The organism is Sorangium sp. So ce448, from assembly GCF_051520915.1.
Taxonomy (GTDB): domain Bacteria; phylum Myxococcota_A; class Polyangia; order Polyangiales; family Polyangiaceae; genus Sorangium; species Sorangium cellulosum_B.
The window spans coordinates 2532388-2647730 of the sequence record NZ_CP150343.1; the positions used below are offsets into that span (position 1 = coordinate 2532388).

The window sequence follows — 115343 nt, forward strand, 5'->3', positions numbered from 1 at the left end:
GCTCCCGCGCCGCCGCTTCCGACAGCGGACCGCCAGCGCCCGCGGCCGGCCGCGCCTCGTCGAGCACGAGGGCGTCGTAGGACAGCCGGCGCACGACCTCGACGCGCTCCGCGGCGGCGTTCCACGTCGCCTCCGTCGTGTCCCGGATCGCGTCCGTGAAGAGATCGAGCAGCCAGTCGGCCTCGATCGCGCTCGCCGCCCGGACGACCGTGCGCGCCGAGCGCCCCTCGCTGCGCTCCTCGATGTCGACCGCGACCACGAGATCGACCTCGTCGATGACGCTCGCCTCGGAGAGCGCGGCCGTCCCGCCGGCGGCGAGCACGACCTCCCGTCCGGTCCGACCCGTCGCGCTGGTCGGCCGGCGGAGGCGCCCGACCCGGTCGGGGTATCCGGAGAGGATCGCGATGCGCTGGGCGATCTCGCGCGCCTCGACGGTCCCCGGCGGCGCGGCGCTCCGGTGATCGGCGAGCCGCGAGAGCTGCTTGCGCGTCCGCTCCACGGTGAGCGCGCGCGCCGGGTCCACGCCCAGCCACCGCAGGCGGTCCGCCGCGAACCGCGCGCGATCCGCCTCCTCGAAGGCCTGGAGCGCGGCGAGCAGGTCGGAGCTGTGCCGCGCGTCGCTCCTCCGACCATGGGGCTCCCGCGCCCCCGACGGCGCGCCGAGGTCGCGCTCCGCGACGAGCGCCGCGAGCGTGCACCCGTCGCCGGCGACGCCGCGCCGCTCGGCCTCGACGATCATCCGCGCCTGGCGCGGGTGCGCCGGGAAGCGCAGCATCCGCCGTCCGGTCGGCGTCACGCGCCGCCCCTCGTCGAGCGCGCCGAGCCGCACGAGCAGCGCCTCGGCCGCGGCGAGCCCGGTGGAGGGCGGCGCCTCCAGCCACCCGAACCCCTCGAGATCCGTGACCCCCGCGGCGCAGAGCTCGAGCACCGTCTCCGCGAGGTCGAGCCGGCGGATCTCGGGCGCCTCGTGCTCCGGCCGCGAGGCGAGATCCCCGCGCGTGTAGAGCCGGAGGCAGCGGCCGGGCCGCGTCCGCCCGGCGCGCCCCGCGCGCTGCGCCGCGGAGGCGCGGGCGATGGGCGCGACGCGGAGCGTCGGCAACCCCGACCACGGCGCGTGCGCGGCCACGCGCGCGAGGCCGCTGTCGACGACCGCGACGACGCCGTCGATGGTCACGGAGGTCTCGGCCACGTTGGTCGAGAGGATGATCTTTCGCCGATCCGCGGGGCGCACCGCGCGATCCTGCTCCGCCGCGGACAGCGAGCCGTGGAGCGGCAGGAGCAGCAGGTCCTCGCTCTTCGCGATGGGTGCGCACGCTTCCATCGCCCGCCTGATCTCCGCGGAGCCGGGCAGGAACACCAGCACGTCACCGTCGAGCCCCTCCTCGATGAGCTGCCGCACCGACGACGCGACAAGGCTCTCGAGCGTCCTGTCGCCCCAGTGCGCCGGGGCGCGGCGGTCGCCCGCGGCGTGGGTCGCCGCGCTCACCCGGGCGCTCGGCAGGTACTCGATCGCGACGTCGAACATCCGCCCCTCGGCGCGCAGGGTCGGCGCCACGGAGGCTCCCGCCGCTGCGGTGTCGTGGCCGCGCTCGGCCTCGGCCGCCGGGGCGGGCTGCGCCTCCGGCTCGCCGAGGAACGCCGCGATCGGCCCGGCGTCGAGCGTCGCGGACATCACCACGAGGCGGAGATCGGGCCGCGCGCCGCGCTGCAGGCGCCGGAGCAGCGCGAGCGCGACGTCGCCGGCGAGGTGCCGCTCGTGGAACTCGTCGAGCACCACGGCGCTCACGCCCCGGAGCTCGCGATCGACGAGGAGCCGCCGCGTCAGCACGCCCTCGGTCACGAAGCGGACGCGCGTGGCCGGGCTGGACGCCTCCTCGAAGCGCATCGTGTAGCCCACGGTCTCGCCCACGCGCTCGCCGAGCTCTTCGGCCACGCGCCGCGCGGAGAGGCGCGCCGCGAGCCGCCGCGGCTCGAGCACCAGGATCTCGCCGCGCTCCGCGAAGCCCGCGTCGAGCAGCGCGCGTGGTACGCGCGTCGTCTTGCCCGCCCCGGGCGGGGCCTCGAGCACCGCGCTCGGGCGCGCGCCCAGGGTGGCGCAGAGATCGGGGAGGATCGGATCGATCGGCAGCGGCTGCATGGCTTCGGCGCTCTCCGCGCGATGGGCGCGCGGCAGCGGAGCCTAGCAATCCTTGGCGCGCGCGGACCTGTGATACTCGTCGAATTGCCGTGAGCGCATCGACCGATCCGACCCATCTTTCAGCGACCGCGCTCGCCGCGCTCCTGGCCGCGCGCGAGATCAGCTCCGAGGAGCTCACGCGGGCGCACCTGGCGCGCATCGAGGCGCTCGAGCCGCGGCTCCGCGCCTTCACCCAGGTGCTCCGCGACGAGGCGCTCGCGGCCGCCCGCGGCCTCGACGAGGAGCGCCGTCGCGGGGACGTCCGCGGCCCGCTCCACGGGCTCCCGATCACCGTGAAGGAGTCGCTCGACATGGCCGGCATGGCCTCCACGCTCGGCGTCGCTTCCCGCAGGGGGCATCGGGCGACCAGCGACGCGACGGTGACCGCGCTGCTCCGACGCGCGGGGGCCGTGATCCTCGGGCGCACGAACGTGTCGCAGCTGCTCCTGTACAACGAGGCGCGCAACCCGCTCTTCGGGCAAACGGCGAACCCGTGGAGCCTCGATCACAGCCCGGGCGGCTCGTCCGGCGGCGAGGCGGCCGCCATCGCGGCGGGGATGTCGCCGCTCGGGATCGGCACGGACATCGGCGGCAGCATCCGCGTCCCCGCGCACTGCTGCGGCATCGTCGGCCTCAAGCCCACGCTCGATCGCTGGACCAACAAGGGGAGCAACACGGCGCTCCTCGGGCAGGAGGCGATCCGCGCGCAGATCGGGCCGATGGCCAGGAGCGCCCGCGACGTCGCGCTCGTCATGTCCGAGCTCGATCCCACGTCGATGGCGGAGCTCGACGTGCGCGTGCCGCCGCTCCCGATGGTCGAGCCGGCGAGCGTCGAGGTGGCGCGCCTGCGCGTCGGGTTCTACTGCGACGACGGGCTGGTGCCTCCCTCGACCTCCGTCGCCCGCGCCGTCGCGAAGGCGGCGTCGGCCCTGCGCGCGCGGGGCGCGACGGTCGTGCCGTTCACGCCGCCCGGGATCCCCGACGCGGTCTACGCGTATTTCGCGGCGCTCTCGGCGGACGGCGGCGCGACGGCGCTTTCGCTCCTCGACGCCGGCGAGGACGGCAGCGAGGGGACGGACATCGACGTCTCGCTCCGCTCGCTCCGCACGATGGCCTCGCTCCCGCCGCTCGCGCGCCGCGCCGCCGCGCGCGTCGCTGGTCTCGCGGGCGAGCGGCGGCTCCAGCGTCTCCTCGAGGTCACCGGGCCGAAGTCGGTCTCGGAGTTCTGGCGCACCACGCACGCCCTGCGCGAGGCGCGCGCCGCGATCGCGTCGGCGATGCGCGCCGAAGCGCTCGACCTGCTGCTCTGCCCGCCGTACGCCACGCCGGCCCTGCCGCACGCCGCGTCGCGCGACTTCGTCCTCGCGGGCAGCGCCGCGATGCTGTGGAACCTCACGCAGTTCCCGGCCGGCGTCGTCCCCGTGACCCGCGTGCGGCCCGAGGAGGCGCGCCGCGAGCGGCCGCGCGACCGGCTGGAGAAGCGGGCCGCCGAGGTCGATGCGAAGAGCGTAGGGCTGCCCGTCGGGGTGCAGGTGGTCGGCTTCCCCTTCACCGAACACGTGGTGATGGCCGCCATGATCGCCATCGAGGACGAGCTCGCCGGCGAGGCCGATCGGCCGGTCACGCCTGTCTCACCGCCCTCGCTCGCCGGATGACGCGGCGGACGCCGGGAGCCGGCTGACCAGGACGACACCGAAACTCGATGACACCGCCGCGCGGTCGCTGTCCGGCGCGTCCACAGTCGACAAAAGCTGAAGCCCTACAAAGCCGAAAGGTCCGCCGGAGAACCTCTCCGCCGGACCAGTCGGGGCGAGTGGATTCGAACCACCGACCCCTTGACCCCCAGTCAAGTGCGCTAACCAGGCTGCGCTACGCCCCGAGCCACTCCGCCGCCACGTTTCGGTGCGGAGCGAGGGCGCACCGTAGTCGAAGCCTTGGGAATTGCAAGGACATCGCATCGAGGATCGCAGACTCGCTCCAGACGGGGCGTTTGGCGCTGGATGCAGCCGGGCGCGGGGCGCGGATCCTCCGACGAAAACGCCGGGGCGCTCGGCGCGACGTCGCCGCGACGTCGCGGGCGCGCGATCCGAGCGGCGCAATCAGATGCCGCGGAGCGCGGCAGCGAGGCCCTGCGCCGTGCTGTCCGCGACGAGGATCCCGTCGTCGCGCCTGGCCCATGCGACCACGTCGCCCGCGTCGCAGGCGATGACCGGCACGCCGAGCGCGCGCGCCTCGCGGATCACCGTGGGGGCGGCCTCGTGCGATGAAGGGTGCAGCAGCACGTCTGCTGCGCCGATCCATGCGAGCGCTTCCCTCCGCGGGAGCGTGCCCGTGAAGCGCACCGCCGCGCTGCCCTCGCTCGTCGCCGTGATGCCTGCGCCGCGCGAGCTCCCTGCATCGAGGTCGCCGCGGCTCGCGAGGCGCTCGAGCGCGCCGCGCTCTGGACCGTCTCCGACGACGACGAGGCGCAACCCGGGTCCCGCGGCGCGCACCGCCTCGATCGCGAGCTCGACCCGCTTCGTCGGGATCAGCCGGCACGCGACGACGGCGAGGCGCTCGCCGGGGCCTTTCACGATCTCGCGACGGAGCGCGGCAGCGCGCCCGGCCACCGGGGGCAGATCGAACACGGGGGGCTCGACGCGCGAGGCGAGGTCCAGCGCGCGAGCCTGCTCCGGAGCGAGCGAGCCTGCGAGCGCGTCGCGCAGCGCGCGCGCCGCGAAGACGATGCGCGCGTCGCGCCGGAGGAGCGCGCTCACCACCGCGGCGCGAGCCGCGCGCGGCGCGCGGAGCAGGAGCCGGACGTCGGCGCCGTGCGCGTGCACCTCGAGCGGCGTGCGCGGAAGCGCGAGCAGGAGCGGCCACGCGCACGGGATGATCCAGTGCGCCACCGCGCGATCGACCGGCCCGATCTCACGGAGCCGCTCGAGCACGCCGGCCGCGAACGGGGCCACGGAGAGCAGCCGGAGCGGCGACTCGCGCGCGCGCGCCACGGCGCCGGGCCACGCGAACAGCGCGCCCCCGCCTGCCCGATGGACGACGAGCCGGCCGTCCTGCGAAGGTGGATCGAGGATCGAGCCCCCGGCGGCGATCACGTGGACCTCGGCGCCGCTGCGCGCGAGCGCCTCCGCCGACGACCGCACGAAATGGCCGGAGGGATCCTCGTCGCTGACCGGATAGGACGTCGTGACCACCACGGCGCGCATCGGGACCTCCCCAAGCTGGACGCGGCGCGGGCACCGCCTCCGCGTCGCTCACGCGCGCAGCCGCGGTTGCATCACGCTGCCGGGGTAACTGCTGGACGAACAAAATGACAAGACGCAGAGCACGCCGCGGACGCTCGAATCAAGCGTCCGTGTGCGTCTTCTGCGTCTTGGCCGGCTGCTCTTGCGCGAGGGGTGGTCGCTCTAGGCGACCATGTCCATCTTCGACCGCTTCCGGCGACGACGAGCGGCCTCCGAGGCCTTCTTCCGTCGCTTCACGGACGGCTTCATGTAGTGCCGACGGCGCTTCAGCTCGCGGAGGATCCCCTCGGCGGCCATCTTCCTCTTGAGATGTTTGATGGCGCGCTCGATACCCTTGTCGCCCACGGCGACCTCGAGCGGTTTGCACTGAATGGCGTCTGTCGGCATGTCTCGAAGCGTCCTCTGCTGGGAAAAAACTGGCCCACTCGGCGGGCGAAATGCAAGCCGGCGGGGGCCGGCAGCGCGGGGCGCGCACTATGGCAGAGGCCTTCTAGCCTCGCAAGACCTCCCGGTCGTCGCGCAGCACGACGTCACGGCGCGCCGTCCGGGCTGTTTCGGCTGTTCCGTCTGTTCCGCCTGTTCCGCCTGACTCGTCTTGCTCGTCAGGTTTCGCCGGAATTTGCAATTTGCCCCGGATTTCTCTGGCTGTCCGTCGATAATTATTAGGTCTTGCACCTGAGAAACGTTCTAAGTACACATCTCGCTGTGGCCACCTCGCGGACAGGTGCTGCAAAGGGGGCCGCGTCCCGCGATGTCCGGGGGCGCGCGGTCGGCTTCGAGCGCGGCGTGGTCGAGGGGGATACCCGGATCGCCTCCATGCTGGCGTGCGTGCGAGCGTCGGGGCTCAAGCTGACGCCGCAGCGCCTGGCGATCGTGCGCGAGCTCGCGGCGGATCCGACACATCCGACGGCGCAGGAGCTGTTCGAGCGGCTCCGGCCGGCGCTGCCGACGATGAGCTTCGCCACCGTCTACAACACGCTCGACGCGCTGGCGTCCGCGAGGCTGTGCGTCGCGCTGTCGCTGTCGCCGGGCGCATCGCGCTTCGACCCGAACATGGCGGCGCATCATCACGCGGTCTGCGATCGCTGCGGGCTCGTCCGCGATGTGCCGTCCGAGCCGGTAGGCCCATCCGCCGAGCGCTCGGGCGAGATCGCCCCCGCGCCTCTCACTGCCGCGCCCGGCTTCGAGGTCCGCGCCGTCGAGCGGATCTACCGAGGGCTCTGCGCTGCCTGCGCGAAGGGCACCCGGGGTGGCGAAGGCGCGCGCGGCAAGGCGCGAGACGCCGGGCGAAGCGCGGCGAACAGTCGACTCCGCCCTGCAGGGGCTCGAGGGGCGCGGCGCCCTGGACGTGTCTAGCGGATCCACCGCGCCGCCGAGCCGACCTGCGCGGGCACCAGGGACTCATCAGCCCAGCCGTTCAACCGAAGGAAGGAGAGCGAACCCATGACAACCAAGCAGCTTACGGGCACGAAGACGCACCAGAACCTGAAGGACGCGTTCGCCGGGGAGTCGCAGGCCAACCGCCGCTACCTGTACTTCGCAAAGGTCGCCGACGTCGAAGGTCGCCCCGATGTCGCCGGTCTCTTCAAGGACACGGCGGACGGCGAGACCGGCCACGCGCACGGCCACCTCGATTACCTCAAGCAGGCGGGCGACCCGGCGACCGGCTTGCCGATCGGCAGCACGGAGAAGAACCTGAAGGCCGCCGTCGCAGGCGAGACCCACGAGTACGAGACGATGTACCCGGGCTTCGCGAAGGAGGCCCGCGACGAGGGCTTCGAGGACATCGCGGAGTGGTTCGAGACGCTCGCGAAGGCCGAGAAGTCTCACGCCGGGCGCTTCACGAAGGCGCTGCAGTCGCTCGACTTCTGAGATCGACCGACGCGAGAGCGCGAGCGCTCCGGGGCGCGCCGAACCGAAGGCGACTCGACCCGGGGCGCGCGCGCCATCGCGGCACCGAGGGCCGTCCGGCGCCGGGCCGCGCGGCGAGCCGTCCTTTCGCGCCGTACCCCACGTTGACGATGTTGAGAGGAGCCGACCAGTGAGCGTCATCCGGCGTGCACCAGACCGTCCACCCGCGACATCGCCGAACGACGAGCGATATCTCGAGCCCCGCGATCTCGAGGCCGAGCTGCGGCGGACGTTCCAGATCTGTCACGAGTGCCGCATGTGCGTCGGGTATTGCGGCTCGTTCCCCGAGCTCTTCGCGCGCGTCGACAGGGACATCGAGGCCGGCGTCGCCGAAGGCGCCGAGGCCCTCACCTACGATGACTTCAAGGCCGTCGGCGACGAGTGCTGGCAGTGCAAGCTCTGCTACATCAAGTGCCCGTACACGGCCGACGAGCACGCCTACGAGCTCCTCGATTTCCCGCGCGTGCTCGCGCGAGAGCGCGCGGTGCGCGCCCAGCGGGAGGGCATCCCGCTGGTGGACAGGATCCTCGGCGAGCCGCAGCTGATCGGCGAGCTGGGCTCCGGCGCCGTCGCGCCGCTCGCCAACCTCGTGCAGGCCAGCCGCCTGCTGCGCAAGGTGCAGGAGAAGGTGACCGGGATCTCGTCGGAGTTCCCGCTCCCGGAGATGGCGCGCAGGCCGTTCTCGTCCTGGTTCGCGGAGCACGGCGCCGCGGCCGGCGCCGGCAAGCAAGGCGACGTGGTGCTCTTCGCGACCTGCTACGGCGAGTACAACACGCCCGCGGTCCCCGAGGCGGCGGTCCGCGTCCTCGAGCACAACGGTTACGCGGTGCACGTCCCGGGCTGCTCCTCGGGGGTGGATCTGCGAGACATTCCGGGGGGAGCGCTGACGTGCTGCGGGATGCCGAACCTCGACGGCGGCGATCTCGCGGCCTTCACCGCGAAGGTGAAGCACAACGTCGCGCTCCTGCTGCCGCACGTTCGCCGTGGGAGGAAGATCGTCGTGATCGGCCCGACGTGCGGCTACACGATGAAGAAGGAGTGGCCGGAGTACCTGCAGACGGCGGAGGCGCGCGAGGTCGCGGCCGCGACGGTCGACATGATGGAGTTCCTCGTCCAGCTCGGCCGCGAGAAGAAGCTCAACCGCGAGTTCAAGAAGGGGCTCGGAACGATCGCGTACCACGCCGCGTGCCACCTGCGCGCGCAGAAGATCGGCTTCCCGGGCGCCAGGGTGCTCGGCGTCGTCCCCGACACGGACGTGCGCGTCATCGAGCAGTGCTCGGCGGTCGACGGCACCTGGGGGATGAAGGCGGCCCACTACGAGACCGGGCGCAAGTACGCGTCGAAGCTCGTGCGCGGCGTCGCCGGCGCGGACGTCATCGTCAGCGACTGCACCCTCGCGGGGCTCAGGATGGTCAAGGAGAACGGCGCGAAGGTGCTGCACCCGGTCGAGGCGCTCGCCCACGCCTACGGGCTCGGCCCGACGCCCTGAATCTCGGTCCGACGTCGTCAAGAGAGGAGCGTCATGCGTCCCATCGATCGCAACGAGGTGCTCGGGATCGGCGAATACGAGGCGATCCGCGAGCGATTCCGCGGCCGCATCATCGAGGAGAAGCGGCCCCGCCGCGTGCGGATCGGAGACCACCTGACCGCGGTGTTCGAGAACCGCGACTCGGTGCTCTTCCAGATCCAGGAGATGCTCCGCACCGAGCGCATCACGAGCGAGAGCGGCATCCTCCACGAGATCGAGACGTACAACGATCTCATCCCGGGCGCGGGGCAGCTCAGCCTGACGCTCTTCGTCGAGATCCCCGATCGAGCGCTGCGCGATCGGATGCTCATCGATCTGGTGGGCCTCGAGGACACCGTGTCGATCGAGGTCGACGGCGTCGCCGCGCGGGCGCTCGGCAAGCGCGAAGGATCGATGGAAGACCGCACGACGGCCGTGCATTACCTCAAGGCGGATCTCCCGGCCGAGGCGCAGGCCGCGATCAAGGCGAAGAAGGCGACGGTATCGCTCGTCGTCGGGCACCCGCGCTACGCGGTGAGGGCGCCGCTCGGGAGAGCGACCCTCGAGAAGCTCGCCGAGGACCTGTCCTAGCCGCGATGGTCTCCCTCGATCGCCCGATCAAGTTCGAAGACGTCGACGCCGCGAACATCGTCTTCTTCGCGCGCTTCCTCAACTACGCGCACGAGGCGATGGAGCGGTTCTTCGCGCCGCTCGACGGAGGCTACGCCGGGCTCATCCTCGAGCGGCGGATCGGGCTGCCGGCGGTACGGGTCGAGGCCGACTACGCGGCGCCGGTGCGTTACGGCCAGGCGCTCCGGATCGAGACGTTGGTCGTCCGTATCGGCCGGCGGAGCGCCACGCTCCGGTACCGCATGCACCGCGCGCACGACGGCGTGCTGTCGGCGGAGCTACGGCACACGGTGGTGACCACCGACCTCGTGCAGCTGGTGTCGGTCCCGATGCCGGACGACGTCCGGGCCCTGCTCAGCGCTCACCTCGAGCCCGAGCAGGCGCCCTCCAGCGCCGGTCAACCGGCGTGAGCGCTCGGCCGGCGCGCCCGCGGGCGGGGGCACGCGCCAAGACCGAGCCCGAGGCGAAGGCGCGATCGCTGCTGAAGCGGCGCGTCGAGCTGACGCTCCTCCGCGACAGGGCGCATTACGACACGCTGTTGATGGGCGCCGTGGCGAACGCGCGCGTCTCCGTGTGGATCGCGACGGCGAACGTGAAGGAGCTGCGCGTGGAGGCGCCCATCGGTTCGAGGGCGCGGGCGCGCGGCCGGTACATGTCGTTCCTCGACCTGCTCGACGCGCTCGCCGCCCGGGGGGTCGAGCTGCGCCTGCTGCACGCCGGCGTCCCGTCGCGCGCCTTCCGCGCCGAGCTGCGCCGGCGGCCCCGGCCGCCGATCGAGATGCGGCGCTGCCCGCGGGTCCACCTGAAGATGATCGCCGTCGACGGCGCGCTCCTCTACCTCGGGTCCGCGAACCTCACCGGCGCCGGGCTCGGGGCGAAGGGCGAGGGGCGGCGGAACTTCGAGGCGGGTGTGCTCACCGACGACGACCTCCTGCTCGACGAGATGCAGGCGACGTTCGAGGCGATCTGGACCGGCGCCGAGTGCAAGGGCTGCAGGCTCCGGCCGCTCTGCCCGGGGCCGCTCGACCAGCTCGACAAAATCCCGTTGCGCTGACGGTCCCGATGGCCGATGAGCAGCGCATGAGCACCGCGGGACCGGACCCCTCCGACCTCGATCGAATCGCCAACGCCGCGCTCGCGCGCGTGGACAGCGGGATGCTGCTCGGGCTCGGCACCGGGCGGGCGTCCGAGGCCTTCATCCGCCGCCTCGGGGAGCGCGTCCGCCGAGGGCTCCAGATCAAGGGCGTCGCCACGTCGGAGCGGTCGGAGGCGCTTGCTCGCCGCGAGAACATCCCGATGGTGTCGCTCGAGGAGGTCGAGCGCCTCGACGTCGCCGTCGACGGCGCGGACGAGGTGGCGCCCGACCTTGGCCTCATCAAGGGCCTCGGCGGCGCGCTCCTCCGCGAGCGCGTGGTCGCCTACGAGGCCGCGCAGTTCATCATCCTCGTCACGCCAGAGAAGCTCGTCGAGAAGCTCGGCTCGCGCGTGCCCATCCCCATCGAGGTGGTGCCCTTCGCGATCACGACGGCCACGCGGCACCTGACCGCGCTCGGGGGCAAGCCGGCGATCCGCAAGAACGCGGACGGTTACCCCTTCCAGACCGACAACCACAACTGGATCCTCGACACCGCGTTCGGCCCGATGGACGCGCCCGCGGCGGTCGACGCGCGCATCCGCAAGATCCCCGGCGTCGTCGACACGGGGCTGTTCCTCGACATAGCGACCCTCGTGCTGGTGGCGGACCCGGGCGCCGTCCGCGAGCTGACGCGGCAGCGTTAGCTCCGCGTGTCACGGATCCCGTCGGGGATCGCTGACACGCGAGGCCAGGGAACACGGCCTTCGGGCGGGCGGCGCCAGCGCGCGCCCGCTCATGGCTGGACCTATGACGGGCGGAGCTAGCGCGCGTGGCGATCGAGCCTGCGGGCCAGGTCGTCCAGCGCGAGGTTGCCCGGAGCCCCGAGCGACACGCGCGCGCGGAGGCTCGCCGCCGCGTCGCCGGCCGGCAGCGCCGCGATCTCGGCCGCGACCTTGCGGTAAGCCTCGCGGAAGGGGACGCCCTCCACGGCGAGCTCGACGGCGCGATCCGTGGCGAAGCACTCGGGCGTGATCGCGCGGGCCATGCGCTCCCGGTCGAACGCGAGCCCCTCGACGAGCCGCGGCAAGAGGCGCGACGTCGCGAGCGCCTCGTCGAGCCCGCGCATCGTGGGGCCCTTCGTGAGCTGGAGATCGCGGTGGTAGCCCGACGGGAGCGCCACGATGGACTGCACCTCGGCGAGCGCCCCCTGGACGACGGAGCACGCCGCGCGCATGAGCTCGACGACGTCGGGGTTGCGCTTCTGGGGCATGATCGACGAGCCGGTCGTGAACGCCTCCGGGAGTCGGATGAACGCGAGCTCGCTCATCGCGAACAGGCTGAGATCCCACGCGAGCCGGCGGCTCACGGCCATCACTTGCCACGCGGCGGCGAGGATCTGCGCCTCGATGATGCCGCGCGACGTCTGGGACGCGAGCGGGTTCAGCGCCACGCCGGCGAACCCGAGCTCGCGCGCGACGCCGACGCGATCGAGCGGGAGGTTCACGCCGAAGCCCGCGGCGCCCCCGAGCGGGCAGCGATCGACGAGCGCCCGCGTCGCGCGCACCACGTCGAGCGCGTCGGTGAGCCCCTCGACGAACGAGGCGGCCCAGTAGCCGACGGACGACGGCACCGCCCGCTGCAGGTGCGTGTAGCCGGGCATCGGCGTGTCCGCCTCGCGCCTTGCGAGATCGAGCAGCGCGCGGGCGCCGGCCGTCGCGTTCTCGGCGAGCTCGTCCAGCGCGTCGCGCTCGTACAGGCGCGTGGCGACGAGCACCTGATCGTTGCGGCTCCGGCCGGTGTGCACCTTCTTGCCCGCATCGCCGATGCGGGCGACCAGCGCGGCCTCGATCGCGCTGTGGCCGTCCTCGTCGTCCTCGGTGAGCCGCAGCTCGCCGGCCTCGTTCTGCGCCGAGAGCACCTCGAGCTCGCGGACGAGCGCGTCCCGCTCCGCCTCGCTGAGCACGCCGATCCGCGCGAGCCCGCGGACGTGCGCGATCGTGGCCCGCAGGTCGTACGCGAGCAGACGCTGATCGAGCTGCCAGTCGTCGCGCGAGGTGTAACGCAGCATCTGGGCGTCGGTCGCGCCCCCTTTGTCCCACAGTCGTACGCTCATTCAGCTCCCCAGGCTCTCGTCCACGAGAGCACGGATCTCGGCAAGCTTCTTGGCCTTGCCCTCGTCCAGCGGTCGCGGCTTCGCCGCGCCGGCCACGGGCGCGAGCTCTCGCTCGAGCTCGCGCAGCTCGTCGTCCGCCGTCCGCGCCGGCCGGCGCTTGCCGAGGCCGAGCGCGCGGGCCAGCCAGCTCCTCGACTCGCCGATCGCGTAGTCGTCCGCGGCGATCCGGTCCGGCGCGGCGCGCAGCATGCGGACGAGCGCGGCGTTGGAGCTCGCCCAGACGGCGGACTCATCGAAGTGGGCGCGCGGCGTCACGTCGAGGTGCCGCGCGGCGGTCCGCTCGGGCACGTCGTGCAGCCGGCAGTAGACGGCGAGCGCGAGCGCGAGCTCGTCGACCGGCATCTTGGTCGCCGAGTGCACCTGCACGCCGCCGCAGCCCTTCGCGTACAGGTAGGAGCCGTTCGTCGCGAGGACGCCGAAGCCGAGCAGCACGGCGGCGAGATCCACCGCGGGCTCGCGGTCCGACGGCGCGAGCGCGTCGAAGGCGCCCGCCTCGCTCAGGAACATGTACGCCACGGCGCGCACGAACGCCGTCGTGAGCACCGTGGGGTTGCGGAGCTCGCCCGCGGAGAGCGCGACCCGGTACCCGCCGTCGCCGCGCGGGGCGACGCGCTCCAGCTTCGACTCCAGCGCCATCCCGCCGCATGCGCCGCTCGAGCAGCTCACCGTGCTGGCCTGCCCCTCGGGGGTGACCACAGCGAGCTCCACCGGGACATCCTGGAGCCCGGCGTGCTCCTGGACCCGCAGCATCAGGGCGGCCACCGTCTTCGGCGAGCCGTCGAACGCGTCCGGGAAGAACTCGGCCGTCGGCTGCACCAGCCCGCGCACCGGCTCCGCGCCGTGCTGGAGGAGCGTCGCGGTCGTACGAAGGATCCAGCGGATCTGCGGTTCGTCCGGGAGGTCCATACAGCTACTGTATGCCACCGCTGCGCGGCGGTCGCGCGGTAGTTCCCAGGTAGCGGCAGCGGAAGGCGGGCCGGGCGGCAGCGCCTGGCTCGGGGACGTGAATTTTGGCGATTTTTTGTCCATGCCACTTCCTTTTCGACGGCGGTCGGCGACCGCGTAAAGTTGTGCCCCCATGACGGAAGAGGCGAAGGGCATCTCCGAGAGGAAAGCGGATCACATCGAGCTCTGCGCGACCGGCGATGTCGGGTTCCGCGCCAAGACCACGCTGCTGGAGCAGGTCGAGCTGATCCACGACGCGTTGCCGGAGCTCTCCCTCGACGCGATCGACACCTCGGTGCTGCTGCTCGGGAAGCGGCTCCGCGTCCCGCTCCTGATCGCGGCGATGACCGGCGGGACGGAGCGCGCGCGTGCGATCAACCGGGAGCTCTCGCAGATCGCCGAGGAGCGCGGGTACGGCTTCGGGCTCGGGAGCCAGCGGGCGATGCTGAACGGCGACGCCTCCGCCTCCTACGAGGTCCGCGCGCACGCTCCGACCACCCTCCTCCTCGGGAACATCGGCGTTGTGCAGGCGCGATCGCTGTCGACGGAGGCGGTCGCCGAGCTCGTGGCCCAGGTCGGCGCCGACGCGCTCTGCGTCCACATGAACCCCGCGATGGAGCTGGTCCAGCCGGGCGGCGACCGGGACTTCGCCGGCGCGCTGGATGCGATGGGCCGGCTCGCGAGCGGCCTCAGCGTGCCGGTCGTCGCGAAGGAGACCGGCTGCGGGATCGGCCCGGGGACCGCGTACCGCCTGGTCCGGGCGGGCGTCCGCGACCTGGACGTCTCCGGCGCTGGAGGCACCTCCTGGGTCGCCGTCGAAGCGGCCCGCGCCGAGGGGGCCGCCCGCTCCCTCGGTGAGGCGCTGCGGGAGTGGGGCGTGCCCACGGCCGCCTCGGTGCTCATCGCCCGCGCTATCCGTCCTCGCTTCAAGACGATCATCGCGACCGGAGGCATCACGAGCGGCCTTGACGTCGCTCGAGCGCTCGCGCTCGGCGCGCATGCGGCCGGGATCGCGCGCCCGGTCCTCCAGGCGTTCGTGTCGGGGGGACGGGACGCAGCGGTGCGGTACCTCGAGAGCGTCGAGGCCGAGCTCCGGGCGGTCATGCTGCTCGTCGGCGCGCGCGACGTCGCGTCGCTCCAGAAGGCACCCGTGCTGCTCGGACGGGAGCTGCGCAGGTGGACCCGGTTGCTGAAGCAGATGAAGCAGATGGAGAGGGCGTAGTCGTGGCGGTCGGGACAACGGGGGTAGGGGGGCAGAGACGGCGGGGTCCGGTCCCCGGGGTAGGGCCGGCGGGGCCGAACCGACGTTGTCGGCGGGGACGGCAAGGCGCCCAGCGGTCGCTGTCCTTGGCGGGGGCGCCGGGCACGCCTCTGGCCCGCGCTCGACGCTTCCGTCCGGTCAGCCCCGCATGATACGGTCCGAAGCTCTGGAGAACCCCGGGATAAAATGACGGAGAAAAAAGGGCGTCCGAGCGATCGTCCCCCCGAGGACCTGAAGAAGGAGCGCGATGCCTTCATTCAGCAGTTCTTCCGCAAGGGGGCGCAGCTGACCGAGGAGCTCCTCCGCGAGAACGAGCGCCTTCGTGACAAGATCTCCGAGCTCGAGTCGGAGAACGGCAAGCTCCGCGCGCACCTCGCGAGCGACTCGGCCATCCGCGATCTGCTCCGCAAGATCGAGGAGCTCGAGCAGGAGAAACGCGACCTGGTGACGCAGTCGGTGCGGATGGTGGCGGCCTCGGACCGCTTCAACAGCCGCTACTCGGAGGCGGAGGGAGAGCTCGCGAACCTCGCGAACCTGTACGTCGCGCTGTCGCAGCTGCACGCGGCGCGCAACGTGCGCCATGTCCTCCGCAACCTGAAGGAGCTCCTGGCGCAGTTCCTCGGGGCGGGCGCCTTCTCCGTGTACCTGGCGTCCCCCGATGGTAAAGAGCTCGTCTCGATCGCGAGCGAAGGCGTCGCGGTCGAGGAGATTGCGCGCATGCCGGTGACCGAAGGCGTCGTCGGCCAGGCATTCTCGAAGGGGGAAATCTTCTTCGACGAGACCAAGGACGTCTCCAAGGGGAGCATCGAGGATCCCGCTGCAGTGATCCCGCTCGATTTCAACGGGCGCACCGTGGGTGTCATCGCGATCTTCAGCACGCTCCCGCAGAAGACGGAGTTCGTGAACGTGGACACCGAGCTCTTCAAGCTCCTCGGGGCCCAGGCCGCCCCCGCCCTCATCAACGCGCGGCTCTTCACCGACGCCGGCCGGAAGGTGCCTGGCGTCCAGGCATTCCTGGACCTGGAGGACTGATCATGGCCGAGTACTCGTGTCTGATCGTTGAAGACTCGCCCATGATGCGGCAGCTCTTGGTCTTCGCGCTGGCGCGCGTGAAGAACCTCCGCGTCACCGAGGCAGACGATGGCGTCGACGGTCTCCGCAAGCTCGCCTCGACCAAGTACGACGTGATCATCACCGACATCAACATGCCGATCATGGACGGGCTCAAGCTCGTCAAGCGCGTGCGCACGGATCCGGTCCACAAGGACACCCCGATCATCATCATCACCACCGAGGGGTCTCAGGAGGATCGTCAGCGCGCGTTGCAACTCGGCGCGAACGCGTACATCACGAAGCCGATCCAGGCTCCGCAGGTCATCGCCAAGGTCAAGGAACTCCTCAAGATCGACTGAGGCGCGGCGACTGCCAGCGGCCGCGCCCCACCGCCCGCGTTCTGCGGGCGCACGGTTCCATGCGCCGGTCGCTTGGGCGGCGCGGAGCGGCGGCCTGCGGTGGCTGCGGCCGTGCGGGTCGGCGCTCCGATGAACCTGCGCCCTGCTCTACGGCTTCTGGCCGAACTTCAGGAGCACGCGGTTGCGGCCGGTGCGCTTGGCCTCGTAGAGCGCCTCATCGGCCGCCGCGATGAGCTCCATGCCGGTCTGCACCGCGAGCTCGGGGTGCGCCGCGACACCGACGCTGATCGTCGTCGGCATGCGAACGCCCTCGTGCTCGAAGACCGACCCCTCGATGAGGAGGCGCAGCCGCTCGCCGAGGATGCCCGCGTTCTCGAGCCCCACGCCGCGGCACAGGATGCCGAACTCTTCACCGCCGTAGCGCGCGAACACGTCCTCGGTCCGCACCGTGTGGCTCGCGATCTTGGCGATCCTCGCAAGCACGTAGTCGCCGGCGAGGTGCCCGAAGGTGTCGTTGATCCTCTTGAAATGATCGACGTCGAACATGAGCAGCGACAGCTGCGCGCCGTGCCGCCGCGCATAGGAGACCTCGGTCTCGAGCCGATCCAGAAAATACTTCTTGTTGAAGGCCTTCGTGAGGGCGTCGCGCAGCGCGGCGTCGTACATCTGCTGCTGAAACGACTCATCCAGGTGGTCGTGGTAGGTGAACTTGAGGATGGTCGTCGAGCCCAGGCGGATCTTGTCGCCGTCGTGCAGGGCGACGCGCGTGATGTGCTCGCCGTTCACCATCGTCCCGTTCGAGCTGTTGAGATCCTCGATCAGCACCTGGCTGTCCATCTGGAGGAGGCGCGCGTGGCGCCGCGAGATGCCGTCGTCGTTCAGCCGGATGGTCGCCCCGGATGCCCGGCCGATCACGATCTCGGCGCCCTCGACCCGGTACATCTCGCCGACGTTCGAGCCAGCGAGCACGATGAGGTAGGCGCGGTCCTTCGGCGAGCGCGCCGGGAGCTCCTTGTGGAGTTCCCCAACGTTGGCCACCCGCGTGGCCTCGAAGTCATCGTCGGGGAGGTAGCTGCCCATGCTCCCTGAGGATGATCCTAAATCCTTGAAATAGGTTCAAGCGGGAGGACATGGCACAGGCGATGTTCCCTGTCGGGTAGGGTGCGTGACGGAGCGTCGCGCGTTTCGCGCGGCTCGAGCGTCTCCCACCCCTCGCGCGCGCTCCCGACGGAGCGCTCCCGCGCACCTGCGCGCTCACGCAGCCCTGCCGAGCGGCACCACGAGCTGCTCGACCCAGAGCTCGCCCGCCCGGAGCTCGACGAACGTCGCGTCGGCGTGCCCCGCGCCATACCCGGAGACGGCACCGCTCCGCACAAGCTCGCCAAGCTCGCCAAGCTCGCCAGGAGCGCGCGCACCGACGCGCACGTGATCGACGGTGCCCCGCATCGAGCACGGGGCTTCGCCCACCGAGCCGACGTTGATGATGCGCACGCCGCCCACCATCCGATCGAACGGGACGTGGGAGCCACCACAGATCACGACGTCCGCCGGATCGTCGCCGAGCAGGGAGAGCACCTCCTCATCCGTCATATCGTGAGAGATCGGCTCGAGCGGATCCGCCGGGGAGCCGTGGACCAGGACGAGCTCGCCGCCGTCCTCGAGCGGCAGGCGGTACGTGGGGGCGAGCCGCGCCAGCCGCGCAAGGATCAGCTCGCCGAGCTCGGTGCGCGTCTGGGACAGGCGATCGAGCCGCGCTCGCTCGTGCTCGCTCCGCGCCCTGACCTTGTCGAGGTCCAGCGTCGCCAGGGCGCGATCCGATACGCCCTGTACGCAAACCGCCTTGGCCTGGGTGAGCCGGCGCCACGTCTCGAGCGGCTTTGGTCCGGGAAAGCAGAGATCTCCGGCGACCAGGAGCTGGGTATACCCTCGGCGCTCGGCCGTGGCCAGGACCGCCGCGAGCGCGTCGGCGTGGCCGTGAATATCCGAGACGCAGAGCAATCGCACCCGGCGAGCATAGGATCTGAGAGCGACGCCGCCAAGGCGCGAGGTGGGGCCCGGTCGCGATAAACCGGCGGTCGGGCCCTGCGGAACCGCCGTTCACGCCCCCACGGTCTTGCTAGCCTCCCGCCATGCAACAGGTCTCGAGGCTCCTGGAGATCGCGAGCGCGATCGATGAGCAACGCGTGAAGGACCGCGCGGAGCGGCTGTCGTCTCGGCTTCGTCCCGGGACGATGGCCTTCGCCATCGCGGCGCTCCTGACGGCCGCCTACCCCGCGATCGGCGCGATCATCGAGGCAAATCCGGACATCGTGGAGCGGCTCGCGGCGGAAGGCCACCAGACGGCGCGCGATCGCGCCACGTACCTGGCGCGGATCCGGAGCCGCGTCGGCGACGTCTCGGACACGGACCGCGTCCGGCGGGAGCTCCGGCGCATCGCGCGCGAGGAGCGGATCCGCGTCGCGCTGCGCGAGCTGCTCCCTCCGTCGGCGGGCGGCGCGGACATCGACGTCACCGCGCGCGAGCTCACCGCGCTCGCCGAGGCCACGATCGAGGTCGCGCTCGCCGAGGCCGTGTCCGCCGTGACCGCGCGGTTCGGAGAGCCGCGCACCGCGACGGGCGCGCGCTCGAAGTTCGTCGTGCTCGGGATGGGGAAGCTCGGCGGCGACGAGCTCAACGCGGGCTCCGACGTGGATCTGATCTACCTCTACGACACGGACGACGGGCACGTCGGCCTGCCCGGCGACCGCGCCGTCTCGGTCACCCTGCACGACTTCTGGGCCCGCGTCGCCCGCCGCCTCACGTCGACGCTCGAGGAGGTCACGGAGGACGGCTTCGTCTGGCGCGTGGATCTCCGGCTCCGCCCCGAGGGCCGGAGCGGTCCGCTCGTCAACTCCCTGGCCGCCGCGGAGCGCTACTACGAGTCGTTCGGCCGCCTCTGGGAGCGCGCCGCGCTGCTCCGCGCCCGCGAGATCGCCGGTGATCTCGACTTTGGCGCCGAGGCGCTCGGGGTGCTCGGCCCGTTCGTGTGGCGGCGCCAGGTCGATCCGCAGCTCGCCGTCGACATGATCGAGCTCGTCGATCGCGCTCGCGCGGAGCTCCCGCACGACGCGTCGCGCGACCTGAAGCTCGGCCCGGGCGGGATCCGGGAGGCGGAGTTCTTCGTGCAAGCCCTGCAGCTCATCTGGGGCGGACGCGAGCCCCGCGCGCGCGCGCAGGGCATGCTCGACGGCCTGCGCCGCCTGCGCGCCCTGGGGTACGTGACCGACCGGGAGGGGCGGGAGCTCGTGGAGGGCTACCTCGCGCTCCGGCGCGCGGAGCACGCCGTGCAGTCCGCGACCGGCGTGCAGACGCACCTCCTCCCCGACAGCGAGGCGGAGATCACGCGCCTCGCGCGGGCGCTGCGCTTCGAGGACGCCGCGGCGTTCCTGGCCGACACCGCGCAGCGCCGGGGGCGTATCAAGGCCCGGCTCCTGTCGCTCCTGCCGAAGGGGAGCGCCCGGCCGTCGCGGTGGATCGAGGCGATGGCCGCGCTCGACCACGGCGATCGCGACGCGTTCGCCGAGGCGCTGGCGAAGCACGCCGTGCTCGTCCTCGGCGGCGAGCCGGCGGCCGCCGCCGGCGGCGCCGCGCCCGAGCTCGCCGCGCCGCCGGAGCCGCACGCCTCGCTGACGGCGCGCTTCCGCGACGTGGCCGACGATCTCTTCGAGCTGTCCCGCCACCCGGACGGCCTGCTCGGGGCGCGCAGCCGCGAGGCGTCCTCGTCCCTCGCGGAGACGCTGCTCGCCGCGGTCGTCGACGCCGCCGATCCGGAGCAGGCCGCGCGCTTCCTCCGGCTGTGCTTCTCCCGCATCAGGCACTCCTCCGTCTACGCGCGCATGCTCGGCGACGATCCGCGCGCGCTCCGCAGGCTCGTCGAGGCGCTCGGGTCGAGCGCGTTCATCGGCGACGCCATGGTGAGGTACCCCGAGCTCGTCGACGCCGTCCTGTTCGCGCGCGGCGCGCCGAGCGCCGAGCTGATCCGGCACACGATCGAGGCCAGCCTCAGCGAGGCGTCGCCGGACGAGGATCCGGAGGAGGCGCTCATCGGGGCGCTCCGGCGCGCCAAGGCGCGCGTCACCATCGAGGTCGGCCTCGCCGACCTGAGCGGCGAGGTCGGCACGCGCGAGGCGACGCTCGCGCTCTCGGATCTGGCCGACGCGTCGCTCGAGGCCGCGACGCGCTTCGCGCTCGGGACGCCGCCGGGCGAGCCCGTGCGAGGGCTCGCCGTGATCGCGATGGGCAAGCTCGGCGGCCGCGAGATCGGCTACGGCTCGGATCTGGACGTCTTCTTCCTGTTCGACCCGGCGTGCGCGCCGCCCGGCGAGCAGGGGGCCGCGTCCGATCCCGCCACCTACTACGCGCGGCGCGCGCGGCAGATCATCCGGCTCATCTCCATGTCGCACGCGGCGGGCCCAGGCTACGAGCTCGACACGCGCCTGCGCCCGTCGGGCAGCCAGGGGCTGCTCGTCACGTCCATCGACTCGTTCGCTCGCTACCACGGCATCCGCCGCGCCGACGCGGCCTCCTCGGCGCCCGCGGAGCCGGAGTCGTCGCCCGGCGCGCGGCACATGCGCGCGGCGATCTGGGAGCGGCTCGCGCTCATCCGGGCGCGCGCGTCGGCCGGCGATCCCGAGCTCGGGGCGGAGGCGATCGCCATCGTGCACGAGGCCGCGTACCTCCAGGCGGACGACTTCGATCGGATCGCCGAGGAGATCCACCGGCTCCGGCTGCGCATGGAGCACGAGCTCTCGCACGAGCGCCGCGGCCGCCGCGACTTCAAGCTCGGGCGGGGCGGCCTCGCGGACATCGAGTTCGCGGTGCAGCTCCTGCAGATCCGGCACGGCGCCGATCCGCGCGTCAGGACCACCGAGACGCTCGCCGCGATCGACGCGCTCGCCGCGGCCGGACACCTGTCCGCCGAGCACGCCGAGACGTTCCGGGACGGCCACGCGTTCCTGCGCAAGCTGGAGCAGCGGATCCGCATCGTGCACGCGGACGCGTCGCAGCTCCTCGAGGAGGACGCGCCCGGGGTCCCGACCCTCGCGCGTCGGACGGGCATCCGGGGCCGCACCGCGGCCGAGGCCGCGCGCGAGCTGCTCGCGCGCTACGGCGCGATCACCGAGCGCGTACGCCGGGCGTACGAGGCCATCGTCGCGGGCGGCGCGGCGTCTCTCGGTGAGGCGAGCGAGGCGCGAGAGGCGAACACGGCGAGCGCGGGGAAACACGGGGGACCGGCGGGACCGGCGGGACCGGGGGAACCGGACGAACCGGACGAACCGGACGAACCGGACGAACCGGACGAACCGGACGAACCGGACGAAGACGAGCGCTGACGGTTGCCGTTGACCCTTGTCGGACGCGGTGGAATGCCAGGCGTTCCGATGACCACCCAGAGCGAGCAGAGCGCACGCCCGTCCGTCGGGCACCGTCATGTCACCGGGACGACCGCCCTCGATAGCCTCGTCGGCGCGCACCCGGGTGCGCTGAGGCAGTTCTACGAGGCAGGGAAGCCGGCGGATCCGGCGGAGCTCGGCGATCTGCCGCGAGGGCGCCTGCTCGCCCTGCAGCCGACGGCCGGGATCCACCTGGCGACGCGCCCGCTGATCACGGCGCTCGCGTCGCGCTGGATGCCCTGGAAAGGGAACGAGTTCGACCATGGCGGCAACTCCGGCACGAACGTTGTCTTCGGGAGCCGGATCTGTCGCTTCAAGGCGCAGCTGATCCCTTCGGAGCTCGACGGCAAGCCGACGCTCGCGCTGACGTATGGCGAGAAGGCGTTCGGCAATCCCTGGCCGGTGAGCGCGGTCAAGGACGAGCTGCGGGCCGTGGAGGCCGGGCTCGCGATCGGGCCGATGCTGCTGAAGTGGCACGATCGGTGGCACGCCGTGCTCTGGTTCGGGCTGACGCGCGTCGATCCGCAGTAGTCCGCCGGCCCGGCCGACGCGGGCTCAGGCGAGCCGGAGGCGCGAGCGGCGCTCGTCGCGGGACCTCGCTCGCGGCGCGATTGCGCGGAGCCGAACAGCAACGCGCTCGTCACGAATCATCGATCCGTCAATCCTTCTTGTCATTGCGTCACGCACCATGTCGGACGCACGGAGATTCGCTGTCCAGGCCGTCCGGCCGCGCGACACGCATGTCCTTCGCGGACGCGGTAGTCAGAGGTATCAGGACTCGCCCTAATAACCCATCGCTCCATTCCTGCTCTTTGCTGGACATACTTCCCGATTTCTACAGTCTGGCATACGATAGAGACTGGGCGGCAGCAGAGCACCTTTGCTCGCGTCGCCGGGAGGCTCGAAATGGTGACTTGGTCGGGCAAGGCGGGAGTCTTGATGGCTGCGATCGCTGTAGCACCGGGCGTCATGGCTGGCTGCTCCTGCGGAGATACCGGGGGCACGGCGCCTCTAGCATCCGGCGGCGCGGGGCCTGGTGGTGGGAGTGGAATTGGCGGTGGAATTGGCGGTGGCTTCGGCGGCTTCCCGGCGATCGCCAGCGGGGGCGGTGTCGGAGGCGAAGGCGACTGCGAGGGCCTCGAATGCCAGCAGGTCGAATGCGAGAACGGGGCGAAGACGACGGTGAGCGGCACCGTGTACGACCCCTCGGGCAGACTGCCGCTCTACAACGTGATCGTCTACGTCCCCAATGCGCCGCTTGAGCCCATCCCCGACGGTGCGACCTGCGACCAGTGCAGCGCGACGCTCTCCGGCTCACCGCTCGTGACGGCGCTGACCGATACGGAAGGAAAGTTCGTCCTGGAGGACGTGCCGGTGGGCGAGAACATCCCGCTCGTCGTGCAGGTGGGCAAATGGCGCCGCGAGATGACGCTCCCCGTGGTCGCGCGATGCGAGGACACCGCGACGGACGCCGGGATCATCCGGTTGCCGCGCAACCAGTCGGAGGGGCACATCCCGAAGATCGCGCTCACGACGGGCGGCGCCGATCCGCTCGAGTGCTTGCTGCACAAGCTCGGGATTGATGAGAGCGAGTTCACGCCGGAGACCGGGACCGGGCGGATCAACCTGTTCGCCGGCCGCGGGGACGTCGATCACGAGGTGACGACGCGCTATGCGGATCGCCTGAATCAAGGCGTCGAGTTCACGCCGGCCACGAGCCTCTGGGGGACCGTCGACGCCCTGAGCCAGTACGACATGGTGATCCTCGCCTGCGAGGGCGACCCGCACCAGGAAGACAAACCCGGGCCCGCGCGCCAGGCCATGTTCGACTATACCTCGCTCGGCGGGCGCGTGTTCGCGTCCCACTGGCACAACGTCTGGCTGAAGAAGGGGCCGGCGCCGTTCCCGGACACGGCGGTCTGGGACAACGACGTCACGGACCCGGAGAGCCCTCTCACGGCGCTCGTGGACACCACGCTCCCGAAGGGGCAAGCCCTCGCGGAGTGGCTCGTCAATGTCGGCGCGTCGGACGTGCCCGGCGAGATCGTGATCAACGGCGCGCAGCATACGGTGAGCGACGTGACCGAGGACATCTCGACCCGGTGGATTTATTACAACGAACCCGAGCCGGCCGGGGTCCAGTACTTCACCTTCAACACGCCCGTCGACGTCCCGGAAGATCAGCAGTGCGGGCGTCTCGTGTTCACGGACATCCATGTCTCTGCGGCGGACCTCACGGGCCCGCCCTTCCCGGAGGGGTGCTCCACGGAGGAGCTGAGCGCTCAGGAGAAGGCGCTGCTCTTCATGCTGTTCGACCTGTCGTCCTGCATCGTGCCCGACGACGAGCCGCCGCCGATCCCCATCCCGCAGTGACCTGCCTCGCTGGCGTCCACCGCGCCGCCGGCGCCCGTGCGCCGGCCCCGGAGCCCCGCCGGGGCTGAAGGACGCATGTCGGTATTCTCCTGAACTACGTCGTCTCCATCCCGAGCTGCCCCGCAAACGATCCTTGATGATGGGCGGAGAGCGTCCTCTCCGCTCGACCCGGCGATCGCCGGGCGCCATCGGGCTTCGCCTTCGTGCCTCTCCGGGATGTCCTGTTGCCATCCGCCTCGCCTGATCGCGGGAGACCGCGAGCCGGGGAGCGTCTGTGCCCCATTGCGCGCGCCGGCGGCGGGACACGCTGCCGCGCTGCGCAGCCATTTCTCCGCTCTGCCCTCCGCGTGCGCCTCGGAGATATCGATTGAGCAGGCGGAGGCGTACGAAGACGTACGAAGACGTACGAAGACGACAATCATGACGACAGCCGAGACAAGAGGCTGTCGCGGTGGGAAGCACCACGCAGATACGGAATGTCATCCATGCATGGTCCGGGGATCCTGCTAGGATGAATCTCGCCCGCAGTGCGGGGTTACATCCGGAGCCGGGGTCGCTGATCTTCGGCTCGGAAGAAGGAACATTCCTACGATGGTCCAGCATCGCCCTAAGCCAGCGGCTGCATGTCGGGCCATCGAGCGCTGGCTTCGCGAGGGCGGTCGCGCTCCGCGATCATGCGGGGCGTCGCAGGAGACCGGGCGCACGGAGGCGCTTCCGCTGCAGGGCGAGATGGGGGGGATGCGCGGAGTGATGGAGGGCGATGAAGTTCAGGTCTGTCCTGCGCCGCCGCCGTCCTCGCGCCGGTACCTGTTCAGCCGGCGCGGCGACGCGGGCTGCCCGCTCTGCGCGCGGCGCGCGCGGTCGACGATGCCAGGCCTCGGCGGGGCGCCGTATCCCTTCCTGGCCGCCACCTGGGTGGTCCTCATGGTCGGCGAGCCCTTGCCGTCACCGCCCTGATCGCGCCCGGGCGCGGCGTCGTGCGCGGCTGAGCGGCTGACGCTCACGACGCCGCGCCCGGGCGCGTCAGCCGCTCAGCCGCGCACGACGCTGCGCTCCGGGAGCGTTCGTCGCCAGCGCGGCGGAGCGGGCGCGCGCCACCCCTCACGTTGGCCGCGAAGGTGGCTGGCGTGCCGCTGCGCCCGGAGGTGGGGCCTCGCGCGGGGGCTCGACGGTCGAGCATCTGCCGACGCCCTCTTGGGATGATGCCTGGGATGGGATGTGATGGAAAGGTGCGGCTGGGCGCTCCGCGGCGAGCGGCGCGCCCGACGCTGCAGCTCAGCTGGCCGCCGACCGCTTGCCGGCGGTCGCGCGCTTCTGCCCCGCCCTCCGCGCGCCCGGCTGCGCCGCCTTCGTTCGCCGCGCGGCTCCGCGCCCGACGCGGGCGCTGGCCGACGGCTTCCTCATCGCTGCTGCGCGCTGCGGCGCCGCGCGCTGGGGCGCCGCGCGCTTCGCGCCCGCCGCGCGCGTCGTCTTGCGCCCGGCGGCCGGCGTCGCGCCGGCCGCGCTCCGGCCGCGCCCCGCCGCGCTACCGGTGGCGGTCCGCTTCCTCGTCGTGGCCGCCCTCTTGGGTGCGCCGCTCTGCTGCCGGCTCGTCTGTCCGGCGGTCGCCTTCCTCGGCGCGCTGCTTGTCTTCTTCTTCTCCGCCGCCGCGGTGCTCCGCGCCGTGCTCGGCCGCGCCGCGGCGCTCGCTCCTGCCTTGCTCGCTCCCTTCTTCGCCCGGGTCACCCGCCGGGTCGACGCAGCGGCCATCCGCGCGCCGGCAGCGGACTTCGTCCGCCTGCGCGGAGCCTTCCGACCCGCCTCGCCCTGGGATATCGCGGGCGCAGCTTGCTTGCGCTCGCCGCTCTGGACCCGCTTCCGCTGCTTGGACGTATCCTTCGATGTCTCGCCTCTCGGCATTGAGCCCTCCCCCCGAGCTCTCTCGACATGAGCTCGCTCGTGGACTCATGGTGCCACAGCCTTCCCTCTTTCCCGGTCGGAAAGTCGGCGGGAAGCACCGGAATCGAAATCAGGATCCGCTGTAGCCAACCCCGGCGGAAGCGCCTATTGCGCGTCAGGCGCTCGGCAAATCCGCGCCCGAGACCCGCGCGGTGGAGCCGCAGGCGCGGCGAGCCCCACGCCCGCGCGAGATCCGCTCCCCTCGCGCCGCCATCGCGCCCCGCGCCGCGCGTCAGAAGCAGGTGCCGCCGCCGCAGCTGCTGCCCACGCATCGCAGCAGCTGCAACGTCTCCGGGCTGTGGATGCACTGGAACCCGCAGACGGCGGGGCCGCTCCCCTCGTCGAGGCAGCCGAAGAAGCACGCGACGTCGTCCGCGCAGGTGGGGCTGAGAAGGCACTGGTTCAGCTGCGCGCAGCAGCGCTCGGCCACGCATCCTCCGCAGCCCGTCCCGTCCGATGGGCAAGCGGGGCCGCCGCAGAGGCCGTTCTGGCAGCTGCCGTTGCAGCACTCGCCTGGGTCCGCGCACGGCTGGCCGTCGCGCGCGCACGGGGGCCGGCAGACGCCGTCCTCGCACGCTCCGCTGCAGCACGCCTCGCCGGACGCGCAGCGGCTGCCGTCTGCAGCGCACTCGACGCAGACCAGCCCGCAGAGCCTGGGGACCTCGCCGACGCAGATCTCGTCCCAGCTGGTGGTGCAGCAGAACGGGTCGAACCGGCAGAGCTCCGCCGCGCACCCGCCGCAGTCCGCGGCGAGCGGCGCGCCGATCTCGCAGGGCGCGTGCGAGCACGCCGCGCCCCCGCACACGCCCTGCGCGCAGACGCGGGAGCAGCACGCATCGGCCGAGCCGCACGCGACCCCGTCCGAGCTGCACCCGCCGCAGATGCCCGCGTTGCAGCGCCCGGTGCAGCAGTCCGCGCCCCGGCCGCACTCGGAGCCGTCGGGCGCGCACGCCTCGGCGCAGACGCCCGCGACGCAGGCGCCGCTGCAGCACGCGTCGCCCGCGCTGCAGCGCGCGCCGTTCGGGATGCACGGCGCGCGGCATGCGCCCTCCACGCAGCTCAGCGAGCAGCACTGTCCCGCGGACCCGCACGCGCTCCCGTCCAGGAAGCAGCCCCGCCCGCAGGCCCCGCCCATGCAGACCCCGGCGCAGCACTCCGCCGCGCTCTGGCACGGCGCCCCGTCGGCCGAGCAGCCCTGCCCGCAGAGCCCACCGGCGCACAGGCCGGCGCAGCAGTCGCCCGGGGCGGCGCACGGCGCGCCGTCCCGCGCGCAGCTGTCGCCGCCGCAGATCCCCTGCGCGCACGCGGCGCTGCAACAGTCCGCCGGGCCCTGGCAGGGGAGCCCGTCCTCCCGGCACACCGGCGGGTCCGGGGGCGGCGCGTCGGGGGCGCCCCCCGCGCCCGCGGGATCGGGCAGCCCGACGAGCTGCTCTCGGGAGCCGCACCCGAGGGCCGGCGCCGCGAGGACCACGAGCACGAGGAACACGAGGAGGGAACGCGCTCGGAAAAGCACGGCGCGGAGGCTAACACGGGGGCAGTTCACGACGGGCGGGCGTGGCGGTGGGGCAACGGCGGGGACGTGGGGAAGTGGAGATGGAGATGTCGAACGGAAGCGGGGAAGCGGCGCCGCCGGGGCGGGAGACCTCGGCGGCCCGCCGAACGTGCGGACCCGAGGCGGCTTCCGATGCTACACTCGTGAGCGTGTCGTTGAAGATCGACCAGGATCACGGGCGCTTCCGTCAGATCGTTCGCGGCCGCATCCGCGAGAACCTGCGCAAGTACATCTCGCAGGGCGAGCTCATCGGGCGAAAGGGGAAGGACCTCGTCTCGATTCCCATCCCTCAGATCGACATCCCGCGCTTCCGCTTCGGCGACAAGCAACGCGGCGGTGTGGGGCAGGGCGACGGCAACCCCGGCGATCCCGTGGGGGGCTCGGACGACAAGCAGCCCGGCCAGGGGCAGGCGGGCAGCGGCGAGGGGGACCACCTCCTCGAGGTCGACGTCACGCTCGAGGAGCTCGCCGGCATCCTCGGCGAGGAGCTCGAGCTGCCCGACATCCAGGACAAGGGCAAGAGCAAGATCTCGAACGCCCACGATCGCTACTCGGGCATCCGCAGGGTGGGCCCCGAGTCGCTGCGCCACTTCAAGCGGACGTACCGCGAGGCGCTGAAGCGGATGATCTCGAGCGGGACGTTCCGCCCGTCGGCGCCCGTCGTCGTCCCCGTCCCGGACGACAAGCGGTACCGCTCGTGGAAGACGATCACCGAGCCCGTCGCGAACGCGGTCATCATCTACATGATGGACGTCTCCGGGTCGATGGGCGACGAGCAGAAGGAGATCGTGCGCATCGAGTCGTTCTGGATCGATGCGTGGCTGACCCGCCAGTACAAGGGCCTCGAGTCGCGCTTCATCATCCACGACGCGATCGCCCGCGAGGTCGACCGGGACACGTTCTTCCACACGCGCGAGTCCGGCGGCACGATGATCTCGAGCGCCTACAAGCTGTGCTCGCAGATCATCGACAACGACTACCCGCCGGACGAGTGGAACATCTATCCGTTCCACTTCTCCGACGGCGACAACTGGTCGATGGACGACACGCTCTCCTGCGTGGACGTGCTCAAGACCCAGATCCTGCCGCGGGTCAACATGTTCGCCTACGGGCAGGTCGAGAGCCCGTACGGCTCGGGCCAGTTCATCAAGGATCTGAAAGAACACTTCTCGCAGGACGATCGGGTGGTGGTGAGCGAGATCAGGGACAAGGACGCCATCGTGGGCAGCATCAAGGATTTCCTGGGGAAGGGGAAGTAGAGCGGTATGAGCAAGTTCGCCCTGAACACCGCGCTTCCTCGCTACCTGCGCACCGAGAAGGAGCGCATCGAGAAGATCGCCCAGGACTACGGGCTCGACTTCTTCCCCGTCATCTTCGAGATGCTGACGTACGACCAGATGAACGAGATCGCCGCGTACGGCGGCTTCCCGAGCCGCTACCCGCACTGGCGGTTCGGCATGGAGTACGAGCAGCTCTCGAAGAGCTACGAGTATGGCCTCTCGAAGATCTACGAGATGGTCATCAACAACAACCCTTCGTACGCCTACCTCCTCGAGGGCAACTCGCTCACCGACCAGAAGCTCGTCATGGCGCACGTGTACGCGCACGTCGACTTCTTCAAGAACAACTTCTGCTTCCGGTCGACCGATCTCGACCATCGCGGCCCGATCCTCGACCCGGTGCGGAAGAGCGACGCCTACGATCCGGACCGCAAGTGGATCGACAAGATGGCGAACCACGGCGCGCGCGTGTCGCGCCACATCGAGCGCTACGGCATCAACAAGGTCGAGGCGTTCGTCGACCACTGCCTCTCGCTCGAGAACCTGATCGACCCGTGGGCCCCCTTCTCCGGCCGCCCTGTGGCCAAGGAGGACGAGGAGCCCACGGAGGAGCCGATGGACACCTACAAGCTCCGGGCCAAGGAGTACATGGACTCCTTCATCAACCCGGAGGAGATCCTCGCGGCGCAGCGGAAGAAGCGGCAGGATCAGAAGAAGCCGGAGCGCAAGGTGCCGGAGCGCCCGGAGCGCGACGTGCTCAAGTTCCTGCTCGACCACGCGCCGCTCGATCGGTGGGAGCGCGACGTGCTCGAGATCATCCGCGAGGAGACCTACTACTTCGTCCCGCAGCGCCAGACGAAGATCATGAACGAGGGGTGGGCCTCGTACTGGCACTCGAAGATGATGACCGAGAAGGTCCTCGATGCGTCGGAGATCATCGACTACGCCGAGAACAACGCCGGTGTCATGGCGACGGCGCCGGGGCGCTTCAACCCCTACAAGGTCGGCGTGGAGCTCTATCGCTACATCGAGGAGCGATGGAACAAGGGCCGCTTCGGCCGCGAGTGGGAGGAGTGCGCGGACCTCGACGCGAAGCGCACCTGGGACATGCGGCTCGGCCTCGGCCGCGAGAAGATCTTCCAGGTGCGCGCGCTCTACAACGACGTGACCTTCATCGACGAGTTCCTGACGCCGGAGTTCGTGATCGAGCAGAAGATGTACACGTTCGGCTTCTCGGGGCGGAACGACAGGTTCGAGATCGAGAGTCGCGAGTTCAAGGAGGTGAAGGAGAAGCTCCTCTTCCAGCTGACGAACTTCGGCGACCCGTACATCCGTGTCGTCGACGCCAACTACGGTAACCGGGGAGAGCTCCTGCTCGAGCACGTGCACGGCGGCTTCGACCTCCGCGCCGACTACGCGCGCGAGACGCTCGTGGCGCTCGTCCGGTGCTGGAAGCGGCCGGTCGGCGTGGCGACGAAGATGGATAACAAGCCTGTGCTGCTCCGGTACGACGGCAAGGAGCACGCGATGACCCCGTACAAGCTGTGAGCGCCTGCGGAGCGATCCGCCGGCTCGGCGTCCTGCTCGCGCTCGCCGGCTGCGCCCCGGCGGCGCCAGCGTCGCGCTCTCCGGCGCCGGCGCCGCGACCCTCGGGGGAGGCCCCTGCGCCGTCTGCCCGGCTCGATCAGACGGCGAACGCGGCGCCCGCGCCGCCTCCGGGGAGCGGCGCTGCCCCGGGCGCGGCAGGCCCGCCGGTCGGCTCGGGCGTCCCGCTCGACGCGCCGTCCACCAGCGAGGTCGCGGCGGCGAGCCCTCCGCCGCGCGTCGCGCGCGGCACCGGCACGCCGGCGGACAGGAAGCTCGAAGAGGGCGACGCCGCCTATGCGAGCGGCGATTTCGCTGCTGCCGAGAGGGCCTATCGCGCGGCCGCGCAGCTCGACAGGAAGGACGCGGCGGCGATCGTCGGCGCCCAGCGCGCGGCGATCGCCAGGGCAGGCGTGTCCACCGACTACAACGGGGCGCCGGGCGACAGGACGCTGCTCGCCGCGCTCCCGGAGCTGAAGCGCGCGGTGACGCTCGAGCCTGGCCACGCGCTCGCGCACCTCGAGCTCGGTCGCACACTCCTCGTCCTCGGCCGGGCCGACGCGGCGCTCGGTGAGCTGACACGTGCCGCGGAGCTCGCCCCGAGCGACGCCGAGGCGCACTCCGCGCTCGGCGTCGCGCACCTCGCGCTCGGCAACCTGCAAGACGCTGTCCGCGAGCTGACGCGTGCCGCAGAGCTCGCACCCGGGGACGCGGAGCGGCAGGCGAACCTCGGGACAGCGCTCCTGGCCGCGGGGAGGACGGCCGACGCGATCCGCGCTTACGAGCGCGCCGCGAGGCTCTCGCCCGCGGACGCGCGCCTGCAGAACGACTTCGGGACGGCGCTCCTCGCCGCGAACGATCCCGCGCGCGCCGTTCCGCACCTCGAGGCGGCTGTGGCGCGCGACCCGGCGCGCGCCACCTACCGATCGAACCTCGGGTATGCGTACCACCTCCGTGGCGACCTGCAGAAGGCGACCGCGCTCTACCGCGAGGCGCTCAAGCTCGACGACAAGCTCGGGAGCGCCTGGATCAACCTGGGCAACGCCCTTGCGCAGTCGGGCCAGCTGAAGGACGCGCGCGCAGCGTACGAGAAGGCGCGCGCCGTCGACCCCACGGATCCGCGCGTGAAGGCGGTGATCGACGAGCTCGACGCCATCGAGCGGCGCGGCGCTCCGCCGCGGTGACGCCGAGGCGCCGGTCGCGTGCGCCACAGCGGCGCTGCGCGGTGAGCTGCGCGCAGCGCTGGGGAGGCGGTGCGCTGCCGGGTTGGACAGCGCGACGGTGAACACCCGCGGCCTGCGTCGTTGATTGTCAAGCTTAATCGTTGCCGTGTCCGACCCCGCGCGCCGCCTAGCCGCCTGCGCCGAAGGCGAGGGCGCTCCTTGGCCGAGCGGCGCCCGGCAGCAGGAGCGGGCGCTGAAGGATCATCGATGTCGTGAAGCGATCCCGTACGCGAGGCACACCCGACGCCGGCCGCGGGCGCTCATTCGTCGCGGCGCAGCCCAGAGACGCCGACTTCCGCGCGATGGGCCGCATACCGAATCCGCGTGCGAGAGACGGACTCGGGTCCGGCGTGCGATGGGCTAGGCGGTAGGTGGGCGCACGGATCTCCTTGCACTCCCGTGGCGACTCTCGGGACCACACGATGCCTGAGCGCGCCTTCGCCTCGCGCAGGAAAGGGTTGACAGAAGCGAGGCACGTTCGATTACCTCTCTTCTGCAGCTCCAGATGCTCTGATGGTCAACCACTGTGCGCTCGGTCAAGACGAGCGGGGTGCATATGTGGTTCGAATTACAACCAAACGCCTCCGCAGCGGGTGCTCTGTGGACAAAATGGCTGGCGGCCGTGGTGACTCCATGACGTCGCGTCCGGATAGAGGCAGGGCTCATTTCACGCGGATAAGCGCGAAACGATCGAGCCGAGCCGCAGGCTGCTGGAGGCTGTCCTACATCGATTTACCTGACCGTAAGGTCAGTGTAGATCCGAATTTGCGATTTGTATTACAAAAATGTTGCGACGTGATGGCATGCCTGGTGCAACCCGTCGGGCGGGCGCTGACGTTTCTGCCGTCTGAAATCCCGATGGGGCTCGCTGGAAACCTCGCGATGCACTCGACGGGGCACCCCGAACCCGGGTAACCTCGTTCGTGCCTCACTCGTCAACCAACCCCCGAGGCTTTGATGTCCGTTTCCAAGCAGGCCGACATAGCCCCGACGTTGAGACCGCCGCCGGCTCCTTTGGTGGACGGTATGATCATCTCCGCGAACTTCTCCGTGGGTGGTTTCAGCAAACGTTGGAACCACTGTCATCAGCTGGCCAACTTTCTCGCGCGATATGCCAGTGCCAACGAAGACGACCCCGAGCGTCATGCAACCTTGTTGTCGACGTTCTTTAACGAGCTGCTCGAGGCCGTCTTTCGAAATCACGGGCCATGCGGCGAAATACAGATTCGGTTCCGGAAGAGTCAGAGTCATATCTTCGTCGAGGCCGAGGTTCCGGTCAACGAACAGAGCGCGAAGTTTTATAATCACGCAGTCCAGCTGGTCAATCAGCCCGACCCGATGTCCTGGTATCGAGAACAGCTCGAGAACGACGTCCCGGACGATGACGCGCAGGCGCTTGGGCTCTTGGAGCTCGCGGTCGTGTACGGCTCCAAACTGAGCATCACCGAACCCGCTGGCGGGGGCCAGCTTCTGCTGGCCATTCAGTTCCCGTTCACTGAGGTAGACGAATTATGACTGCTTCGATCGGTCGCGAATCCGTCGTGCCGCCTTCCTCCTCGAGCGGCCTGCCGTCGTGGCGCTCGCAGGTCACGTTCAGCATGCGCGTCGACCAGACGGATCAAGAGGTCGCGCTGTCAGGCATGTTGCGGCCTTTTGGCGCCGATCAGATGAGGGCCATCCGCGGTACGCTGGAGACGGCAGCGAAGAGCGCGAGGGGCGAGTTGTGCTTGGACTTCAAGCGTCTCAAGTACATGAACAACGTCGCGTTCCTCGAGATCAACAGGTTCGTTCGCTGGGCGGTCGAGGCGCGTCCTAACCTCAAGATTAAGCTCATTATTTCGAGCGTTATCCCCTGGGCTATCCGCAAGTTTCAGGTGATCGCGGAGATCTATACCAACGTCTCTGTCGAGATCTACGACATGGCGTTCTATCCGATCCAGCGGATGCTGGAAGACGCCGAGTTCATCGACGTGCTCCGGCTGCAGGAGCGGATCATCTGGGAGCACGAGCGCAAGATACTGCCGCACCACGGGCTCATGCCGGGGATGAGGATCGCGGACATCGCCTGCGGGCTCGGGTACTTCGCGGTGATGCTCCAGAAGGACTTCAAGCCCGAGTACTTGGTCGGCGTCGATCACTCCCGCCCATCGCTCCGCTATGCGCAGGAGATGGCGAAGCGGCTCGCGATGGAGGACGTGGAGTACCAGTACGGCGATGCCGCGACTCTCCTCCTGCCGGACAACTCGTTCGATTTCGTGGCATGCCGCCTCGCGCTCCAGGTCTTTCACCAGCCCGAGATGATCATGCAGGAGCTCTATCGCATCTGCAAGCCGGGGGGACGCATTTATATCACGAACGAGATGATGTCGTGCAACTACGGGTGGCCCGACCACGAGCTCATCCGCGCGACCTACCAGCGCATCCTCGAACTCGGCAAGATGGTCGGCATGGATCTCGATATAGGGATGAAGACGCGGCAGGTGCTGACGGACGCCGGCCTCGAAGACCTCAAGATCAACCTCATCGACATCACCAACATGAACACCGACTGCTACGACTTTGCCCGGGTCGTGGAGAGCTGGATCAACGGGACGAGCCAGATGGCGGCCACGGCGGGCACCCTTCCGGAGTTTCACCAGGAGATCTCGGCAGGCCTCAAGGTCCACATGGCGACCATCACCAATCCGAAAGGACTGGCGTCGTGGCCCATCTACGCGGGCTCGGGGCGCAAGCCAGTGAAGATGATGTAGGACGTTTTGTGGGAACTGCGCTCGTTTCAGTGGGAGATACTCATACGTGACCTCGCCTGCTGATGAGACACGGAAGGAGCCTCGGCGGCGTGGCTTCTTCTTTGGACTCAGAAAATTCAATACGAAGTTCATGCTGGTCACCGGGTTCAGCGTGCTGCTCGGTGCCCTCCTGAACGTCCTCGTAGCTCGGCAAGGTCTGCATGAGCTCAGCCAGAAGTCCGCCCGCGAGATAGAAGGCGGGCTGAACGAGGCGAACCGCGAGTACCTGACGAACCACCTCGGCGACACGGCGCAGCAGGTCAACCTGAAGCTGGGCCACGCCTATGCCGATCTCAGGATGCTGGCCGCCATCATGCAGACGATGGTGGACCAAGGCGACCAGCTCGACGAGCTGCACAAGAAGGTCGCCAGCACGGATTTCTTCCGCGACAAGCTCGTCTACAACTCGAAGAGCAACTGGTGGCAGAACGGCCCGGACGAGCCGACCGTCCTCGGCGTCTGGGGCTACCTCGGCAAGGACGGCCAGATTCTGCCTGACGTGCAGCGAGCGGTGGACAGGACCGCGCTGCTCGACCTCATCCTTCCGTCGTTCCAGAAGTACGGGGCTGATAAGCTCCAGGTCTATTACGCCGACAGCGCGGAGCAGCCGTTCGTCCGGGTGGCGCCCTACCTCGACATGGGGGGCACGTTCGATAAGCTCTATCCGGGGCACAACGAGAAGCGGTGGTACGACTTCTTCTATCCCGGCCTCGTCGAGAGCTGGAGCGAGTGGCTGAAGGAGCCTGGAGGGCTGGAGAGCCGTCCCGTTCAGACGACGGTCACGGCGCCCTACGACGACGCGGGGGGCGGCGGCATGATCATGACCGCGTTCCATCCGATCTGGAGCAAGGGGCGCGACAAGTTCGCGGGCGCGCTCGGGCTGGACCTGACCCTCGCGCAGCTCGTCGCGTCGATCAAGGACGTCCGCCTGGCGAACGCCGGCTTCGCCTTCCTGACCCAGGCGGACGGCAACGTGCTCGCCGTGAACGACCTTGGCGTCACGACGCTGCACCTCCGGGCCGAAGGCGGCGCGGGGCAGAGCGAGGGGGTGGGTGTCCTCCAGCGTCGGCTCAAGGACAGCAGTGACCCCGCAGTCGCGATGATCGCGCTGCCCAGCGACGATAACGTAGATTACCATGAGCGGATGATCGCCGGAGAGGCGTACATCATCGCTCTGCAGCGGCTCGCTCCCGTGAACAGCTGGGCTGGTCCAGGCGCGCGGATCGAGTCGCAGCAGTGGACGCTCGGGTTCGTCGTGCCGAAGAAGGAGCTCTACGCGTCGCTCCTCGCATCGCAGCGTGCCATCGAGGAGAGCCGGACCAGCATCGTCACGAAGCAGATCCTCGTCACGATAGCCTCGTTCCTCGCGCTGATGCTCGGCGTATACCTCGTCTCCCGCAAGATGACCGGCGCTCTCGTCGCGCTCTCGACCGGCGCGACGCGGATGCGGGAGGGCGACTACGGCGTTCGCATCGACGTGAACTCCGCGGACGAGATCGGGCAGCTCGGCGTCGCGTTCAACGACATGGCGAGCGAGATCGAGGCCTACACGAACAACCTCGAAGAGCTCGTCGGCGAGCGGACGCGGGCACTCGAGAAGGCGAACGAGGAGATCAGCGAGCTGAACGCGAAGCTCGCGCAGGAGAACATCCGGCTCGGCGCCGAGCTGAACGTCGCGCGGCAGCTCCAGCTCATGGTGCTCCCTGCGCCGAGCGAGCTCCAGGAGATCCCGGGCCTCGACATCTCGGGCTACATGGCCCCCGCCGACGAGGTCGGCGGGGACTACTACGACGTGCTCCGGAGCGACGGGCTCGTCAAGATCGGGATCGGCGACGTCACCGGCCACGGGCTGGAGAGCGGCGTGCTGATGCTCATGGTCCAGACGGCCGTCCGGACGCTGCTCGCGGCCAACGAGCGGGATCCGAAGAAGTTCCTGAGCATCGTCAACAAGGTCATTTACCAGAACATCCAGCGCATCCGGTCGGACAAGAACCTGTCCTTGACCCTGCTCGACTACAGCGACGGCGAGCTCCAGCTCACCGGCCAGCACGAGGACCTGATCATCGTCAGGAAGGACGGGACCCTCGATCGTGTCGAGACCATGGGGCTCGGGTTGCCGATCGGCATCGACCTGGATATCAGCGATTTCATCGGTAGCATCGAGGTGAAGCTGGCGCCCGGGGACGTCGTGACGCTCTTCAGCGACGGCATCACCGAGGCGGAGGACTCTTCAGAGGAACAGTACGGAATCGACCGTCTGTGTCAGGTGATCTCGCGAAACCACCAAAGAACCTCGCGGGAGATCAAGGACGCTATCATCGAGGACGTCTTGGCGCACGTAGGCTACAACAAAATCCATGATGACATCACTGTACTTGTCATTAAGAGGGTATGAGCAAGGGGGAGACTGGGCATTACCATGAGCGAAATCATCGGCGTCTACTCTTTAGACGATTCGTTCAGCGAACACATGTCGCTGACGTTGTACCCCGACTCGTTCGCGGTGAGATGGAGCCTCTGTAACCTGACGGCCAATTTCATGGCCGAGTACTTCGGCGAGCTCTTTCCGGAGATCGACGGCGAGGACAGGCTCATCAGCCGAGACGAGGTCTCAGGCGCCATCGGGTACGTTCTGAACGAACTGGTTGAGAACGCCGTCAAGTTCAATCAGCACGGTGACATCACTGTGACCGTGGGTATCGGGCGTGAGGACCTGGTGTGCCTCGTCAGCAACCAGATCACGAACGCCGCTGTCCCCTCGCTTCGTGAGAAGCTCCTAGAGCTCACACAGGAGGACCCTGGGGAGCTCCTGCGTCGGCAGGCGGAGGCGAACGCCGAAGACGCGGAGAACGCCGGGTCGGGGCTCGGGTATCTCATCATCATGAATGATTACGGTGTCAGTCTTGGCTGGAAGCTGGACCCGATCTCGGTCAACAGCTTCAGCATCAAGACGATGGCCAGGATTCCTATTTTGAATGAAAGGTCGAGAATGGAAATCAAAGGTGGTAACTACCGGGTTTGGTACGATCCCTCTGAGGTGGTGGTGTACCTGGAAGGAATCCTTCGTCTTGGCGGCACCACCGAGTACGCCCCCATCGAGGAGCTGCTCGACAAGGTCCTGGCCACGAACCCTCCCACCATCACACTCGACGTCAGGGCGCTGAACTTCCTGAACAGCTCCGGGATCAACGTCCTCTACAAGTTCGCGATCGCCACCAGGAAGAAGGGCGAACTCCAGCTCATCGTCCGCGGGTCGAAGTCCATCCCGTGGCAGGGGAAGTCGCTGCCCAACCTGAAGAAGTTCAATCAGAACTTCGAGATGATACTCTGTGATTGAGATCGGATGGGTTCTTCCGTCCAACCCGAATCGCGTCCAGGTCGAGCCATGACTGCACCCAAGGACATCAGCTCGATGCACTCCAGAGGCTTCCTGCAGAAGCAGAGCAATCTGGATGCCATCAGGGCGATCGTGAAGGAGCGGCAAGCGTGGAACACCTTGCTCCGCGACGAGGGGAACTTCACAGACTTCATGGAGCGCTGCAACGCGCTGCTGGAGTACGTCGACAAGCTGAAGCTCGACTTCGACGACCTCTCCCTGGTGCACGAGGCGATCCTGGAACACGCGACCAGCATCGAGAACGAGCTCGAAGGGTACAACCGGGCCATCGACGACGACCTTGCGGTGGCGCGGCAGGTCCAGCGCGCCCTGCTTCCGGAGGCGAGCGGGGCCATCGCCTCGTCCTTCGACATGGCCATCTTCCACAAGCAGCTCGCCCAGGTCGGAGGAGACTACTACGACTTCTTCTACCTTCCCGGCGAGCGCCACGCGATAGGTGTTTACGATATCTCAGGTCACGGAGTATCGTCGGCGCTCATCATGGCGTTTTTGAAGGCGCAGTTCGCCCACGCTACCAAGCGGCTGGATAGCCCGGGGGCGATCGTGGACTGGGTGAACCGGAGCGCCTACTCGTTCCTCCGGGAGGTTCGCCGTTACGCGACGGTGAACTTCGTCATGTTTACTGACCGATTCCTCCGCTACGTCTCGGGCGGAGGGTACGGGCTCCTGGTCCGTCGCGGTACGCCTCGCTCGTTCAACCGGGTGAGCAACTTCATCGGTCTGCGCATCAAGCCATTTCACGAGTTCGAGCTGCCGTTCGAGGAGGATGACGTCCTCGCCTTGTACACAGACGGGATGTTCGAGGCGCAGGACGCGAGCGGGGAGATATATTCCGTGCAACGTCTCAACGAAATCGTCGTCAAGCACAGCGAGGAACCGGTGCAGGTGATCCTCGACCGGTGCATCGAGGACTACACGCGGTTCCGGGTGGCGGACGCCGACGACATCACACTGATCATCCTGCGAAGGTGCGCCTGATGAAGCCCGAGAAGAATCATTCGCAGACGTCGGTCGGTGCATCGATATATATATCTCCGATCGATCACATCACGGGCGACGTGGCCGGCCTGCTTGCGAACTTTTTGGACGCGCTGCTGGTGAGGTTCTATCCCAGACGGATCTGCCAGAAGGTCAACGTGGTGGTCACGGAGCTGGTCACCAACGTGCTCCAGCACGGGACCGAGCGTGAGAGCGAGGTGCGGCTCGATCTGAGCATCGATCCGGATCGATTGCTCATCAAGGTATCCAACCGCGTTACGCCGGAAGAGTACCGGACCGTCAAGGCGGTATTCGACGAGATCTTCGCCGCGGAGGACCCGAGAGAGCTCTTTGCCAGGACGGTGCGCGAGCGGCGCAACGATCGACGCAGGGGCGGTCTAGGGCTCATTCGGTTGACCGCCGAGAACAAGTTCCATCTCTCGACGCAGTACGTCGATGGAATCCTCGTCGTCCAGGCTACTTTCCCTTGAAAAGGCTGCGTATGTTTTTCACGAAAGGTCGCGTATGAAGGCTCTCAGCTATGGAGAAATCACGGATGGCGGGCTGAGCGTCTTTCAGTCGGTCGCCCGGCTCGATGACGACAACCGCCTCGTCTTGACCTTCGAGGGCGCTATCCGGATCGACAACCCGTACCGGTACCTGTCGAGCTACCTGGACGAGCTCGCCCGAGTCCTCCCGCAGCACCCGATCACGTCCACGGTGATGGATTTCGTGAAGATGCGGTTCTGCAACTCGAACGGCTTCTACGTCATCATGGATATCGTGGACGCCGTGTACAACCTGGTCCCCGGCCGGGTGACCGTGCGGCGGATCCTCGACGATGACTGGCAGCACGAGACGCTGCCCATCCTGCTCAACCTGAACGAGGAGCACGTGGCCGCGCGGACGACGTTCGAGGACGTCAAGGAGACCTAAGCGTGGGGGTGTGGGCTGGGTAAGGCGACCGGCGATGGACACACCTGCGAACGAAGCGGACGTAGAGAGGTTCTTCGCTGTCTGTCCCGATCCGCTGTGTGTTCTGCGGAGCGATGGATCGTTCCTGCGCGTGAGCGGCGCCTGGGAGCGGACGCTCGGCCTCGGGACCGGGGATCTCGTCGGCAGGAGCCTCCTCGATCTCGTGCATCAGGACGACGTCGTCGCGACCCGGGAGCAGATGGATCGGCTCCGCCAGGGGCCTGTCACGCTCGGGCTGGAGAACCGGTGCAGGAGCAGGAGCGGCCTCTACGTCTGGCTGTCGTGGTCGATGCTCTCGGTGCCGAGCGAGGGGCTCGTGTACGGGTGGGCGCGCAACGTGGGCAAGCAGAAGCGCCTCGAGCGGGCGCTGATGCAGCGGATCGAGACGAAGATGCTTGTCGCGTCGATCTCGGCCCATTTCATCAACGTGAAGCTTTCGGACGTCGACCGCGGCTTCCACTCGGCGCTCGCGGAGCTCGGCAAGGCGCTGCGCGCCGACAGGACGAGCCTGTTCCTCCTGGCGGAGGACGGGCGACGGTTCCTGAACACGCACGAGTGGTGCGCCGACGGGGTGCCGTCGCTGCGCGCGGAGCGGGGAGTCGTGTCCAGGGACGTGTATCCGTGGCTCGTCGAGCGGCTGTTCCGCCTCGAGGTGTGCGACGTCCCGCGCGTGGCCGACCTGCCGGAGGAGGCAGCGAGCGAGCGGCGGGCCTTCACGGAGCTCGGGATCGCCTCGCTCGTCCGGATGCCTGCAGCGTACGGGGGGCGGCTCCTGGGCGTCGTGGGGCTCGACGCGGTGCGATCGACCCGCGCGTGGGACAAGAGCGTCCGGGCGCTGCTCCAGGTCATCGGCGAGATGTTCGCGATCACGCTGGAGCGCATGCGCGCCGAGGAGTCGCTGCGCGCGGTGGTCGAGCAGCAGGAGTCGATGCGCGCGGTGATCTCGCGGCAGGAGTCCGCGATCGAGACGCTGTCGACGCCGATCATCCAGGTCTGGGACAGCGTGCTCGTGCTGCCGCTCGTCGGCAGCATCGATCGCCACCGGGCGACAGAGATCACGGAGAAGCTGCTGCGCACGATCGTCGAGACGAAGTCGCGCTACGCGATCGTCGAGGTGACGGGGGTCGAAGAGGTCGACTCGACGACGGCGCAGCACCTCATCAGCATGCTCCAGACGATCGAGCTGCTCGGCGCGCAAGGGGTCGTGGCCGGGGTCCAGCCGCAGGTGGCGCAGACGGCCTCGTCGCTGGGCGTCGAGCTCTCGTCCGTCCAGGTGCATCGGGACCTCCAGGAGGCGCTGAGGTGGTGCATCCGGGAGCTCCGGGCAGACCGGGCGACAGGGAAGCCGCGGCTGGGACGGCGGTAGATCCAGGTTGCGCTTCCCCCGGGGAGCGAATATTTCGTACACGAAGCATCGTGACAGCGACCCTGCCGCCGCCCGAGAGGCCGGAGATCGACGCCATCGTGGAGATGATCATCTATCTCTACACGGAGTCGCGCAGGCTCACGAAGGGCATGGCGAGCGGATTCGGCCTCACCGGGCCACAGCTCACCATCCTCAAGCTGCTCGAGTCGTTCCAGGATCTCTCGCTGTCCACGCTGTCGGAGCGCATCCGGGCGCAGAACAGCACGGTGACCGGGATCGTCGATCGCATGGAGCGAGAGGGGCTCGTCCGCCGCGAACGCTCGAAGGCCGACCGGCGCGTCGTCCACATCCGGCTCAGCGAGAAGGGGGCGCGGCTCGCCCGCGAGATCCAGGTCGAACCGATGGAGATCTTCCGGAGCGCGCTGCTGAGCTTGAGCCCGACCGACCTGCGCGATCTGCTCCGGATCCTGACGAAGCTGCAAAAACAGGTGGTCTCGCGGGTCGGACAGAGCCGGACAGAGGAAGAGCGACGGCGCTGAGGACGTGAAAGGAAGGCAGGGGGCATGAGAGAGAAGCCGACGTTCACCGGAGAACCGAGGGATCCGAACGGACGAGATCCCGATATCTGCGTGGTGACCTGCGCGCTGTCAGGGGTGCTCGCCGGCCGCAAGCAATGCCCCGCCATCCCGTATACGCCGGTCGAGATCGCCGAGGAGGCGAAGCGGGCCTACGACGCAGGGGCGGCGGCGGTGCACATCCACGCGCGCAACGACGACGGATCACCGACGTTCTCTCCGGCCGTGTTCGCGCGGATCAAGGACGAGGTGCGCAAGCGCTGCCCGGTGATCCTGAACTTCTCGACGGGCACCCTCCTCGACGACGTGAGCGAGCAGTGCGCGACCCTCCGGGAGAGCCGCCCCGAGATCGCGGCGCTCAACATGGGCACCATGAACTACTCGAAGTACTCGCGCGCGCGGAAGACCTTCGATTTCGATATGGTGTTTCCCAACACGTACGCGAAGATCAGCAAGCTCCTTGACGCAATGAACGAGGCCGGGACGAAGCCCGAGCTCGAGTGCTTCGATACGGGGCACACCCAGGGCACCTGGCCGCTCGTCGACATGGGGCTCCTCAGACCCCCGCTCCAGTTCTCGTTCATCGTCAACGTGCTGGGCGGCATCCCCGCGCACGTGGAATCGCTCCAGCTCCAGACCAGGATCATGCCGCCCGGCTCGGAGTGGGAGGTGATCGGGATCAGCCACGGGCAATGGAGGATGCTGGCGGCGGCGCTCGTGCTCGGCGGCAACGTGCGGTGCGGGCTCGAGGACCACTTCTACCTGCCGAGCGGCGAGATGGCGCGCAGCAACGGAGAGCTCTGCGAGGTGGCCGTGCGCATGGTGCGCGACGTCGGCCGCAGGCCGGCGACCGTCGAGGAAGCCCGGCAGATCCTGGGCCTTCACGACGGCGGCGCGGCAGGAGCGGCGGCCTCATGACGGAGCGCGCGTACACGGTCATCCAGGCCTTCTCCGCGGGGGGCGTCCTCCGGCTCACGCTGAACAACCCGTGGCGCAAGAACGCGATCGGGCCGGCGATGGTGAGCGAGCTCCTCGACGCCCTCGCGGAGGGCGCGGCGGACGAGGCGGTGCGCTGCGTGGTCCTGACGGGCGCGGGCGACGCGTTCTGCGCGGGCGGGGACTTCGCGCAGATCGCGGGCGCCGAGGGGGCGCCGCCGCCCGAGATGAAGGGCGATTACGCGGACCTCCTGCTCGCCTTCGCGAACTCGAGCAAGCCGATCGTGGCGCGGGTGAACGGGCACGCGCTGGGCGGCGGGCTCGGGCTCGTCGCGGCGTCGCACGTCGCGATCGGCGCCCGCGGCGCCAAGCTCGGGACGCCGGAGATCAACGTCGGCCTGTTCCCGATGATGATCATGGCGGTGCTCCAGCGGCACGTGAGCCGGCGCAAGCTGCTGGAGATGATGCTCCTCGGGCAGCGCCTCGACGCCGACGAGGCCGCGCAGTGCGGCCTGCTCAACAAGGTGGTCGAGCCGGGCGCGCTCGACGCCGCGGTCGACGAGGTGACCTCCGCCATCGCCTCGAAGAGCCCGATCGCGGTGCGCCTCGGCCTCGAGGCGTTCGCGGCGCAGGACGATCTCGACCTCGAGTCGGCGCTGCCGCTCCTGCGCGAGCGGCTCGCCGGCTGCCTCGCGACGGACGACGCGCGGGAAGGGCTCCTGGCCTTCCTGGAGAAGCGAAAGCCCCGCTGGTCGGGCAAGTAGGCGCGCCGGGGCGCGCAGGGAGAGGTGGCCCGTGAACATGCGAGAGCTCGTGAAGGACCTCGAGGCCCGCCGGGAGCAGGTGCGGCGGATGGGCGGCGAGGAGCGCGTGGCGAAGCAGCACGCGCGCGGGAAGATGACGGCGCGGGAGCGGCTCGCGGCGTTCTTCGACGACGGCGTGCACTTCGAGGTGGGGATGCACGGCACGCAGATGGGGCTCGCGGCAGGGCCGGACGGGAGCGACAGGCCGCCGGCGGACGCGGTGGTCTGCGGGTTCGGCAAGGTCGACGGGCGGATGGTCTGCGCCGCGGCGTACGACTTCACCGTGAAGGGCGGCAGCATCGGGCAGACGGGCGAGGAGAAGGTGACCCGCCTGCGGCAGATGGCGCTCCGCGGCCGCTGGCCGATCGTGTGGTTCATCGACTCGGGCGGGGCGCGCATCGATCCCGGCTCGATGCACCCGGACAGCATCTCGCTGTTCGCCGGCTCCGGGCACCTGTTCCGCGAGCAGGTGCACATGAGCGGCGTCGTGCCGCAGGTCGCGGCCATGGTGGGGCCCGGCGCCGCGGGCACGGCGTACATCCCGGGGCTCGCGGACTTCGTGCCGATGGTCAAGGACGTCGGCTCGATGGCGCTCGGCGGTCCGGCCCTCGTGCGCGCGATGACGGGCGAGGACATCTCCGAGCAGGAGCTCGGCGGCAGCAAGGTGCACACGACGAAGAGCGGCGTCGGGGACGCGGAGTACCCGAGCGACGCCGCGTGCGTCGCCGCGGTGAAGCGGTACCTGTCGTTCTTCCCCTCGAGCTGCGACGAGGATCCGCCGCGCCTGCCGGTCACGGATCCGATCGACCGGCGGGAGGAGTCGCTGCTCGACCTCCTGCCGGAGAGCCCGCGGCGCGCCTACGACATGCTGAAGCTGATCGACGCCATCGTCGATCACGGTGAGCGGTTCGACCTGAAGCCGCGGTGGGCGCGGTCGATCATCACCTGCCTCGCGCGCATCGGCGGCCAGCCGGTCGGCGTCGTGGCCAACCAGCCGACCCAGATGGGCGGCATCCTCGACGTGGACGCGTCGGACAAGGCCGCGCGCTTCATGCAGATCTGCGACGCGTTCAACCTCCCGCTCGTGTTCCTGCAGGACGTGCCGGGGTTCATGATCGGCTCGAAGGTCGAGCACGAGGGGATCATCCGCCACGGGGCGAAGATGCTGCACGTCATGGCGGCGGCCACGGTGCCCAAGATCACGGTGGTCGTGCGCAAGGCGTACGGCGCGGGCTACTACGTGATGTGCGGGCGCGCGTACGAGCCGGACCTCATCGTCGGCTGGCCGACCGCCGAGATCAGCGTGATGGGGCCGGAGGGGATGCTCGGGATCGCGGCGAGGAAGGTGTTCGGTGACGCGCCGCCGCCGCCGGAGGTGAAGCAGGGGATGGTCGACGCGATCCAGAAGAACATCGACGTGATGAAGGTCGCCGGCTGGGGGCTCATCGACGACGTGATCGACCCGCGGGACACGCGGAGGGCGATCGCGTGGGGGCTGGAGCTCGCGCGGAAGAAGCGGGTGGAGCGGCCGGAGAAGAAGCGGGGGATCCTGCCGGTGTAAGTCGCGCCAGGGACGGCGTGCCCCGCGTCAGGGTGTCCCTGCCGAACTGACGCGCGGTCCTGTGCCTCGCGCTACGGGTCGTGCTCCTCGTGTTCCGGCGCCTGGCTGGCCTCGGGCTTCGGCTTGGGCGTCGGCACGGCTCGCGGCGCGGCCGCGTAGAACGGCTCTGGTGCGCTCTTCACGCGAAGGAGCGTCGTGTTCTTGGCGGGGACGACGGCGGTGTACGCGTCCAGGCCGAGCTCGCTGCCCGGCTCGTTCGCGTGCAGCGTGGCCGTGACCTCGTAGAGGCCCTCGCGGTTGAACGTGTCGGCGGGGCAGACCTCCCGGAGGAGGAGCGAGACGTCGGCCGATGCGCCGGGCTTCAGCGTCCTGAAGAGATCGCGCGGGATCGCCCCCGTCGGCGGGGCCGCCGTGCATACCGTCTCGCCGTTCGGGCCGGCGACGTGGAACTCGAGCATCCGAGACCGGATGGCGACGGTCATGGGGCGCCTGCCAGCGTTCTTGGCGCTCACCCGGACGACGATCGAGCGAGGGCTCGCCGCGTCGGACCAGGGTTCGCTCGTGAGCTCCAGGCGAGGCGTGTTGGCGTCCACGATCGGCTTGCCCCGCGCACCGGCGCCGTGGTCCTTGTCCGACGGAACGCGCTTTTCCGCGGACTCGCCGGCTGGCCTGTCCGCGGATGTCTGGGCCGCTCTGTCGTCCGCGGGCTGAGCCGCCTTGTCGCCCGTGGCCTGAGCACCCTTATCGTCCGTGGCCTGAGCCGCCTTGTCACCCGAGGATTGAGCGGCCTTGTCGCCAGGAGGCTGAGCCGTCTCGTCCGCCGGAGAGGCTGGCTCGGTGCCGCCGGCAGCGTCCGCGGCCGCCTCCTTCGGGGGCAGCCCGTAGCTCAGCACGACGGTGGGCGCCGCGAGGCCGGGCGCAGGGGCGAACGCCGGCGGATCGTCCGTCGACTCCGCAGCGAACGGCGCCGCAGGCGGCTTCTTCGACCACTTGGGCGGCGGACCCCAGCCGTACCAGGTCCTCACCACCGAGCCGCCCGCGAGCGCCGCCTCGTCCTTGCCGAAGCAGAGCAGGCGCGGGTCGAAATGCTCCATGTACGACTGACCGGGCGCGAGCAGCAGCGCGCGCCGCTCCGGGAAGCCGCTCGGCTTGAGCCCCGCGGGCGCGGCGCAGCGAACCGTCTTCTTCGCGCGCTTGTTCAGCGTGTCGACCTCGAGGCGCAGCAGCCGCACGTCCGCCGGGATGCGCATCGGCCGCTCCCCTTCGTTGTCGATCCGCAACGTCCAGGGCCCGTGAGGCGACGGCGCGATGAGCCACAGGCGCGCCGGTGGAGGCGGCAGCGGCGGGGACTCGGGCGCCTTCTTCTTCGCGCTCGCCTTGGGCGCGCCGACGCCCGCCTTGGGCGCGGTGACCTTGCTCCCCGCAGGCGGCGGGGCCGCGCCAGTCTTCGGCCCCTCCGTTGGCACGGCGGAGCCCGGCCCGTCGCTCTGCTGCGCGGGGCTCGACTTCTCCTGCGCGAGCGCAGGGCTCGACACGAGCCCCATCACGGCCGCTGCAACAGGAGCGATCGAGGTGAACAGACAGGCGATCCGGACGAGACGTGTGCGCATGGAGGATCCGTTCGGGAGCGAACGCTTCCGCTTTCTTTCCGGGGGCGTCAACCTTAGCGTAGCCAGCGAGCCTGGCCTCCTCCGGAGCGCCCGGGCGCTCTCCCACCGCTCGAAGCGTGGTCATGCGCGGCCTGTACGCCATCGTCGACACCGACTCGCTCGCGCGCCGCGGGCTCGATCCTGCGGCGTTCGCCGAGGCCGTCCTCGACGCGCGCCCCGCGGCCATCCAGCTGCGCGACAAGCGGGGCGGGGCGGCCCAGACGCTCTCGCTGCTCCGCGCGATCCAGCCCCTGGCCGCGCGCGCGGGGGTGCCGCTGTTCGCGAACGACAGGGCGGATCTCGCGATCCTCGCCCGCTGCGACGGCGTGCACGTCGGCCAGGACGATCTTCCGGTAGCCGCGGTTCGCAGGCTGGCGCAGCGCGCTTCCGTCCCGCTGCGCGTCGGGCTCTCGACCCACACGTCCGCGCAGATCGAGGCCGCGTTGCGGGCGTCGAGCGAGCTCCGCGATGCCGGTGATTCCGGCGATTCCCTCGAGCGCCTCGACTATGTCGCCATCGGGCCGATCTTCGCGACCTCGAGCAAGGAGCGCCCCGACGCCGTGGTCGGCCTCGAGGGGCTCGCGTCGCTGTGCGCCCTGGTCGAGCGGGTGCGTCCCGGGCTCCCGGTCGTGGCGATCGGCGGCATCTCGCTGGAGAGGGCGGCCGAGGTGGGCGCGCGCTGCTCGGCCGCCGCGATCATCGCCGCGCTGCTGCCGGATCAGGGCACGCCCGCGCCGCGCGCCCTCGAGGAGGTGAGCGCGCGGGCGCGGGCGCTCCAGCAGGCGCTCGCGCTGGCGGGCGCGCGCGCGGCGCCGGTGGACAGGGGCGCGCGATGAGCCTCACGCTGCTCGCGGCGGCCGCCGCGGTGGCCGCGACCGTGGGCTACATGGCGTCGCGCCGCGAGCGGGAGGCGCCGGGCGGGGGCGGCGGCGAGCGCGCGCGAGACGCGCCGGCGGCGCCCCCGGGAGACGCGCCGTGGCACGAGCTGCCGCTCGCGCTTGGCGACGTGGTCCTCGCCGGGAGCGAGGAGCGCTGGCTCTCGGGCGCGATCGTCGCGCGCGAGCGGGGCGAGATCGTCGCCGCGGTGTTCCTCGCGCCCGAGGGCGGCGCGCACGGAGCGGTCGTGGCCTTCCCCGCGCCACGGCGCGAGATCCTGTGGCTCGCGCCCGCGGCGGCCGACTCGCCGGACGAGCCGCCGGCGACGCTCGAGATCGCGGGAGCGACCATGCGGCGGCGGGCGCGGCTGCCAGCGGCGCTCGAGCGGTGCGGGCAGGGCGCGCCCCCCGTGGGCGACGCAGGGATCATCGCCCTCTACGACGGCGCCGGGCGCGACGCGGCCGTGGTGCTCGCCAGCGAGGGGCGGATCCACGCGTGGGCCGGGCGGCGCATCGAGGAGGGCGGATACGAGCGGCTGGGCGGAGGCGGCGAGGGCTGACGCCGGCCCGCGCGGCCACGTGGCCGCGCGGCGCCTGTCAGCCGACGACGCTGCGCAGCTCCGCGATCAGCGACGCCATCGCGAGGCTCGGCGAGGCGTTGCGCTCGAGCTGCGCGACGGCGCGGGAGACCGCCGCGTAACGCCGGGCCGACAGGCCCGCGTGGCGCGGATCGGACGCGACAGCGGCGCGGGCCTCGCGGGCGAGCGCGGCGCTCAGCGCGCGGAGGTCGTCCTTGAGGGCCCCCTTGTCGCGGTCCACCGACTCGGCGAACGCGACGGCGGGCCCGAGGTCCCGGGCGGCCGCGGCATCGAGGACACCCTTTACAAAGGCGTCGCGCGAGGCGGTCTGCTCCTCGTCCGCGAGATCGAGCGCCGTGGACGCGCTGCCGGCGGCGAGCTCGACGGCGAGGTCGTGCCGCCCCTCGGGCACGCCGCGATCATGGAGGATGCGGCGGATGAGGGCCTCGGAGAGCGGGGCGAAGCGCACGGGCAGGGTGCGCGAGCGGATCGTGTTGAGCAGGCGATCGCCGCGCGAGGTCAAGAGGATGAAGTGGGTGCCGGGCCGCGGCTCCTCGAGCGTCTTGAGGAACGCGTTCGCGGCGCCGACGCTGAGGTCCTCGGCGTCGCGGACGATGAACACCCGAGCGCGCCCCTCGTGGGGCGGGTAGGCGGCGCGGGCGAGCACGATGGCGCGGACCTGGTCGACCGAGATCTCGGTCAGCTCGTCGCGGCTCCGGCCGATGACGGCGGCGGGGTAGAAGTTCTTCGCGACGATCTGCACGTCCGGGTGGAGCGGCGCCGGGGGGCGCCCGTCGGAGCGCGCGGCCGCGCGCCGGCACGCGTCGCAGCGCCCGCAGCCGAGCGGATCGCCCCCGGTGCAGACGAGCGCCTGGGAGAGGGCGACGGCCGCGAGCTCCTTGCCGACGCCCGGCGGGCCCTCGAAGCGGTAGGCGTGGTGCACGCGGCCGGCCTCGAGCGCGCGAACGAGCGTGCCGACCGCGGTGTCCTGGCCGAGGATGTGGGAGAACGGCACGGCCCGCTATCTAGCACGACCGGGGGTCGACCAGGTCCCGGTCCGCGCCGCGCGCGAGGCCGCCCGGCGGCGTCTTCCTTCCGGCGCGCCTCGCGCGCCTTCCCACGCGCCGTCCCGCGCGTGATGGCGTCCTCGTCATCGTCATTGCGCGCAGCGGTGATAGGTTGCCGCGCATGCGCGTCCTCGTGCTCGGCGGCACTCGATTCATGGGTCATTTCCTGGTCTATCGCCTGCTCGCGGCGGGCCACCAGGTCACGCTCCTGAACCGCGGCGCGACGCCCGATGCGTTCGGCGATCGCGTCGCGCGGGTCCGCTGCGATCGCGCGGCCGGCGATCTCGCGCAGGCGCTCGGAGGTCGCGAGTTCGACGCGGCGGTGGACTTCACCGCGTACACGGCCGCGGACGGCCGCGCGGCGGCCCAGGCGCTGGGCGGCGGGCGCATCGGTCACTACGTGATGATCAGCACCGGCTCGGTGTACCTCGTCCGGGAGGGGTGCCCGCGGCCCTCGCGCGAGCGCGACTACCACGGCCCTTTGCTCCCGGAGCCCGCGGACGAAAAGGACCGCGAGGCGTGGTCTTACGGCGTCAACAAGCGCGGCTGCGAGGACGAGATCGCCGCCGCCTGGCAGAGGGACCGCTTCCCCGCGACCGTCCTGCGCATCCCGATGGTGAACGGGGAGCGCGATCCCTACCGCCGCCTCGATCGGTACATCGTCCGCATGCTCGACGGCGGTCCGCTGCTCGTCCCGGACGGCGGCGGACACGCGGTGCGGCACGTCTACAGCGGTGACGTCGTCAGGGCGATCGTGAAGCTGCTCCTCGTGCCGTCGACCTTCGGCGAGGCGTACAACCTCTGCATGGACGAGACGCCGACGCTCACCGAGTTGCTCGAGCTCATCGCCTCGCTGCTCGGCGCGCCGGCGCGGCTCGCGCCGATCCCGTCGGCGGCGATCAGGGCCCGCGGCATCGACCTGGTCGCGATGTCGCCGTTCAGCGACCGCTGGATGTCGCTGCTGGATCCGGCGAAGGCGAGGGCGGAGCTCGGCTTCCAGCACACGCCGCTCCGGCGCTGGCTGGAGATGGTGATCACGTCGCTGCTCGCGAACCCGCGTCCCGAGCCGCCGGACGGCTACGAGAAGCGCGCCGAGGAGATCGCGCTCGCGGCGGAGCTCGCCGGCGCGGCGGGGGGTGGAGGGCGCTGACCCTGCGCGGGCGCTTTCGCCCGCGAGGCGAGGGGGAGGAAGGCAGGCGGGCGTTGGACCGGCTCCTGCGTTCCTGCGAACATCGGACGGAGGGAGATCTCGCGATGCAGGATGTGCAACCCAAGCGGGTCCTGGCGGCCATCGACGCCTTCCTGAGCACGCAGCTCGACGCGGCGCTGTCGCGGCACCGTGAGGCCGATCCGGCCGACCGCGCGCTCGCGCTGTTCCACGAGGTCGCCGCCGCTGTCCCTGCTTACCGCCGCTTCCTCGCCGAGCACGGCGTGGACCCGGCGGCCATCCGGACGCCCGCGGATTTCGCGGCGCTGCCGGTGATCACGAAGCAGAACTACGTGCTCCGGCACCCCATCGCGGATCTCTGCCGGGGCGGGCGCGTCGAGCCGTGCGACATGATCGCTGTCTCCTCGGGCTCGACCGGAAAGCCGACGTTCTGGCCGCGCTCCATCACGGACGAGCTCCCGGTCGCCCGGCGCTTCGAGCAGGTGTTCCACGACGGCTTCCGGGCCGACACGCGCCGCACGCTCGCGGTCGTGTGCTTCGCGCTCGGCTCGTGGGTGGGCGGGATGTACACCGCCGCGTGCTGCCGTCACCTCGCGGCGAAGGGATATCCGATCACGGTCGTCACGCCGGGCAACAACAAGGACGAGATCTTCCGCGTCGTGCAGGATCTGGGGCCGGCCTTCGAGCAGGTCGTCCTGCTCGGCTATCCGCCGTTCCTGAAGGACGTCATCGACACGGGGCGGGCCCGGGGCGTCGACTGGGCGCCTTTCCGGATCAAGCTCGTGATGGCCGGGGAGGTGTTCAGCGAGGAGTGGCGGACCCTGGTCGGCGAGCGCGTCGGGTCGACGTCGCCCTGCTACGACTCGGCTTCGCTCTACGGGACGGCGGACGCCGGCGTGCTGGGCAACGAGACACCGCTCAGCGTCGCGATCCGCCGCTTCCTCGCGGGGAGGCCGGACGCCGCGCGCGCCCTGTTCGGGCAGGACCGGCTCCCCACGCTGGTGCAGTACGACCCCGCGGAGCGGTTTTTCGAGCAGCGCGACGGGATGCTCCTCTTCTCTGGCGACAACGGCGTCCCGCTCGTTCGATATGCGATCCTCGACAGCGGGGGCGTTTATCCGCACGCGGACATGATGGCGGCCCTGGCTGGCTTCGGCTTCGACCCGCGGCGGGAGCTCGACGGGGAGCGCGGGGCCCGGGAGCTCCCGTTCGTCCATGTGTTCGGGCGCTCGGATTTCACGGTGTCGTACTTTGGAGCGAACATCTATCCGGAGAACGTGGTCGTGGGCATCGAGCAGCCCGGCGTGAAGGAGTGGGTGACCGGGAAGTTCGTGCTGGAGGTCCGCGAGGGCGCGGACAGGGATGTGGTCCTGTCGGTGGTTGTCGAGCTCGCGCCGGGGGAGGGGGAGAGCGAGGCGCGGCGTGAGGCGACGGCGCGGTCGATCGAGGAGCACCTCGTCCGGCTGAACAGCGAGTTCAGGAGCTACGTGCCGGCCGGGAAGCGGGCGCCGCGGGTGACGCTGAGGGCGGCGGGGGATCCGGAGTACTTCCCGCTCGGGGTGAAGCACCGGTATACGAGAAAGCCGGGGGGTTGAGGGCGGCCGGAGACGGAGATCAGCCTTTTCGGTGGGCGGGACCGGCGCAGCGGAAGCCGAGATTCTCGTTCTGGTACCCGTGCTCATAGCCGATCCGGCTCGCTGAGCGCAGCCACTTGGAGCCATCGAGGAACGACCCGCCGCGCGCTACCCGTACATCGCCCGTACGCCGAGCAGCCGGCCCCAGCGGCATGTCAGATGACACGACTTGATCGAGCCTGGGGAACTCGTCCCAGATCCACTCCCAGACATTCCCGTGCATATCGTAGAGATCCCACGGATTGGGCTTCTTCCGTCCCACCGGTGCAGCGCGCTTTTCGCTGTTCCCACGGTACCAAGCAAAGTCTCCTAAACGATGCTCGTTGTCGCCGAAGAAATAGCGAGTCGTTGTGCCGGCGCGGCACGCGTACTCCCACTCGGCTTCCTGCGGTAGCCGGAAGCCATCTGAGTCCCGCGCCCAACTCCAGCTGTCCATGGTTAACAGATAGCAGGGGCGCCTCCCCGCCAGCCGGGAGAGCGCATTGCAGAACTCGATGGCATCTCGCCATGATATGCTGCAAATTGGCCGATTCGCTGCATTCTCCTCAGTGGCCTGACCGGTTACGGCCGCATATTGCCCTGCCGTGACTGGCGTGGCGGCGATGGTGAATGCGTCGACATGCGCCTGGTGCTGGGGTCGTTCGACCTTGTGCGCTTCCGTGTCTTCGTCGGGGCTACCCATGAGGAACGTGCCACCAGGGATGTCAACCCATGGCAAGAGCGCCTCGAAGAAGCCGCTCTGATAGGTCACGTTTGCTTGGTTCCTGTTCGGCTTCCCGATTACGGTGCAGCGGAAGGTCCCGCGCTCCTGAAAGAGCGCGCCGGCAGGTCGAGGGACCAAGGGCTTCCGCCAGATCAGGCTCCAGCGTCCGGACACGACCGTTTGCTCCCCGATCTCGTCGAGGTCCACGACGTTCACCCTTACCGACGGCCTCACTCGCTCCCCCCGTGGGTGCAGGATGGCGTGTTCGATCGCTGCGCGAACCGGGCCTCCTCGCTCGATGTCTCGCTGCACCGCCCTCATGAAGCTGCCCTTTGCTCGCCGCGCGCCATCGGTGGCCTTCCCCGGCGCCTCGCCTTCGCTTGCGGTGGTGCTTCCTGGCGCCTCCCGCGCCGCGTCGCCTCCGCTCTCCGCCGCAACTCTGAGCGCCTCACAGAAAGCCGCCACATCCGGGAATCGCTCCGACGTCTCGAACTCGATCGCCCTCTCGAGCACCTTCCGCACCGCGTCGCTGCACGGTAGCCGCTCGATCACCCGCCCCGGATACCGCATCATGATCGGCGGCAGCTCCGCCCCGTGCAGGCAGAACACCGCCGTCATGCCAAGCCCGTACACGTCTGCGCGCGCGTCCGCGTCCTGCGGGCGGTGCATCAGCTCCGGCGCCGCGTAGAGGAACGTCCCCAGCGCGCCGCTCCTCGTGCCCCCCGTCGTGTCGCGCGCCCAGACCAGATCGAAGTCTGTGATCCGCGGCAGCCCCTCTCCGTCGAGCAGGATGTTCGCCGGCTTCACGTCCCGGTGCACGAGCCCCCTCCCGTGCGCGAACGAGATCGCCTCTCCAGCGCTGAGGAGCATCGGGATCACCCGCTCTGCTGGCAGCCGCTTCCCGACGACCGCGCTGTGCACGTCCTCGCCATGGACGAGCTCCATCACGAAGTAATGCCAGCCGCTGTCCTCCCCCTTGGGAGCGAGGATGCGCACCACGCCCGGGTGATCGAGCTCCGCCATCGCGCGCGCTCCACGGAAGAACCGCTCCCGCCGGCTCTCGTCGCCCGCGAGGTTCGGGTGCAGCACCTTGATCGCCACGGGCAGGTCGCCCCGCCCCGCGTCGAGCGCACGCCACACGGTCGCGAACCCGCCGCGCCCGATCCGCTCCAGCAGCAGGTACCGGCCGTCGCTGAGCTCCTCGCCGACGTGGAGCTGGCCGCCCTCCCGGCGCTTGCGCCGGAGGTCGACGATCTCCCGGTCCACCTCCTCGGTGCTCGCGCCGGCGGCCCTCAGCCTCACCCGCCGCTTCTGCGCGGCGGCGATCTGCTTGTCGACAGCGCGGATCGTCTCGTCTGCTTCGCGCAGGCTCACGCCGAGCGCGCCGGGCAGCGCGGTTGTGCCGGCGAGCGCCGCCTCCGGGCGCGCGCTCGCGGCGGCTTCCTCCACCGCCGCGCGGATGCCCTGCACAACCTCCCTCCACGCTTCATCCGGGTTGGCCCAGCTCGTCACCGCCCCGCCGTCTCGCGGCAGCGCCTGGAGCTCCGAAAGAGCGGTGCCCTCCAGGTCGCACGCGCGCACCAGGATGGGCACCACGCGCGCCGCCCCGCTGCGATGCCGCTCCAGCGCTCGTCCGAGCTCCCGCTCGTAGCAGCTGTCCGAGGCGAGGAACGCTTCGCTCACCAGCAACAGCACCACCTCGGCGGACGAGAGCTCCGCCGCGATCGACTCGTCGCGCATCGCGCCTGGGCCGATCCGGCCGCGGTGCCAGGTGCTCACCAGGCCCTGCCGCTTGAGGGAGGCGAGGTGCGCCTCGAGCGCTTCGAGGTGCGACCGATCCGCGGGGGCGTAGGAGATGAAGACGTTGACCGCCATGCGCAGAGGCGCGTCGCTGCGGCGGCGAGCTCGCTCGCGTCCCGGCCGCCCGCTCCGCGTCGACCAGGCTACCAGACGCGGAGCGGGCCCTCGACCATCCGTTGGATCCACGCCGTCCGGGCCGTGGAAGCGGCCTGGGCGGCTCCCCGGGGCGCAGGCCGTCGACCCGTGAGGTCGAGATCGAGATGCCACGACGCCGGCGCGGGGCTGCGCTCGCCACGCTCGCTCAGCCTCTCCGCCGGGTAGATGCCTGTCCCCTCCGGCCAGCGTCGCCCCGCGCCACGTCGGGCGTCGCCTCGGGGGTGCCAGCGGCCTTCGTCCGTGGGGCGCGCTCGTTCTCACCGCCCGACGCGCGCGGCCCGGCGTCGCCGCCGTCGCACCGCATCACGTCGAACGAGGCGTGCCTGCCCGGATCGACCGAGGCGTGCCTGTGCGGCAGGAACGGGAGCGCGTCGTGCCTCGTGATCTCAACCTTGTTCTCTTCGTCGATCGTCAGGGTGAACGTGCGGTCCACGTCGCACGTCGTCTTGTTGTCAGCGAGCTTGCCGCGCACCTGGAAGCTGGCGGTCGTGGCGTCGTCGTCCATGACGGCATGGATGTTCCTCGAACCGAAGGAGCTGTCGATGGAGGTGATGGTCATCCCCGACAGGGCCGTCACGACCGGGGGGTCGACCCATGAGCCTTCGTGGTTCAGCTCGATCCACAAGAGAGCGCTGGGCTCCTGAGGATTCTTGGTGAGCGTCCCCCTGGCCCACAGCGCCGAGCCGTCGGCGACCTCGTCGCAGACGAGCGGTGGAGGCGGGGGATTGATCGAGATATCGTCGTCCTCACACGCGGTGAGCCCCGCCGTCGCGACCACGAGCAGCAGCGTCTTCGCTCTCTCCCGATTACCCATCTCCCTGTCCTTCCTGCCTTCGGTGCGTCGCTCCGCCGCCATGCCGGCGGTCGCAGCGCGGCGGCCAGCCCTACCATGACCATCCTAGGCGGCGGTGCGCAGACCTGGCGACCCACCCGCACGAAGACGACGACGCCGCGACCCCCATCCGTGCACCTCGGGCGCGGCCGGCAGCGCTCTCGCGCCGCGGAGGCGTCCTCTCGCTCTTGCTGGTAGAAGCGTCGCCCAGCACCCATGCTCAACACCTCTCCCCCGCTCATCGTCCTCGGCTGCGGCTTCACCGGCGCGGTGGTCGCCGGCCTGCGGAGGGCGTCCGGCGGCCGCGTCGTCGCGACGACGCGCTCGACGGAGCGCGCCGCGGAGCTCGCGCAGGCGGGCATCGAGGTGAGCGTCCTTCCGGCGCTCACCGCCGAGGCCGTCGACCGGCTCGTCACGGACGGCGCGGACGTGCTCGTCGCCTTCCCGCCCGACGGCGTGACCGACGCCGCGATCGCGCCTTCCCTCCGCCGCGCGCGCGCTATCGCGTACGTCTCGTCGACCGCCGTGTACGGCGACGCGACGGGGCGCATCGACGAGGCGACGCCCACGTCGGCCGACGGCCCCCGCGCGGCGGCGCGCCTCGCGGCCGAGGACGTGTACCGCGCGCGCGGCGCCGTGGTGCTGCGCGCCGCGGGCATCTACGGCCCGGGCCGCGGCCTGCACCAGCGGCTCTTGCGCGGCGACTTCCGCATGACCGGCGAGGGCGATCGGCAGGGCATGAACGTCGTCTCGCGCATCCACGTCGAGGACCTCGCGCGCCTCGCGCTCGCGGCGCTGGAGCGCGCCGATCGCGCCGCCCCCGCAGAGGCCTTCGTGGTCGCGGACGACGCGCCCGTGCCGCAGATCGAGGTCGTCCGCTGGCTCTGCGCGCGGCTCGGCCTCGCGCTGCCGGCCGGGGCGCCGCGGGAGGATCTGCACGAGACGCTCCGCCACGATCGCGCCGTGGACAACGCGAAGATCAAGCGCGCCCTCGGGATGGCGCTGCTCTACCCGAGCTACATCGAGGGGTTCGAGGCGTGCCTGGCCGTCGAGGCCGAGGCGCCGGCCCCCGCCGCGAGTGAGCGCGCCCCGCGGCGCCGCGGGTGAGCCGCGCTGGCATCGCGGGTGAACCGCCGCGCGGCCGCGCCGTTCGCCGCCCGCGCTGTCACGCCTCGTCGTCCGCGGTGCCTTGCGGCGACTCCTGCGGCTCCGTCGCGTCGAGCCGGTCGAGCTCGCGGAAGAGCGCGTCCAGATCGAGCGTCAGCCCCTCGCAGCCCGGAACCTCCCGGAGCACCCCTCCGGGCGCGGTGAGGCGGCGCTGGTAGAGCCCGCCGCGCGCGAGCTCGTGGATCTCCAGCGTGCGGAGCTGCGGATCGAGCAGCCAGTACCAGCGCACCCCGAACGCGGCGTACTCCTCGAGCTTCTCGACGCGATCGCGCCGGCTGTCCCGCGGCGAGGGGGAGACGATCTCGACCATGATGTCCGGCGGGATGCCGACGGCGCCACGGGCCGGGGGCCTCCGCGAGGTCGGGAGGAACGCAGACACGTCGGATTTGCGCCCGCGCCGCGGCTTGAGCGCGTACTTCACCTCGGAGCCGAAGACGAAGCCGCCGCGCGGGATGAGCCAGGCCCGCAGGGTGTGGATGAGCCAGGCGACGGCCAGCTCGTGGACGCAATCGGGCATCTCTTCCTCGACCAGGCGGCCATCGATGAGCTCACCGGCTTCGTCTTCCGGCAGCGCTGCCCACTCCGCGACGGACAAGAGGCGGGCTGCCTGGGGCTCAGGATACGGGCGCTGGCTCACGCCTGGAAAAGTACCATCACTGCGCGCCTCGTGCCGGGTCATGAGCGGGGTCAAGGGGTCACGCGGCGCGGCGACGCACGATGTCCAGCGAGGCGTCCATGTCTGCCGTGAAAATCAGGCATCGACGGACGGGATGGCCACGACTAGGGTCGAGGCTCTTGGAGGATCGTTGGATGAAGCTTGGGTATTGGATGGTGCTTGCACTTGCGGCTGCCTCGGTGGGCGCAGGCTGCGGTGATGACGAAGGCGCGAGCAGCGGCGTCGGGCCAGGCGGCTCGGGCGGGGCTGGCGCCGGAGGCGCTGGAGACGGAGGCGCTGGAGGCGGAGGCGCCGGCGGAGAGGGCGGCACGAGCGACGGCGGGAGCGGCGGGCAGCCCCCGACGCCGCGGTGCGAGCCGTCCGACCCCGCGCTGGCCGACCGCGACGCGGACGAGCTGTACGCGGCGGAGGAGGTCCCGCGCTTCGACTTCTACCTTCCGGAAGAGCGCTGGGCGGAGCTCAAGGAGAACGCACGCGACGAGCAGTATGTCGAGGCCGAGGCCTGCTACAAGGGAAAGAGCCTGGGCGTGGTCGGCCTGCGGTTCAAGGGCGGTTACGGCACCCTCGACATGTGCTTCGACGGGGAGGGGAACCTCACCTGTCCGAAGCTCAGCATGAAGGTGAAGTTCGACGAGTACGTCGACGGACAGCGCTTCTACGCGCAGAAGCGCCTGAACTTCCACTCCATGATCTGGGACCCCACCCGGCTCCACGAGCGGATCGCCTATGGCCTGTTCCGGGAGATGGGCGTCGCCGCCCCGCGGAGCGCGTGGGCGACGCTGCGCGTGAACGGCGAGTCGCAGGGGCTCTTCTCGATGGTCGAGGACGTGGACGGCCGCTTCCTAGAACACCACTTCTCCGAGGCCCCGGACGGCGATCTCTACAAGGAAGCGTGGCCGGTCTCGGACGACGCCGGCTACTACGCGGGGCGGATCGAGACGAACGAAGACGCGGCCACGCACGAGCGATTCATCGCGTTCTCGACCGCCCTCGCGTCCGCCGAAGGCGATCAGAGGCTCACCGCGCTGTCGGAGTGGACGGACATCGAACAGCTGCAGCGGTACATGGCCGTCGACGAGACGATCGTGAACTGGGACGGCGTCACGACCTACTACGCCAACGAGGCGGGCGCCGCGTTCAACCACAACTTCTACTTCTACGACGAGCCGTCCTCGGGCAAGTTCCACCTCATCCCGTGGGATCTCGATCAGACCCTCGGCCCCAGCACCTACTTCGGCCACGTGCCGCGATGGACGGAGACGCCGGCGGACTGCAGCGCCGTGGTCCCGGTGTTCATGGGCTCCGAGCACGTGCGCCCGCCGGGCTGCGATGCGCTGTTCGCCGCCTTGAACCAGGACGCAGCGGGCTACAAGGCCGCGCTGCAGGCGCTCCACGAGGGCCCGTTCAGCGAAGGGCGGCTCGAGGAGCAGGTCGACAAGTACGCGGCGCTGATCCGCACCGCCGTCGAGGAGGACCCGCTCGGGCCCGGGCTCGCCGGGTGGGAGCCCGCGGTCGAGCGCCTCAGGAACGAGCTGCCGATCCTGCGAGAGCGCCTGGGCCGCTTCGCCGGCGACACGCCCCTCGCGCCTTTCTCGTTCACCGCGACGCGGATCAACGACTTCGAGGCCGCGGACACGCTCGGGCTGTACGTCGGGACGGTGCTGTCCACCAACAACGCGTCGAGCGCCGTGCAGGGCCTTTCGCAGGAAGATCCGCTGAACGGCGCGCAGAGCATGCTCCTCCGCTTCGACTTCCGCGACGAGGCGTCTCCCTGGGGGCAGTACGTGTACTTCGGGGTGCCTCTCGCCGAGGGCACGATCGACGCGACGGCGCTCGAGGGGGTCCGCTTCTGGGCGCGGGCGGAGGCGGCGCGCGGGATGCGCTTCGATGTCGAGAGCCCGGCGCAGAGCGAAGGGCTCTCGGGCGTTCGCCACGGATGGGACGTGCGGCTCACCGCCGAGCCGACGCTGATCGAGCTCAGGTTCGCCGACATGGCGCTCCCCGGCTGGGCCATCGATCAGGGGCGCGACCCGGGCGACGATGTGAACGACGTGCTCCGGTCGATCGTCGGCCTCTCCTTCAGCGCGGAGATGAACGGCGTCCGCGCGAACGGCTTCCTCGGCAAGGACAAGGTCGACTCGGGCACCATCGAGATCGATGATGTCGAGTTCTTCGGGCCGACGTCCGGATCACCCTGAACGACGGAACCGGAGGCCCGGGGCCGAGCGCTCCGGGTCTCCGCCCCTCCTGCGGCGGAGCCCGAGGCTCACGGCGAGGAGCAACGCGGCGACGCCGCCGGCGGACGGCGCGTCGCCGCCGAGGCTGCAGCTGCAGCCCGCCGACTCCCCGCTCCCGCTCGCGTCCCCGCCCGCGCCGGTGGAGGGAGCCCCACCCGAGCCTGAAGCGGCGTCCCCACCCGCGCCGACCGAGGCGGCCACGTCGAGCGTCGGACCCGCCGCCGTCGTTGTGGCAGGAGCCGGCGGCTCCTCCGCGCACATGCCGGCCACGCACCGCTCGCCCGCGGGGCACACGACGCCGTCGCAGAGGTCGACGCACGCACCGCCACGGCAATAGCTGCCCGCGCCGCACGCGACGTCGGCGCACGCGGCCTCGACGCACCGCCCGGTGCCCGCGGCGCAGCGGTCGTCCGAGGGACAGCCGCGGCAGCCGCACTGGACGACGCAGACGCCGCTCTCGCACACCTCGCCCGCGCCGCACGTCACGCCGTCGCACGGATCGAGGCAGCGGTCGCCGCGACAGGTCTGGCCGTGCGGGCACACCACGCCGGCGCACGGGGCGCGGCACACGCCGTCATGGCACACCTGGCCGACATCGCAGTTCGCGTCGACGCACGCCTGCTCGACGCACAGGCCCTCCAGGCACACGAGCCCCGGCTCGCACGGGAACTCGGCCGAGCCGCAGCGGTTCACGCAGCGGCCGCGGCTGCACACCTGGTCCTCCGGACAGGGCGCCTCCTCGTCGACGATGTCGTCGCAGTCGTTGTCGATGCCATCGCACTGCTCGGCCTGGCTGCCAGGCTCGACGATCGGCGTGCAGATCGCCTGTCCCTGCGCGTCGCAGTCGGAGATGCCCGCGCGGCACGCGCCCACGTTCTGCTTGACCTCGCACGGCTGGCCGGCTGCCGGGCACGTGATGCCGGAGAAGCGGAACAGGAAGTCCTCGTAATCGAGATCATTGCCGTTGACGCCCGCGCTGCCGTCGGCGTTCTGGAAATCGAGATCCTCGAACCCCAGGTAGAACGTGTTGGCGAGCTGGTTCGACCTGTAGATGAGATCGGAGTACCAGGGCCCCGGGCTCGCGCACGCCTTACACTCCACGTTGAACCGGTGCTCGGTGTAATGGTACTGCGTGGCGTTGCCGTTGCCGGTGCCGTTCGGGTTGGGGATCAGCACGAAGCCGATGAGGCCGCCCGCGTAGGCGGGGTTCTCCCGGATCGAGACGGCCGTCAGCTCGCGCTGCGCGGCGGGCGGCAGGGAGCCAGAGAACGGAAAGAGGATCTGGATATCGCTCTCCGGCGCCGGCGTGCTGAGGTTGGCTCCGGTGTCGACGGGGACGTACCGCGGCGGGTCGCCGCTGTCGCGGCCATCGTCGACGTTGTACCAGCCGACCGCGAAGTTGGCGCCGCCCCCCTTCTCGATGTACTTGCCGCTGAACTCGCAGAGCGGCGAGAACACCTGGGGCTCCACCGCGGCGTCGGCCACGACGTCGATCATCTCGTCGAGCATGTCGTTCTTCGTCGAGCCGTTCAGCAGATCGCTCAATCGGCTCGTGACCGGGACGACCGTGCCGTTCGGCTGCACCACATCCGCGCGCGCCGTCCCGCCCGCGCCGAGCGCCACGAAGAGGGCGACACGCCACGCGAGAGAAGACGGTTTGTTGGGGGTCGACCAGCGCATAGGGCTTCTCCTTCCGACAGGACACGTGAGTCCGGATCGTAAATTGGACTCGAGTTTCGCTCTCCTGTCCAGGTGGGGCGCGCCCGCTCGAGCCCACGAACGACGGATGTGGAGGACCAGCCCACGTGAGAACACTTCGTCTCACGATGCGCCGACGGCGGCGGCGCTCACGCCGCGCCGTCGTCGCGCGCCGCGCGCCGCGCCCGCCGTCCGGGCCGAGGCGCTCAGCCTTCCTGCTCTGCCGGCTCTTCCCGCTTGCGCGCGAGCGCCGCGAGCTCGCGGACGAGCTCAGGCACCCCTTCGCCCGTCGCGGCGCTGATGAGGTGGAGCTTCACCTTCGCCTTCGCGAACCGCGCCTTGAGCTTCGGGTAGGCCTCGCGCACCTCGGTCAGATCGGCCTTCGTCAGGACGACGATCTCCGGGCGCTCCGCGATCTCCGGGCTGAACTTCTTGAGCTCCTTGCGGAGCGCCCGGTAGTCGGCGAGCGGCTCGCGGCCCTCGCCCGGGTCGAGCGTCACGAGGTGGAGGAGCGCCCGCGTCCGCTCCACGTGCTTCAGGAACTGGATGCCGAGCCCGACCCCCTCGCTCGCGCCCGGGACCAGCCCGGGGATGTCCGCGATGACGAAGCTCGACCCGCCCGCCCGGACGCCGCCGCCGATCTGGACCATGCCCAGGATCGGGGTGAGCGTCGTGAACGGGTAGTCGCCGATCTTGGGCCGGGCCGCCGAGACGGCGGCGACGAAGGTGCTCTTGCCGGCGTTGGGGAAGCCGAGCAGGCCGATGTCGGCGAGCACCTTCAGCTCGAGGCGGAGCTCGCGGGCCTCGCCCGGCTCGCCCGGCTCGGCGCGCCGCGGGGCCCTGTCGTGCGGCGACTTGAAGTGCAGGTTGCCGCGGCCCCCCTTGCCGCCGCGGGCGACGATGACCCGCTGGCCTTGCTCGGTCACGTCGGCGATCAGCTCGCCGCTCTCCGCGTCGAAGATCTGCGTCCCCACGGGGAGCTTCTCGACCCGGTCGGCGCCGGCGCGCCCGTGGCAGTCGCTCCCCATCCCGTGCTCGCCCCGGTCGGCCTCGATCGTGCGCGCGTAGGTGAAGTCGAGTAGCGTGGACAGGCCTCCGTCGCCCACGAAGACGACGTCCCCGCCGCGGCCGCCGTCTCCACCCGCGGGGCCCCCGAACGGGATGTACTTCTCACGACGGAATGCGATCGCTCCATTGCCGCCATCCCCGGCGATCACCTTCAGACGGCACCGATCGACAAACCGCATGACGGCGGCTCATAGCATACAATTTAGGAAAGACCCCAAAGCGGAAGGGCGCCCCGCGCATCGGGCCGCCCGCCGGACCGCTCGCCCAGGAGACCCCAGGTGCCCGCTCGAATCCTGATCGTGGACGACAACACGAGCCTCGCCGGAAACCTCCGCGAGGTCCTCGAGGGCGCGCGCGAGCTCGACGTGGAGGTCGCCCTCGCGCCGAACGGCAAGCAGGGGCTCGCGGCCGCCCGGCGCGACGGGTTCGACGTCGCGGTCGTCGACGTCAAGCTGCCGGACGCGAGCGGCCTCGAGCTCATCGCCCCGCTCCGCGCCGCCGCCCCCCACGGCGAGATCGTCCTCGTGACCGGCTTCGCGACCGTCGACGCCGCCATGGCCGCGCTCCGCGCCGGCGCCTTCGCCTTCATCCTCAAGTCGTTCCGCCCCGAGGAGCTCATCTCCACCGTGGCCCAGGCGATCGAGAAGATCTCGCTGAAGCGGGAGCGGGAAGAGCTCGAGCGCCGGTACCGGGCGATCATCGACGCGGCGGACGTGCTCATCCTCGGCCTGAACGCCGGCGGCAGCGTCGCGCTCTTCAACCCGCGCCTGTCCGCGCTGACCGGCGTGTCCTGCGACGCCGCGCTCGGCATGGCGTTCTGCGAGGCGCTCGTCGACGAGCCCGATCAGCGCCGGTTCAACCAGTCGTTCCTGAGCGTTGTCGAGGGCGACGCCGCCGCCGAGGTCGAGGTCGGCGTCAGGGACGCGGTGGGCGCCGTCCGCCGCGTGCGCTGGCACCTCTCCGGCGTCCGCGGCGGCGGGCGCGGCGGCAGGACCGACCTCGTCTACGGCATCGGCATCGACGTGACCGAGCGGCGCGCCCTCGAGCGGCGGGCCGCCGACGCCGAGGCCCTGAACGCCATGGCCCCGCTCGCCCTCGGGCTCGCCCACGAGATCAGGAACCCGCTGAACGCCGCGGTCCTGGAGCTCCACCTGCTCAGCCGCGGCATCGACCGCCTCTCCGACGAGGCGATCCGCGAGCCCATGAAGCGGCGCGTCGGCATCGTCGAGGCGGAGATCGCCCGCCTGGGCCGGCTCCTCGGCGAGTTCCTGGAGCTCGCCCGGCCGCGCGCGCCCCACCGGGAGCCCGTCGATCTGGCCCGCGTCGTGCGCGACGTGCTCGACCTCGAGGAGGAGGCGTTCGCGAGCCACCATGTCGAGGTCGTCCGCGATCTGGCGGACGACTGCTTCGCGCTGGGCGACGTGGAGAAGCTCAAGCAGGTGGTCTTGAACCTCGTCGTCAACGCGCTCGACGTGATGCCCGACGGCGGGGTCTTGCGGGCGTGCGCGTCGGGGGATGCGCACGAGGTGTGGCTGTCGATCGGGGACACGGGGCCAGGGATCGCGCCGACGATCCTCGCCGAGATCTTCGATCCGTTCTTCACCACGAAGGCGGCGGGCACCGGCCTCGGGCTCGCGATCGTCCGGAAGATCGTCGACCAGCACGCCGGCCGCGTGGATGTCGACGCGCACGCCGCCGACGGCACGACGGTCCGGGTGAGCCTCCCCCGCTTCGTCCCCGAGCCCGTCGAGCGCCCGATCGGCTCGTCACCCCCCCGCGGCGCTGGCAGCTGATGGGGCCGCCGCGGCGGCCTCACGTCGCTCAGCCAACGATGCGCATGGGGGGCTTGAGCGGGAGGGGAGGCTTGGAGCCGGGGGCGGAGGGGATCGCGGAGGGGGCGGGCTTGGGCACCTCGCCCTCGAGGGCGGCGAGCGCGACGAACAGCCGGTCCATGCCGTAGTCGAGGGCCACCTCGCGCTGGAAGACGTGGGCGACCTTGATGAGGCGCAACGACGTCTGCTTGCCGAGGTCGATCTCGCGCTCGAGGAACGCCTCGAACGAGCCGTAGCCCTTCGCCTGATACAGCTCCTGCTGCTGGATCTCGGCGAGCACCACCCCGATATCGAAGAACCCCTTGTCGAGCCGCTTGCGGAGCGTGCGGATCTTCTGGGTCTGGTTGTGGAGCTCGGCGATCTTCGCCTTGATCTCCTCGGCTCCGCTCGGCACGCGGATGGTCGCCCGGGCGCTGCCAGGGGGCGCCGGCTCCGCGGCCCGGGCCCGCGCCTCGGCGGCGTGCTTCGCGGCGTGCCGCGCAGCCCATGGCGCAGCGCCACGGAGGCCGAGCTTACGCTTCGACGCGCTCGACGCCGATTTCGAATCTTCCTTGATTACCGGATTCACGGGCTTGGCAAGCTGAGCTTCTGCGCCCCCCTTGCTGCTCGAAGAGGCCTTCTTCTTCATACCCGTCGCCTTCTCGGAGCTGCCCTGCTTTGTGATCTTCGGCATGTCGCTGCGTCCCCCGCTGGGTACGAGATCGTCGCGGCCCTTCGCCTCAAGCGCGCGCCGCCCGCGCGGCGGTAAAGACCCGCACGGCTGTCAAGCCCAATTGGCTCACCAGGTCGTCGCCTTACCAAAAAATCGACCACCCCGTCCACTAAGTTTCGGGGAGGCTTTTCGCTTTCCCGAAGGGCAGCATGACCCAAGATCGGTCCGGGAGCCAAAACCAGCGAGCATCGCACGCTATCGGGCCTCGCGGAAAGTCGGTCGTCGGGCGGGCCGCTGGGTCGCGCCGGTCACATCGGTCCACGATCGCCGGCCCCGGCGGGCTCGGCGCTGCGATCCGGCGAAGGCCGCGCCCGCGACGCCTGTCGCGCGCAGGCCGCCGGCCGGGCGGTTGGTCATCCATCATCCATCCAGCGCATCCCGCGCGTCCCGCGCGATTCCGCGTCATCCCGCGCTCCAAGCGCAGGGGTGGGTCGTGGTAGATCGCGGTGTATGACCTCTCCGCCCGCCGGTCGCGGCCCCGCCGATGACGTCCCCAAGGCCGCGGTCGCTGATGCGCCGCGTCGTGCGAGCGAGAACCCGCGAGGCGCGGCGAGCAGCCGGATTGCCGTGGTGGTGAACGGCAACGCCAAGAGCGTGACGGCGGAGGTGATCGAGACGCTCGATCAGATCCTTGACACGGGGGATCTGTTCGTCTCGCGGCGGGTGGAGGAGAGCGAGGGCATCGCGCGGATCCTGGTCGACCGGGGTTACGGCACGATCCTCACGGGCGGCGGCGACGGGACGTTCACGGTGGTGGTGACGGCCGTGGTGAACGAGGCGAAGCGGCGCGGGCTGCCGCTGCCGCGGTTCGGGCTGCTGCGCCTGGGGACGGGCAACTCGCTGGCGTGGGTGCTCGGCGCGTCCGGCGGCGCGGGCGCGAAGCCCGGGCTCGCGGTCGACCTCCAGCGGCTGCGCGCCGAGGCCGGGAGCCGGAACCTGCGGCTCGTGGAGGCCGAGGACATCCTGTCGCCGTTCTGCGGCTTCGGGATCGATGCGGTGATGCTCCGCGACTACAACGCGGTGAAGTCGGCGCTCGCGCGGGGCCCGCTGAAGCGGCTCGCGCCGGGGCCGGTGGCGTACGCCGTCGCCGCGACGACGCGGACGATCCCGAGCTACCTCGTGCGGCGAACACCGCACTGCCGCATCATCAACGAGGGCAACGACGCGATCCGCGTCGGCGAGAAGGGGGCGATGCTGGGGGCGCCCATCAAGAAGGGCGGCGTCATCTACGAGGGGCCGGCGAAGATCGCGGCGCTGTCGACGATCCCCTATTACGGCTTCGGCTTCCGGATGTTCCCCTATGCGGACGATCGCCAGGACCGGATGCAGCTGCGCGTGTCGGTGGTCTCGCCGTTCACGTTCGTGCGGAACTTCTCGAGCATCTGGAGCGGCGAGTACGACGACCTGGAGACGGTGTTCGATTACTTCGTGGACGAGGTCACGATCGAGATGGACCCGGTGACGAGCTTCCAGATCGGCGGCGACGTCCGCGGGGAGCGATCGCGGGTGCGCGTGCGCCTGACCGAGCCGATCCGGATCGTCGATTTCTACGCGCCGCCGCGCGGCTGAGGCTCACGGGTCCGGCTGGGCGCGAGGGGACACGGGTTGGGCCAGATTGGTTCGACTCGCGTGTCGTGAGCGTCGCCGCCCGCGCGGAGCTGCCGGGCGATCAGTCGTAGTACTCGTTGCCCAGGTGGGTGATGAGGTCCTCCCCCATGAGCCAGCGCATCGTGTTCTTGAGCTTCATCGACTGGATGAAGAGATCGTGCTCCGGGTACAGGGCCGGCGCGGTCATGGGGCTCTTGAAGTAGAAGCTGAGCCACTCCTGCGTGCCGCGCAGCCCGGCGCGCTGCGCGAGATCGAGGAGGAGCGCCAGATCGAGAACGAGGGGCGCGGCGAGGATCGAGTCGCGGCAGAGGAAGTTTAACTTCACCTGCATCGGGTAGCCGAGCCAGCCGACGAGATCGATGTTGTCCCACCCCTCCTTGGCGTCGCCACGAGGGGGGTAGTACTCGATACGCACCTTGTGGAAGAGCTTGCCATAGAGCTCGCCGTGGACGTGCGGCTGGAGGATGTGCTCGAGCACCCCGAGCTTCGAGACCTCCTTCGAACGGAACGAGTCCGGGTCGTCGAGCACCTCGCCGTCGCGGTTGCCGAGGATGTTCGTCGAGAACCACCCCGCGACGCCGAGCATCCTCGCCTTGAGCCCCGGGGCGATCACCGTCTTCATCAGGGTCTGGCCGGTCTTGAAGTCCTTGCCGGCGATGGGGACCTCCTGCTTGCTCGCGAGCTCCCACGCGGCCGGGAAATCGACCGTCAGGTTCGGGGCGCCGTTCGCGAACGGGACGCGCTCCTTCAGGCAGGCCCACGCGTAGATCTGGGAGCTCGAGATCGCCGGGTGGTCCTCGGCGAGGCCCGCCTCGAAGCGCGCGACGGAGGAGTGGACCTCCGCCGGCGCGATATAGACCTCGGTCGATCCGCACCAGACGGCGACGGCGCGCGCAGCGCCGCTGTCGCGCAGGAAGTCGCGGATATCCTCCCGGACCTGCTCGACCATCGCGGCCTTGCTCGTGCCCTTCTTCACGTGGTTGCCGTGGAGCCGCCGGACGTACTGCGGGTAGAACACCGCGGGCATCGGGCGGATCCGCTCGAGCTCCTCGCGGACGGCGTCGAGGTGGCGGCGCTCGAGCACGTCCGCGTGCCGCGCCGACTCGTAGGCGTTGTCGGGGAAGATGTCCCACGCGCCGAACACCAGCTGGTCGAGCGCCGCGATCGGCAGGAAATCCTTGATCCTTGGCGCGCGTTCGTCGGTGCGCCGGCCGAGCCGGATCGTGCCCATCTGGGTGAGCGACCCGATGGGCGCCGCGAGCCCGCGCCGCGCGAGCAGGGCGCCCGCGATGGTCGTCGTGGAGACGGCGCCCAGCCCCGGCAGCAGGACCCCGAGCTTGCCCTCCGCGGTCTTGATCTCTTTCGGCTGCTTCACGTGACGTGTTCCCCCCGTGGTCGTGGGCGCTCGCCGGGCGAGGGCGGGCATCCGCCGGCGCCGTGGGCACGGCGAGCGCGAGGTCGGTCGAGGCCGCGCGGCGCTGCGACCCGCCGGGAGCATGAAGCTCGAGGGCCGCGATCACCACGGGCCCGGCGCGCGCGCGATGGCGTTTCCCGCGGGCGCCCTTCGCGCGTTTCCGGCGCTCCCTTCCTCTCGGCGCCTCGGACGGCGGCGTGAGGTGCTGCCACGAGATGGCATGTTCGTGACGCGCCGGGCAACCCCGGCGGGCGATCACGATCAAGGGGAGGGGCGCGGATAGCCGGCGGCAGGGGTCATCGCCTCGATCCAGGCGCGGATCGCGGCGACGGCCTCCTCGTCGACGCGCCGGGTCGCGAGCGGCGGCATCTGCTCGGGCGGCGCGCCGGGCGCGTCGCGCCGGGACATGCTGCGGAGCACGGCGCTGTGATCCGGATCGAGGGGCCTCAGCCGGTCATAGCGGGCTCCCGGCGGCGCTCCGGGCGGGCGGACCTTCGCGGGCTGGTTGATCGCCGTCTGGTAGACGCGCGTGCCGGGCACGTCGCCCACCCGGCCGGCAGCGTCGATGTCGAGGCGCATCTCGAAGTGCGTCGCGACGCCGAGCGGGTGGTGGCACGAGACGCCGCAGTTGACGTGCAGCAGGCCGAGGGCGCGCCGCTCCGTCGCGGTCCCGGGCACCTCGAGCGCTGCCGCGTCGGGGAGCGGGCCGCCGGAGGTCGTCGACAGGAGGCCGCGCTCGACGAGCTCGGTATACGTCAGGCCGCCGGCGCCCCGCGCGGCGAGCTGGATCGCCTCGAATCCAAGCGGGTTGTCGGTCTTGCCAGCGTGGCAACGGATGCAGTCGACCTGCGCCGGGATCGCGTAGTCGGGGGCGCCGGGGACGTGGGGGACACCGGCCTTCACCTGCGTCGCGCTCGCTCCGTCCTCCGACCAGACGTAGGTGGCGCGCGTCCAGCGATCCTCTGCGGTCTTCCACAGGAACCTCGTCTCGATACGGCGGCTCGCGCCGGAGACGGGCAGACGAAACTCCTTCCACAGCCTGGTGCCGACAGGAAAGATCCAGTCGTTCATCCGGGAGACATCGATGGTCGCGCCCGGAGGGAGGTAGATCCACCGCGTCTTCTCGGCGCCGTCGCTCCAGAGCTCGAAGGCGGGCTTGAACTCGCGGACACCCGCCGCGATCGTGCGCGCGCCGGGGTCGCTGTAGAGCCCGGTGCAGCGGAGATCGTGAGGATCGGTGTCGCCGTCCTTGCACGGCGGCAGACCTCCGGGCGCCTGGGCCGCGCCCTGGCCGGGGCGATCGCCTGTGCCGGCCGCGCGCGTGGTGGGCGCGGCCGCCGGGACGGTCTGGCCCGGTGCGGTGGGGAGAGGTTCGGGCCGGGGCGCCTCCTGCGCGCCGCAGCCGCCGCAGCCGGCCAGCAGCAGCGACGCGGCCGCGGCTTGCCAGGCGCGGCCTCTCGTGGTGAAGGTGGAGAGGGAGGTGCCCGCTTGCCCGAGAGACCGAGCCACCGGCGCGTCGTGGGACGCGCTGCCTATCTGACGAGAGCGTGCCATCGGACCGCCTGGTGCCTCCTGCTGGCTGGCAGTGTAGCCGCCTGCGACAGGCGCGTGCAGGTCGCCGGGCCGCCCGAAGAGCCTCGCGAGGGCGGCCCTCCCGGCCAGGCCGCGGCGGCGGGAAACCCCGTCCAGGCGGCTCAAGGGGGCACGGGGGCGCCTGGGGCGGCGCTCGCCGCGCAAGACACGCCGGCCGCGCAGGGGGCGCCCGCCGCGCAAGGCGCTCCCGCGGCGCAGGGGGCGCCCGCGAGCGCCGCGGAGCTCGCTCGCCCGGCGAAGTGCGGGGGCGTCCCGCAGCTGAAGCTCACCATGGTCGCGAGCGGGCTCGAGCAGCCGACGTATGTCGCCGGGCCGCCCGGCGATCCGTCGCGCCTCCTCGTGCTCGAAAAGACAGGGGTCGTCCGGCTCATCAAGGGCGGCGCCCTCCAGCAGGCGCCGTTCCTCGACGTGCGATCGCGCGTGTTCTTCCCGGCGCCGAACGCGGAGGGCGGCCTGCTCGGGCTCGCGTTCCACCCGGACTACGCGAACAACGGGCGCTTCTGGCTCCACTACTCGTCGGCCCCGCGCGGCAACGTGGTGATCGAGGAGTGGAAGCGCGCGGCGCAGGGCGGCGACGCCGCCCATCCCGAGCCGGTCAGGTCGCTGGTCGACGTGAAGCACGGCGCCTGGAACCACGTCGGCGGGATGCTCGCGTTCGGCAAGGACGGCTATCTCTACGCCGCGATCGGCGACTCCGCGCGATCGCCGAGCCCCGCGGCCGATCTCACCTCGAAGCTCGGCAAGATCCTCCGCATCGACGTCGATCAGCCGGGCAAGGCGCCGGCGGGCAACATGACGAGCGGCGACCCGATGATCTGGGACTACGGGCTCAGGAACCCGTGGCGGTTCAGCTTCGACCGGCTCACCGGGGACCTGTACATCGGCGATGTCGGCCAGAAGAGCTGGGAGGAGATCCTGGTGGAGCGCCCTGGTCAGGGCAGGAACGATTACGGCTGGGAAGCGATGGAGGGCGCCCATTGCTACCCTCCTGGCACGACGTGCAAGCCGCGCGGCCTCCCGCCCACGGTCGAGCACCCGCGGAGCGAGGCGGGCTCCATCGTCGGCGGCTATGTCTACCGCGGGGCGAAGATCCCGTGCCTGCGCGGCCGTTACCTGTACGCCGACTACGTGACGGGCCGCTTCTTCTCCTTCGTGTGGGACGGCAAGGCAGCGACCGATCCCGTCGAGCTGACCTCGGCGCTGAACCCGAACGGACTCCCGTCCTCGTTCGGCGAGGACGCGGCCGGGGAGGTCTATGTGGTGATGTTCAACACGGGGCGCGTCTACCGGCTCGATCCGGGCTGAGGTGGCTCCACCGCCGCCGGCGCGTCGCCTGCTCTCTCCGGGACGGGCTGTCGACGCGGCGGCGATGAAGGGCTCCGGCGCAGCGCCGCGTCGAGGAACTCGCGCACGTCGCGCTCGAGCCGACGGTGGAACGCCTCGCGATCGAACCCGGGACGATCGATCGCGGGCAGGAAGTCCGGGCGCCGCATCTGGGGAGGAAACGGGCTCAGGAACGCGTGATGGTTCGCGTTCTCGACGACCTTGAACGTGACCCGGGCCGGGTCGGGGACGAGGTCGAGGACGAGCTGCCCCTGCCATCGCGGCGCGATGCGGTCGTGCTCCGCCACGAGCAGGAGGATGGGCGCCTCGACGTCCTTCAAGGCGTCGTTGGGCACGAACCAGCACGCCGCGGGGGCCATCAAGACCAGCGCCTTGACGCGCGGGTCCTTCGTGACCGCGACCCTCTGCCCCGGCCCCGTCCAGGGCTGCCCGCCCGCGAGGGCGAGCGCGGTGTAGCCACCCATCGAGTGCCCGATGACGGCGATGTCGTCGCCCTGCAGGCGCGGCCCGAGCTCGGCGTCGGCGCAGACAGCGTCCACCGCCAGCCGGGCGTGCCGGGGCCGGCGCTCCAGGTTCTCGACCGCCTCGGTCAGGGACCGATCGTTGCGATTGTCCCCGGGGTGCTCGGGCATCGCGACGACATAGCCGCTCTGCGCGAGGTGGGACGCGAGCGTCCGATACCCGAGGGGCGTCCCGCCGCCGCCATGCGAGATGAGCACGAAGGGGAGAGGGCCGCCGTGCACGGGCGCGTTCCTGGCGACCTCCAGCGAGTAAGGCCCCATCGATACGACCTCGGCAGGGACGTGCGTCGGGTACATCACGAGGACCGGGAACGAGAGGTCGTTCATCGGATCTCGAACGGTCAGGCTGCGGCAGCCCACGGATCGATTCATGCTCGTTTCTCCGGACGGTGTCGGGGGGATGGGAAGACCAGGGACGATGCCTGTCTGTTCACGGGAAGCTCACTGGAGCGGGAGGAAGACATCCGTGACGGCCTCGTGATCGGGCACCTCCGGGAAGAAGCGCACCCGCTGCAGGAAGAGCGGGAAATCACGCAGCTCCTCTCCGCTCATGGGGAGCCACGTCCCATAGAGGTACCTCACGGCCACGTAGAGCGTGTCGTCGCATCCGACGTGCCGAAGGACGGCGCAGCGGCCGCCGGGGATCGCCTTCTCGACGACGCCGTGCGGGTTCTCTGAAATGGGGCGGTGGATGCCCGCGCAGAGGTCCGTGCGGTAGGCGTCCGGCGGGGACTCGGCCGGGTCGTCGTACAGGATGTTGAAGGTCGCGCTGACCCTCGGCGGGAGCCCGTTCTCCCTGCGCCACGCGATGAACCGGCGCACCGATTCCAGGATCCGCTTCGGGTCGCCGCGGTGCTCGAGGGCGGCGACGCGCGTCTCGTCGAACCGCACGATCGCCACGTCCTCGGCGCGGTGAGCGGCCTTCATGGGGAGGGCCCTTGTCTCTCTCAGGCGTTCATGGGTGGCGTGCCAAGGATCCCACCGGGGCTGCTCCCGGAACTCGGAGGGGGACTGCCCGAACGCTCTCTTGAAGGCGCGCGAGAAGGCCTCGGGGCTCTCGTAGCCGCTCGCCATCGCGATATCGATGATCCGGGCGTGCTCCCGCTCCGGGAGCGCGAGGCGGTAGGACGCGCTCCGCAGGCGGACGAGCTTCACGTACGCGTGGACTCCCATCCCGAACAGCTCGGAGAACTGCCGGTGAAAGTGGTACTTCGAGAACGCGGCGACGCCGCTCAGCCGATCGAGCGTCAAGTCCTCGTCCAGGTGCGCGTCGATGTGCTCGAGCACCCTGCGGAACCTTTCGATATACGCGTTCTCGGCGGCTTCGGTCACGCGGTGTCCTCCTCGGCGAGCGGCAAGGTAACGAGCCGCGGCGCGCCGTGCCTGACCGAAATTGCTGAACTTCGGGGCGACCGGGCCCGGGGGGGGGCGCCCGAGCTACCGGCCAGGCGCTTCACCCGGCGCGGGTGAGCTCGTCTCGCGCCGCGGCCGTGAGCTCGAGCGAGCGCACGCGCGCGGCGTGATCGAAGATCGGTGAGCTCACGATGAGCTCGTCGGCGCGGGTGCGGGTGATGAAGGCGTCCAGCCCGCGCCGCACGGTCTCGGGCGAGCCGACGACCGAGCAGGACAGCGACTGCTCGAGGCCGGCGCGGTCCAGGGGGCTCAGGTCGCGCTCGAAGTCGTCGGACGGCGGAGGAAACGGCCCCGGCCGGCCACGGCGCAGGTTGACGAAGGCCTGCTGGAGCGAGGTCCACAGGCGGCGCGCCTCCTCGTCGGTGCCGGCCGCGACCACGTTGATCCCCAGCATGACGCGGGGCTCCGCGAGCTCGTCCGAGGGGCGGAACTCCCTGCGGTACAGCGCGATCGCCTGCGTCATCTGGCCCGGCGCGAAGTGGGAGGCGAAGGCGTAGGGGAGGCCGAGCGCCGCGGCGAGCTGCGCGCCGAAGAGGCTGGAGCCGAGGATCCAGATCGGCACGCGGAGCCCGGCGCCGGGCACGGCCTGAACCGGCTGGCCAGGCTCCGCCGGGCGGAAGTAGCCCATCAGCTCCAGGACGTCCTGGGGGAAGCCGTCCGCGTCGCCGGCCAGGTTGCGCCTGAGCGCGCGGGCGGTGAGCGGGTCGGAGCCCGGAGCGCGCCCGAGGCCCAGATCGATGCGCCCTGGAAAGAGCGACGCCAGCGTGCCGAACTGCTCGGCGATCACGAGCGGCGCGTGGTTCGGCAGCATGATCCCGCCCGCGCCGACGCGGATCGTCGAGGTGCCGGCGGCCACGTGCGCGATCACGATCGACGTCGCGGCGCTGGCGACGCCGCCCATGTTGTGGTGCTCGGCCAGCCAGTAGCGGTGATAGCCGAGCCGCTCGGCGTGGCGCGCGAGATCGAGCGCGTTGCGGAGCGCCTGCGCGGCGTCTCCGCCCTGGACGATCGGAGCTAGGTCGAGAACGGAGAAGGGAATCATGTTGGACACCTCGCCAGACTCTTGCACGCCACGGACGGTTGCGGCAGCGCTCGGGGACCGGCGCGGCTCGTGCGCGGTCTCCGCGCGCGATCGCGGCGAGGAGCGCCCCCGCGAGCGCGCGCCCTCGCCAGCGCGCCCCGCGGCGCGCCCCCCCGCGGCGCTCGAGCCGTCTGGAACGCCATGACGTGGCCGCGCCCGCTGTATTACGCTCGGCCCGTGCGCCGTTCGTCCTCCCCGCTGCGCCGCCTACCGCAGGTCCTGCTCGTCGTCGCCGCCTCGGCCGCCGCTGTCGCGTCGCCCGGGGGAGCGGCCGCGACCCTCTGGCCCAACGTGCCGGAGCAGATCGCGCGTGCGCTCACGTCGGGCGACGCCCTGGAGCGGCGCCTGGCCGCGACCCGCGTGGGCGAGCTCGCCCCGGAGACGGCGATCAGGCTGATCCAGCGGGGCATGAGCGACCCGGACGTCGAGGTGCGGCTGCACCTCGCCGGGGCGGCCGTGCGCCTCCGGATGCCGCGCGCGGGGGACCTCGTGATCGAGTGGCTCGGCGAGGGCGACGCGCGCCTGCGGCTCGCGGCCTGCGACGTGATCCGCGCCTCGCCCACGGACCGCTCCGTCGTCGCGCTCGGGCGGGTGCTCGGCGATCCCGACCCGCACGTCCGCCTCGCCGCCGCGACCGCGATGGGCGCGGCGGGGCTCCCGGACGCTGTCTCGCCGCTGCTCGGCCACCTCGACGACACGGCGCCGGAGGTGCGCGCGGAGGTCGCGCGCGCGCTCGGCCGGATCGGCGACGCGCGCGCCGTCGTGCCGCTGATCGGCAAGGTGCAGGACTCGGTGCCGGAGGTCCGCAAGGCCACGGCGCGCGCGCTCGGAGAGCTCGGAGACCCGCGCGCGGTCAGCGCGCTGCTGCTCGCGCTCCAGGACGCCTCCCAGGACGTGCGCGTCGAGGCGGTGACCGCCCTCGGCCGGCTGCGCTCGGACGACGCGACGTCGGCGATCGCCGATCTCGTCACGGCGTCGCCGGGGGCCGCGGGCGCGTTCCCGGGAGCGCGGCCGTCCGACAGCGCCACCTCGAGCAACGACGTGCGGGAGGCGGCGCTCCGGGCGCTCGGCCGCATCGGCTCCGACGCGGCCGTGAAGGCGCTGCTCGCGGCGCTCGCGAAGGACAACCCCGCAGCGCCGCGCTCCGCGGTCCGCGACGCGCTCGTCAGCGCCGGCGCCGCGGCCGTCCCCGCGCTCGTCGCCGCGCTCGCGGCCGCGCCGTCGGCCAACACAGCCGCGGGCGCCGCCCTCGTGCTCGGCGAGCTCAAGGCCAGGGAAGCGCTGCCCGCGCTCGAGCGGGGGATGCAGCGGGGCGTCGTCCCGCTCCGGCACGGGCTGCGCGCCCTCGGCGCGCTCGGCGATCCCGCGGCGCTGCCCGGCGTGCTGGAGCTGCTCGGCGACGCCGACCCCGCGGTCCGCGCGGAGGCCATCCGCGCCGCGACCGCGCTGCTCGATCCGGCGCGGCCCGACGGGCGCGCGGTGGACCCGGCGCGCGCCCTGCTGGTCGACCCGGCGACCGCGCCCGACGAGAAGCTCGCCCTCGTCCAGCTGCTCGGGCGCACCGGCTCACCGCGCGCGCAGGCGGCGCTGCTGCCGCTCGCCAAGGCGCGCTCCACGCCGCTCCGCCTCGCCGTGATCGAGGCGCTCGGGGCCGCGCGCGCGGCCGGGACGCTCGGCGCGGCCGTGGACGCCGCCCTGCTCGCGGCGCTCGACGACGAGTCGGCCGACGTGCGGCTCCGGGCGGCGATCGCGCTCTCCCGCGTCGCCGGCCCAGGGAGCGCCCGGCCGCTGCTCCAGCGCCTCACGGTCGCCGCGGAGCAGGACCGCGGCGCGCTCGGCATCGCCCTCTCGGGCGCACTGTCGCGCGCGGACGGCGCGGACGGCGCGGGCGGCGCGACGGACGCGACGGACGCGAAGGCCGCGAACGACGCGAACGACGCGAGCGGCAAGGGCCTCGTCCACGACGTCGCGGCCGCGATCGCGAGCGCGCCGGACGCGGCGCGCGACGCGCTGATCGAGGGGCTCGGCCGCATGCCGGGGCAGGCCGCGGGCGCCGCGCTCGCGCGGATGGCCTCGGCGGCGCCCATCGACGATCGCCGCAAGATCGCCGAGGCGCTCGCGGGGCACCCGGAGGCCGCCGCCGCGCTCCGCAAGCTCGCGGGCGATCCGGATCCCGGCGTCCGCGCCAACGCGGTCTGGTCGCTGGGCGCGGCGGGGGACAAGGACGCGCTGCCGCTGCTCCTGCCGCTCCTCAAGGACCCCGACGCCGCCGTGGCGGGCAACGCGGCGGGCGCGATCGGGCGCGCCGCCGGCCGCGCCGGGCAGCCGGCCCGCGCGGCCGCGGCGCTCTGCGCGGCGCTCCCCGACGCGCGCCCCTACGTGCGCGCCAACGCGCTCGCGGCCCTCACCGTCGCCGGCGCCCGCTGCGACGGCGACGCGGCCCGCGACCTGCTCGCGCGCGACCCCGCGGAGGCGGTCCGCCTCGCGGCCGCCGACCACCTCGCGCGGAGCGGCGCCGACGACGATCGCCGCGCGCTCGCCCGCTGCGCCGCCGAGGACAGGAACGCCACGGTCGCCGGGCGCTGCGCCCGCGCCGCGGCGCCCCGCGCGCCGGCCGCCGGCGCCGAGGACGTCGCGGTCTTCATCGTCCCGTTCGACGCGGGCCGGGGCGGCTCGGTCCGCGACGCGCCGGCCCCGCGCGCGCCCTTCGCGCTCGTGCGCGCGGACGGGCTCATGCGCCTCGGCGTCGCGGACCGGCGCGGAGAGATCTTCGAGCGCGGCGCTCCCCGAGGGCCGATCCGCCTCACCGTCCCGGCCCCGCTCGTGAAGTGAGCCCGCGCCCGCCGCGCTGAGCCGGACACCATGCGAACCCGACCCGACGTCGAGCTCCGGATGTCCAGGACCGTCCACCCGGGCGACGTCGTCCTCGTCGAGCTGGTGCTCCGCTGCCGCGGGAGGACGCCGGTCGACGCGATCGAGCTCCACCTGGAGGGCATGCAGGTCGCCCGCGTCGAGGAGCGCGTCCTCGTGCCGCCCCACTTCCTCTCGCTCGTCGCCCGCGTCTCGGGGGCGACGACGCTCCCGGAGGGCGAGCAGCGCTACCGCGCGAGCTTCCCGCTCCCGGACGACGCGCCCTGCTCCTACCTCGGCACGCGCGCCGAGATCCGCTACGGCATCACGCTCTCCATCGCGATCCCGTGGTGGCTCGACGTCCAGGAGTCCTACGAGGTGCTCGTCACGCCCCGCCCCGTCACGCGGCCGGCCCGGTCGCCGGCCGCGGGGACCACGGCGCGCGGCGACAGCCCCTTCGTCGAGGTCTCGCTCGACGATCGCGTCTTCGCGCCGGGCGACGAGATCTCGGGGGCGGTGGCCCTCGGCAACGTGCAGGGCCGCGGCGTGCGCGGGATCGAGATCTCGCTTGTCGGCGTCGAGCGCCTCCTCAGCGCCGACCGCTCCGCGCCGAACCGCGCGACCGAGGCGCACCGCTTCACCGCCTTCCGCCGCGCGGACAGCCGCGACGAGGGGCGGGAGCTGCCCTTCCGGTTCCGGATCCCCCGCTCGGTCGCGCCGTCGTTCGACGCCGGCTGGGTCGCCCTCGTCTGGGGGCTCGAGGTGCGCGTCGAGCTCGCGCGCGCGGACGGCGTCGTCCACACGACGCCGCTCGCGCTCGGCGTCTTCGACAGCCCGCCCGGCCTCGGCGCGATGCGGCGGCAGATCGGCTCCGGGAGGTGGCGCGCCGTCTGGGAAGCGGTCGGCGCGCGCCACGGCCTGTCCCTCGACGCGCTGGAGCTCCGCCTCTCGGGCACGCTCTCCGGCGCCGCGGCGTCGGTGTGGATCGACGCGGGCTCCTCGTCGAGCGGCGCGCTCGTGGGCGAGCTGCGCTGGCCGTCGTGGGGGCTCGACCTGGAGGTCGGCGTGAAGCGCTTCCTGCTCGCGCTGTCGTCCGAGGACGACGAGGGCTTCGGCCGCCGTTACCGCGTGCGCGGGCGCGATCCCGGCCAGGTGCGCGCCGTGATCGCGGGGCCGCTGCGCCGGGCGCTGCTCGCCTTCGACGACGTCCGGCTGGACGACGAGCACGTGTCGGTCCGGTCGCGGACGCCGGGCCACGATCAACCCTGGCTCGGCGCGTTCCTGGAGCACCTCGCCGCGCTGGCGGCCGAGATCGGCGCCGCGAAGAAGCGCATCCCGCCGCCCACGCCGATGGCGGGGATGCGCGCGGCCTGGGAGCGGTTCGCGGCCGAGGTCCACGGTCGCTTCGAGGTGGGCCGCATGCGCATCCGGGACGCGCAGGTCGACGGCGCGACGTTCCACGTCGACACCTGCTTCGAGCGAGGCCCCCACCCCGAGCGCTCCGAGGTCACGCTGGTGGTGGATCCGCCCCTCGACGCGGCGCTCGATCCCGACGATCCCGAGCAGCTGCGCGCCGCCTCGCCCAGGGCGCGCGAGGCGGTCAAGGGCCTGCAGGCCCGCACGCGCGCGCTCCGGATCGCCCCGCACGCCATCGTGATCACGCTGCCGGCCCCGCTCGAGGACCCCGCCACCCTGCGCGATCTGCTCGGCGAGCAGCTGCACGTGGCAGCGCTCCTGCGCGGCCCGCGCGCCGCCCGCCCGTACCGCTGAGCGGCGAGGAACAGGCGGAACAGGCGCCCGGGCGGGGGCCAGCGCGCCGGAACCGGGAATCCCCCTACGGCGCGCGGCTCGCTGATTTCCACACAAAACGCTGGCGGATCCGGGCTAGAGTCCCCGCCCATGCTCGACAAGCTTTCTCGCGAAGAACGCCTCCAGCTGATGCGGTTCATCTGTTCGTTCGCCTGGGCCGACCTCCAGGTGCGCGATCAGGAGCGCGAGTTCGTGCGCAAGATGATCCTGCGGCTCCACCTGGACGCGGAGGAAGCCAAGCAGGTGCGCGGCTGGCTCGAGGTGCCGCCTGCGGCCGACGACGTGGATCCGATGAAGATCCCGCGCGCGCACCGGCAGCTCTTCCTGAACGCCGCGCGCGAGATGATCTCGTCCGACGGCGAGATCGGCGAGGAAGAGCGCGAGAGCCTGAGCCTCCTGGATCAGCTCACGCGCTGACGCGGGCGGGGGGGCGACGGATGACGGACGACGGATGGACGATGAGCCGGTGAGCGGTGGAACGATGAGCACGATGGCGCAGGGAGGGGCCGGCGAGGGCCGGACCCCGGCGGAAATGGGAGCGAGCTCGGCCGAGAAGCCCTGGGTCGGCGTGATCATGGGCGGCAAGAGCGACTACGAGCACCTCGCCGTCACGAGCGAGCTGCTCACGCAGCTCGGCATCCCGCACGAGGTGCGCGTCGTCTCGGCGCACCGCACGCCGGACCGGATGTTCGAGTACGCGAGCACGGCCGCGGAGCGCGGGATCGAGGTGATCATCGCCGCCGCCGGCGGCGCCGCGCACCTGCCCGGGATGGTCGCCGCGAAGACGGTGCTGCCGGTCATCGGCGTGCCCATCCCCGCCACGGCGCTGAACGGGATGGACGCGCTGCTCTCGATCGTCCAGATGCCGAAGGGCGTCCCCGTCGCCACGATGGCGATCGGCAAGCCCGGGGCGGCCAACGCGGCCCTGTTCGCGGCGGCGGTCCTGTCGGGCAAGCACCCGGAGCTCCGCGAGCGCCTCGCCGCCTTCCGCGGCGCCCAGGAGGCGGCGGTGCTACGCGATTCGGTCATCGTCTAGCTCGTCAGGCCTCGTCGGGCCTCGTCTCGCTCCCCCTCGTACAGGTCCTCCGGAAATGCCCATCGCTCCCGGCTCTACGCTCGGTATCCTCGGTGGCGGCCAGCTCGGCCGCATGACGGCGCTGGCCGCCCGCACGCTCGGGTACAAGGTCCACGCCCTCGACCCTGACCCGGACTGCCCGGCCCGGTCGGTGCTCGATCGCTGCATCGTCGCCTCGTTCGACGACGTGGCGCAGGCGGCCGAGCTCGCGTCGCAGTGCGACGTGGTGACGCTCGAGATCGAGAAGGTCGCCACGGACGGCCTCGTCGCCGCCGCCCGGTTCGCGCCGGTGCGCCCGTCGGCCGACGTGCTGGCCATGGTGCAGGACCGCGGCGTCCAGAAGGGCTGGCTCTCGCGCAACGGCTTCCCGGTGGGGCCCTTCCGCGAGGTCGCGACGAGCGAGCAGCTCCTCGAGGCGACGCGCGCCATGGGCGGGGCGTGCTTCGTGAAGTCGTGCGTGGGCGGGTACGACGGCCGCGGCCAGCTGCGGCTCTCGGGAGACACGTCGCCAGGCGGCGCCGGCGGTCTCGAGGGCGAGGCCGCGTCGCTCTTCGCGTCGCTCGGCGGGCAGCGCTGCGTGGTCGAGCAGGCGCTCGACCTCGAGGCCGAGCTGTCGGTGCTCGTCGCGCGGAGCCCGAGCGGCAAGCTCGCGGTCTACCCGCCGGCGCTGAACCACCACGTCGACCAGATCCTCGACTGGTCGCTGCTGCCGGGCCCGCTCTCGGCCGCGGTGACGGGGCAGGCGGTCCAGATCGCCCTCGACCTCGCGGTCGGCCTGCGCGTCGAGGGGCTGCTCGTCGTCGAGCTCTTCCTGCTCAAGGACGGCCGCCTGCTCATCAACGAGCTCGCCCCGCGGCCCCACAACAGCTACCACGCCTCCGAGGTCGCCTGCGCGACGAGCCAGTTCGAGCAGGCGGTCCGCGCCGTGTGCGACCTGCCGCTCGGCTCGGTCGAGATCGTCCGCCCCGCGGCGATCCTCAACCTGCTCGGCGACGTGTGGCTCGACGGCGCGCCGCCGCCGTTCGAGGCCGCGCTGGAGATCCCGGGCGTCCGGCTCCACCTCTACGGCAAGCGGGTCGCCCGCCCCGGCCGCAAGATGGGCCACCTCTCCGCCACGGGCCGCACGCCGGAGGAGGCGCTCGTCGCCGCGAAGCTCGCGATGGCCCGGCTCTCGGCGCAGGCCGGGCTGCCGCTCCCCGGGCGCTGACACGCCGCCGGCGGGCCTCCGCCGGCGCACGACGCTCCCCACGGCTGCCCCACGGTGGCGCGACGCGCGCCGCGCCATCACGTCGACGGTCGACGGACTCGTCCCGTTCGCGTCGATTCATGAGCCGTCGCTGAGCCGCGGCGCAACTGCATGTTCGGGACGGCCCTGGAGGGTAGGGAGGTGTGTTCTCGCGTGCTCAGGTTCGGCGTCGCCGGCCGCGTGACCGGCGTCTGGGCGCGACGGCCACGCCGCGGCCGCGCGCAGCGATCTCGGCGGATTCAATGGTCTTGAGCGCTCGTGCGGAGACCCATCACTGTGTCTTCGTCAACATGGTCAGCGCACGCTGGCCGGGGCGGAATCACGCGCACTGGCTATCGGGACGAAACATCGATACAGGATGCATTTGATCTGAATACGCGCCCTGGAATTCGACGAATATCTCGCACAGAGGCGCCGTTGTGGCATGTTCGATTCTTAACAGGTCACGACCGTGGAGACTCCGGCCGTGGCCCTGCTTGCAACCCTGTCCATCTTGGGCGGCGGTGACCGCCCGAGGAGGAGCAAGTCGATGAAAAGAACCTCATTCATGGTGTTGGCGTGCGTGTCGTGCGGGCTGGGCAGCGTGTCGTGCGGGGGGGCGGACGCGGGCGACGACGCCACGCACGAGACGGAGCCCCAGTTCGCTGTCGACGCTCAGGGCGGGGTCTTCACCGGGGATGATGGATTCAAGATCGAAGTGCCGCCGGGGGCGGTCAGCGCGGCGACGGAGCTCACCATCGAGAATATCGAGGACGCCCGCGAGGGCGCGGTAGGTCCCACGTACCGCCTCGGTCCGGAGGGGCAGACGTTCGCCAAGCCGATCAAGCTCACGCTGCCGATCACCGTGGAGCTCGAGGCGGAGCTCGGGGAGAATACCGTCCTCGATGCCTACGGCTTCTCCGCGCCGACGGGCTCCGACGTCTTCACGCCGCTCGAGCGTCACGAGGCCTCTGCCGCGGAGCTCATCACGGAGACCACCTCCGTGGGCACCTTCTACGCCGGGATGATCCCGGCGGGGGTGATGGCGAGCCAGCACGCCTACCCGATGGCGCTCGCCGCCGACGACACCTACCTCTACTTCGCGAGCGGCGGCACCGAGTCCACCGCGCCCGCGGACTCGAACGACGGCTACATCTATCGCGTCATGCCGGGCACGACCGAGGTGGAGGCGATGACCCCCGCGGATCCGGACCCCAAGGCGCTGTGGGTCAACGCCTCCCACGTGTACTGGGCGAGCGGCGGAGACAACGATCCGATCATCCCTTCGGCGCTCAAGCGCGTCGACAAATCGACCCTGGAGATGGAGACGCTTGTCGAGATCGGCTACGTGCTGAGCGTCATCGGCGACGAGTCGTCCGTCTATTTCGGCGATGGCGACGGACACAACATCTACAAGATGCCGCTCGACGGCGGCGAGCCCGTCGTGCTCGCCGCCGACGCCGGGGCGCCGGAGCACCTGGCGCAGGACGCCGCGAATATCTACTGGACCGGCGGCGCCACGACGAACAAGGTCTACAAGGTGGCGAAGTCGGGCGGGGACGTGACGGTCGTCGCCGAGAACGAGGGAGAGCCGGCCGGGATCGCGGTGGACGCGCAGTTCGTCTACTGGGCCAACACCGGTGACGGCGGCGTGTTCAAGGCGCCGATCGGCGGAGGGGCGAAGACGCTGATCTACCAGGGGGGCTCGATGGGGGGGCTGGCCCTCAGGGGCTCGACGCTCTTCTCGACGGACATGAGCCGGAACCGCAGCGTCCAGGCCCATGATCTCGTGAAGAACAAGACCACCGTGCTCGCGCTCGGCCAGCACTTCGCCTGGCGCATCATCGCCCCGGAAGGTCAGGACGTGTTCTGGACCAACGGCGGTGACTACCGCTTCGAAGGCGAGATCGTGTCCTATAGCGCTCCTTGAGCGCATGTCCGGCGGCGATGCGGGGCAGCAGGACAGCAGGGGCGAACGCAGCGGGGGAGCCTGTTCGCCCTCACCGCATTGCACCCACGTGGATCGAGAGCGCATGGCGAGCGCTCCCGAGTCCGCTCGCCAGGGCGCGCGGCGCAGCCCCGCTGCGCCGGTGTCGGCTGCTTTACGCGTTGACCGTGTCCGGCGTCCTGGCGTAGTTCTTCTCCTTCGATGCAGATCACCCTCCCGAGGGCCCGGCTCCAGGTCGCGCTGCTCGCCGTGATGGCGGTGATCGCGGGCGCCGGGCTCGCCGTCGAGGTGCTCAAGCCGCTCCTCCACCTGAGGAGCCAGAGCGGTGTCGTCCCGTTGTTCTCGCTGAGCTACGAACAGAATGTGCCCACGTGGTACACCTCGTCACTGCTGTTCGTGTGCTCACTCACGCTCGCTGTCATTGCCGCCGGCGCCCGACGCACGGGCAAGTTCGTGAAGCACTGGTGGGGGCTCTCCGCGGCGTTCCTCTACATCTCGCTCGACGAGGTGGTCGAGATCCATGAAGCGGCGAGCTCCTGGCTCGATCTGGGCGGGGTCCTGTACTTCAGCTGGGTGATCCCGGCGGCCGCCGCGGTGGCGGCGTTCGTGGTCGCATACCTCCGGTTCCTCTCGCACCTCCCGCGAGATACGCGGAATCGATTCCTCCTCTCGGGCGGGATCTATGTCACCGGGGCCCTCGTCCTGGAGCTGCCCCTCGGGTACTGGACCGAGCGGGCCGGGAGCGACAACCTGATCTACGCGCTCATCGACTTCGTGGAGGAGTCGATGGAGATGCTCGGCGTGAATCTCTTCCTGCTGTCGCTCGTCGATCACCTCGCCGTGCAGGGATGGACGATCGGCTTCTCGCCAGCAGCACCGGAGCCGCGGCCCGCGGCGGCCCCGCGTCCCGCATGAGCGCACGGGCCGAGCCCGCGTCCGCTGCGCTGCTCGGTGTGGGCCGGGCCGCGTACATCGTCGGCCCCTTGTATGACTGGGCCTTCTTCCTGCTCCCGCCGCTCGTCGCGCTCGCCGCGGGCGCCCTGATCGCGGGGACGCCGTTCGCCGACGCGAGGTTCAGGCTTCACGGGGAGAAGGTCACGTGGGCGGGGCTCTTCATCGGCACGCTCATCCACGGCCACCTCGCCGCGGTGCTCCTCCGGAGCCACGGCAACGCGGACATCTTCCGGCGGCACCGCCTCCGCTTCCTCGTGGCGCCGGTCGCCCTGTTCGCCGCGATGATGCTGTCCATGTGGGCCGTCGCCTGCGTGTCGGTCCTCGTTGTGTTCTGGGACGTCTACCACTCGGCGCTCCAGACCTTCGGCCTCGGGCGCATCTACGACGCGCGCGCGGGGAACGCGCCGGCGCTCGGCCGCCGGCTGGATCTGTGGCTCAACCTCGTCCTCTATGCCGGCCCCATCCTGGGCGGCGCGACGATGCTCCTCCACTTCCAGAGCTTCGACGCCTTCGAGGGCGTGGGCCCCGCCTTCTTCACCGCCGTCCCTGCGCTGATGACGTCGAGCCACCGCGTCATCAGCTGGGCCGTCATCGCCGCGGGCACGTCGTACCTGCTCTATTACGCGCTCGCTTACCGAGGGATGGTCCGGCGGGGGTATCGGGTGTCGTTCCCCAAGGTGTGGCTGCTCGTGAGCACGGGTCTCTGCTCGATCTACACGTGGGGTTTCAACCCCTGGGGACAGGCCTTCTTCATCATGAACCTGTTCCACGCCGTGCAGTACCTGGCGCTCGTCTGGTGGTCGGAGGGCGGCCGCCTCCGCCGCCGGCTGCGCCTCGACGCGCTCCGGGCCGGAACGCCGGTCGCGGTGGCGGTCTTCCTCGCGGGCGTCCTTGTGTACGGGGTCTGGGCCGAGCTCGCGCCGGCGGAGGACCGCGCGCTGTGGTCGATCACGCAGACCGTCGCGCTGATGCACTTCTGGTACGACGGATTCATCTGGTCCGTGACGCGCAAGCAGGTATGAGGCGATCGCGCCTTCAAGGTGTCACCAGAGAGGGGTGTATGCGAATCCAACGTTGTCTCCGGTCCATGGTCGTCGCGCTCGGGGTCTCCTCCGCGGCGCTCGTCTCGCCCGCTTGCAGCAAGTCGCCGCAGATCACGGCGGAGAGCATCGAGGACAACTGGGCGCTGACGGAGCAGCACGAGCCCGGGTCCGTCGTCATGACGGTGGCCCAGGACGGGCAGGTCACGGCGCTGGTGAAGGATCGCGACGGCAAGCCCATCGCGGCGGACGTGTCGGGCAGCGTCTCGGTCAAGGCGCCTGGCAAGGGCGGAGCCCCCATGAGCGCGGCGCTCGTGCCGGAGGCCAAGTCGGGGGGCGTGCTGCTCGCCAAGCTCCCGCCGCTCGAGGACGACCTGACCGAGGTCAGCTACGAGCTCAAGGTGAAGGGCGAGCCGTTCAAGGGGGTGCTGCACGTGCCGCGCGGCGGGACCCGGGAGCTCCAGGAGAGCGCCAGGGAGCACCAGACCACCCAGCTCGACGGGACCAAGGGGCCGAACGGGGGCGTGCTCCAGCCGGTCGGAGACGACATCGTGGAGATCGTCGCCGACAAGGAGAGCGGCGATCTGCGCGTGTACGTGCTGGATCTCAACCTCAAGCCGGTGCCGATCGGCGAGCGCGAGATCAAGCTCGCGATCCAGACGGCGTCGGGGCCGGACGTCATCGTGCTCGCGCCTGGGCCCGATCGGCTCTACTTCACCGGCAAGCTCAACGTGAAGGTCAATCCGACCAAGGTCACGGTGGTGCTCAAGGAAGGCGGGCACACGCACGTGGTCCTCTGCGGTTACCGTCCAGGCGCGGTGATCGTGGTCGGCCCGAGCGCGCCCGTGATCGGCATCCTGGTGGCGACCACGTGGGCCGTGAAGGTCGACGTCAGGCCGACGGTGGTGGTGCACGACGACGATGACGACGACGGCCGGGTCCTCGTCATCCACAAGCACAAGCACAAGGGCAAGGGGAAGGGCAGGGGGCACTGGAAATGACGGGGGAGGAGAGCGCCGCGCTCGGACGGGGCGCGCCGACGCGGTAAGGTGGCGGCGCGGCGCGCCCGCGCCTCAGCCGACGGAAAGCCCTCTCCCATGATCGAAGCGCCCGAGCTCCCCGACCTCTCCCCCGACGATTGCCACCCCAGGGCGGCCGCTGCCCTCGCCGACCCGTTCTTCTGGTCGCTCACCGACGAGACCGCTCCGTTCGGCAACGAGACCGCGCACGAGACCCTCACCGCCTTCCGCGACTTCCGCGACGAGCACCCGAAGAAGAGCCCGATCGAGCTGCTCGACGAGCTCCTCGAGCGCTGGGAGGTCGGCAATGCCGGCTGGGACGCCGTGGAAGCGGCCGAGGTCGAGGCGCTCGGCGAAGAGGACGAGTACGGCCTGCTCACCCGCGACGAGGCGATCCTCGCCCTGGCCTTCAGCCAGATCGTCGTCGAGGGCAGGCTCGATCCGGAGGTCCGCCGCCGCGCGCTGCTGGCGCTGGCCCGGCAGGCGCTCCCCGCGCTGCTCAGCGCCTACGAGGGGCGCGCCCTGGAGAGGGCGCTGCGGATCGACCGGATGAGAAGCGTCCTCTCTGCTCGCTGGGATTAGGTAAGCGCCTCGGCGCCCCTGCGGCGCCGAGGGCTACGGGAGCGCCCAGTCCTGCGCGTCCTGTCGGCACGCAGACCCGCAGTCTTCGCCGTTCGGGTACCAGGTCCGGTACGCGGGGGTGAAGCTCCGCTCTCCGAGGAGCGCGCCGTCCCGGCGCACGACGACGTCGACGCGCGCCGGCGTGCCACGAATCGCGAGCTGCTGCGTGAACTGCCCGGGGGCCGGGACGCAGCTCTGGGAGACGGCGTCGCCGTGCTTCGTCTCCGTGCAGATGCTCACCGCATTGACCGAGACACTGACGCTCGGGCTGCACTGGACGAACACGCCGCTGCCGCCGACGCTCGACGTGTTCGTCCAGCTGTAGGCGCACGACACGGCGTTGCCGTCCACCGCGAGCTCCAGCGTGTACTCTCCCGCTGCCCAGCTCTTGTTCGCCGTCGCGGCGGTGATGGTGAAGGCGTCGCTACAGGCCATCTCGGTGCATTGCTTCTGGTTCAGGATGCAGCCGGGCATGGCGGAGACCATGGCGAATCCGGCGGCGAGCGCGGCGGTCGTGCGCACGCAGGAGCCGAGCGGGACGAGGGAAAAAAGAGATAAGGTCATGGATCCATCCTCTCTCCGGCGGGACCGCCGTGGATGGAGGCGCTGGCGAAGCAACGCGTAGACCACCTGCGCGGGCGCAAGAAGCCGGCGCTCCTGACGCCTTGTGCCGGGCGCCCCGCCGAGCGGCATGACAGGCGTGTCAGGGCAACGAACCCGCGGCTCGGCTGAAGGACGCCCGGGCGCCGCGGGCGCGGCGCGCCTCCAGACCGCGCGGCGGCGCTTCGAAGGGGGCTCCCGCCGGCGCGGATTCGGGTACCGTCAGACCTTCAGGCGGTCGAGCGTTCGAACGTGAACGCCTGTCCTGCCAGGAGGTTTGCGCATGAAGAAGACCTATACAGGGAGCTGCCACTGCGGCGCGGTCCGCTTCGAGGCCGACATCGACCTGAGCGCTGGAACCAACAAGTGCAACTGCTCTATCTGCACCAAGACGAGAAACTGGAACGTGATCCTCAAGCCGGACGCGTTCCGGTTGCTCGCGGGTGAGGACGCGCTGAGCGACTACCAGTTCGGCATGAAGGCCGGGCACCACCTGTTCTGTCGACACTGCGGCGTCCGCTCGTTCGGGCGCGGATATGTCGAGGCGATCGGCGGCGACTATGTGGCGGTCCAGCTCGCTTCGCTGGACGACGTGGATCTCGCCGAGCTCGTCTCCGCGCCGATCCGGTTCGCCGACGGACGCAACAACGACTGGGGCGCGCCACCGGCAGAGACCCGGCACCTGTGAACGGCGCCGCCGCTGGCTGCGGCGGACGGAGGCCCATCGACGGAGGCGCCGCCGCACGCCGGCGCCCCGGCCGCGCCGTCTTCACCCGTCTTACTTCGCGACCTCTCCCGTCTTCAGATCCAGCTTGAGCTCCCGCACCACCTCCGGCGTGGCGCACACGATCTGCGGCGTCGAGCCCTGCACATCGGTCTTGATCCGCTCCTCCAATTTCTTGGCGAGATCCCAGGTCGGCACGAACGCGGCGAAGAAGCGCTGTCCCATGTCGCGCGTCACCACGAAGCGCGCCGGCGAGAACTCCGTGCGTCCCTTGAGCGCCTTGCGCGTCAGCGGGAAGTCGTAGTCGTCCGGCGCCGTCTTGCTGAACGTGTAGAGCACCACGAGGTTCTGCGGGCACTTCGGCCCGCCGGGCCTGGGCAAGGTCCGGTTCTCCCTGGGCTTCGGCGGCGGCCCCTTCTGGAGCTGGATGCTCCCGGGCGCCGCACCCGCGGCCTCGCCGGCGCCGCCGTGCTTCAGGATCGCCCCGCCGGCCGCGACCCACACCGCCCCGTCGCTCCCCACGGCCACGTCGCGGGCCTTCACCCCGTCCGGCAGCGGCGCCTGCTCCCAGGCATCTCCCTTGCGCGCGAACAGCGCGCCGTCCGCGAGCGCCCACAGCGTCCCGTCCGGCGCCGCCGACGCCGTGAGCACGCGCGCGCCCTTCGCCGGAGGGTCGATCTTCTTCGCCTGCCCGCCCTGGTAGCGGAGCACACCCCCGTCCACGATCCACGCCTCGCCGTCGCCGGGGCCCGGCAGGATCAGCTTGCGCACATCGTCGGCCTTCTCATCGAACGGCGCCGGGATGGGCAGGATGGTCGAGCGTTTCTCGCCCGGCTTCCAGACCTCCAGGGCGCTCTCCCCTTTGCAGTCGAGCCCGTAGCTCAGCGCGGTCCCATCGCGCGTCGCCCCGAATGCCTCCGGGCGGACCTCGGTCTCCGAGTAACGCGATGCCCCTTCGAAGTCGAACCCGCGGCACTCTCCCTTCCTGGGCGCCGGCGTGATCGTCAGTCCCACCCTGGGCCCGCGCAGCGTGACGAACCTCGAGGGCCCGATCATCGTCGGCCCCACCAGCCCCACGAGCGAGCTGCCCATGCTCGCCACCCCGGTGAACCACTGCCCCGCGTCGCTCACGCGCTGCACCCAGCCCTTCGCCCCCAGCACGTGGTGCTCGGCGACGCCGGTGCGGCCCGTCGTGCCCGTCGCGATCAGGTCGAGCTGGTCGGGATAGCGCCCGTGGACGCCGATCACGGACACCCACCACCCCGGCAGGTGCAGCCGCTTCGGGAACTCGATCTTCCCGTCCTTCAGCACGCCGACGGCGGCGGCCACGGCCTCCTGCTCCCCCTCGATCACCGTCCGGTTGGAGGTCGACACGAGCAGCGCCCCCTCCACCGGGTGAAGCAGCAGCTCGACCTCCTCCGGGATCTGCGCCACCGGCGCGAACGCCGACTTCGGCGGCGGCGCCGGCTTCGCCGCCTCGTCCGCCTTCACCCCGCCCGCCGCGCCTGCGGTGCTCGATGTGCCCGCCGTGCCTGCCGCGCCTGCCGCGCCTGCCGCGCCTGCCGCGCCCGGCCCCTGCGCCGCGGCCTCCGCGCGCGGCCCGTCCGCGGCCTGCGGCGCAGGCGCAGGTCCGCACCCTGCCATCGCCATCACGAGCCCGCCCAGCCCCCACCACGTCCTTCGCCCGATCATCGCTCGTCCTCCTCCAGGCACGGCCGCGCCGGACCGCCGCGCCGCGCTCCCGTGCTCTCATCCTCGACACGCCGGCTGCCCGGCCGCTCATCCCCCCGGACCGCTCGCCACGCCGGGCTGCTTCCCCTCGCGCCGATCCCTCGTTCGCTCATGGCGCGAGCCTCCCCGACGCGACCCGGATCTCGCCCTCGATCTCCGCGTCGCGCAGGTCCACCCCGCTCGGGTGCGCCACCCGCTGGTAGGCCACCTGCCACGCGATCGCGCGCCCCTCGCCGGCGGCCCCGACGTCGAGCTCCACCGTCACGGGCTCCGCGTGCACCCGATCGTCGGCCACGAGCTTCCGCCCGATCGCCCCGGGCCGCAGCGCGAAGTGCCGCGTCAGGTAGCGCGCCTCCTGCCCCAGCACCAGCTCGTCGGGCCCGAGCGCCTCGGCCGACACCTCGAGCCTCCGGAACAGATCCCCCGTCGGGAACGCGTGCCCCGCGTTCGCGGGCGCGAGCGTCACCGCCACGCGCGTCGCCGAGAGGCGCCGCGCCGTCACCGCCACGGCGCTCCGCACGAGCGCCTCGTCACGCGATCCCGCGAACCCGTGGCCGCGCCGCCCCCCCGGCCCGCGGGGCATGTGGCACGCCGCGCAGGGCTGGTCCGCGGCCGGCGACGCGCGGTGCTCGATGACGGTCGACTGCATCAGCTCCGCGGCGGACCGCCCTCGCGCCGTGGGGAACGCGAACTCGTGGCAGGCCGCGCACGCGTCCGCGCCCCCGAACCGCGCGTCCCGGATCACCGCGTGCGGCGCCGCCGGCGGCGCCCCGCGCCCCGCCCACGGCGCCGCGAGCACCGGCGCCACCGCCTGCCTCGCGAGCTCGCCCTCGGCGTCGCCCGTCACGTGGCACGTCACGCACCCCACGCCGAGCGCCCCGATCGCCTCCGGCTCCGGCTCCTCCGGCCTCGCCTCGGGCGCGTGACAGGCCCGGCAGAACGGCATCGGCTCGATCGCGAACGCCCGCCGGTAGGCCGGCTCTGTGTTCGCCCGGTGGTGGAGCGACGCGCGCCACTCCCGCGCCACCTCCTCGTGGCACCCCTCGCAGGCCTGGTTCGCGCTCACCGCCGCCTCGAGCCGCGCCCGCGCCGGCCTCGGCATGGGCACCCGCGCCGCCTCCGGGGCTCCAGGCAGCGCGCTGCCGGCCGGCGCCTCGACGTCGCCCGTGGGCCGCGCGGGCGCGTCCGGCGCGGCAGCGCACGCGCCCGTGAGGGCGCCCGCGATCAGCAAGCCGAGGCCAGGTACACAGCGCTGCACAGCGAAGATTGCAGCTACAACACCCCCGACGCTGCGTCACCTCCGAGGCATCCGCGCGACGCCGGCCGCTCCGCCGCCATGTCCGCCGGCCCAGGCGGCGCGGGCGTGACCCGACCCAGGTTGAGCGTGCCGAGCCACGTCGGGATGGCGCAGGTCCGGGTGGCGAGGGCAGCTACAACGTTACTACCCAGCTTCGGCGCCAGAGGCCGCGGCCCTGTCTGGAACAACGATCACGTTGAAACCCGGAGAATTTTCACAGGGAGGCGGGGAGGAAGAAAAAATGAAGTTCTCCCTCTTGCCGTCTCTCGCTCCCCGCCTCCCCGTCTCCCTGTGAAATTCCTGCTCTTTCTCGTGGTCTCAACCCGTTTGTCTCTCTAGGGCTGCCAGATGCAAGCGCACCGCTTCAGCGTCGAGTGTACTACGCACTCGGTCGTACGGACAAGGATGGCACTGGGCGAGACCGTGCGTCGCCGCAGGCGGCGCGGCGCTGTAAGATCCCGCGGGCTCTCGTGTTTCCATGCCCATGCACGCGCTTGCTCTGCTCCTGTGTCCCCTGATGCTCCTCGCCACGGCCTGCGCCGCCAGGGGGCCCGACCCGGCGGATCCCCCTCACCCGGGCGCTGACAACCCCTGCGCGCCGGGGGGAACGCCGCGGCCTCCCCGCGAGCACGTGGTGGCCACAACGGTCACGCCGGACGGCCAGATCGTCGACTGGATCCCGATCGAGTCCCAGACGCCGGACGGCAAGATCGCCACGCCTCCCGCGGGGCCGACGGGCCCGGAGGGAGCCAGTCCCGCGCCGCCGGCGAGCCCGGACGGCGCTGCGCCGGCGCGGTCTCCGGCGGCGGCCACCGTTCAGCTCGGGCCGAGCGGCCCGGCCGGCACGGTCCCGGTGCTGCGCCCCCGGCGGCCGCAGTGCGACTGCTTGCCCGGGTATGTCCAGCAAGCCGACGGCTCGTGCGCCGCGCTCGAGTCGCGCTGCTCGGGCGAGGGAGGGATGGCGTCGAGCAAGTCGTTCACGACCTGCTGCCCGGGTCTCACGCCCATCGCGAGCATGGCGCGGGTCGACGGTGCGTGCGTGACCACGGCGCCCGACGCGCACCTCTGCGTGAAATGCGGCGATGGCGCCTGTGGCGCGGGTGAGAACGACTGCAATTGCCCGGGCGACTGCGGTGGAGCCCGGCCCTGAGCGACGTTTGGATCATCCGGTATACAGGCCGCGCGTGCGGCCGCACAGGCGCACGAGGCCGAGCAAGCCGTCGATGGTCGGCGTCGGTACGCCGGTCAGCTTGCCGATCTCGTGGACCACGGTCACCAGCGCGTCGATCTCCAGCGACTTGCCTGCTTCCGCGTCCTGAAGCATCGATGTCTTGAACGCGCCGAGCCTGCGCGTGACCTCCATCCGGTCTTCTCCGCTCTGCGCGATCGGGCAACCGATCCTCTCGCCGATCGCCGCCGCTTCCTGCATCGCCTGAAGGCAGAAGCCGCGCACCAGCGGATCGTCCAGTATCCGATCGCACGTCGCACCGGTGAGCACCGACACCGGGTTCATCGTCATGTTGCCCCACAGCTTGTACCAGATGTCGGTCCGGATATGGGCGCTGGCCTCGGCCTGGAAGCCGGCGCGCTTCAGCAGCTTGACCAGCGCGACCACCCGGTCCGAAGGTCCGCCGGCCGGCTCGCCGACGAGCAGGCGGTTGCCGGGGCCGACGCGCACCATCCCGGGTTCCGGGCTGGAACCCGACAGATGCACGACGCAGCCGACCACCTGGCGGAGCCGGATGGCGCGCGGCACGACGTCGCCCGGGTCGAGCGACTGGAGCCGGGCGCCGGCATACGGCACGTTCTCGGGCGCGAAGAACCACCACGGCACGCCGTTCATCGCGGGGACGACGATCGTGTCCTCGCGGAGCAGCGGACCGATGCGCGCGGCGACGTCGGCCAGCGCGGTGGCCTTGACCGCGATGATCACGACGTCCTGCGCGCCGAGCGCGGCCGGATCCTCTGCAGCGCGGATCGGCACGCGGGTGATTTCTCCCTCGCCTTGCAGCAGCAGGCCGCGCTTCTGCAAGGCGGCGAGGTTCTCTCCGCGCGCGACGGCGCTGACGTCGCAGCCGGCCGTGGCCAGCCGGGCGCCGAGCAAACCACCGATGGATCCGAAGCCGTAAACAGCAATTTTCATGATGTGCCTGCATCCTATCGTCGCGGACCGCCGGTTGCCTCCTCGCCCGCCGCCGCCGTTCACGGCGCACCGCGTTGCGACGGTCCTTGGCCTGCGGAGCGCGCGTTTGAGGCGCCGTGCCGCTCGGGCACCTGGCCCTTGCGGCGCGAGGCGAGCTGACGAAGATGAGCGTGCCCTATCGGCACACCATCCGGGGGCGCTTGGAGGCACTTACTTATGAAGGTCAGGTACTCGCTCGTCGTTTCTTGGATCGTGTTCGCTGCGGCGAACGGCTGTGGCGGTGGCGACGACCCGCTCGAGTCGGAGGGCGGGGGCGGATCTTCCAGCGGCTCTGGGGCTGGCGGGTCGAGCGGCTCCACGGGCAGCGTGGGGGCCACGAGCTCCAGCGGCACCAGCGCGGGCAGCGTGGGGGCGAGCAGCGCCGCGGCGACGAGCGGCAGCGGGGGCGACGCGACGGGGAGTGGCAGCGGCAGTGGCAGCGGCAGCGGCAGCGGCAGCGGCAGTGGCAGTGGCAGCGGCAGCGGCAGCGGCAGCGGCAGCGGCAGCGGCAGCGGCAGCGGCGGCGCCGGGGCGGGCGGCGCCGGGGCGGGCGGCGGTGACGACGTGTCGGTCGTCTGCCCGGGCGGCCCGTACGCGGCCGATCCGGTGCCGGCGAACGGCATGGCGCAGCTGGTGAGAGGGGGGTTCACGTACGTCGAGGGCCCGGTCTGGGTCGCCGAGCTCGGGGCGCTGTTCTTCTCGGAGATCGACCTGCGGGCGCAGAACTCTCCGCCCCTCAACGGTCCAAAGGCGAAGATCCAGAGGCTCACGCCGCCGGGCGCGTTCGAGGTGTTCCTCGAGAACAGCGGGACGAACGGGCTGAGCCTCCACAGCGACGGGAACCTCATCGCATGTACCCACGACACGCGCAGCATCTCCGTGTTCGATCTCGGCACGAAGGCGCGGCGCGAGGTCGCCGGGTCGTACATGGGCAAGCGGTTCAGCTCCCCGAACGATGTCGTCGTGCGGAGCGACGGCAACGTCTACTTCAGCGATCCCGCTTTTCAGCTCAGCAGCGGCTGGCCGGAGCTGCCGACAGCTGCTTACCGCGTGTCCCCGTCCGGCGCGGTGAGCCTCATCGGCACGCTGGAGACCCCCAACGGTGTCGCGCTCTCGCCGGACGAGAGCGTGCTGTACGTGACCGAGTTCACCCCCGGCCGGATCCGTCGCTATACGCTGAGCGCCGACGGAGCGCCCGGCGCCTCGTCCGATTTCGCCGCGAACCTGCCGAATGCCGACGGAATGGGTGTCGACTGCGCGGGCAATGTCTACATCGCGTGGCGTGAGGGCATCGAGATCGTCGCGCCGAGCGGCGCGAGCCTCGGCAAGATCACGGGGTTGGGCGAGGTGTCGAACGTCGCGTTCGGCGGGGCCGATCGAAAGACCCTTTACATCACGGCGGGCGCGTCGCTCTATGCGATGGAGATGAACATCCCCGGATACCCCTACTGAACCTCGCTGGACGCAGACCGCCGGTGCTCGGCCGCGCCGGCGCTTTGGCCGCGAGCGTCCAGCGGCTTGTCGTCGTGCGCGAGCATGAAGTCCAGGAAATCCGCGATGGATTCACCGAAGCGGAACACCCCGCGGGCGACAGCGCTTGACCGGTCTGGCGGTCCGGCTCAGGTCGATGTTGGGCAGATTCGTCCGTGGGGGGAGCCACGACCGACCGGCGTTCGAATTTCTACGCGGACAGAGGCGGGTGGATTCCGGCAGCCCGCGCGAAAGCTGAGCGGCAGCGGCTTCCTGGCGGGGCTCCAGGTGCGGTAAACTGGGGCATGGCGAAGGTGCCGGAGAGATTCCGCTGGGTGTTCTGGGACGTCGACGCGAAGGCACTCGATACAGTGACGGGCCAGGACTACATCATCCCGCGAGTTCTCGAGTTCGGTCGGCTGGAGGAGGTGCGCTGGCTCATCCGGACGTACGGAATGAACGGAATTCACCGATTTTTGCGGGAACTCGGGCACCCCGAATTGAGTGGGCGGACGCTCGCGTTCTGGCGGGCAGTACTAAAAGCGGAGGGTGAAGTGTGGGCAAGTCCACCGGATTGGCGAAGGAGCAGAGCCGCGCCCTGGGTCGACTGAAGAACATCCCCGGGATCGAGCGGTTCTATCTGGCCGGGGGGACGGCCGTCGCAGTGCATCTACGCCACCGTCGGTCGCTGGACCTCGACTTGTTCAGCATTCCCGCGGACGTCGATCTGACGATGCTCGCCCAGGAGGTTCGGGTTGTGGTGCCCGATCTGCAGGTGATAAGCATGACCGATGCGGCGTTGCGGCTACTGGTGGGTGGCGTCCCAGTGGATATCGTAAGGTATCCTTATGGTCTGCTCGAGGCGCCAACGCCCGGACCGGAAGCGTTTCCCATGGCAGGGGTGCGGGACCTGGAACCACCGCCGTGATACGAGGTGCCTGCGCTGAAGCGGAGGCAGGGAACTGCCCGACAATCCGCTGCTGCCGGCGGCGCTGCGCGCCGCGGCTGACCGACAGGACGATGATCGAGGGACTCGAGCCGGTGTGCATGGGAGTGGTTGTCGCAGAGGTGCTCGCCGCGCAGCATATCGAGCGCGACGCCGAAAGCAGCCTCGACGCGGCGCTCGCCCTGGCGACCACGCTGCATGCACCGGGGCAGCGTGAGCGCTACCGGCGTCTGCTCGATTGCGCGATCGAGCAGGCGGCTCGCGCGCTGGCCGCCGCCGAGCAGGAGCGCGCTGCCCTCCAGGAACATGAGGTCGCCGCGGGAAGAGAGCGAATCCTCGCGACGGCGATGGGCGCCCATTCGACGCTGGCAAGGGCTCACGCGGCGCGGGCGGCAGACGCGCTCCACGGCGCGGGCCAGCTCTCGTTGAGCGCGCAGCGCGCGCCGACGCGCGACGCCTGCGACGACGGCTGGCGGCGCGTGGAGGCGATCGTGGCCGGCGCAGAGGCCTCGGCGCGCGCGGCCGCCATCAGCGCATCAGAGATCGAGGGCGGCTCTCCGCGGTCAAAGGTCGCCCGCGCGGCGCGCGCGGCGGCTCACGAGGCCGAGAACGCCGCCCGCGCGGCGCGCAGGATCATCGAGGAGCGAAACCACGCGTATACATTCCACACGGACGGCGGCTTCTCGTTCGGCGAGGGGTGGTACGTCGCCGCGGCCGCCGTCCTCGCGGGCGCGGCGATCCAGGTCGAGCCAGGCAAACCGGGGACACCGCAAGCAGAGGCGTTTCTCCGCGATGCAGGCCTGAGCGATCACCTTCAGGCGTACCGCTCGCGCCCCCGCGCGGTGAAGCAGACGACGGAGATCGTCGCGCGCGCCTTCAAGGAAGATCCGTCCTCCGCCCAAGGGACGCTCCGCGCGGCGTTTCTGGCGGACGCGCCGATTCCGGGACCCGTGATCGCCTGGGTCGATCGCAGGCTCGCGGAAGCGCGGGAGGGAGCGTCAGGCCGGAAGAAGGTGCTGCTCTGGATCCGCGAGGGTGTCCACCACCCGCACCGCAACACGACGCTCGCCGAGCTGCTCGAGCTGACAGACCTCGTTCAACGCACGGGGCTCGTGCCTGTGCTGACCGGCGACGCGCTTCGAGACGCGCGGGTCCCCGAGGGCGCGATCGACATGACGCTCTTCTGGAAGGACCCCACTTTCCGGCAGCTCGACATGCGCCGGGCGCAGCTGCAGTTCTTCGAGCACTTGAAGCGAACGCACGGCCTCGTCGGCCAGCTCGGCGTCACGACCGCAGGCATGGATGGGCCCGCGCTCATGGGGCTCCCCACGATGTACCTCACCGAGGCGTCGAACGTGCGTATGCGGGAGTGGGTCGGCGCGGTGCCGGGATACCAGGAGATCGTGCGCGAGGAGGGATATCTAGAGCGCGTCCGCCGTGTGTTGTCCGAATGGGCGGCGGCTCCGTTTTCGGGAAAGTTCACAGAAGGGCGGGGAGGCGGGGAGTAGAATCCCATCAATCTCCCCGCCTCCCCGTCTCCCTGTTCAATTTCTCGTTAAAATGCCAACAAGGTGAGGGGATTTGTCAGGAGGCACCGCCAGCGCCGCCTCCCGCGCCGCCGGTGCCGAGCGGGGTGTCGTCGCCGCTGCAGTCCTGATCGATGCTGTCACCTGCCACGTCCGTCGCGCCGGGGTGGATGTCCGGATTGCCGTCGTCGCAGTCCTCCTCGGGCCCGTAGCCCTCGCATGTCGCCTGGTAGCCGTCGCCGTCGCTGTCGGTCGCGGGCTCGTCACACGGGGGCATGCCGTAGCAGGCCATCAGCGTGACAGCCATCATGCCGCCCGACGCCGCCGCGAGCAGCCGGCCCGCAATCCCGTGGCGCGCCTGCGCGCAGCTGGCGCGCTCGGCCGTGGGCATCGCGCCGCAATGCGGGCAGGCGGACGCGCCGGGAGGCAGGAAACCATCGCAGCAAGGACAAGCGCCGAGGGTGAGCATGAGGATCTCCGCCTTTGGGCCATGGGGCCGAGCCCTGGCGCGCCTCGGAAGGCCGAGCCAGGGAGGTCAAACCGTCCCATTCTATGGCAAGGCGCCTCCGCGACGCGCAAGGAAAATGAAGGGGAAATTGCGCAGCGGCCCGGCGTGCGCGTGCGCAGGTCGCCATCATCCATCCCCCGCGCGTCGAAAGGGCGCCGGAGAGCAGGAGCCGGCGGCGGAGTTCGCGGTAGGCTCCGGCATGGCGCTGCGCCGTCTCGATGTGGTCCCCGGCGAGTATTTCCCGGCGTACGTCGTCTGGGAGCTGACGCTCCGCTGCGATCAGCCCTGCCGGCACTGCGGATCCAGGGCAGGGGCCGCGCGGCCCTCGGAGCTCGGCACCGAGGAGGCGCTGGGCGTTGTGCGGCAGCTCGCGGCGATGGGCGCGCGCGAGGTGGTGCTCATCGGCGGCGAGGCCTACCTGCACGACGGCTTTCTGGAGATCATCGCGGCGCTCAAGGCCGCGGGCGTGCGGCCGACCATGACGACCGGAGGTCGGGGGATCACGGCGGAAATCTCGGCGCAGATGAAGGAGGCCGGCCTGCACAGCGTCTCGGTCAGCGTCGATGGGCTGGAGCGCGCCCACGACCTCATCCGCAAGGCCCCGGGCAGCCACCGGAGCGCGCTCTCGGCGCTCGGGCACCTCCGGGGCGCGGGGCTGCTGACCGCGGCCAACACCAACCTCAACCGGGTGAACCAGGGCGACCTCGAGGCGCTGTACGACCTGCTCCGGGAGCAGGGGATCAAGGCGTGGCAGGTGCAGATCACCGCGGCGCTCGGCCGCGCGGCCGACCGGCCGGCGATGCTGCTCCAGCCCTACGATCTGCTCGACGTGCTCCCGCGCATCGCCGAGCTGAAGCGGCGGGCCTTCCGGGACGGGATCTCGGTGATGCCCGGCAATAACCTGGGCTACTTCGGCCCGGAGGAGGCGCTCCTGCGCTCGCTGCGCGAGCGCGGCCGCGACCACTTTCGCGGCTGTCAGGCCGGGAAGCTGGTGCTGGGGATCGAGTCCGACGGCGCGGTGAAGGGCTGCCCGTCGCTCCAGAGCGACGCCTACGTGGGCGGCGACCTGCGCGGGCGCGCGCTCCAGGAGATCTGGGACGAGGCGCCGCGGCTCGCGTTCGCGCGGGCGCGCACGGCCGACGATCTCTGGGGCTTCTGCCGGAGCTGCGCTTTCGCGGAGGTGTGCATGGGCGGGTGCACCTTCACGGCGCACGCGCTCTTCGGGCGGCCCGGGAACAACCCGTACTGCCACTTCCGCGCGCGCACGCTGGCCGCGCAGGGCAAGCGCGAGCGCCTCGTGCCCGCCGCGCCGGCCGCGGGGAGGCCGTTCGACAACGGGCTGTTCGAGCTCGTGCTGGAGGATCTCGACGGCCCCGATCCCGGGCTCGATTCCCCGGAGCGGCTGGTCCAGCTCACGCGCAAGCCGCGGCCCTCCAGCTGAGTTTGCTAAGGTTCCGACATGGTCCGACCGGTCACCCGCCGAGCCTTCCTCCACGCCAGCTGCTGCGCCGCAGGGATCGCCGCCTTCGATGGGATCGCCATCGAACCTTCCTGGCTCGATGTCGCCGAGCACGATGTCCCCATCCCGCGGCTCCCGGCCGCGCTCCAGGGGTTTCGGATCGCTCACCTCTCCGACATCCACCTGCGGGCGCTGGGCGGCGTCCACGAGAAGGCCATCGAGGCCATCCGCGGGCTGGCGCCTGATCTCGTCGTGCTGACCGGCGACGCGATCGAGGGCGAGGGCGCGCTCGGCGCGCTGGAGGAGCTCTGCCGCAGCCTCGCCGCGCCGGGGCGTGAGGTCCTCGCCACCGTCGGCAACTGGGAACACTGGGGGCACGTCCCCTTGCAGAGGCTGAGCGAGGTGTACGCGCGCGCCGGAGCCAGGCTCCTCGGGAACGAGTCGGTGCTGCTGAAGCGCGGCGTCTCCATCGTCGCGACGGACGATTTCTGCAGCGGGAACCACGACCTGCGAGCCGCGCTCGCGAACGTGCCGTCCGCTCCGGTGCGGCTCTTTCTCACGCACGCGCCCGGCGTCTTCGAGACGCTCCCTCCCGGCGCGCCGCGCTTCGATCTGGGCCTCGCGGGGCATACACATGGAGGGCAGATCCGAGCGCTCGGAACGCCGGTGTGGGTTCCGCCTGGATCGGGCCGATTTCGCTCGGGCATGTACGACACGGCCCATGGCAGGGTGTACGTGAGCCGCGGTGTCGGTACAAGCGTCCTTCCTGTGCGGTTCACATGTCGGCCGGAGCTCCCCGTGTTCCGGCTGATCGCCGGGTGACGTCCTGCCCGACGACGGATGGCCGGGGGTGAACCGCCCGGAGGCCGTCAGTCGCGCTTCGGCTCTGCGGAGAGCGCGTCGAGGCGGCACGCGACCGACAGAGAGAGCCCCACCTCCAGCAGCGAGATGGGCCGCTGCTCGATGGCCCCCGGCGGCGCGCAGTCCACCAGCAGGAGCGGCGCCGACGCCGCCTGCGCCGCCTCCGCGAACGATCGCGCCCTCCGGAGCCATTGCTCGGTCAGCTGAGCGCGGTGCCCCTCCGGCTCCTTCACCTCGGCCCGAGGCTGCCCGAACGTCGCCCCGCGCCGCCCGTCCTTCGCCGCCTGCACCGCGGCGCTCACCTCGCGCCTGACCTGCGCCACGGCTGCGGCCAGCCGGCTCCTCGCCCAGAAGTCGAGCTCCGGGGCGAGGCGCACCTCGATCACGCCGTCGACAGCGGCCGCTACGGCGTCGCCCTCGCTCTCCGCCTTCTCGGTGAAGATTGTGGTGAACGACGCGCCCAGCATCCTCACCGTGGATGCGCCGCCGGTCGCCTCCTTGAACTGCTGCTCCAGGTTCTGTACCGCGGCCTGCGCCGCGGTGAGGGCGCGCTGCGGATCGGCGTCGGTCTCCTGGAGCGCGAAGCCAAGGACGAGCACGTCGGGGCGGACGACCAGATCGGCCTGGACCGAAGCCCGACTGGGCAACGCGGGCGCGGACGGCATGCTGGACATGCTCGTCGACGTGGAGCCCAGGCTCGTCGCGTAGGAGGGGGAGAGGGCCGCGCCGGGCGCCGCCCCGGATGCGCCCCCGCAGCCGGCCAGGAGGGCGAGGGCGAGGGCGAAAACCGCGGTTCGCATCGGGGGCCGACGCTAACACGCGCATCGAAACCCAGCAATCGTACGGCCGGATTGGATCCGCTGTGCACGATCTGGGAGGCGTGCCGCCGTGCCATCCGCGACGTCGACGCGGACCCTCGGCACGGGCGGCGTGACGCGAGCGCACGGCGCGTGCGTGCGCCGGGTCATCCACGTGGAGCTTGCCGCCTTTTATTCCACCCGCCCGATCACCGTGGGGCCTTCTGGGCATATAGGACGGCCACTTTCTGACGCCTGCTGCAGGCACCGCCAAGGGGTTGTACCCCTGGGATGGAGGATTTTTGTGATGAACAGGGCACGCGCTTCGACCGTCAGCATATTGCTCGCGTTTCTCCTGGTGGGTTGTGGTTCTTCGAGCAGCCCGGAAGAACCCGAGAGCTCGGGCGGCCCGGGTGCGGGTGCGGGTAGTAGTGGGAGCGGGAGCGGAGACGCGAGCAGCAGCGGAGACGCGAGCGGGAGCGGGAGCGGCAGCGGGACGACAGGCAGCGGCGCGGGGACGGGCGGTTCGGACGGTGCGGGCGGCGATCCGGGCGGAGACGGCGGCGGCGGCTCGTCTTCCGGTACCGGCGGCGGTGAGCCCGACGTTGTCGAGCCCACGTTGATCACCTCGGGCGCGAACGAGTACTGGAAGATCGGGACGCCGACGGAAGTGACGAGCGGCAATGCCGACGTGACCGTCGACGACGCGGCAACGCAGCAGCGATGGGATGGCTTCGGCGGCTCGTTCAACGAGATGGGATGGAACATGCTCTCGATGCTCAGCGAGGCTGAGCGGCAGCGAGCCATCAAGCTCCTCTTCGACAAGAACGAGGGCGCAGGGTTCGCCTACGGGCGCATCCCCATGGGGGCCAGCGACTATGCGATGGACCGCTATAGCCTCAACGAGAAGAAAGATGATTTCACGATGGAGAGCTTCTCCATCGCGCGGGACAAGGAGAAGTTGATCCCGTACATCAAGGCGGCGCTCGCCGTGAGGCCCGGCCTCCACCTCTGGGCCAGCCCCTGGACACCCCCCACCTGGATGAAGAGCAACGGCGCCTTCGATGGTGGCAAGATGAAGGACGACGCGAACACCCTGAAGGCGCATGCCCTCTACTTCGCGAAGTTCGTTGAGGCGTACGCCGCGGAGGGCATGACCATCGAGGCGGTCCACCCCCAGAACGAGCCGACCTACGAGACGAGGTATCCGAGCTGCGCGTGGACGGGGCAGCTCATGGCGAAGTTCATCGGCACCCACCTGGGGCCGCTGTTCGAAGAGCGCGGGATCAAGGCGCAGATCTTCCTCGGTACGATGTCCAACGACGCGGCGGACCCGGGGATCCTCAGCGCCGTGACCGGCGATGCCACCGCGATGAAGTACGTCAAGGGCTTCGGGCTGCAGTGGAACATGCGGGGCAGCGTGAACGGCCTGAGAACGCGGAATATGCCGATCGTGCAAACGGAGCACCAGTGCGGCAACTACAACTGGAACCCTCCGGGCGTGCCGACGTTCAACCCGAACACGGCAGCGAACGATCACGCCTACGGGCAGGAGAGCTGGGGGCTCATCCGCGACTGGATCAAGGCGGGGGTGAACTCGTACAACGCCTGGAACATGGTGCTGGACCCGGTGGGGAAGAACATCGACTCGCAGCGGCCATGGCCCCAGAACGCGCTCCTCAACGTGAAAGCCGACACGAAAGAGCTGGTGCTGACGCCTGCCTACTACGTCTTCCGCCACGTCTCGCAGTACGTCGATCCTGGAGCGATGCGCGTCAACACGACCGGCGGCGACGCGCTGGCGTTCAAGAACCCTGACGGCAGCATCGTCACGGTCATCTACAACTCGGGCAGCTCCGCGAAGACGACCACCCTCGGCGTGGCCGGCAAGAAGCTCCAGTTCCGCGTTCCTGCCGGCGGCTGGGCCACCGTCAACTGGAAGTGAGACGCGCGCGCGCGACCCGACCCGGGTTGAACCATCGCGGCCCGAACCTGTCGACAGCCGCCCGGGAGAGATGAAACTCAAACCGGAGGGTGTCGACGCACCGGAGCGCCGCCGCGCTCGGCCTTGCGAGCATCCCATCGCGAGGCGCTATCATCGCGCCCATGGACGCCGCTTCCTTCCTCGCCGACGTCGAGCCGCTGGCCCATTACGACCGTGTCCGCCGCGTGGTGGAGCTGGGCCGCGCCGCCGCGCGCGGCGATGCGGGCGCAAGCGCTCTCCTCGACGCGCTCTGGCGCAGCGCTCAGCCCTACGAGCGCCTCCTCGCGCTCATGAGCGTCTACGGCTCGGGCGACGGCGCGCGCGTCGTCGCGGCCATCTCCGACCCGTCCCGCACCGTGCGGCGGCGCGCGGGCCGCATGGTCGCCCGCTTCTGCGACGACGCGCAGGCGCTCACGGCGCTCGGCGCCCTCCTCGAGCGGCGCACCCTCCGGCGCACCGTCGCCCAGCTCGCGCGGCGGAAGCGCCAGGCCGCCGTGGACGCCTTCCTCGGCGCGCGCATGCAGGCAGGGCGCGACCCCCTGATCGTGGATCTGCTCCCGTTCGGCTCCGAGGCGCTCGTGTCGGCGCACCGGCGCGCCATCGACGAGGCGGGCGGCCCGAGCTGCCTCGATCGGCTCGGCGTGAGGCACCCCGCGGCCGCGGCGCGCTGGTTCGGGGAGGCGATCGCCCGCTCCCAGTCCCTCGACGCTCGCCTGCGCTACCGCCTCGCGCCGCTGCTCGTCCCGCTCGCCCGGCGCGCGCCCGACGCGGCGCTCCCGCTGATCCAGGCCCTCTTCGAGCGCGGCGAGGAGCCCTCGTTCCTCGCCGGCTCCCTGCAGCTCCTGGCCCGATCGCGCCCGGCCGCCACGTTCGACCTCCTCAAGGCGCGCCACGAGAGCGGGCGACCCGCGCGGCCGCCCGGCGCCTTCGGGGTGGTGCGCTTCGACAAGGGCGCGCCCGCGCTCGGCGCCGAGCGCCTCGATTACCTCATCCGCCACGCCTGGGGCGCGCTGAGCGACGGCAAGCGGGGCGTGCGGTGGTTCCTGCGGCTCGGCCCCGACGACCAGCAGGCGGTCCTGCGGGCCTTCCTGCTCGGAGGGGCCGGGGGCTACGGCGCCTTCCTGTTCCGCTACGTGAAGGCCGAGTCGGCCAAGGAGCAAGCGCTCCGGGAGCGGGCCTTCGTGCGCTGGTCCTGCGCGGCGCAGGCCACCGACGGCACGATCGCGCCCGAGGTGCTCGACGCGCTGCCCCGCGACCTGCGCGAGCGCGAGGCGAGGCGGCACCTCTCGAGCTGCCCCTCGCTCGTCTCGAAGCCGGACCGGCGGATGAGCTACGCGCGCCTCCTGTCCTTCGCCGAGGCCAAGGAGGTGCTCGCGCCGCTCCTCGGGCACCCGGAGGGCGACGAGCGGGCGAAGGCGCAGGCGCTGCTCCTCGCGAGCGTCCTGCACGACCGGGGCGCGCTCGCGGACGCCCTCGCGAACGTGCGCGCCCGCAAGTTCGAGCAGGATCCGGTGCGGCGGGCGATGATCGGCGCCCTCGCCGCGCTGCCCATCGGCCGGTTCGCGCAGGAGCACCTGGAGGCCGCGGGCGCCGTGGCGCAGGACGCGCTCGACGCCGCCGACCTGTCCCACGCCACGGCCTCGGCCGTGGAGCGGCTCGTGGTCCGCCTGTTCCGCATCGACGGGGCGTGGGGGGCGCGCTGGCTCACGAAGCTCCTCGCGGTGCGCGGCTCGGTCTCGACGGCGGGCCTCGGGGAGGGGCTCACCCGCGCGGAGGCCGAGCGGCTCAGCCCGGCGCTCGCGCAGCTCGCGGGCGCCTGGTGCACCGGCGAGCGGGCAGGGGCGGTGCTCTCGCTCGCGCAGAGCCTCGGCATCCGCCTCGCGGTGGTCACGCCGCTGCTCGAGGCGCTCGAGCGGCTGTCCCGCGAGCTCCCGTTCGTCGGCGTCGCGGCGGGCGCGCTCGGCCTCCTGCGCGCCCACGACAGGCCGCGGTTCGCGCGGCTCGTGCCCGCGCTGCTGCGCGAGGACAGGAGCTTCGTGCTGATCGGCGCCGTCGCCCGGCACGTGAGCCAGAGGCGCCAGGATCTCCTGGACCCCCTGCTGGACCGGACGCAGCCCATGACCGGCAGGTTCGCGACGGGCAAGACGCGCTGGGTGCTCGATTTCGGCGGGGGCCACGGTCGCTGGACGGCGAGGCAGCAGGAACTGTACGCCGCCGGCCTCCGCGCGCTGCTCGGCGACGAGACCTGCGACGTCCCCACGCTGCGGTTCGCGATCTCCGCGCTGGTCCGGCTCGTGTACGTCGACGCGTCGGCGATCACCCCGTTCGCCTCGGATCCGAGGCCGCCCCTGCGCGAGATGGCCATCCGGGGCCTGCCGTGGCTCGACGCCGGCCAGGGCGTCCCCGTCCTGATCGAGTGCCTGGGCGACGATCGCGCGCGCTGGGCGATCTACGCGCTCCGGAAGGCGTTCGCGGAGATGTCCCGGGAGCGGGTGCTCGCCGAGCTCCGGGCGGTGCCGACCACGAAGGTGACCGTGGCCAAGGAGGTCGTGCGCCTGCTCGGCGAGCTGGGCGGCAACGACGCCTACCGCGACCTGCTCCGGCTGGACGCCCCGAAGACCCACCGCGACGTGCGGATCGCGCTGCTCCGGGCGCTCTGGGACCACCTGGACAAGCCCGAGACCTGGGACGTCTTCGACCGCGCCGCGCGGGATCCCGACTGGATCGTGGCCTCGAAGCTCGCGGACATCCCGCTCGGCAGGCTGTCGACCGAGGCCGAGCGGCGCGTTGTGGACCTGCTCGCCGCGATCCTCGGACGGGCGGAGCCGGAGGCGCGGCTCGACCTGCTGCGGCGCGCCGCGCACCTGCCGCTCCGGGACGAGGCGCGAGCGCTCTTCCGACGGCTGCTCGAGCACATGGCCGCGCCCGCGCCCGAGGAGGCGGCGGAGGCGCTGTCCGCGGCGCTCGCCAGGATGCAGCACGGGGAGGTCGCGATCGTCGTCCAGCGGCTCGCGGAGCTCTCGCCGAGGCGCCGGCACCTCGTGGCGTTCCTGCCCGCGCTCTCGGCGCGGCTCGGCTCGTACGCCGCGAAGCACCACGTCGCCGTCGGGGAGGGGCTGCTCGCCGCGCTCAAGGCGGACGCCCTGGCCGTGCCCCAGTACCTGGGGCTCGCGGCGCGCCTCCTTCCCTGGAAGGCGCTCGGACAGGCGCTCGCGGAGCTCGGCCGGCGGGACCTCCTGCACCACGACGCGATGGTCGCGGCGATGTCCGCGGTGCACGGCTGCGTCCACCCGTTGCAGCTCGAGCAGGAGCTCCGGGCGAGCCCCGATCCGCGGCTGCGCCGGCTCGCGCTGGAGGCGCTCCTGCAGGCAGCGTCGCCGAAGAACGGCTGGACCGCGGAGCGGCGTGAGCTGCTGGAGCGCTACCGGAAGGACCCGTCCCCCGCCGTGGCGGGGCCGGCGTCGTTCGTCATGCCGCCGTGAGGCGGAGGGCGGCGGGCGAGCCGTCTGGCACGCCTCACCTCACGACGACAGCGCGGCCATCGGCGGTGTAAATCACCGCCTCTGCCCCGGCGACGTCGGCCTCCAGTGACGTCTGTTCGATCGGCCGGCGACGAGCCGCCCTCTCGTGCTTCGTCGAGCGCACGAACGGCCAGAAGAGCTGCTCGGCCCAGGGCTCGACCGGCGCGCTCTCGGGGAGCCCGAAGCCCTCCTGGCGCGCGTGCGGGATCATGAGCGTGCCATGGATCCAATCGAAGCAAATGAGGGCGGCGCCATAGTTCTTCGTGGCATTGCCGAAGCGGCCGACCCCGTGGTGCACATGGTGCGTGTCGGGCAGCGAGACGATGCGCTCGAGGACCCGCATGGCAGGGCGCGTGAAGCGGCTCTGCTGGAGGCGCAGGTCCCAGCGGAGATCGCTGTGCTCCGCCAGCGCGATCATCGTCCTGATGGCCAATCCTACGACATAGGTGCCAGGGTGGCCGAGCCAGACGACGAGCGGGGCCATCCACGTGCCCGGTACCAGGACATACCATAGCCAGTTTTCGCGGTACGTGACCGCGATGTTCATGTTGCGCGGCACGTGGTGCGGCTTGTGGATCCACCAGAGCCAGGGCCACTCATGGCTCTTGCGGTGTACCCAGTAGATCCCGTACTCATCGAGGAGCACGTAGATAGGGAATACCAGCCAGGTGCTCACGTGGGCGAGCGCGCCCTCGGAGCCGGGCCAGAGCGCCCCGAGCGCCCAGGTCACGGCGACGAAGGACGCGCCGCGGATCACGAGGTAGGCGCCGACGGACACGAGGCTCGCGCCGAGCTCCCGCATGGTGAGCACGCCTGTGCGCCGATACAGGCCGAGCGCGAGCTCGAGGGCGGCAAAGAGCGCGAGGAAGACGAGGATGAACACCGTGCCGTGGAGCATGAGGGCTCTCCTTTCGAGTTTCGAGCGTCGTGGCCTGGCTCAGGCCACCGCGGCGGCGGCGCGAGCCACCGAGCCGCGGTCCAGGAATCTGTCGTGATGCAAGTGCTTCGGCGGGATCTCGCCGCGCAGCACGTCGAGCACGGCGTCGATCATCCCGGGCGGCCCGCACACGTAGGCCGCGCAATCGGCGTGGCCCGCGGCGACCTCACGGAGGTGGTCGGTGACGTGCCCCTTCCGCCCTGTCCAGCCCGAGCCTTCGGGCTCGTGCGAGAGCACGGGCATGAAGTCGAATCGACCTCGCCATCGCTCCTTGAGCGAGGCGATGGCGTCGAGCGCATAGAGATCCTGCCGGGCGCGCGCGCCGACGACCAGCGTCACGTCGCGGGCGAGCCCATCCGAGAGCCCCTGCTCCAGGATCGCCTTGATCGGAGAGAGCCCGGTGCCTCCTGCCACGCAGAGGAGCGGCCGATCGGCCTCGTGATAGCGGAATCTGCCGTGGGGCCCCGAGAAGCACAGGCGCGCGCCCGTGCGATCGGCCCCGAAGAGCCACTCGGTGAAGGCGCCGCCCGGCACGTGGCGGATATGAAAGAGCGCCCTGCGCGGCGAGGCCCGATCCGGCGCCTGGGCGAACGAGTAACAGCGCGGCTCGCCGAGCCCCGGGGCGCCGGGGACCGTGAGCTGCGCATACTGCCCGGCCACGTAGCGGACGTCCGCGGCGAGGTCGACCTCGAGCGCGACGACGCCGGGCGCGAGCCGCGTCACGCGCGCGACGCTCGCGTCGATCTGCGCCGGCGCTCGATCCGTCGAGCGCCCGCGGCCCACCCCCGGGACCTCGATCGCCACCTCCTCCGACACGGCGAGGCTCTGGCAGGCGAGGACGAAGCCGGCAGAGATCTCCTCGGGCGCGACGTGGCGCGAGATATCGCTCTTGAGGCGGATATGCCCCTTGATGAGGCGGCACTTGCAGGTGCCGCACTCGCCCACGCGGCACATGTGTGGAAACGGGATGTTCCCGCGCACGGCTGCGCTGAGCAGCGTTTCTCCGGCCTCGATACGGACCGCGCGATCGCTGCCCAGGAGTTGGAGGGTCCCGGCTCGAACGCTCGTCCGGCCGCCGAATGAGATGGCTTTCACGATGTCATGGCTCCCTGTTGCACGTGGCTTCATGGAGGCGGCCACCGAAAAGCCCAATCAGGAAATGGTATGAGGCAGATTGCCGGCGTGAATATTCCTCCGAATCCACGGCTGCCCGCCTCTTTCCCGGCCGAGCCCGCCCGCGTGGGACGCGTCACACGCGGCTGCAGAGCTCGATGAGGGATCGCCGGAGCCACTCGTGGGCCGGGTCGCCGTCCTGACAGGCATGCCACATCATGAACAGCGGGATCGGCTGGATGGGGAACGGACAGCTCACGATCCGCACGGGGAAGTGCTGCTCGAAGAGCCGCGCCAGGGGGAGCGGCACCGTGCAGACGAGGTTCGACTGCGAGACGATGAACGGCATCGAGAGATAGCGGGGGACCTGCACCCGCACGCGCCGCGCTCGCCCAACGACGGCCTGAATCTGCTCTGCCAGGTTGGTCTGGCCCTCGCGCGGCTCGATGATCACGTGCTCGAGCGCCATGTACTCGTCGAGCGTCAGCGAGGGTCCCACGGTCGGATGATCCTGGCGCACCAGAGTGACGAACTCGAGGTCGAGCACGCGCGCTCGCCGGAACTCCTCGCCCGGGATGGCGATGTGATCCAGGACGAGCTCGACCTTGCCGAGCCGCATTTCATTTTGCAGCGAGGCTCCGGGCTCGCGACAGAGATCGAGCCGGACGCGGGCGCCGAGCTGCTCGAGCCACTGCAGAAAGCGGGGCAAGAGGAGGGCCTCTCCGAGGTCGGTGATCCCCAGCCTGAAGGTGTGGCTCGCCGTGCAATCGAAGGCGCCTGTGTGAGCGAGCGAGGCATGGATCATGTCGAGCGCCCTGCGGATCGGGCCGGCGAGCGCGAGGGCGCGCGGCGTCGGGGCCATCTCCTTGCCGCGGCGCACGATGAGATCGTCGTTGAACAGGAGGCGCAGCCGGTTCAGCGCGCTGCTCACGGCCGGCTGGGTCATGCCGAGGCGCTCGGCCGCCCGCGTCACGTTGCGCTCGGTGAGCACGGCGTCCAGCACGGTGAGCAGGTTCAGGTCCACGGCGCGCAGGCGAGGCAGCGGCGGTGCGTTCATGTGGGAAGGGTAGCGCTGCCCTGACACCCGCCGCCGAGCGCGCGGGCGGCGAGCTCTTCCACGCGCCTGCCGTCACGAGATGGCGGCCGGCGCCTACGGTGGCGAGGGCGCGGCCTCGATGCCGCCCTGCCCGACGCCGGGGGGCGGCGGCATCGCCGCGGCCACGAGGGTCACGCGCGCCCCGCGCGACAGCCCGAGGGTCACCCGGGTCCCCGCGGGCACGCGGATCAGGGACCCGACAAGATACCCCAGCTTGCCTGTGACATCGTGGCCGTCCACCGAGACGATCACGTCCCCGACCTGCAGGCCCGCCGCCGCGGCCGGACCGTCGCGGCGCACCTCGACCACCTTGTGCGGCCGCATGGCCACATCCATCGGCGACCGGGGCGGCTCGACCGCGAACCCGAGATCGCCGGGAGGCTCGTCGTGCTTCACCCGGCGCTTCGCCATGAGCAACCGCCCGACGTCGGTCTCCGTGCCCGGCTGCACATCGACCGGGATCATCGCCGCGTCGAACGCCGAGCTCATCGGATCCGCGGGCATGAGCATGAGCACGAGGGGGCCTCCGGGCACGCGGTAGAGGTGAAAATGACCCGCTCCGTCGGTGATCTCGTGCTGCTGCACCGGCGAGGGCGCCATTCCGCCGGCGCGCGGGTACGCGTGCACGGTCACCCCGGCCATGGGCGCGCCGTCCTCCAGGGACACCACCTGACCCCGGAGTGCGACGCGCCCGGCGAGCGTGAGCACCACCCCGCTCCGCTGCTCTCCCTGCGCGAGCGTCACCTCGCCCGTGGCAGTCCCCTCCGGGGCGTCGGCAGAGAGCTCGTACTTGCCCGCCGGCAGATCGCTCATCGTCCAGGCCCCGTCCGTGAACGAGAAGGACTCGCTCCGGAAGAACGGCGCTTCGCGGTCCATGACGCGGATCGTGAACTGATCGGGCGGCGCGCCGCCGGGGCTGGAGACGGCGCCGGAGACGGTGCCTGTCTCCTGGATCGTGAGCGTCACGGCGCCGCCGATCGTGACGTGCTCGACGGCGGCGCGGCCCCCTCCGCGGCGCTGCGCCTGGACCGTGTACGTGCCCCGGCCCAGGTTCCCGATCACGAACTCCCCGTCGGGATCGGTGAGCACCGGCGCGTAGGGCCCCATGCTCTCCATCGGCGGGGGCGGAGGGGCCGGTGCGCCCGGCTCGCCCGCGCCCTCGGGCTCCCGCTGGACATTGACGAACGCGTCCGCCACCGGCCTGCTGCTCCCGTCGACGACGCGCCCGTGGATCTCGCCGTTCTGGCGCTCCACGACCAGGCTCACGCGCGCGGCCGCCCCTGCCTTCACGGTCACCGCCACCCCGAGGTCACCGCCGTCGGCCTGACCTGGCGCCCTCATGGGCATACCCCCCTGCATGGCCCAGATCCGGTATGCGCCCGGCGCGACCCCCTTGAACACGAAGGTCCCGTCCGCGAGGGACATTCTGGGAGCCGGAGGGCCGCTCCACCCGGGCCGCGGCGCGCTCAGCATGACGTCCGCGCCTGCAACGGGGCGGCGGTCCTCGTCGGTCACCGTGCCCTCGACGCTGCCGCCGCTATCCATCACGAGGGTGATCTCGGGAGCGCGCTCATCGACGAGCTCGACCTCGACCGGTTCGGGCGGAATGTGATCGTCCGAGCGCGCCATGACCCTGTGCTTGCCCGGGAGGAGCCCCCGGAGCACGAAGCGGCCGTCGTCATCGCTCTGCCCGACGGAGCCGGGCTGCATTGCCCCCATGTCGGTCGGGCTCGCGTGGACCATGGCGCGCACGGGCTTGTCCTCGCGGTCCACCACCCGGCCGCGGAGCGACAGCCCGGCGCGGACGGTCCACACGAGTCCCTCGACGTCCGCCTCGCCGACCTCCACGGCGGGGTAGGTCGGCTCCGACGCGTGATCCTGGCAGAACACCATCACCTGGTACGAGCCGGGCAGCACGCCCTCGAAGCGCGCCGAACCGTCGGCCCCGAGGACCGTCGGGAGCCAGCCGCTCCCTTCGTGAAACAGGGTGACCGAGCCGCTCGTGCAGGGCCCGCCCCCGGGCGCGACCTCCACGCGGCCGGCCACGCTGCTGGCGGGGTGCATCTCGATCACCACCTCGCTCGAGGTCTGACCGATCCCGAGCACCACGCTCGCGCGGGCCTGGCCATAGCCGCCCGCGGCGCGCGCCGTGGGCTTGTACCGCCCGGGCGCCAGGCCCGGGATGCGGAAGCGCCCCTCCGCGTCGCTCGACGCGGGTTTCACCTCCCCGGGGCCCCACCTCTGATCCATCCCGGGACGGACCGTCGCGCCGGCGATCGGCGCGCCCGACCCCGCCTCGACGACCCGCCCCTCGATCACCGAGCCGGGCGTCATCAAGATCTCGAGCGGCGGCCCCGGCGCCATGCCGTGCTGCGACCCCTCGGCGTACCCGTCGGCGGTGGCGCGCGCCAGGCAGTAGCCCTCCTCGGTCCACGCGGAGAACGAGCCTTCCGCGTCGGAGCGGGCCACCGCGGCGCCCTGGTGCGACCCAAGGAAGCCATGAATCATGACGAGCGCCCCGGCGATGGGCCCGCCGCTGACGTCCTTGACGTGGCCCCGGACCTCGACGCCGCCGCGGACGAGCGTCAGATCGACGCCGGCGCGCGCCTCTCCCTGGCGGAGATCGAGCCAGCCGGCGCGGTCCGGGGCAGGGGAGGTGTAGCTCGCCGGGCGGTGACCCGGCGCCGAGGCGAAGATCGTCCAGCGCGCGGGGGAGAGATCCGCGATCTGGTAGCGGCCGTCCTCTCCTGCGGGCGCGCACGTCGGCTCGCCCAGATCGAACGGCGTCAGTCCGCTCGCTCCGCCGCTCGCGCTGGCGCACACAAGCGCTCCGGCGACGGGCGAGCCGGCCGCACTGGCGACCCGCCCCGCGATGCTCCCGAGCTGCGGGGGCGGCGCGTCCCTCGCGCGGAGGCGCCGCGCTCCCCGCGTCGAAGCGGCGCTCGCCGGAGGTGCGGGGCCGTCCGCCGGCGCCTCTCCGGCGCGGAGCCACACCAAGAAGCCCAGGATCCCCGCCGCCGCCACCCCGAGGACGACAAGGGCAAGCCGCCGTTTCGCTTCCGCGCTCTTCATGACCTGACCGCCTCTCCTTCGTGCATGGTCCCCTGCCGCCGCGATCACTAATCCATCGCGCTCACGCGCGGCGGGGGCTCGTCCTGGGGAGCAGGATGACGGCGCGTTAGACCCGCGGGCTCGCGGCGCCGTGGCGGGGCCGGCGCCGTTCGTTATGCCGCCGGAGTCAACGATTCGAACGCTTCGGCGGCCATCGGCCTTTCAGGATGGCGGGCACACCTTCGGGCCAGAGGAGCGTGTCTTCGTACTTGATCCCGTCTTCCTCCGGATCTTCGTACGCATCCCACCCGCACGCAGGCGCCTTGATGCCTTCATATTCGATGAGCGCCCGAGAAATGTCCACGACCTCCTGGGGCAACTCAGGCTGTGTCCACTGCTCGAAGAGCTCGCGTAGGCGCAGCGCGAGCGGCAGGCGCCGTTCGTAGTGTACGGGTTGGAACTGTGGAGCAGTGTGGCGGCCGCCCTTCTTCACATAAGAGATGTAGATGTTCATCATGCGTAGGATGTGGTCGCGAGGAGGCACGCGGCTAAACGTCCCGTAGACGCGCGGCGACGAGAAGGCCCACAGCCAATACGTGGCGTTGATGGCGTCGACCGTGTCCTCGATGTCCGCTCTGCCGTCGCCGCTCGTGAATGTCAGGGTGTTCCCGTCCTTGAATGTGACTTTCATTGCTTCTTGCTCACCAGTAGGTGCAGTGCCTGTCACCGGGTCCAAAGCGCGAAACGAGGATATATGCGCCAGCGACGAGACTGCCGTGCTTGAGGCAGCCGTAGGCGCACCAGGACTTGAAAACAAGATTCCCGAGGCCCCATGGGCACCAAGGGCATTGGGCGTCGCCACAATGTGTTACCATGCAGAACGCCTGCTCGCTGTTGTTCAATGGGAACTCGGTGGTTTGTGGACAGGCATACGGCTCGTCGAAGCACGCGAAATTGGGGTAAATCCCGTCATTCGCAGCCAGCGTCACGGCCTCCGGTGTTTCCATCCAGGCGTACGCCGCATCCCAGCCGGCTGGTTCAACCTGCTCGATCAGTGACGCTATCGCTGCTTCGTCGATGGCCGCTGGATCGAGCACCTGTGATTCGACGACGCTCGCGACCATCACCGCCGCGTAGGAGGTCGCCATGGTCTTGAGAGCGAGCTCCTGGGGATCGACGTTCAGCAGCTCCTCGTACGCCTGTTCCTCCGGGGACAGCGGCTCGTTGTCGACTTCATCGGCCTCCGGGCCGCCGCCAGGCTCACTGTCCTCGTCAGGGCGCTCCGCCGGCTCGCTCTCCGCGGGCTCGTCCTCTATCTCGTCTCGATCCGCCGGTCGGAGGTGGATGGTGCACGCTGGGACCAGCACGGCCAGGATCCCCCCCCGTCAACACCAGTGCGAGCGTTCGACGCGTCCACCCCTGCATGTCGTCCTCCTCGATGCGGCGGACTTTATCGAGGCTCGCGGAGCGCGTCCATGGACGCCTCTCCCGACCGACGTGTCAGGGGTCTCCTGGATTTCCGCGCCTCTTCATCGCGGATCGGCGTGAACTGTGGGAACCGCCGTCATTCTCGCCTCCACGAATGGAGGCGACCTCGCACATCAACGCGTTGCCGGCGGAGCGCCCGAGGGCGCCCCCTTCGCTCAGAGCATGTCCGTTTGTGTCGTCGAGGGCGTGTCGAGCGGCCCGACCCATCCCCGGAACCGCCGACGCGCCCTCCTACGCGGTGGGGCCACGGCCCCGATCACTGACAGGCGGTCCCGTCGGCCAGCGCCGCGCACTCGTCCGGGTTCTCGAGCGCGCGGCTCACGTGGAGCAGCCGGCAAGAGACCGTGTCGCCGCCCTCCGCGCTCGCGACGGAGTAGTGGGAATCATGGGCCGCTCCCGCCATCGTGCTGCACTCGTCCTGGCACGCCGCGCCCCAGCCCTCGTACGCCTCGCCGAGGGCCTCCTTGCAGGCCGCCTCGAACAGCGTGCAGTACGACACGCAGTTGCCTGTCACGCCCGAGCCCGGCTCCTCGACCCCGCAATGGCCGTCTCCGCCCGGCCCCGTGTGCGGGCAGTGGGTGCTCGGCGCCAGCATCGCGCTGTATGCGTGGTACTTGCGGCAGCCCACGGTGTTCTCGGTCCGGTCCTCCGCCGCGCCGGGAGGGAGCGCCGCGCAGACCGCGAGGCACTGCGCTCTCGACTCGTACACGGCCACATCGCCCGTGCACGACGTCATGACCACCTGGCAGAAATCCTCGCAGCTCGGCGCCGTCCCTTCCGGATCGCCGCAGGGCTGCACCGGCGTCAGGCTCGCGTGCGGGCAGTGCTCCTCGGGGTCCACCGTCGCGGAGCTCACGTGCACGAGGCGGCACTGCAGCGTGTCGCCTTCGTGGTTCTCGATGACGTCGAACGTCTCCACGTCCTTGAGCCCCGCGCACATCGCGACGCACTCCTCCTCGGTGGCGACCTCGAGCGAGCACGCCGCGGCCCGCAGCGCGCAGTAGCTCTCGCAGTTGCTCCCGCACTCGCCGTTTCCGCCCGGGCCGGCCGCTGGGCAGTGCACCCCCACCTCGCCGGTGGCGCCCGCCAGCACCGCCTGGCGGGCGCGGCAGGCGACCGTGTTGTCCACGGGCTCCAGGGGATCGCCCGCCGGGAGCCGCGCGCACACGCCCTGGCAGGTCTCCAGCGTGGCATAGACCTGGTGCTCTCCCGTGCAGTTCGCCATCACGTCGGCGCAGTACGACGCGCATTGCTCGCTCACGGGCGCCTGCCCGCCCCCCGTCTCCGTGCTGCCCGGGTCGAAGGTGCGGTCCTCGATGCCGGCGATGGCCTGGCAGCCGAGCCACGCGAGGCTCGAGAGCGGGGCGAGCAGGGCGAGCGACAGGAGCCCTGTCATGCGTCTCATTAAAACTTACCTCCCACGCGCAACCCGACGTTGCGCGCGTCCACGAACGCCCCCACCTGGACGGGCGGGGCCTGCCTCGGCGCGACGACGAACACGAGGACGGCGCCGCCGATCGCCGCCGCCGCCCCGAGCCCGAACGCGACGTTCGACACGGTGGCGGCGCTCTTGGCCTCCTCGGTCAGCGTG

At 71.1% G+C, this 115343-nt stretch carries 95 protein-coding genes and 1 tRNA gene (2 of these 96 only partly in view); 59 read left to right on the top strand and 37 right to left on the bottom strand.

The window, feature by feature from the left end; translation table 11 throughout:
• On the bottom strand, nt 1–2137 hold the 5' portion of the coding sequence (locus WMF45_RS09730; RefSeq protein ID WP_437716646.1) for an ATP-dependent RNA helicase. It extends 587 nt beyond the left edge of the window; 2137 of the gene's 2724 nt are visible here — the first part of the coding sequence; the start codon lies at nt 2135–2137; its stop codon lies off the left edge, out of view.
• An 89-nt stretch (nt 2138–2226) separates the two neighbouring features.
• Between WMF45_RS09730 and WMF45_RS09735 the strand changes: the two genes are divergently transcribed.
• Nucleotides 2227–3831, top strand: a complete 1605-nt coding sequence (locus tag WMF45_RS09735; protein ID WP_437716647.1) for an amidase family protein — start codon at nt 2227–2229, stop codon at nt 3829–3831.
• A 149-nt stretch (nt 3832–3980) separates the two neighbouring features.
• Here the strand turns inward: WMF45_RS09735 and WMF45_RS09740 are convergent.
• The 3 genes from WMF45_RS09740 to rpsU form a co-directional block, all read right to left on the bottom strand.
• Nucleotides 3981–4055, bottom strand: a tRNA-Pro gene (locus WMF45_RS09740).
• Between the two features lie 220 nt (nt 4056–4275).
• On the bottom strand, nt 4276–5379 hold the full coding sequence (locus WMF45_RS09745) for a glycosyltransferase (protein WP_437716648.1): 1104 nt from the start codon (nt 5377–5379) through the stop codon (nt 4276–4278).
• A 201-nt stretch (nt 5380–5580) separates the two neighbouring features.
• A complete protein-coding gene (rpsU, locus tag WMF45_RS09750; protein ID WP_012234386.1) occupies nt 5581–5805 on the bottom strand; it encodes a 30S ribosomal protein S21 in 225 nt (74 codons plus the stop codon).
• A 318-nt stretch (nt 5806–6123) separates the two neighbouring features.
• Here rpsU and WMF45_RS09755 point away from each other — a divergent pair, with 318 nt between their 5' ends.
• The 7 genes from WMF45_RS09755 to rpiA all read left to right on the top strand — a co-directional run bounded on the left by WMF45_RS09755 (nt 6124) and on the right by rpiA (nt 11245).
• Nucleotides 6124–6774, top strand: coding sequence for a Fur family transcriptional regulator (locus WMF45_RS09755; RefSeq protein WP_437716649.1), 651 nt, complete (start codon nt 6124–6126; stop codon nt 6772–6774).
• Nucleotides 6775–6861: 87 nt separating this feature from the next.
• Nucleotides 6862–7290 (top strand): rubrerythrin family protein, encoded by a 429-nt coding sequence (locus WMF45_RS09760; protein ID WP_012234388.1) that lies wholly within the window; start codon nt 6862–6864, stop codon nt 7288–7290.
• A gap of 169 nt (nt 7291–7459) precedes the next feature.
• Nucleotides 7460–8818, top strand: a complete 1359-nt coding sequence (locus tag WMF45_RS09765) for a heterodisulfide reductase-related iron-sulfur binding cluster (protein ID WP_437716650.1) — start codon at nt 7460–7462, stop codon at nt 8816–8818.
• Between the two features lie 33 nt (nt 8819–8851).
• Entirely contained in the window at nt 8852–9427 is a 576-nt protein-coding gene (locus tag WMF45_RS09770) for a DUF3501 family protein (protein ID WP_437716651.1), read from the top strand.
• A 5-nt stretch (nt 9428–9432) separates the two neighbouring features.
• Nucleotides 9433–9876, top strand: a complete 444-nt coding sequence (locus WMF45_RS09775; protein WP_437716652.1) for an acyl-CoA thioesterase — start codon at nt 9433–9435, stop codon at nt 9874–9876.
• Nucleotides 9873–10520 (top strand): phospholipase D family protein, encoded by a 648-nt coding sequence (locus tag WMF45_RS09780; RefSeq protein WP_437716653.1) that lies wholly within the window; start codon nt 9873–9875, stop codon nt 10518–10520. Before WMF45_RS09775 ends, WMF45_RS09780 begins: the two co-directional genes overlap by 4 nt.
• A gap of 26 nt (nt 10521–10546) precedes the next feature.
• Complete coding sequence (gene rpiA / locus WMF45_RS09785; protein WP_437716654.1) at nt 10547–11245, top strand: ribose-5-phosphate isomerase RpiA; 699 nt, start codon at nt 10547–10549, stop codon at nt 11243–11245.
• A gap of 116 nt (nt 11246–11361) precedes the next feature.
• Here rpiA and argH read toward each other — a convergent pair whose 3' ends face one another.
• Both argH and WMF45_RS09795 read right to left on the bottom strand, forming a co-directional pair.
• Nucleotides 11362–12654 (bottom strand): argininosuccinate lyase, encoded by a 1293-nt coding sequence (argH, locus tag WMF45_RS09790; protein ID WP_437716655.1) that lies wholly within the window; start codon nt 12652–12654, stop codon nt 11362–11364.
• Nucleotides 12655–13620, bottom strand: coding sequence for a hypothetical protein (locus WMF45_RS09795; RefSeq protein ID WP_437716656.1), 966 nt, complete (start codon nt 13618–13620; stop codon nt 12655–12657).
• Between the two features lie 172 nt (nt 13621–13792).
• Between WMF45_RS09795 and fni the strand changes: the two genes are divergently transcribed.
• The 3 genes from fni to WMF45_RS09810 all read left to right on the top strand — a co-directional run bounded on the left by fni (nt 13793) and on the right by WMF45_RS09810 (nt 16332).
• On the top strand, nt 13793–14881 hold the full coding sequence (gene fni, locus WMF45_RS09800; RefSeq protein ID WP_437716657.1) for a type 2 isopentenyl-diphosphate Delta-isomerase: 1089 nt from the start codon (nt 13793–13795) through the stop codon (nt 14879–14881).
• 225 nt (nt 14882–15106) lie between these two features.
• Nucleotides 15107–15952, top strand: coding sequence for a GAF domain-containing protein (locus WMF45_RS09805; protein WP_012234397.1), 846 nt, complete (start codon nt 15107–15109; stop codon nt 15950–15952).
• A gap of 2 nt (nt 15953–15954) precedes the next feature.
• A complete protein-coding gene (locus WMF45_RS09810; RefSeq protein ID WP_012234398.1) occupies nt 15955–16332 on the top strand; it encodes a response regulator in 378 nt (125 codons plus the stop codon).
• 147 nt (nt 16333–16479) lie between these two features.
• Here the strand turns inward: WMF45_RS09810 and WMF45_RS09815 are convergent, their stop codons facing one another.
• Nucleotides 16480–17412, bottom strand: coding sequence for a diguanylate cyclase (locus WMF45_RS09815; RefSeq protein WP_437716658.1), 933 nt, complete (start codon nt 17410–17412; stop codon nt 16480–16482).
• 174 nt (nt 17413–17586) lie between these two features.
• A complete protein-coding gene (locus tag WMF45_RS09820) occupies nt 17587–18336 on the bottom strand; it encodes a metallophosphoesterase family protein (RefSeq protein ID WP_437716659.1) in 750 nt (249 codons plus the stop codon).
• Nucleotides 18337–18461: 125 nt separating this feature from the next.
• On the opposite strand from WMF45_RS09820, the gene glnE reads away from it, so the two are divergent.
• The 3 genes from glnE (at nt 18462) to WMF45_RS09835 (ending at nt 24137) form a co-directional block, all read left to right on the top strand.
• The gene (gene glnE, locus WMF45_RS09825) at nt 18462–21704 is read left to right on the top strand and encodes a bifunctional [glutamate--ammonia ligase]-adenylyl-L-tyrosine phosphorylase/[glutamate--ammonia-ligase] adenylyltransferase (RefSeq protein ID WP_437716660.1); all 3243 of its coding nucleotides are present in this window, start codon (nt 18462–18464) and stop codon (nt 21702–21704) included.
• Between the two features lie 48 nt (nt 21705–21752).
• Entirely contained in the window at nt 21753–22295 is a 543-nt protein-coding gene (locus WMF45_RS09830) for a hypothetical protein (RefSeq protein WP_437716661.1), read from the top strand.
• A 438-nt stretch (nt 22296–22733) separates the two neighbouring features.
• Entirely contained in the window at nt 22734–24137 is a 1404-nt protein-coding gene (locus WMF45_RS09835) for a carboxypeptidase-like regulatory domain-containing protein (RefSeq protein ID WP_437716662.1), read from the top strand.
• 767 nt (nt 24138–24904) lie between these two features.
• Here the strand turns inward: WMF45_RS09835 and WMF45_RS09840 are convergent.
• Nucleotides 24905–25063: a hypothetical protein gene (locus WMF45_RS09840; RefSeq protein WP_437551296.1), complete on the bottom strand. Its 159-nt coding sequence runs from the start codon at nt 25061–25063 to the stop codon at nt 24905–24907.
• A 368-nt stretch (nt 25064–25431) separates the two neighbouring features.
• On the opposite strand from WMF45_RS09840, the gene WMF45_RS09845 reads away from it, so the two are divergent.
• Nucleotides 25432–26067 carry a hypothetical protein gene (locus WMF45_RS09845; RefSeq protein WP_437716663.1) on the top strand — a complete coding sequence of 212 codons (636 nt, stop codon included), beginning with the start codon at nt 25432–25434 and terminating at the stop codon, nt 26065–26067.
• A 240-nt stretch (nt 26068–26307) separates the two neighbouring features.
• On the opposite strand, the gene WMF45_RS09850 is transcribed toward WMF45_RS09845, so the two are convergent.
• Nucleotides 26308–27588, bottom strand: a complete 1281-nt coding sequence (locus WMF45_RS09850) for a hypothetical protein (protein ID WP_437716664.1) — start codon at nt 27586–27588, stop codon at nt 26308–26310.
• Between the two features lie 188 nt (nt 27589–27776).
• Between WMF45_RS09850 and WMF45_RS09855 the strand changes: the two genes are divergently transcribed.
• The 15 genes from WMF45_RS09855 (at nt 27777) to WMF45_RS09925 (ending at nt 45094) form a co-directional block, all read left to right on the top strand.
• The gene (locus WMF45_RS09855; protein WP_044964401.1) at nt 27777–28886 is read left to right on the top strand and encodes a DUF444 family protein; all 1110 of its coding nucleotides are present in this window, start codon (nt 27777–27779) and stop codon (nt 28884–28886) included.
• A 6-nt stretch (nt 28887–28892) separates the two neighbouring features.
• Nucleotides 28893–30455: a SpoVR family protein gene (locus WMF45_RS09860; protein WP_437716665.1), complete on the top strand. Its 1563-nt coding sequence runs from the start codon at nt 28893–28895 to the stop codon at nt 30453–30455.
• Nucleotides 30452–31675 carry a tetratricopeptide repeat protein gene (locus tag WMF45_RS09865; RefSeq protein WP_437716666.1) on the top strand — a complete coding sequence of 408 codons (1224 nt, stop codon included), beginning with the start codon at nt 30452–30454 and terminating at the stop codon, nt 31673–31675. Before WMF45_RS09860 ends, WMF45_RS09865 begins: the two co-directional genes overlap by 4 nt.
• Before the next feature lie 996 nt (nt 31676–32671).
• On the top strand, nt 32672–33229 hold the full coding sequence (locus WMF45_RS09870; protein WP_437716667.1) for a hypothetical protein: 558 nt from the start codon (nt 32672–32674) through the stop codon (nt 33227–33229).
• A gap of 212 nt (nt 33230–33441) precedes the next feature.
• Complete coding sequence (locus WMF45_RS09875; RefSeq protein WP_437716668.1) at nt 33442–34464, top strand: methyltransferase domain-containing protein; 1023 nt, start codon at nt 33442–33444, stop codon at nt 34462–34464.
• Between the two features lie 130 nt (nt 34465–34594).
• Entirely contained in the window at nt 34595–36898 is a 2304-nt protein-coding gene (locus WMF45_RS09880; RefSeq protein WP_437716669.1) for a SpoIIE family protein phosphatase, read from the top strand.
• A 24-nt stretch (nt 36899–36922) separates the two neighbouring features.
• Nucleotides 36923–37840, top strand: a complete 918-nt coding sequence (locus WMF45_RS09885; protein WP_012234413.1) for a slr1658 superfamily regulator — start codon at nt 36923–36925, stop codon at nt 37838–37840.
• A gap of 48 nt (nt 37841–37888) precedes the next feature.
• Nucleotides 37889–38878 (top strand): PP2C family protein-serine/threonine phosphatase, encoded by a 990-nt coding sequence (locus tag WMF45_RS09890; RefSeq protein ID WP_437716670.1) that lies wholly within the window; start codon nt 37889–37891, stop codon nt 38876–38878.
• The gene (locus tag WMF45_RS09895; RefSeq protein WP_231864758.1) at nt 38878–39369 is read left to right on the top strand and encodes an ATP-binding protein; all 492 of its coding nucleotides are present in this window, start codon (nt 38878–38880) and stop codon (nt 39367–39369) included. The genes WMF45_RS09890 and WMF45_RS09895 overlap by 1 nt, the downstream gene beginning before the upstream one ends.
• A 34-nt stretch (nt 39370–39403) precedes the next feature.
• Complete coding sequence (locus tag WMF45_RS09900; RefSeq protein WP_012234416.1) at nt 39404–39814, top strand: hypothetical protein; 411 nt, start codon at nt 39404–39406, stop codon at nt 39812–39814.
• A 34-nt stretch (nt 39815–39848) separates the two neighbouring features.
• Nucleotides 39849–41219 carry an STAS domain-containing protein gene (locus tag WMF45_RS09905; protein WP_437716671.1) on the top strand — a complete coding sequence of 457 codons (1371 nt, stop codon included), beginning with the start codon at nt 39849–39851 and terminating at the stop codon, nt 41217–41219.
• A gap of 50 nt (nt 41220–41269) precedes the next feature.
• Complete coding sequence (locus WMF45_RS09910; protein ID WP_437716672.1) at nt 41270–41758, top strand: MarR family winged helix-turn-helix transcriptional regulator; 489 nt, start codon at nt 41270–41272, stop codon at nt 41756–41758.
• A gap of 24 nt (nt 41759–41782) precedes the next feature.
• Entirely contained in the window at nt 41783–42712 is a 930-nt protein-coding gene (locus WMF45_RS09915) for a 3-keto-5-aminohexanoate cleavage protein (RefSeq protein WP_437716673.1), read from the top strand.
• A complete protein-coding gene (locus WMF45_RS09920) occupies nt 42709–43494 on the top strand; it encodes an enoyl-CoA hydratase/isomerase family protein (protein ID WP_437716674.1) in 786 nt (261 codons plus the stop codon). The genes WMF45_RS09915 and WMF45_RS09920 overlap by 4 nt, the downstream gene beginning before the upstream one ends.
• Nucleotides 43495–43531: 37 nt before the next feature.
• Nucleotides 43532–45094, top strand: a complete 1563-nt coding sequence (locus tag WMF45_RS09925; RefSeq protein ID WP_437719514.1) for an acyl-CoA carboxylase subunit beta — start codon at nt 43532–43534, stop codon at nt 45092–45094.
• 71 nt (nt 45095–45165) lie between these two features.
• Here WMF45_RS09925 and WMF45_RS09930 read toward each other — a convergent pair whose 3' ends face one another.
• A complete protein-coding gene (locus WMF45_RS09930; RefSeq protein ID WP_437716675.1) occupies nt 45166–46704 on the bottom strand; it encodes a hypothetical protein in 1539 nt (512 codons plus the stop codon).
• A gap of 122 nt (nt 46705–46826) precedes the next feature.
• On the opposite strand from WMF45_RS09930, the gene WMF45_RS09935 reads away from it, so the two are divergent.
• Together WMF45_RS09935 and WMF45_RS09940 are read left to right on the top strand one after the other, a co-directional pair.
• Complete coding sequence (locus WMF45_RS09935; protein ID WP_437716676.1) at nt 46827–47579, top strand: thiamine phosphate synthase; 753 nt, start codon at nt 46827–46829, stop codon at nt 47577–47579.
• A complete protein-coding gene (locus tag WMF45_RS09940) occupies nt 47576–48178 on the top strand; it encodes a hypothetical protein (RefSeq protein WP_437716677.1) in 603 nt (200 codons plus the stop codon). The genes WMF45_RS09935 and WMF45_RS09940 overlap by 4 nt, the downstream gene beginning before the upstream one ends.
• Before the next feature lie 37 nt (nt 48179–48215).
• Here the strand turns inward: WMF45_RS09940 and WMF45_RS09945 are convergent, their stop codons facing one another.
• Nucleotides 48216–49211, bottom strand: a complete 996-nt coding sequence (locus tag WMF45_RS09945) for an ATP-binding protein (protein WP_437716678.1) — start codon at nt 49209–49211, stop codon at nt 48216–48218.
• 173 nt (nt 49212–49384) lie between these two features.
• Between WMF45_RS09945 and WMF45_RS09950 the strand changes: the two genes are divergently transcribed.
• Both WMF45_RS09950 and WMF45_RS09955 read left to right on the top strand, forming a co-directional pair.
• Nucleotides 49385–50413 (top strand): NAD-dependent epimerase/dehydratase family protein, encoded by a 1029-nt coding sequence (locus tag WMF45_RS09950; protein ID WP_437716679.1) that lies wholly within the window; start codon nt 49385–49387, stop codon nt 50411–50413.
• 104 nt (nt 50414–50517) lie between these two features.
• On the top strand, nt 50518–52026 hold the full coding sequence (locus tag WMF45_RS09955; RefSeq protein WP_437716680.1) for a phenylacetate--CoA ligase family protein: 1509 nt from the start codon (nt 50518–50520) through the stop codon (nt 52024–52026).
• 19 nt (nt 52027–52045) lie between these two features.
• Here the strand turns inward: WMF45_RS09955 and WMF45_RS09960 are convergent, their stop codons facing one another.
• Both WMF45_RS09960 and WMF45_RS09965 read right to left on the bottom strand, forming a co-directional pair.
• Nucleotides 52046–54643 (bottom strand): SUMF1/EgtB/PvdO family nonheme iron enzyme, encoded by a 2598-nt coding sequence (locus tag WMF45_RS09960; RefSeq protein WP_437716681.1) that lies wholly within the window; start codon nt 54641–54643, stop codon nt 52046–52048.
• Between the two features lie 226 nt (nt 54644–54869).
• Entirely contained in the window at nt 54870–55538 is a 669-nt protein-coding gene (locus WMF45_RS09965; protein WP_437716682.1) for a hypothetical protein, read from the bottom strand.
• A gap of 234 nt (nt 55539–55772) precedes the next feature.
• Here WMF45_RS09965 and WMF45_RS09970 point away from each other — a divergent pair, with 234 nt between their 5' ends.
• Nucleotides 55773–56663 (top strand): NAD-dependent epimerase/dehydratase family protein, encoded by an 891-nt coding sequence (locus WMF45_RS09970; RefSeq protein ID WP_437716683.1) that lies wholly within the window; start codon nt 55773–55775, stop codon nt 56661–56663.
• Nucleotides 56664–56721: 58 nt separating this feature from the next.
• On the opposite strand, the gene WMF45_RS09975 is transcribed toward WMF45_RS09970, so the two are convergent.
• Nucleotides 56722–57360 (bottom strand): Uma2 family endonuclease, encoded by a 639-nt coding sequence (locus tag WMF45_RS09975; protein WP_437716684.1) that lies wholly within the window; start codon nt 57358–57360, stop codon nt 56722–56724.
• A 173-nt stretch (nt 57361–57533) separates the two neighbouring features.
• Here WMF45_RS09975 and WMF45_RS09980 point away from each other — a divergent pair, with 173 nt between their 5' ends.
• Nucleotides 57534–59597, top strand: coding sequence for a CotH kinase family protein (locus tag WMF45_RS09980; RefSeq protein WP_437716685.1), 2064 nt, complete (start codon nt 57534–57536; stop codon nt 59595–59597).
• Here WMF45_RS09980 and WMF45_RS09985 read toward each other — a convergent pair.
• Nucleotides 59589–61316: a hypothetical protein gene (locus tag WMF45_RS09985; RefSeq protein ID WP_437716686.1), complete on the bottom strand. Its 1728-nt coding sequence runs from the start codon at nt 61314–61316 to the stop codon at nt 59589–59591. The two genes, WMF45_RS09980 and WMF45_RS09985, sit on opposite strands and share 9 nt — an antisense overlap.
• A 224-nt stretch (nt 61317–61540) precedes the next feature.
• A complete protein-coding gene (gene obgE, locus WMF45_RS09990; RefSeq protein WP_437716687.1) occupies nt 61541–62581 on the bottom strand; it encodes a GTPase ObgE in 1041 nt (346 codons plus the stop codon).
• Nucleotides 62582–62680: 99 nt separating this feature from the next.
• On the opposite strand from obgE, the gene WMF45_RS09995 reads away from it, so the two are divergent.
• The gene (locus WMF45_RS09995; RefSeq protein ID WP_437716688.1) at nt 62681–64195 is read left to right on the top strand and encodes an ATP-binding protein; all 1515 of its coding nucleotides are present in this window, start codon (nt 62681–62683) and stop codon (nt 64193–64195) included.
• A gap of 28 nt (nt 64196–64223) precedes the next feature.
• On the opposite strand, the gene WMF45_RS10000 is transcribed toward WMF45_RS09995, so the two are convergent.
• Nucleotides 64224–64907, bottom strand: a complete 684-nt coding sequence (locus tag WMF45_RS10000; RefSeq protein ID WP_012234436.1) for a hypothetical protein — start codon at nt 64905–64907, stop codon at nt 64224–64226.
• A gap of 489 nt (nt 64908–65396) precedes the next feature.
• Here WMF45_RS10000 and WMF45_RS10005 point away from each other — a divergent pair, with 489 nt between their 5' ends.
• Nucleotides 65397–66515 (top strand): diacylglycerol/lipid kinase family protein, encoded by a 1119-nt coding sequence (locus WMF45_RS10005; protein ID WP_437716689.1) that lies wholly within the window; start codon nt 65397–65399, stop codon nt 66513–66515.
• 100 nt (nt 66516–66615) lie between these two features.
• Here the strand turns inward: WMF45_RS10005 and WMF45_RS10010 are convergent, their stop codons facing one another.
• Both WMF45_RS10010 and WMF45_RS10015 read right to left on the bottom strand, forming a co-directional pair.
• Entirely contained in the window at nt 66616–67929 is a 1314-nt protein-coding gene (locus tag WMF45_RS10010) for an inositol-3-phosphate synthase (RefSeq protein ID WP_437716690.1), read from the bottom strand.
• Between the two features lie 300 nt (nt 67930–68229).
• On the bottom strand, nt 68230–69522 hold the full coding sequence (locus tag WMF45_RS10015) for a hypothetical protein (RefSeq protein ID WP_437716691.1): 1293 nt from the start codon (nt 69520–69522) through the stop codon (nt 68230–68232).
• A 54-nt stretch (nt 69523–69576) separates the two neighbouring features.
• On the opposite strand from WMF45_RS10015, the gene WMF45_RS10020 reads away from it, so the two are divergent.
• Nucleotides 69577–70866 (top strand): PQQ-dependent sugar dehydrogenase, encoded by a 1290-nt coding sequence (locus tag WMF45_RS10020; RefSeq protein WP_437716692.1) that lies wholly within the window; start codon nt 69577–69579, stop codon nt 70864–70866.
• On the opposite strand, the gene WMF45_RS10025 is transcribed toward WMF45_RS10020, so the two are convergent.
• The 3 genes from WMF45_RS10025 to WMF45_RS10035 form a co-directional block, all read right to left on the bottom strand.
• Nucleotides 70845–71798 carry an alpha/beta hydrolase family protein gene (locus WMF45_RS10025; protein WP_437716693.1) on the bottom strand — a complete coding sequence of 318 codons (954 nt, stop codon included), beginning with the start codon at nt 71796–71798 and terminating at the stop codon, nt 70845–70847. The two genes, WMF45_RS10020 and WMF45_RS10025, sit on opposite strands and share 22 nt — an antisense overlap.
• A 69-nt stretch (nt 71799–71867) precedes the next feature.
• Entirely contained in the window at nt 71868–72758 is an 891-nt protein-coding gene (locus WMF45_RS10030) for an AraC family transcriptional regulator (RefSeq protein WP_437716694.1), read from the bottom strand.
• A 121-nt stretch (nt 72759–72879) separates the two neighbouring features.
• Entirely contained in the window at nt 72880–73881 is a 1002-nt protein-coding gene (locus tag WMF45_RS10035; RefSeq protein WP_437719515.1) for an LLM class flavin-dependent oxidoreductase, read from the bottom strand.
• Between the two features lie 216 nt (nt 73882–74097).
• On the opposite strand from WMF45_RS10035, the gene WMF45_RS10040 reads away from it, so the two are divergent.
• The 10 genes from WMF45_RS10040 to WMF45_RS10085 all read left to right on the top strand — a co-directional run bounded on the left by WMF45_RS10040 (nt 74098) and on the right by WMF45_RS10085 (nt 86422).
• Nucleotides 74098–76752, top strand: a complete 2655-nt coding sequence (locus WMF45_RS10040) for a HEAT repeat domain-containing protein (RefSeq protein WP_437716695.1) — start codon at nt 74098–74100, stop codon at nt 76750–76752.
• Between the two features lie 30 nt (nt 76753–76782).
• Nucleotides 76783–78540: a hypothetical protein gene (locus tag WMF45_RS10045; RefSeq protein ID WP_437716696.1), complete on the top strand. Its 1758-nt coding sequence runs from the start codon at nt 76783–76785 to the stop codon at nt 78538–78540.
• 129 nt (nt 78541–78669) lie between these two features.
• Nucleotides 78670–78996 (top strand): TerB family tellurite resistance protein, encoded by a 327-nt coding sequence (locus WMF45_RS10050; RefSeq protein WP_437551368.1) that lies wholly within the window; start codon nt 78670–78672, stop codon nt 78994–78996.
• Between the two features lie 115 nt (nt 78997–79111).
• Nucleotides 79112–79615: a 5-(carboxyamino)imidazole ribonucleotide mutase gene (gene purE, locus WMF45_RS10055; protein ID WP_173427451.1), complete on the top strand. Its 504-nt coding sequence runs from the start codon at nt 79112–79114 to the stop codon at nt 79613–79615.
• A gap of 55 nt (nt 79616–79670) precedes the next feature.
• The gene (gene purK, locus WMF45_RS10060; RefSeq protein ID WP_437716697.1) at nt 79671–80861 is read left to right on the top strand and encodes a 5-(carboxyamino)imidazole ribonucleotide synthase; all 1191 of its coding nucleotides are present in this window, start codon (nt 79671–79673) and stop codon (nt 80859–80861) included.
• 568 nt (nt 80862–81429) lie between these two features.
• Complete coding sequence (locus tag WMF45_RS10065) at nt 81430–82809, top strand: DUF5050 domain-containing protein (RefSeq protein ID WP_437716698.1); 1380 nt, start codon at nt 81430–81432, stop codon at nt 82807–82809.
• Nucleotides 82810–83028: 219 nt separating this feature from the next.
• Nucleotides 83029–83742 carry a hypothetical protein gene (locus WMF45_RS10070; protein WP_437716699.1) on the top strand — a complete coding sequence of 238 codons (714 nt, stop codon included), beginning with the start codon at nt 83029–83031 and terminating at the stop codon, nt 83740–83742.
• Entirely contained in the window at nt 83739–84803 is a 1065-nt protein-coding gene (locus WMF45_RS10075) for a hypothetical protein (RefSeq protein ID WP_437716700.1), read from the top strand. Before WMF45_RS10070 ends, WMF45_RS10075 begins: the two co-directional genes overlap by 4 nt.
• Before the next feature lie 38 nt (nt 84804–84841).
• Complete coding sequence (locus WMF45_RS10080; RefSeq protein WP_437716701.1) at nt 84842–85822, top strand: hypothetical protein; 981 nt, start codon at nt 84842–84844, stop codon at nt 85820–85822.
• A 96-nt stretch (nt 85823–85918) separates the two neighbouring features.
• Nucleotides 85919–86422, top strand: a complete 504-nt coding sequence (locus WMF45_RS10085) for a hypothetical protein (protein ID WP_437716702.1) — start codon at nt 85919–85921, stop codon at nt 86420–86422.
• Between the two features lie 33 nt (nt 86423–86455).
• On the opposite strand, the gene WMF45_RS10090 is transcribed toward WMF45_RS10085, so the two are convergent.
• A complete protein-coding gene (locus WMF45_RS10090; protein ID WP_437716703.1) occupies nt 86456–87025 on the bottom strand; it encodes a hypothetical protein in 570 nt (189 codons plus the stop codon).
• 319 nt (nt 87026–87344) lie between these two features.
• Here WMF45_RS10090 and WMF45_RS10095 point away from each other — a divergent pair, with 319 nt between their 5' ends.
• Entirely contained in the window at nt 87345–87749 is a 405-nt protein-coding gene (locus tag WMF45_RS10095; RefSeq protein ID WP_437716704.1) for a GFA family protein, read from the top strand.
• Nucleotides 87750–87839: 90 nt separating this feature from the next.
• Here the strand turns inward: WMF45_RS10095 and WMF45_RS10100 are convergent, their stop codons facing one another.
• Entirely contained in the window at nt 87840–89477 is a 1638-nt protein-coding gene (locus WMF45_RS10100; protein WP_437716705.1) for a hypothetical protein, read from the bottom strand.
• A gap of 148 nt (nt 89478–89625) precedes the next feature.
• Nucleotides 89626–90774 carry a multiheme c-type cytochrome gene (locus tag WMF45_RS10105; RefSeq protein WP_437716706.1) on the bottom strand — a complete coding sequence of 383 codons (1149 nt, stop codon included), beginning with the start codon at nt 90772–90774 and terminating at the stop codon, nt 89626–89628.
• A gap of 523 nt (nt 90775–91297) precedes the next feature.
• On the opposite strand from WMF45_RS10105, the gene WMF45_RS10110 reads away from it, so the two are divergent.
• A complete protein-coding gene (locus WMF45_RS10110) occupies nt 91298–91963 on the top strand; it encodes a hypothetical protein (protein WP_437716707.1) in 666 nt (221 codons plus the stop codon).
• 12 nt (nt 91964–91975) lie between these two features.
• On the opposite strand, the gene WMF45_RS10115 is transcribed toward WMF45_RS10110, so the two are convergent.
• Nucleotides 91976–92956 carry a 2-dehydropantoate 2-reductase gene (locus WMF45_RS10115; protein WP_437719516.1) on the bottom strand — a complete coding sequence of 327 codons (981 nt, stop codon included), beginning with the start codon at nt 92954–92956 and terminating at the stop codon, nt 91976–91978.
• 216 nt (nt 92957–93172) lie between these two features.
• Here WMF45_RS10115 and WMF45_RS10120 point away from each other — a divergent pair, with 216 nt between their 5' ends.
• The 4 genes from WMF45_RS10120 to WMF45_RS10135 all read left to right on the top strand — a co-directional run bounded on the left by WMF45_RS10120 (nt 93173) and on the right by WMF45_RS10135 (nt 96919).
• On the top strand, nt 93173–94447 hold the full coding sequence (locus WMF45_RS10120) for an SMP-30/gluconolactonase/LRE family protein (protein WP_437716708.1): 1275 nt from the start codon (nt 93173–93175) through the stop codon (nt 94445–94447).
• A gap of 323 nt (nt 94448–94770) precedes the next feature.
• Complete coding sequence (locus WMF45_RS10125) at nt 94771–95076, top strand: DUF6922 domain-containing protein (RefSeq protein WP_437551392.1); 306 nt, start codon at nt 94771–94773, stop codon at nt 95074–95076.
• Nucleotides 95022–95393, top strand: coding sequence for a hypothetical protein (locus WMF45_RS10130; RefSeq protein WP_437716709.1), 372 nt, complete (start codon nt 95022–95024; stop codon nt 95391–95393). Before WMF45_RS10125 ends, WMF45_RS10130 begins: the two co-directional genes overlap by 55 nt.
• A 119-nt stretch (nt 95394–95512) precedes the next feature.
• Nucleotides 95513–96919 (top strand): hypothetical protein, encoded by a 1407-nt coding sequence (locus WMF45_RS10135; RefSeq protein WP_437716710.1) that lies wholly within the window; start codon nt 95513–95515, stop codon nt 96917–96919.
• A 76-nt stretch (nt 96920–96995) separates the two neighbouring features.
• Here the strand turns inward: WMF45_RS10135 and WMF45_RS10140 are convergent, their stop codons facing one another.
• Nucleotides 96996–97406: a putative metal-binding motif-containing protein gene (locus WMF45_RS10140; protein ID WP_437716711.1), complete on the bottom strand. Its 411-nt coding sequence runs from the start codon at nt 97404–97406 to the stop codon at nt 96996–96998.
• A 238-nt stretch (nt 97407–97644) separates the two neighbouring features.
• Here WMF45_RS10140 and WMF45_RS10145 point away from each other — a divergent pair, with 238 nt between their 5' ends.
• Nucleotides 97645–98886, top strand: a complete 1242-nt coding sequence (locus WMF45_RS10145) for a radical SAM protein (protein WP_437716712.1) — start codon at nt 97645–97647, stop codon at nt 98884–98886.
• An 18-nt stretch (nt 98887–98904) separates the two neighbouring features.
• Nucleotides 98905–99726, top strand: a complete 822-nt coding sequence (locus tag WMF45_RS10150; RefSeq protein ID WP_437716713.1) for a metallophosphoesterase — start codon at nt 98905–98907, stop codon at nt 99724–99726.
• 47 nt (nt 99727–99773) lie between these two features.
• Here WMF45_RS10150 and WMF45_RS10155 read toward each other — a convergent pair whose 3' ends face one another.
• The gene (locus WMF45_RS10155; protein ID WP_437716714.1) at nt 99774–100565 is read right to left on the bottom strand and encodes a hypothetical protein; all 792 of its coding nucleotides are present in this window, start codon (nt 100563–100565) and stop codon (nt 99774–99776) included.
• A 616-nt stretch (nt 100566–101181) separates the two neighbouring features.
• Between WMF45_RS10155 and WMF45_RS10160 the strand changes: the two genes are divergently transcribed.
• Nucleotides 101182–102507 (top strand): glycoside hydrolase family 30 protein, encoded by a 1326-nt coding sequence (locus WMF45_RS10160; RefSeq protein ID WP_437716715.1) that lies wholly within the window; start codon nt 101182–101184, stop codon nt 102505–102507.
• A 161-nt stretch (nt 102508–102668) separates the two neighbouring features.
• Complete coding sequence (locus WMF45_RS10165) at nt 102669–106028, top strand: hypothetical protein (RefSeq protein ID WP_437716716.1); 3360 nt, start codon at nt 102669–102671, stop codon at nt 106026–106028.
• Between the two features lie 34 nt (nt 106029–106062).
• On the opposite strand, the gene WMF45_RS10170 is transcribed toward WMF45_RS10165, so the two are convergent.
• The 8 genes from WMF45_RS10170 to WMF45_RS10205 form a co-directional block, all read right to left on the bottom strand.
• Complete coding sequence (locus WMF45_RS10170) at nt 106063–106965, bottom strand: sterol desaturase family protein (protein ID WP_437716717.1); 903 nt, start codon at nt 106963–106965, stop codon at nt 106063–106065.
• A gap of 39 nt (nt 106966–107004) precedes the next feature.
• Nucleotides 107005–108099, bottom strand: a complete 1095-nt coding sequence (locus tag WMF45_RS10175; protein WP_437716718.1) for a 2Fe-2S iron-sulfur cluster-binding protein — start codon at nt 108097–108099, stop codon at nt 107005–107007.
• Between the two features lie 154 nt (nt 108100–108253).
• Nucleotides 108254–109174 carry a LysR family transcriptional regulator gene (locus WMF45_RS10180; RefSeq protein WP_437716719.1) on the bottom strand — a complete coding sequence of 307 codons (921 nt, stop codon included), beginning with the start codon at nt 109172–109174 and terminating at the stop codon, nt 108254–108256.
• 93 nt (nt 109175–109267) lie between these two features.
• On the bottom strand, nt 109268–112285 hold the full coding sequence (locus tag WMF45_RS10185) for a carboxypeptidase regulatory-like domain-containing protein (protein WP_437716720.1): 3018 nt from the start codon (nt 112283–112285) through the stop codon (nt 109268–109270).
• Nucleotides 112286–112451: 166 nt separating this feature from the next.
• On the bottom strand, nt 112452–112955 hold the full coding sequence (locus WMF45_RS10190; RefSeq protein WP_437716721.1) for a hypothetical protein: 504 nt from the start codon (nt 112953–112955) through the stop codon (nt 112452–112454).
• Nucleotides 112956–112965: 10 nt separating this feature from the next.
• Nucleotides 112966–113631 (bottom strand): hypothetical protein, encoded by a 666-nt coding sequence (locus tag WMF45_RS10195; RefSeq protein ID WP_437716722.1) that lies wholly within the window; start codon nt 113629–113631, stop codon nt 112966–112968.
• 377 nt (nt 113632–114008) lie between these two features.
• Nucleotides 114009–115157: a hypothetical protein gene (locus tag WMF45_RS10200; protein WP_437716723.1), complete on the bottom strand. Its 1149-nt coding sequence runs from the start codon at nt 115155–115157 to the stop codon at nt 114009–114011.
• On the bottom strand, nt 115157–115343 hold the 3' portion of the coding sequence (locus WMF45_RS10205; RefSeq protein WP_437716724.1) for a tetratricopeptide repeat protein. The gene runs 878 nt beyond the window's last position; the window shows 187 of its 1065 coding nt (coding positions 879–1065); its start codon lies beyond the right edge, outside the window; its stop codon occupies nt 115157–115159. The genes WMF45_RS10200 and WMF45_RS10205 overlap by 1 nt, the downstream gene beginning before the upstream one ends.

What these genes read in the sequence shown, in the direction of transcription:
- WMF45_RS09885 (WP_012234413.1), top strand. Translation starts at nt 36,923, where the DNA reads ATGAGCGAAATCATCGGCGTCTACTCTTTAGACGATTCGTTCAGCGAA.
- WMF45_RS09890 (WP_437716670.1), top strand. Translation starts at nt 37,889, where the DNA reads ATGACTGCACCCAAGGACATCAGCTCGATGCACTCCAGAGGCTTCCTG.
- WMF45_RS10145 (WP_437716712.1), top strand. Translation starts at nt 97,645, where the DNA reads ATGGCGCTGCGCCGTCTCGATGTGGTCCCCGGCGAGTATTTCCCGGCG.
- WMF45_RS10000 (WP_012234436.1), bottom strand. Translation starts at nt 64,907, where the DNA reads ATGCCGAAGATCACAAAGCAGGGCAGCTCCGAGAAGGCGACGGGTATG.
- purE (WP_173427451.1), top strand. Translation starts at nt 79,112, where the DNA reads ATGGGAGCGAGCTCGGCCGAGAAGCCCTGGGTCGGCGTGATCATGGGC.
- WMF45_RS10170 (WP_437716717.1), bottom strand. Translation starts at nt 106,965, where the DNA reads ATGCTCCACGGCACGGTGTTCATCCTCGTCTTCCTCGCGCTCTTTGCC.
- WMF45_RS09965 (WP_437716682.1), bottom strand. Translation starts at nt 55,538, where the DNA reads ATGGGTAATCGGGAGAGAGCGAAGACGCTGCTGCTCGTGGTCGCGACG.
- WMF45_RS10135 (WP_437716710.1), top strand. Translation starts at nt 95,513, where the DNA reads ATGGGAGTGGTTGTCGCAGAGGTGCTCGCCGCGCAGCATATCGAGCGC.
- WMF45_RS10075 (WP_437716700.1), top strand. Translation starts at nt 83,739, where the DNA reads ATGAGCGCACGGGCCGAGCCCGCGTCCGCTGCGCTGCTCGGTGTGGGC.
- WMF45_RS09860 (WP_437716665.1), top strand. Translation starts at nt 28,893, where the DNA reads ATGAGCAAGTTCGCCCTGAACACCGCGCTTCCTCGCTACCTGCGCACC.
- WMF45_RS09835 (WP_437716662.1), top strand. Translation starts at nt 22,734, where the DNA reads ATGGCTGGCTGCTCCTGCGGAGATACCGGGGGCACGGCGCCTCTAGCA.
- WMF45_RS09980 (WP_437716685.1), top strand. Translation starts at nt 57,534, where the DNA reads ATGAAGCTTGGGTATTGGATGGTGCTTGCACTTGCGGCTGCCTCGGTG.
- WMF45_RS09900 (WP_012234416.1), top strand. Translation starts at nt 39,404, where the DNA reads ATGAAGGCTCTCAGCTATGGAGAAATCACGGATGGCGGGCTGAGCGTC.
- WMF45_RS09815 (WP_437716658.1), bottom strand. Translation starts at nt 17,412, where the DNA reads ATGGGCAGCTACCTCCCCGACGATGACTTCGAGGCCACGCGGGTGGCC.
- WMF45_RS10185 (WP_437716720.1), bottom strand. Translation starts at nt 112,285, where the DNA reads ATGAAGAGCGCGGAAGCGAAACGGCGGCTTGCCCTTGTCGTCCTCGGG.
- WMF45_RS10100 (WP_437716705.1), bottom strand. Translation starts at nt 89,477, where the DNA reads ATGATCGGGCGAAGGACGTGGTGGGGGCTGGGCGGGCTCGTGATGGCG.
- WMF45_RS09830 (WP_437716661.1), top strand. Translation starts at nt 21,753, where the DNA reads ATGACCACCCAGAGCGAGCAGAGCGCACGCCCGTCCGTCGGGCACCGT.
- WMF45_RS10165 (WP_437716716.1), top strand. Translation starts at nt 102,669, where the DNA reads ATGGACGCCGCTTCCTTCCTCGCCGACGTCGAGCCGCTGGCCCATTAC.
- WMF45_RS09805 (WP_012234397.1), top strand. Translation starts at nt 15,107, where the DNA reads ATGACGGAGAAAAAAGGGCGTCCGAGCGATCGTCCCCCCGAGGACCTG.
- WMF45_RS10065 (WP_437716698.1), top strand. Translation starts at nt 81,430, where the DNA reads ATGAAAAGAACCTCATTCATGGTGTTGGCGTGCGTGTCGTGCGGGCTG.
- WMF45_RS09880 (WP_437716669.1), top strand. Translation starts at nt 34,595, where the DNA reads ATGCTGGTCACCGGGTTCAGCGTGCTGCTCGGTGCCCTCCTGAACGTC.
- WMF45_RS10070 (WP_437716699.1), top strand. Translation starts at nt 83,029, where the DNA reads ATGCAGATCACCCTCCCGAGGGCCCGGCTCCAGGTCGCGCTGCTCGCC.
- WMF45_RS09770 (WP_437716651.1), top strand. Translation starts at nt 8,852, where the DNA reads ATGCGTCCCATCGATCGCAACGAGGTGCTCGGGATCGGCGAATACGAG.
- WMF45_RS10190 (WP_437716721.1), bottom strand. Translation starts at nt 112,955, where the DNA reads ATGAAAGTCACATTCAAGGACGGGAACACCCTGACATTCACGAGCGGC.
- purK (WP_437716697.1), top strand. Translation starts at nt 79,671, where the DNA reads ATGCCCATCGCTCCCGGCTCTACGCTCGGTATCCTCGGTGGCGGCCAG.
- WMF45_RS09925 (WP_437719514.1), top strand. Translation starts at nt 43,532, where the DNA reads ATGCGAGAGCTCGTGAAGGACCTCGAGGCCCGCCGGGAGCAGGTGCGG.
- WMF45_RS10045 (WP_437716696.1), top strand. Translation starts at nt 76,783, where the DNA reads ATGCGAACCCGACCCGACGTCGAGCTCCGGATGTCCAGGACCGTCCAC.
- WMF45_RS10095 (WP_437716704.1), top strand. Translation starts at nt 87,345, where the DNA reads ATGAAGAAGACCTATACAGGGAGCTGCCACTGCGGCGCGGTCCGCTTC.
- WMF45_RS09745 (WP_437716648.1), bottom strand. Translation starts at nt 5,379, where the DNA reads ATGCGCGCCGTGGTGGTCACGACGTCCTATCCGGTCAGCGACGAGGAT.
- WMF45_RS09870 (WP_437716667.1), top strand. Translation starts at nt 32,672, where the DNA reads ATGTCCGTTTCCAAGCAGGCCGACATAGCCCCGACGTTGAGACCGCCG.
- WMF45_RS09960 (WP_437716681.1), bottom strand. Translation starts at nt 54,643, where the DNA reads ATGGCGGTCAACGTCTTCATCTCCTACGCCCCCGCGGATCGGTCGCAC.
- WMF45_RS10080 (WP_437716701.1), top strand. Translation starts at nt 84,842, where the DNA reads ATGCGAATCCAACGTTGTCTCCGGTCCATGGTCGTCGCGCTCGGGGTC.
- WMF45_RS10085 (WP_437716702.1), top strand. Translation starts at nt 85,919, where the DNA reads ATGATCGAAGCGCCCGAGCTCCCCGACCTCTCCCCCGACGATTGCCAC.
- WMF45_RS10150 (WP_437716713.1), top strand. Translation starts at nt 98,905, where the DNA reads ATGGTCCGACCGGTCACCCGCCGAGCCTTCCTCCACGCCAGCTGCTGC.
- WMF45_RS10090 (WP_437716703.1), bottom strand. Translation starts at nt 87,025, where the DNA reads ATGACCTTATCTCTTTTTTCCCTCGTCCCGCTCGGCTCCTGCGTGCGC.
- rpiA (WP_437716654.1), top strand. Translation starts at nt 10,547, where the DNA reads ATGAGCACCGCGGGACCGGACCCCTCCGACCTCGATCGAATCGCCAAC.
- WMF45_RS09930 (WP_437716675.1), bottom strand. Translation starts at nt 46,704, where the DNA reads ATGCGCACACGTCTCGTCCGGATCGCCTGTCTGTTCACCTCGATCGCT.
- WMF45_RS09905 (WP_437716671.1), top strand. Translation starts at nt 39,849, where the DNA reads ATGGACACACCTGCGAACGAAGCGGACGTAGAGAGGTTCTTCGCTGTC.
- WMF45_RS09920 (WP_437716674.1), top strand. Translation starts at nt 42,709, where the DNA reads ATGACGGAGCGCGCGTACACGGTCATCCAGGCCTTCTCCGCGGGGGGC.
- WMF45_RS09760 (WP_012234388.1), top strand. Translation starts at nt 6,862, where the DNA reads ATGACAACCAAGCAGCTTACGGGCACGAAGACGCACCAGAACCTGAAG.
- WMF45_RS10050 (WP_437551368.1), top strand. Translation starts at nt 78,670, where the DNA reads ATGCTCGACAAGCTTTCTCGCGAAGAACGCCTCCAGCTGATGCGGTTC.
- WMF45_RS09940 (WP_437716677.1), top strand. Translation starts at nt 47,576, where the DNA reads ATGAGCCTCACGCTGCTCGCGGCGGCCGCCGCGGTGGCCGCGACCGTG.
- WMF45_RS09950 (WP_437716679.1), top strand. Translation starts at nt 49,385, where the DNA reads ATGCGCGTCCTCGTGCTCGGCGGCACTCGATTCATGGGTCATTTCCTG.
- WMF45_RS09795 (WP_437716656.1), bottom strand. Translation starts at nt 13,620, where the DNA reads ATGGACCTCCCGGACGAACCGCAGATCCGCTGGATCCTTCGTACGACC.
- WMF45_RS10120 (WP_437716708.1), top strand. Translation starts at nt 93,173, where the DNA reads ATGAAGGTCAGGTACTCGCTCGTCGTTTCTTGGATCGTGTTCGCTGCG.
- WMF45_RS09970 (WP_437716683.1), top strand. Translation starts at nt 55,773, where the DNA reads ATGCTCAACACCTCTCCCCCGCTCATCGTCCTCGGCTGCGGCTTCACC.
- WMF45_RS10025 (WP_437716693.1), bottom strand. Translation starts at nt 71,798, where the DNA reads ATGAATCGATCCGTGGGCTGCCGCAGCCTGACCGTTCGAGATCCGATG.
- WMF45_RS09935 (WP_437716676.1), top strand. Translation starts at nt 46,827, where the DNA reads ATGCGCGGCCTGTACGCCATCGTCGACACCGACTCGCTCGCGCGCCGC.
- WMF45_RS10110 (WP_437716707.1), top strand. Translation starts at nt 91,298, where the DNA reads ATGCACGCGCTTGCTCTGCTCCTGTGTCCCCTGATGCTCCTCGCCACG.
- WMF45_RS09810 (WP_012234398.1), top strand. Translation starts at nt 15,955, where the DNA reads ATGGCCGAGTACTCGTGTCTGATCGTTGAAGACTCGCCCATGATGCGG.
- WMF45_RS10125 (WP_437551392.1), top strand. Translation starts at nt 94,771, where the DNA reads ATGGCGAAGGTGCCGGAGAGATTCCGCTGGGTGTTCTGGGACGTCGAC.
- WMF45_RS09915 (WP_437716673.1), top strand. Translation starts at nt 41,783, where the DNA reads ATGAGAGAGAAGCCGACGTTCACCGGAGAACCGAGGGATCCGAACGGA.
- glnE (WP_437716660.1), top strand. Translation starts at nt 18,462, where the DNA reads ATGCAACAGGTCTCGAGGCTCCTGGAGATCGCGAGCGCGATCGATGAG.
- fni (WP_437716657.1), top strand. Translation starts at nt 13,793, where the DNA reads ATGACGGAAGAGGCGAAGGGCATCTCCGAGAGGAAAGCGGATCACATC.
- rpsU (WP_012234386.1), bottom strand. Translation starts at nt 5,805, where the DNA reads ATGCCGACAGACGCCATTCAGTGCAAACCGCTCGAGGTCGCCGTGGGC.
- WMF45_RS10180 (WP_437716719.1), bottom strand. Translation starts at nt 109,174, where the DNA reads ATGAACGCACCGCCGCTGCCTCGCCTGCGCGCCGTGGACCTGAACCTG.
- WMF45_RS09985 (WP_437716686.1), bottom strand. Translation starts at nt 61,316, where the DNA reads ATGCGCTGGTCGACCCCCAACAAACCGTCTTCTCTCGCGTGGCGTGTC.
- obgE (WP_437716687.1), bottom strand. Translation starts at nt 62,581, where the DNA reads ATGCGGTTTGTCGATCGGTGCCGTCTGAAGGTGATCGCCGGGGATGGC.
- WMF45_RS09895 (WP_231864758.1), top strand. Translation starts at nt 38,878, where the DNA reads ATGAAGCCCGAGAAGAATCATTCGCAGACGTCGGTCGGTGCATCGATA.
- WMF45_RS10115 (WP_437719516.1), bottom strand. Translation starts at nt 92,956, where the DNA reads ATGAAAATTGCTGTTTACGGCTTCGGATCCATCGGTGGTTTGCTCGGC.
- WMF45_RS09775 (WP_437716652.1), top strand. Translation starts at nt 9,433, where the DNA reads ATGGTCTCCCTCGATCGCCCGATCAAGTTCGAAGACGTCGACGCCGCG.
- WMF45_RS09840 (WP_437551296.1), bottom strand. Translation starts at nt 25,063, where the DNA reads ATGAGGACCACCCAGGTGGCGGCCAGGAAGGGATACGGCGCCCCGCCG.
- WMF45_RS10015 (WP_437716691.1), bottom strand. Translation starts at nt 69,522, where the DNA reads ATGGCACGCTCTCGTCAGATAGGCAGCGCGTCCCACGACGCGCCGGTG.
- WMF45_RS10155 (WP_437716714.1), bottom strand. Translation starts at nt 100,565, where the DNA reads ATGCGAACCGCGGTTTTCGCCCTCGCCCTCGCCCTCCTGGCCGGCTGC.
- WMF45_RS09955 (WP_437716680.1), top strand. Translation starts at nt 50,518, where the DNA reads ATGCAGGATGTGCAACCCAAGCGGGTCCTGGCGGCCATCGACGCCTTC.
- WMF45_RS10035 (WP_437719515.1), bottom strand. Translation starts at nt 73,881, where the DNA reads ATGATTCCCTTCTCCGTTCTCGACCTAGCTCCGATCGTCCAGGGCGGA.
- WMF45_RS10005 (WP_437716689.1), top strand. Translation starts at nt 65,397, where the DNA reads ATGACCTCTCCGCCCGCCGGTCGCGGCCCCGCCGATGACGTCCCCAAG.
- WMF45_RS10140 (WP_437716711.1), bottom strand. Translation starts at nt 97,406, where the DNA reads ATGCTCACCCTCGGCGCTTGTCCTTGCTGCGATGGTTTCCTGCCTCCC.
- argH (WP_437716655.1), bottom strand. Translation starts at nt 12,654, where the DNA reads ATGAGCGTACGACTGTGGGACAAAGGGGGCGCGACCGACGCCCAGATG.
- WMF45_RS10200 (WP_437716723.1), bottom strand. Translation starts at nt 115,157, where the DNA reads ATGAGACGCATGACAGGGCTCCTGTCGCTCGCCCTGCTCGCCCCGCTC.